The following is a 115343-nucleotide window of genomic DNA, read 5'->3' as shown; positions in this document are numbered from 1 at the left end:
ATGCTGATTTAAATGCAGGAGTTATTTCTGAAAGGGAAGCACGTGAACGGCGCGAGAAAGTAGCGGGTGAAGCGGACTTCTACGGAGCGATGGATGGTGCCACAAAATTCGTAAAAGGGGATGCCATTGCCTCAATGGTCATGGTTATTATCAACTTATTATTTGGTATCATCATCGGTGTTGTGCAGATGAAGCTTCCATTTGCAGAGGCAGCAAATCATTTTTCTAAGTTAACAGTAGGAGATGGTATTGTCTCACAAATTCCCGCGCTACTGATCTCTACAGCGACAGGGATTGTCGTAACACGTGCATCCTCTAAAGGTAGTCTTGGTGAAGACATTACAGGTCAGTTATTTGCTCAAGCAAAACTGCTTTATGTAGCGGGTGGAACAATACTTTTACTTGGATTTTTCACACCTATCCCTATCTGGATAACAATCCCAATTGGTGGTTCACTAATTGCTGGTGCTTATATGATGGATCATAAAAAACCAGAGGATGAAGAAGAATTACTTGAAATTGAGGAAGAAGTGGCAACTGACGGCATGAAGAGCCCTGAAAACGTTGTGAATTTATTAAATGTGGACCCAATCGAGTTTGAATTTGGCTATGGTTTAATACCGTTAGTAGATGCTACTCAAGGCGGCGATTTATTAGATAGAGTCATTATGATACGTCGACAGTTAGCATTAGAATTAGGGATTGTCATTCCGGTTGTCCGTATTCGCGATAATATTCAATTACAACCAAATGAATATCGAATTAAAATAAAGGGTAACGAAATGGCGCGTGGTGAACTTCTACTTGATCATTATTTAGCAATGAGTCCAGGAGATGATGATTCCATCGAAGGAATTGACACAGTTGAACCGTCATTTGGCTTACCTGCAAAATGGATTACTGAGCAAGTGAAAGAGGATGCAGAAATGTTCGGCTACACAGTTGTTGACCCACCGAGCGTAGTGTCGACTCACTTAACCGAAATGATTCGTGCAAATGCTTATGAATTACTTGGTCGTCAAGAGACGAAGCAGTTAATTGATCATTTACGTGAAACACATCCAATTTTAGTCGAAGAGCTGACGCCTACACCGTTATCGACTGGAGAAATTCAAAAAGTACTGGGTAAACTCCTACGAGAAAATGTTTCAGTCCGAAACTTACCAATTATTTTTGAGGCGCTAGCAGACTATGCAAAGTTAACGAGCGATACCGATATATTAACTGAGTATGTACGTCAAGCATTAGCACGTCAGATTACTTCTCAATACGTAGGAGACAGCTCGTCACTAAAGGTTATAACTGTTTCGGGTAAAGTAGAGAAAATGATTGCTGATAGTATTCAACAAACTGATCACGGAAATTATTTAGCGATGGATCCACAAGATTCTCAAACTGTCTTGGAGACTATTGCTGCAGAAGTAGAACGGGTTTCCTTTATGGAACAATCTGCTATTATCTTATGCTCTCCAGCAGTTCGTATGTATTTACGTCAACTAACGGAGCGTTATTTCCCGCAAATTCCAGTTCTATCATACAATGAACTTGATGCTACGGTTGAAATTCAAAGTGTTGGGGTGGTGAATGTTGAATGAAAATGAAAAAATATTATGCATCCTCCATACCAGAAGCGATGAAGCTTGTGCGTGCTGAATTAGGTGAGGACGCTGTCATTTTGAATTCGAAAGTAGTAGTGACAAAAAAGTTTTTTGGAATCATTAAAAAGAAAAGTTTTGAGGTTGTTGCAGGGATTGATTCAATGGAGCCAGGTAATGCGGCTCCAGCACCTGCAGCTTTACCTATAAAAACAGCTAAAAAAGAAAATGTAAGGTTACAAGAGATTACGAATGCTGTACAAGCTAACATGCACCAAGTACAGCCCCAGAATGATGCGCCCTTGCATGAGGAAACTGGCATTTCTGAAGATTTGAGGAAGGAAATTGCAGATTTAAAATCTTTAATGCATTCTATGCATAAGAAGACTATCCAGGATCAATATCCCGATGAACTCTTACCCTTCATTGAATACTTAAGACAGCAGGAGCTATGTGAGGAGCTCATCACAACGATTGGTGATGAGCTTTTTACGCATTTCAAAGAAGCGTCAGAAATCAATTTTTCTCAATATAAGATGGTTACGAAAAATTTATTGCGCAAAGAGCTAGAGAATCTCCCAGTCGGGGGATTATCCTATGAAAAAAAATATATTAATGTTCTAGGTCCAACAGGTGTCGGAAAGACTACGACAATTGCTAAAATGGCAGCTAGAGCAGTTTTAGAAAAAAAGAAAAAAATAGGATTTATCACGACAGATACTTACCGTATTGCTGCAATTGAGCAATTAAAAACGTATGCTGGACTGTTACAAGCTCCTGTCGAAATTGCCTATAATGCAACAGATTTTGAGCAAGCAATCCATCGATTGTCCCATTTAGATTTAGTGTTTATAGATACAGCAGGCCGCAATTATAAAGAGGTAAAATATGTAGACGATTTACAGCGTCTCATAAAATTTGATGATCAAGCTGAGTCCTTCTTAGTACTTGCTATGACAACGAAAGAGAAGGATATGGCAAACATTGTAGAGCAATTTAAGCAATTACCAATTGAAAAATTCATTTTTACAAAAATTGATGAAACAAATTCTATTGGCACAATGATTAATTTAATGATTAAATATAATAAAGGACTTGCTTACTACACGAATGGTCAAGAAGTACCAGAAGACATTGAAGAAGCTGATCTAGAAGCAGTACTAAATTTATTTTTTCAAGGTGAAGAAAAATGAGAGACCAAGCTGAAACATTACGCTTGAAAATGTTGAAACAGCAGGGCGAATTAGGCAGGGCAATTGCGGTTGTAAGTGGTAAAGGTGGGGTTGGTAAAAGTAACTTCACGATGAATTTTGCCATTACATTGGCCAATAAAGGGAAAAAAGTTGTCATCGTTGATATGGATATTGGTATGGGGAATATCAATATTTTAATTGGAAAAAGTGCATCTTATAGTTTAAAAGATTACTTAGAAGGAAATAAGTTACTAGATGAGGTAATATTTGAAGGTCCTTACGAATTAAAGTATATTTCAGGTGGGTCTGGTATGTCGGGCGTCTTAGAATGGTCAGATATTATGTTTGATCGACTCATTCATGCATTTGAGCAGCTTCAAAAAAGCTTTGATTACATCTTATTTGATATGGGAGCAGGAGCAACTAACTGGTCATTAGATTTACTAACTTCTATAGATGAAATCATTGTTTTATCAACAGCAGAGCCAACTTCTATTACAGATGCATATTCAATGATGAAATATATTCATACGAGAGATGCGGACAAGCAATTTTATATACTCTGTAATCGAGCTTATAGTAAAGAAGAAGGACTGGAAACCAATGAACGACTGAAGCGTACGATGAAGCGTTTTTTGGACAAAGAGGTTACGGTATTAGGCTCATTACCTGAAGATTCTGTTGTGCGTAAGGCTGTGCGTGAGCAAGTGCCTTTTTCACTTGCCTATCCAGACGCACTTATTACAAAGACACTTCATCTTATAGTGGCACGTTTTATGGAATACCGTGTGGAGGAAGTTCATGCACATGATCAGTCAGCAGGTAATTTCTTAACTAAATTAAGAAGTATTTTTTCGAAAGGACGTGATTAATTGGACTTTTTACATAAAAGCAAGCTATTAGTTGTTGATGATTCTGCTTTTATGAGAAAGCTAATTAGTGACTTTTTTGTTGGCAACTCGAAGGTTGAAGTAGTTGGAACAGCACGAAATGGGAAAGATGCGATAAAAAAGATTCAATCATTGCGGCCAACAGTTGTGACAATGGATATTGAGATGCCTGAAATGAATGGGCTTGATGCTTTAAAAGAAATTATGACTATATGTCCAGTACCTGTTGTTATGCTCTCGAGTACAACTCAACGAGGAGCAGAAAATGCCTTATCAGCAATTGAACTTGGTGCAGTAGATTTTGTCGCGAAGCCAAGCGGAACAATTTCTCTTGATTTACATAAAATCCAAACCGAACTTGTCCACAAGGTTGAACAAGCATCATTGGTACCTGTTTCAAAATTAAAGAAACCTTCTGGTAGTAAAAGACAACAAGAACATTCATTAATAGCGAGTACCGTTAGAAGAGAATCATTTAGTGAAGGTATGATGACTCCTCCTGTCAATGTTTTTCCGACAAGGGCAGAATCATCAAAGCCACATGTGGAATGGAATAAAGTAGGCCGGAAAATTGTACTGATTGGGACTTCCACCGGCGGACCTAGAGCATTACAAGAAGTAATAACAAAAATCCCAAAATCCATTCAAGCACCAATTTTAATTGTCCAGCATATGCCAGCAGGATTTACAAAATCTCTTGCTACTCGTTTGGATCAATTGAGTGAGATTACCGTAAAGGAAGCTGAGCAAGGAGATATTCTTCAAAATGGAACGGCGTATATTGCACCTGGTGGGTATCATTTAAAACTTAGAAAAGTAGGTACCTCCTTTGGCATAGTCCTTGATAATAATGAACCACCTAGATCTGGACATCGCCCTTCTGTAGATGTGATGTTTGAAGATGTCAGCCAATTTAAAGATTTTGATAAAGTGGCAGTTATTATGACAGGTATGGGCCATGACGGCTCTGACGGACTAAAAGCACTAAAAAGTACTGGAAATGTGATTGCAATCGCTGAGTCAGCTGAAACTTGCATAGTGTATGGTATGCCGAAAGCAGCAGTGGAAACGCAGCTTGTCGATGAAGTAGCAGATGTAGATGATATTGCACAAACAATAATGAAATATTTGCCTTAAAGGGGTGTCCTCTTATGGAAGTCAATCAATATTTAGAGATGTTTATTGAAGAAAGTAAAGACCATTTACAAGCGTGTAGTGAACATTTATTAGAACTAGAAAAAAATCCAGACGATTTGGCGATTGTTGGAGAAATTTTCCGTTCAGCGCATACATTAAAAGGTATGTCTGCGACAATGGGCTTTGAAGATCTAGCAGATTTAACTCATAAAATGGAAAATGTGTTGGATGCGATCAGAAATGAGAAAATCCATGTAACTCCTGAAATTTTAGATGTTGTCTTCGAGTCTGTAGACCATCTAGAAGAAATGGTGATGGACATTGCAAATGGCGGAGATGGAAAACGTGATGTATCTTCAACCGTTGCACAATTAAAGCGTATTGAATTAGGTGAGGAAGCGATTCCTGAAGTAGTAGCAACTACTGAGACACCCGCTACTGCTGTAGCAAGTGTGTTAGAGTATGACGGTTTTGAACAAACAGTTATTTCTCAATCTACTGAACAAGGTTTCAATGCACTCGAAATTTCAGTTAAATTACGTGAGGACTGTCTTTTAAAAGCAGCACGAGTATTTATGGTGTTTGAGATTTTAGAAAAAGATGGGGATGTTATTAAATCAAATCCATCTGTAGAAAAGCTTGAAGACGAACAGTTTGATCAACAATTTTACGTAGCTTTCGTAACAAAAGAATCTGCTGAAGATATGCAGAAAAAGATTATGAAAGTTTCAGAAGTTGAAGAAGTGATTGTCGCAACTATCGAACAAAAGCAATATAGTGAAAATGGACAAGCAATTCAAGAAGTAGCGGCAACAGCAACGGTAGAAGTTGAGGCTCAACCTGCTACTGCAACAGAAACAAATACTGCAGCACCTACACCTGCAAAAGCAGCCGCTCCTGCTAAGGCTGATAAAAGCCATGCGCCGGTTGGTAATAAAACAATACGTGTAAATATCGAGCGACTTGATATATTAATGAACTTATTTGAAGAGCTTGTTATAGATCGAGGACGACTACAGTCTATTGCAACTGAGGTTAACCATGGAGAGCTAAATGAAACAGTGGAGCGTATGAGCCGCGTCATGGGTGATTTACAAACTATTATTTTAACGATGCGTATGGTTCCGGTTGAAACAGTATTCAATCGCTTCCCAAAAATGATTCGTCAGTTATCTCGTGATCTAAACAAGAAAATTAACCTCGAAATTATTGGTGCTGAAACAGAGCTAGATCGTACAGTAATCGATGAAATTGGGGATCCTCTTGTTCATTTAATTCGTAATTCTGTTGACCACGGTATTGAAAATCCGACAGCTCGTCTTGCAAAAGGTAAACCAGAAGAAGGAACAGTTGTCCTGCGTGCTTATCATAGTGGTAACTATGTCTTTATTGAAATTGAAGATGATGGAGCAGGTATTAACCGTGAAAAAGTACTTGCGAAAGCTATTTCTAAAGGTATTGTTACACAAGAACAATCATATTCAATGTCAGATAAGCAAATCAATGAGCTTATTTTGGCTTCTGGTTTCTCAACGGCAGATGTTATTTCTGACGTATCAGGCCGAGGCGTTGGATTAGACGTTGTTAAAACAACAATAGAATCATTGGGTGGAAATATTTCAATTGACTCTACACAAGATGTAGGATCAGTATTCTCGATTCAATTACCACTGACATTATCGATTATTTCTGTCATGCTAGTAGAAATAGAGAAAGAGATTTATGCCATTCCGCTTTCATCAATTATCGAAACTTCAATTATCCGTTCATCTGAAATTATGAATGCGCATAATCAAAAAGTAATCGACTTCCGTGGCAAAGTAGTACCACTAGTATTTTTAGAAGAAATCTTTGAGGTACCTCGTAAAGAACCACAGGGTGACGAATTCCATTCAGTGGTCATCGTTCGAAAAGGTGAGAAACTTGCTGGTTTAGTTGTGGATTCATTCATTGGCCAACAAGAAATTGTGCTGAAATCATTAGGAAACTACTTAACGAATATCTTTGCAATTTCAGGTGCAACAATTTTAGGTAACGGAAAAGTAGCCTTAATTGTGGATTGTAACGCACTTATTAAATAAGGTGAATGAATAAGAGAGGTGTAAACAATGACAAATGCAGTGGAACAAGAAAGTATTAAAGTAATTGTTTTTCAACTAGCGGATAAAGAATATGCGATTCCAGTGTCACATGTACAAGGAATTGAAAAACTAATGCATATTACGCGCGTACCGAAAACGGCGAAATATGTAAAAGGTGTTATTAACCTACGCGGTGTTGTAACGCCAATTGTAGATTTACGTGAACGGTTTGAATTACCTGTCTCTGAGCACGAAGAAACAACACGTATTATCATCATTTCATTAGAAGATATGGAAGTAGGTTTTGTCGTAGACTCTGCAAATGATGTGTTAGACATCCCTGCTGACTCAATTGAACCACAGCCCGAAGTAGTAGGCTCATTGGAAGAAGAGTTTATTTCAGGGGTGGCTAAAATAGATAAACGATTATTAATTTTATTGCATTTAGAGAAAGTACTAAATCCACTAAAGTAGGGATCGATAATGACATATAATCAAAAGATTACATCACTACATTTAGATGTATTGAAGGAAATTGGTAATATAGGTGCTGCGCATGCTGCGACAGCACTTTCCAATTTGCTTGGTAAAAAAATTGATATGCGAGTACCAAAGGTTGAAATGGTGTCATTTAATGACATGATGGAGCTTGCTGGAGGATCTGAAAATGTCGTAGTTGGAATCTATCTACGCATTGAAGGTGATGCTGAAGGTAGTATGTTCTTTATTCTGCCAATTGAACAAGCAAATCGTTTTATTCGTCGTCTCATATTTGATGAATCATTCGACTTTAAAAAACGACCTGTTTCAGAGTTAGGTTTATCAGCTATGCAAGAGATGGGTAATATTTTATCTGGCTCTTATTTATCGGCGTTATCTGACTTTACAAATTTAAAAATTTATCCAACTGTGCCAGGACTAAGTGTTGACATGTTTGGTGCCATTATTAGTATTGGTTTGATTGAATTATCACACGTTAGCGATAATGTTATCGTCATAAACACATCCATTTTTGAAGACGGTGTAGAGGATCAGGAAACAGTAAGAGGGCATTTCTTCTTATTACCAGATCCAGACTCATTTGATGCTATTTTTAAAGCATTAGGAGTTTCATAGATGATGCTAAACAGTAGTAATGGGCAAGTTGTAAAAGTTGGAATTGCACAAATGGATGTAGTAAAGTTACCAAATACGATAAGAACATCAGGTCTTGGATCTTGTGTAGGTGTTATTTTATATGATGAATCCAAAAAAATAGCTGGTTTAATTCATGTGATGTTGCCGGATTCGAGTTTAGGTAGACAAGAGTCAATAAATGTGGCTAAATTTGCTGACACAGGCATTGCGGCAATGATTGACTTATTAAAGTTAGAAGGCGTTCAAAAATTCAAGCTAAAGGCAAAAATTGCGGGTGGTGCGCAGATGTTTCAATTCACTTCAGATAAAGATTCCATGCGCATCGGCCCACGTAATGTAGAAGCTGTGAGGCATGAGCTAAAGCGTCATGGAATTCGTTTAGTTGCCGAAGACACGGGCGGTAATAGTGGTAGAACAATTGAATTTAATCCTGCGACTTCGACATTACATATTCGAACGGTTAACCAAGGAGTGAGCGAAATATAATGTTTGGTTCTATTTTTTATAACCTATGGGGAGCTTTAACTGCCTTTTCTATATATTTTTTTAGTACATTTCTAAAACCTTATACACCACTACGTATTATCATAGGGTCATTTGTGGCGGGAATAATTGTGTTTTTCGTCATGTATATTGTAAGATTTTTAATTGCCTATATTTTATTCACACCGGAGGACGCTGAAGAAGTCGTTGAAGGTGAGCATGAAGAAAACGAATCCGGCAATCAGGAGGAAGACAATCAAGAAACACCTACGGCCAACTCTACCGTTGAGTTTCAAGATGAAAACTCAGAAGAAATTGCTCAAGTTGTACGCACAATGATGAATCGTGAGGATGATCCTCAATTAAATAATGCTTAAAAATGGGAGTCGCGAGTAGCGGCTCTTTTTAATTCTTTTGCATTAGTAAGTTTTAACTATGCCAAACTAAAAAATGCCTGACACAAAAATGTAAAGAATCTGTGATAGAGTCTGAGAAACAAATGAAATTATAGTCGATTCTTGTTATAATATAGGAAAGAATTACATTGGTTATTTATGTTAGAGGCTCATAGCTAGTAACTCTTTGTGCCATCTACGAATAACTACATCAGGAAGAAGTATAACGGAAAATATCAAGGTAATATAAGACAGTGGCAAACAGGCGCGTAAATGCGTTTTTCTTAGAGAGGTGGATTACATGACACAACCAATTCTGAACGATGAACAAAAGCTGTGGAACCGCTGGATAAATGAACGTGATCCAGATGCTGGTGATTTACTTATAAAAAAATATATTTCTCTAGTATCCTATCATGTACAACGTATTGGAGCGAGCTTACCAAAGAGTGTATCGCGAGACGATTTAACGAGCTTAGGTATGGTAGGTCTTTTTGACGCGTTAAATAAATTTGATATAAATAGAGACTTGAAATTTGATACATATGCTTCTTTTAGAGTAAGAGGAGCAATTATTGATGGTTTACGTAAGGAAGATTGGTTGCCGCGTTCCGCACGTGAGAAGGCAAAAAAATTAGATGCACAGATTGAACAGTTAGAACAAAAATATATGCGTCATGTAACACCTGAGGAACTTGCGGAACATATGACTTTACCTGTTGAGGAAGTTTACCAAACTGTACAGGAGCATTTCTTTTCAAATGTTCTTTCCATTAATGAGCAGCAAGATCAAGATGAGGCTGATGGAAAGTCATTTGTTATTCGTGATGATACGACAACGACACCTGAACAAGCTATCGTTAAGTCAGAACTGCTTGGGGATTTAGCAGAAAATATCCAAAAGCTCAATGATAAGGAGCAGCTGGTGCTTAGTTTATTTTATACTGAGGAATTAACATTAACAGAAATTGGAGAAATGCTTGGGTTATCAACATCACGCATCTCACAAATCCACTCTAAGGCGCTATTAAAACTACGGAAATTATTATCTAATGAAATGATTAATGCATAATATCCTTATATACATATCGTTGAAGGAGGGAGTCTCATGAGTTTAAAGGGTGTCGAACTACAAATAGCTATTCCAAAAACTTTTGAAGCAGGGAAAATGGCGGATCAGGCACAACAACAAACTTTGGCTCAGCAAGCACATGCAAATGAAGCGTTAAAAAAAGAAATAGAACGCAAGCAAAAAGTTGTGAATACTTCAGAGGGTATGGATGAGATTAGCGAAGATGAAGAAGCAGGTGGCGAGTATATAAAAGGTACTCGAAAAAAGAAAAATAAGGATAACGAGAAGCGAGAAACGCAAGCGCAGCATCCGTTTAAAGGAAATTTTGTGGATTTTAGTGGATAGGAGCTTACTATGACAATCATACTAATAGCGGTTCTTTTTATTTTACAGCTACTTTCATTTTATTTCCTTATTATATTAAATACGAAGCTAGCAAAATTTAAGGACTTAGAAAAAAAACAGGAGCGCTTAATGCGTGAAATGGATGACACCATTAGTGTCTATTTAGCGGAGATGAAAGATGAAAATGATCGCCTAATTCAAGAGATGCAACGAGTTTCAAAGTCTGAAACTCAAACGAATGCTGTGAAACAGGAAGAACAGATTGTGAGACAAAAGGAGCAGGAGCAACCGCCTTCTCTGACAAAGGAAGAAAGTACAGTAGACGGTTCTATTAGTCTCGATCATGAACCGCGTATTTATGTGCCCAAAAATATCGTAGCCAATGCTTATTCACGTCAACAGCAAACTGGAGCTAAAGCTGAAGCTAAGATGGTACATTCGGCCCAACAACCAACTGATGCAACCGAAAAGGAAGAAACTAAACCATTAACAGTGGAACAACAAGTTGTTGAATTAGCGAAACAAGGTAAAACATCAGAAGAAATTGCAAAACAGCTTCAAAAAGGAAAAACAGAAATCGAGCTTTTATTGAAATTTCATAACTAAAACAGTTGCGAATGGGGTAAAGCTATGATATAGTTGCAAATGGTGTTATTAATACACACGCATTTTGATGTAGTAAGTGGTGCTCTAAGCTTAGGGTAGCTTGTTGCAAGTGATAAATGCGGAGGATAAAAACCAAACATACTAGGAGGAAATACACATGTCAGTAATTTCTATGAAACAATTACTTGAAGCTGGTGTACATTTCGGTCACCAAACTCGTCGTTGGAACCCAAAAATGAAGAAATATATCTTCGTTGAACGTAACGGGATCTACATCATCGACTTACAAAAAACTGTTAAAAAATTAGAGGAAGCTTATGACTTCATGCGTCAAGTTGGTCAAGACGGTGGTAAAGTTCTTTTCGTAGGTACGAAAAAACAAGCACAAGAAGCGATCAAAGATGAAGCTGAACGTTCAGGCAACTACTACATCAACCAACGTTGGTTAGGTGGTACTCTTACAAACTTCGGTACAATTCAAAAACGTGTTGCACGTATGAAAGCAATCGAAAAAATGGAAGAAGATGGAACTTTTGAAGTTCTACCTAAAAAAGAAGTAATCCAACTTAAAAAAGAACACGAACGTCTAATCAAATTCTTAGGCGGTATCCGTGATATGCACGCTCTTCCGGACGTAATGTTCGTGGTTGACCCACGTAAAGAACGTATTGCTGTTGCAGAAGCTATTAAATTAAACATCCCTCTAGTAGGTATTGTTGATACAAACTGTGATCCAGATGAAATCGACTACGTAATCCCTGCTAATGATGATGCTATTCGCGCTGTTAAACTTTTAACTGCTAAAATGGCTGACGCTTTAATCGAGTCAAAACAAGGTGAAGAAGAAGCTCCAGCTGTAGAAGCTGCTGCTGAGTAATTCACGTTTAGAAAAAGGTGATAAGTGGCTCAAAACCCTTATCACCTTTTTTAGAACCTATCACTAAAATTTGTACAACCAATTTGAGGAGGAAACACTAAATGGCAAACATTACTGCACAATTAGTAAAAGAATTACGCGAAAAAACTGGCGCTGGAATGATGGATTGTAAAAAAGCGTTAGTACAAACTGATGGCGATATTGATGCTGCGATCGATTTCCTACGTGAAAAAGGTCTTTCTTCAGCTGCTAAAAAAGCTGACCGTATCGCTGCAGAAGGTACAACTTTCATCTTAGAACAAGGTAACGAAGCAATCATCCTTGAAGTAAATGCTGAAACAGACTTCGTTTCTAAAAACGAAAAATTCCAAGTATTAGTTGCTTCTTTAGCTGAGCAATTACTTGCTGCTAAACCTGCAACAGTTGAAGCTGCTTTAGAGCTTGCAAATGCTGAAGGTGTGAAAATTGCAGACCAAATTTCAACTGCAGTTGCAACAATCGGTGAAAAAATCACTCTTCGTCGTTTCGAAGTGAAAACAAAAACTGATGCAGATGCATTCGGTTCTTATTTACACATGGGCGGTCGCATCGGTGTGTTAGTTTCTTTAGAAGGTTCTACAGATGCTTCTGCTGCAAAAGATGTTGCTATGCATATCGCAGCTATTAACCCTACTTATGTTTCTCGCGATGAAGTTTCTGCTGAAGAAGTTGAACGTGAGCGTAAAGTATTAACTGAACAAGCTCTTAACGAAGGTAAACCAGAAAACATCGTAGCCAAAATGGTTGAAGGTCGTCTTGGTAAATACTTCGAAGATGTTTGCTTACTTGACCAAACATTCGTTAAAAACTCAGATCAAAAAGTACGTGACTTCGTTGCTTCAACTGGCGGTTCAGTAAACGGCTTTGTACGTTACGCTGTAGGTGAAGGTATCGAAAAACGTGAAGATAACTTTGCTGAAGAAGTAATGAGCCAAGTTAAAGGTAACTAATTTACTTGCGTTAGATCCTAATCAAATAATATCTAGATTTTCTAGACAAAAAAATGGGGAACACAACATAGCGTGTTCCCTATTTTTCCGAAATGAGCGAAAAAAAAGATAAAAATGTTTCATCCATCAAAAGTTGTGGATGTTTGTTAAAACGTATACTATGTACTATGTATATAAGTTGATTGGAGTGGAGACTGGGCAGGAAAGCGCCCAGTCGGAACGGAAATCAACCACACGTTATGGTGATGAGCCATATAATTTCCTATTCTGCCTTATTCATAACTAGCAATTATTGTTATTTATACTATAATGGAAAAGGGAATAGAGATGTTTTAAATAAAGTCTGACGGAGGTTTACAATGAGTGTGCCACAATATAAACGAGTAGTTATAAAATTAAGTGGTGAAGCGTTAGCTGGGGAAGCGGGCTTCGGTTTATCACCAAAAATTATCAAGTCTGTTGCAGAAGAGGTAAAAGAAGTAGTAGATCTTGATGTAGAAGTTGCTGTTGTTGTAGGTGGCGGTAATATATGGCGTGGAAAAATCGGTAGCGAAATGGGGATGGATCGTGCAGCAGCCGATTATATGGGTATGCTAGCAACGGTTATGAACTCTTTAGCGTTACAAGATGCGCTTGAGAAATTAGGAATTGAAACACGTGTGCAATCTTCTATTGTTATGACACAAGTAGCGGAGCCATATATTCGCCGTAAAGCAGTTCGTCATCTAGAGAAAAAACGTGTAGTTATTTTTGCAGCAGGTACTGGTAACCCATTCTTCTCTACTGATACTACAGCTGCGTTACGTGCAGCTGAAATCGACGCAGATGCTATTTTAATGGCAAAAAATAATGTAGATGGTGTTTATTCTGCAGATCCAAAAGTAGATGCTACTGCCATTAAATATGATACACTCACATACTTAGACGTTATCCAACAAGGCTTACAAGTAATGGATTCGACAGCTTCTACTTTATGTATGGATAACGATATTCCGTTAATTGTCTTCTCAATTATGGAACCAGGTAACATTAAACGTGCCGTACAAGGCGAAAAAATTGGAACAGTTGTTAGGAGGAATGCATAATGGCTAAACAAGTTTTAGAACAAGCTAAAGAAAAAATGAACAAAACAATTGCCGCTTTTTCACGTGAACTATCTTCAATCCGTGCAGGTCGTGCAAATGCTGCTTTATTAGATCGCATTACAGTTGATTATTATGGTGCACCAACACCGATTAATCAGCTTGGAGGTGTTTCGGTACCAGAAGCACGCTTATTAGTTATTACACCTTACGATAAAACAATTTTAGGTGAAATCGAAAAAGCAATTATGAAATCAGATATTGGTATTACACCAACAAATGATGGATCTGTTATTCGTTTAATGATTCCTGCTTTAACAGAAGATCGTCGTAAAGATCTTGTGAAGCAAGTGAAAAAAGAAGCAGAAGATGCAAAAATCGCTGTACGTAATGTTCGTCGCGATGCGAATGATGATCTGAAAAAACTTGAAAAAGCTGGCGAAATCACAGAAGATGATCTACGTGGCTACGGTGAAGATATTCAAAAATTAACGGATGACTTCATCGTTAAAGTAGATCAAGTGGCGAAAGAAAAAGAAAAAGAAATTCTAGAAGTGTAAGCAACTCGTTTTGCATATCTATGATGGAACTTTTTGATGAGATGAAGGCGTCCTATATATATAAAGGACGTCTTTTCTCTTTACTGTTAAAGTATCTTCATTCAGCGGGTGTCCAAACACATACTGAGATAGAGCATCTTTAATTGTTTTAAGGGAAATATCTTTCATCTATTTTTGCTTTCATTTAAGATTAAGAAGAACTATTCTTAACGTGAACCGAAATACATTATTGAATAATGAACAAAATAAGGGAAACAATAACCCTTTTTAACCTTCAGTTGAGTGGGGTAAAAGTCTTAAAAGCCCCTCTAATAAAGAGTTCATCACCAAAAGTTGAAATATGTCATGATCAGTTGATGTTCTTTCGCCTACACTCAGTTGTAACGAAAGTTAACTCAACATATGGTGATATCTTAAAATGTGTGTAGTTCTAAAATAAGGTAGTTCATACATAGTCAATTTAGAGGGAAAAAAAAGACAAAACGCGCTTTTGTTTGTTATGATAGGTTAGTATACGTCCGATTAGTTGTAGTGGGGGAGTTAGCATGTTTAAAAAGCTATTAGGTAAACAAATAAATATAGATTCACTATCATTGGAGGAACGTGTTGCCCTTGCTAAAAACGAGCCGATTCCTGCCCATGTAGCGATTATTATGGACGGAAATGGACGTTGGGCAAAGAAACGTGCCATGCCACGTGTTGCAGGGCACCATGAAGGTATGAAGACGGTACGAAAGGTAACTAGATTTGCGTCAGATCTAGGTATTAAAGTTTTAACGGTGTACGCGTTCTCTACAGAAAATTGGAAGCGGCCAAAACCAGAGGTCGATTTCCTAATGCGTTTACCTGTCGAATTTTTAGGTTCATTTTTACCTGAAATGATGGAACGTAATGTACGTGTTGAGATGATAGGAGATCCATCTTTATTACCTGCGCATACGCAAAAAGCGTTGTATGAAGCGATGGAGGAGACGAAGCATAATACAGGATTAATTCTAAATTTTGCTCTGAATTATGGAAGTCGTTCGGAAATGGTTAACGCCATGAAAACAATGCTTCAGAAGGTGCAGGATGGTGAATTAACGATGCAAGACATAACAGAAGAATGCTTGACATCGCATTTAATGACGGCTCATTTACCAGAGCCAGATTTATTAATTCGTACAAGCGGTGAAGTGCGATTAAGCAACTTTATGTTATGGCAGCTCGCCTATACAGAATTTTGGTTTACAGATACATTGTGGCCAGATTTTAGCGAGGAAAACTTACTGAAAGCGGTGGAAAACTACCAGAAACGTAATCGCCGTTACGGTGGGTTGAAGGGAGAAGAAACAACTTGAAACAACGAATTATTACAGCAATAATTGCAGCAGCACTATTTATTCCATTTGTTATTTATGGAAAAGTGCCATTTACAATACTTGTGCTTGCAATGGCTGTTGTCGGCTTTTATGAAATACTAAAAATGAAAGGTATTTCACTTTTTTCAATACCAGGTTTTTTAGGGTTACTAACATTAATACTACTTGTTATACCAACAGACTGGTCAAGTAAGGTAGTAGATGCAATTGGCTATTCCTCCAATTTAATGGTTGTGTATGGTCTAATGATGCTATTACTCATATATGTAGTCCTTGTAAAAAATAAAATTACATTCGATGAAGTTGCATTTATATTATTAGGTGCGTTTTATGTCGGGTTAGGCTTCCATTACTTAATCGAAACACGAAGCTATGGTCTAGAGTTTGTCGTATATTGTTTACTTGTAGTTTGGACAACTGACTCAGGTGCATATTTTGTAGGAAGAAAATTAGGGAAAAATAAGCTATGGCCTGAAATTTCACCAAAGAAAACCGTGGAAGGTTTTATTGGTGGAATTGTCATTGCAGTAATCTTTGCTGTTGGGATGCAAGCAATTTATCCGTTTGCGGATGGTTATGTCTCACTTATTTTCATCACAATCTGTGCGTCAATTATTGGTCAAATGGGCGATTTAGTGGAATCGGCTATCAAGCGCCATTTTGACGTAAAGGATTCAGGAAATATTTTACCTGGGCATGGCGGTATTTTAGATCGCTTTGATAGTCTATTGTTCGTAGTCCCTTTACTACATTTTTTCCATTGTTTTTGGTAAATAGGAACAATAGTGGCTCATCGGTCGCTATAGGATAACGTCTAGTCGGAACCGAGATCAACTCTACGTTATGGTGATGTGCCATAATAATAGCATTTTCCTCTAAACAGAGTGATAATAATCGTGCTATATCATTTGCTGAGATAGAAAAAGGGGACAATTTGTCGTGAAAAAAATTAGTTTACTTGGTGCAACTGGTTCAATCGGTTGGCAAACCTATGATATTTTAAAAGAACAACGCGATGCCTTTCATTTAGTGGCATTTTCTTCAGGGAAAAATATCGAAAAAACTCGTGAAATGATTGAAACTTTAAAGCCTGAGCTTGTATCTGTCCAATTAGAAGAAGATGCAATGATGCTCGCTAAAGAATATCCACAAGTACACTTTACGTTTGGTGCAAAAGGGCTTGTAGAGGTCGCTACACATCCTGATTCGACAGTGCTAGTAAACGCGGTTCTTGGAAGTGTTGGACTAGAATCGACATTAGCTGCAATTCGCATGGGCAAAACAATTGCCATTGCCAATAAAGAAACACTTGTAACCGCTGGACATTTAGTGATGGCAGAGGCCAAGAAATATAATGCAGCAATTTTGCCGGTTGATAGTGAGCATTCTGCGATTTTCCAATCGATGAATGGAGAGAATCCGAAAAATATTGAGCGATTAATTATTACGGCTTCTGGTGGTAGCTTCCGTGACAAAACACGCGAGGAGTTGAAGCATGTAACGGTTGCAGATGCACTAAATCACCCGAACTGGTCAATGGGTGCGAAAATTACGATAGATTCAGCTACAATGATGAATAAAGGGCTAGAAGTCATTGAAGCACAAGTGTTATTTGATATGCCTTATGATAAAATTGATGTACTTTTGCATAGAGAAAGTATTATTCACTCCCTAGTTGAGTATCATGATACTAGTGTCATTGCACAGCTAGGTACGCCGGACATGCGTGTACCAATCCAATATGCATTAAGCTACCCAGATCGTATGCCGCTACATAACGGACAACGACTTAATTTAGCGCAAATTGGTCAGCTCCATTTTAAAGAAATGGATTTTGAACGTTATCCAGCATTGAGACTAGCATATGAGGCTGGGCGCACAGGCGGTACAATTTTAACAGCGATGAATGCAGCGAATGAAGCGGCAGTTGCGGCATTTTTACAAGGGAAAATAACATTCCTTGAAATTGACGAAACGATTGAGCGTGTAATGCAAGCACATAACAACATATTAGTGCCAGATTTGCAAACAATTTTGCATGTAGACGGTGAAACAAGAAAAACAGTGTTAGACATGGTAAAATAAAGAGAGAAGATATCGTTAACTATTCGCTTTTTAAAGGTGGGGTATTATGCAAACAGCTATTGCATTTATTTTAATATTTGGCCTACTTGTATTCTTCCATGAATTTGGTCATTTCTTATTCGCGAAACGAGCAGGAATTATGGTTCGGGAATTTGCAATCGGTATGGGACCAAAAATTTATGGAAAAACGCATGGTGAAACAATCTATACGATACGTTTATTGCCAATTGGCGGTTACGTGCGTATGGCTGGTGATGACATGGATGGCGCCGAATTACAGCCGGGCTATCGAGTAGGGCTTATTGTAGATGAAGATAATGTTGTAAAGAAAATTATCTTTAATCAAAATAATAAGCAATTACCAGATTTGTTATTTTTAGAAGTTGAGCGTGCCGATTTAGAAAAGGATTTGTTTGTAGAAGGCTATGATGAAGAGGAAAAATTAGTTCGTTATAATGTTGCAAGAGATTGTATTCTCGTAGAAAACGGTAAAGAAACGTTAATTGCACCATATGATCGCCAATTTAACGCTAAAACAGTCGGTCAACGAGCTATGACAATCTTTGCAGGCCCGTTATTTAACTTTATATTAGCTTTTATTATTTATATGATGATTGGCTTAATTCATGGTGTACCTACGTATGAGCCAATCATCACAGAAGTAGTAGAAAATGATCCAGCTGCACAAGCAGGAATGCTTGCAGGTGATAAAGTAGTTGGCATAGACGGACAAGTAGTTAAAAAATGGCAGGATTTAGCTGCTATTGTACAAGATCACCCTGGTGAAGATATTACTGTAACAGTTGATCGAAATGGTCAGCAAGTTAACCTAAATATGAAGGTAAAAGAAATAGAACAAAATGGCGATAAGTATGGCCAAATAGGGGTTAAGTATGAGAGCCCACGTGAATTTAATCCATTAAAGGCTGTTGTTTATGGCGCACAAGAAACTTATAATATGACTGCTAAAATATTTGAATTGCTTGGTATGTTAATTACCGGTAAATTCACGATAGATGCTCTATCAGGTCCAGTAGGAATTTATAAAGCGACAGAGCAGGTAGCTCAATATGGATTCATCAATTTAATGAATTGGGCTGCGATGTTAAGTATTAACCTTGGAATTATGAATTTATTACCGCTTCCAGCACTTGACGGTGGTCGTCTATTGTTCTTTGGTTTCGAAGCAGTAAGAGGCAAACCAATTGATCGTCAAAAAGAGGGTCTTGTACATTTTGTCGGTATCGTACTATTGATGATCTTAATGGTCGTAGTTACATGGAACGATATACAACGATTTTTCTTTTAACTTATTTCAGCAGATGCCAAACATCCGCTGAAATAGAGTAACTCAGTCTAAGAACGCCACGTCCTGTGGCAACGACTGAGTGACCAACATCGGTGCTGTTGCTGTCACTTCGTTGCACTACGTTTTCGCACAGAATGAAACCCTTTTGCTGACGCTACGTTAGCACTACGCTTTCGCGCAAAAAACATCTGTTGGCCTAAAGCCTCCTGCGGATGTCACGGAATCGGAAAGGAGTTCTTAAAGGATGTTAGCCTAAAATCATCGCATCCATGCGATAACGGCTAACTGACCTGCATCACGCATGCCTAAGCACAAAGCCGATTCCGGACGCAATTATGCCAAGGCATAATTGATCTAAATAAATGAAGAGTTAAGTTAAGTTTTTCAAGTAAAACATCTTTAAAGGAAGCCATGGCAATTACGCTAAGGTGAAAATTGATTGAAAAAACATAGCTTTGAACGCAATTTTTTTGAAACATTGCGTTCAAAGCTAAATTTGTTTATGCTAATTAGAGTATAAAAACTTATCTATTAAAAAGGTGGAACACTGAATGAAGCAAAGTAAAACACTTATCCCAACGCTACGTGAAGTACCTGCTGATGCAGAGGTAAAATCACATAAGCAATTACTACGTGCAGGGTTTATTCGTCAAAATACAAGTGGGGTATACTCGTATTTACCGCTTGCAAAACGTGTGTTAACAAAAATAGAAAACATTGTTCGTGAAGAGATGGAAGCAATCAATTCAATTGAGCTTTTAATGCCTTCATTACAATCTGCGGAACTTTGGCAGGAATCAGGTCGCTGGGAAAAATACGGTCCAGAATTAATGCGTTTAAAGGACCGTCATGATCGTGATTTCGCATTAGGGCCAACTCATGAAGAAGTAATCACAACTTTAGTACGTGATGAAATTAAATCATATAAAAAATTACCGCTAACACTTTATCAAATTCAAACTAAATTCCGTGATGAAAAACGTCCTCGCTTTGGTTTACTACGAGGCAGAGAGTTTATTATGAAAGATGCATACTCTTTCCATGCATCACGTGAAAGTTTAGATGAAACATATGATGATATGTATCGTGCTTATTCAAATATATTCTCTCGTCTAGGTTTAAACTATCGTGCAGTTATTGCAGATGCAGGCTCAATTGGTGGGAAAGGTACACATGAATTTATGGTGCTTTCTGAAATTGGGGAAGATACAATTGCATACTCTGATACGTCTAATTATGCTGCAAACATCGAAATGGCAGAAGTTCTTGTAGACTATCAACCATCAGATGAAGCTTTAAAAGAGCTTGAAAAAGTGGCAACACCAGACCAAAAAACAATCGAAGAAGTATCAGCTTTCTTAAATGTTGAGCCTTCGAATGTCATTAAATCATTAGTGTTTGATGTTGACGGTGAATTAGTTGTTGTACTTGCTCGTGGAGATCACGAAATTAATGATATTAAGCTGAAAAATGCGCTTGAAGCTGGTTCTGTTGAACTTGCTAGTGAAGCGGCAATCCGTGATTTATTAGGCTGTGGAGTTGGTTCAATCGGTCCTGTTAAATTACCAGTAGACGTAAAAGTAGTAGCTGACAATGCTATTAAATCTATTCGTAACGGTGTAGCCGGTGCAAATGAAGATGGTTTCCATTTAGTTAATGTTAATCCAGAGCGTGATTTTGCAGTGAATGAATATTTAGATATTCGTTTTATTCAAGAGGGTGATCCATCTCCAGATGGCCAAGGAATTATCAAGTTTGCAGAAGGTATCGAGGTTGGTCATATATTCAAATTAGGAACAACTTACTCTGCAAAAATGAATGGTACATTCTTAGACGAACAAGGTAAATCACAACCATTTATTATGGGATGCTATGGTATTGGTGTGTCACGTATTTTAGCTGCTGTTGCAGAGCATTTCCAAGATGAAAATGGTTTTGTTTGGCCAACACAATTAGCTCCTTATGATATCCATGTTGTCCCTGTTAATACAAAGGATGAAACACAGGTTGCCTTAGCTGATGAGCTATATGGCTTATTGAAATCATACCGTTATGATGTGCTATTAGATGATCGTGCTGAGCGCGCTGGAGTTAAATTCGCAGATGCTGACTTAATTGGCTTACCTGTCCGTGTAACAGTAGGTAAAAAAGCAACTGAAGGTATTGTTGAGGTTAAATTCCGTCAAACAGGTGAAACGTTCGAATGGAAAAAAGAAGAGGTCATTGATCGCTTAAATGAATTTTTCCGCAAAAATTAAATGCTTGTCCCAAAAAGGATGAAAATGGCATTAAATAGATAAAAGATTCGCGCCACTTCTCGGGGACAGCGAGCCAAGCATGAATTCATAGATGTTTAGGATTTGTGAGGCTTGACGGTCGCCCGCGGAAAGGGAGCGAATTTTTTCTTTGATTCGTTAACGTTGGTGAGGAAATAAAACAAGGGGCTTTTAAGACTGCCTCTTTCTGAAAGTAGGTGTCAATAGATTGGAACAGCAACAAGAAGCAAGAACGAAGTTTCAAATGCTCTTGCAACAACTAGAGTTAACAGAAGATGTGTATATGTCCTTTTTTGAAGAAGGTGAATTATCACGACTAACTGTACACAAAAAGAACAGGCTATGGAATTTTACCATTAAATTACGAGATATACTTCCTTTTCAACTATACCAACTATTTCGTACTCGTTTGACTGAAAAATTTTCAGCGATTGCTCAAATCCACACAACTTTCGATACGGTAGAGAAAAATGTTACGGAAGAACTTGTCCAACAATATTGGCTAACAGTAGTAGAACAAATAGATGAGATGGCGCCACCTTTAAAAAATTGTCTAGCATCGCAAATGCCTATGTGGAATGGGCAAAAAATCACTTTATCTTGCATGCAAGAAATGGAATTTATGATGCTGAAAACGAAGTATGCAGAAAAGCTTTCCGAAAGCTATAGTTACTTTGGCTTTCCACACATTGTGATAGATTTTGTGCTTCAAGAACAAACGGAAGAAATGATTGCGGCACAGGAAGCTTTCATGGAACAGAGGCGTTTAGAGGAAGCAGCTTTAGCTCAGCAAGCGATACAAGATTACCAAAAACGTGAGCAAGAGAAGAAAGAAAATCCAGCTATTGCGAACCTTGGTGACCGTCCATTCCAACTTGGTATGTTAATTAAAGATGATGAAACAATGGAAATTAAACGCATTGTTGAGGAAGAACGCCGTGTTATCATAGAAGGTTTTGTTTTTGATACGGAAATTAGGGAGCTGAAAAGTGGTCGGTCTTTATTACAAATTAAAATTACCGACTATACGGATTCTATAGTAGTAAAAATGTTCTCACGTGATAATGATGATGCGGAACTTATGAAGTATTTGAAAAAAGGCATGTGGGTAAAAGTCCGAGGCTCTGTACAAACTGACACATTCATTCGTGATTTAATTGTTATGGCAAATGATATCAATGAAATTAAAAAAGCAACACGACAGGATAAGGCGCCAGAGGGAGAAAAACGAGTTGAATTACATTTGCATACACCAATGAGTCAAATGGATGCTGTGACACCAGTTGGTAGACTCGTTGAGCAGGCTGCAAAGTGGGGTCATCCAGCTGTGGCTATTACTGACCATGCTGTTGTGCAATCCTTCCCAGAGGCCTATGCAGCAGGGAAAAAGCATGGCATAAAAGTTATTTATGGCTTGGAGGCTAATTTAATAGATGATGGTGTACCGATTGCGTATGCACCTGAAAACCGATTATTAGCTGATACTACCTATGTCGTGTTTGACGTAGAGACGACAGGTCTATCTACTGCTTACGATACTATTATTGAGCTTGCTGCAGTTAAAATTCAAGATGGAAATGTGATAGACAAATACGAAAGCTTTGCCAATCCACATCATCCACTTTCAGCAACGACCATCGAACTGACAGGTATTACAGATGATATGGTACGTAACGCGCCAGAAGTAGAGCAAGTCATTAAGGAGTTCCATGAATTTATCGGAGATGGCATAGTAGTAGCCCACAATGCATCGTTTGATATGGGCTTTTTATACACAGGCTATAAAAAATTTGGGCTAGAGGGAACGATTCATCCAGTTATTGATACGTTGGAGCTTGCGAGAATGCTTTATCCAACGATGAAAAACCATCGTTTAAATACACTTTGTAAAAAATTCAATATTGAATTAACCCAGCATCACAGGGCTATTTATGATACAGAGGCAACGGGTTATTTACTTTTACAGCTGTTAAAAGATGCAGATGAATTAGAAATTAAATACCACGACGACTTTAATAAGCATGTTGGTGGTGGAGATGCTTATAAAAAGGGACGACCAATGCACTGCACAATATTAGCGGTAGATAATGCTGGACTAAAAAATTTATTTAAACTAGTCACCCACTCCCATACAAAAACTTTCTATCGTGTACCTCGCGTAACAAGAGCGGTTCTAGAGCAATATAGAGAAGGTTTATTAGTCGGATCAGGTTGTAGTAATGGCGAATTATTTGAGACGATGATGAATAAATCCCCAGAGGAAGCAGAACAAGTTGCGAGATTTTATGATTATATTGAAGTTCAACCAAAGGCGGTGTATGCACCGTTAATTGAGCGCAATGTCGTACGTGATGAATGGACACTTGAAGATATTATTCGCAAGCTTGTAAAGCTAGGGAAGAAAATCGATAAGCCAGTTGTAGCTACCGGTAATGTCCATTACTTAGACCCGACAGATGGGATGTTCAGACAAATACTAATTGGCTCTCAAGGTGGTGCCAACATCTTAAATAGATCAAAGCTACCTGAAGTTCATTTTAGAACGACTGATGAAATGCTTGAAGAATTTGATTTTTTAGGGCCGGATCTTGCGAAGGAAGTAGTTGTCACCAACTCTCAAAAAGTAGCAGATATGATTGGTGATGTTAAGCCGATTAAAGATGATTTATATACACCAAAAATTGAAGGTTCAGATGATGAGGTTACAAATTTAACCTATGAAATGGCACATCTTATATACGGAGAAGAACTACCAGAAATCGTGAAGGCCCGAATTGAAAAGGAATTAAAGTCAATTTTAGGCCATGGTTTCGGCGTAATTTATTTAATTTCTGCGAAGCTTGTGAAAAAATCATTAGCGGATGGCTATCTAGTAGGTTCTCGTGGATCAGTTGGATCTTCATTAGTAGCGACCTTTATGGAGATTACTGAAGTAAATCCTCTGCCACCTCATTATGTTTGTCCAAATTGTAAGCATTCCGAGTTTTTTAATGATGGTTCAGTAAGCTCAGGCTTTGACTTACCAAATAAAGATTGTACGGAATGTGGGACACCCTATAAAAAAGATGGGCAAGATATCCCATTCGAAACGTTCCTTGGCTTTAAGGGAGATAAGGTACCTGATATTGATTTGAATTTCTCGGGGGAATATCAACCACAAGCCCATAACTATACGAAGGTATTATTCGGTGAAGATTATGTATATCGTGCTGGAACAATCGGTACAGTTGCGGAAAAAACGGCGTATGGCTATGTAAAGGGCTATGCTAGTGATAACAACTTGCATTTCCGCGGTGCCGAGGTAGATCGCTTAGTACAAGGTTGTACAGGCGTAAAACGTACATCAGGGCAACACCCTGGTGGAATTATCGTAGTACCAGATTATATGGATATCTTTGACTTCTCACCAGTGCAATTCCCTGCGGATGCTCAGGATGCAGAATGGCGTACGACGCACTTTGATTTCCATTCTATTCACGATAATATTTTAAAGCTTGATATTCTAGGGCACGATGATCCGACTGTGATTCGTATGTTGCAGGATTTATCAGGGATAGATCCAAAAACGATTCCAACAGATGATCCAGTCGTTATGAAAATCTTTAGTTCTCCAGAATCTTTAGACGTAACAGAAAAACAAATTGGCTGTAAGACGGGAACACTCGGTATTCCTGAGTTCGGTACTCGTTTTGTACGCCAAATGCTTGAAGATACGAAGCCATCAACATTCTCAGAGCTTGTGCAAATTTCAGGACTTTCACACGGAACAGATGTATGGCTTGGTAATGCGCAAGAGTTAATTCAAAACGGTACATGTGTGCTGAAAGAAGTAATTGGCTGTCGTGACGATATTATGGTGTATTTAATTTACCAAGGGTTAGAACCTTCACTGGCATTTAAAATTATGGAGTCCGTGCGTAAAGGGAAAGGTTTATCTGAAGAGTTTGAGGCAGAAATGCTGGCGAATAAAGTACCAGGTTGGTATATCGATTCATGTAAAAAGATAAAATACATGTTCCCGAAAGCCCATGCGGCAGCTTACGTGTTAATGGCTGTTCGTATTGCATGGTTTAAAGTACATTTCCCGATTCTTTATTATGCAGCGTATTTCACAGTACGTGCAGATGATTTTGATTTAATTGCCATGGTACAGGGCTCGCAAATGATTCGTGCAAAAATTGATGAAATCAATATAAAGGGCTTAGATGCTTCAACAAAAGAAAAAAACCTATTAACTGTGATGGAACTAGCACTTGAAATGTGTGAGCGTGGGATGAGCTTCCAGAAGGTCGATTTATATCGTTCGCAGGCTAGTGAATTTATCATTGATGGGAACTCTTTAATTCCACCATTCGATGCGATTCCTGGACTTGGTACAAACGTTGCGAAACAAATTGTGGCAGCACGTGAGGACGGCGAATTTTTATCGAAGGAAGATTTACAGCAACGAGGTCGAGTATCCAAGACATTGATTGAATACATGGATCAATTGGGTTGTTTAGAAGGAATGCCTGATGCGAATCAATTATCACTTTTCTAAAATAAGAAGGTTAGTCTAAAGGGATCATCATCAATAACGAATAACTTATAAGCCTTATGTTCAAATTAAGGCTTATAAAGCTGAGGGTGAAATTTGTTTAAATGTATATCATGTAAATAAGCTGATTGAAGTGAAGGCTGGACGCCCCTAGGAAAGCGCCCAGCCGGAACGGAAATCAACCCACTCGTTATGGTGAAGAGCCTAATTTAAGCACAATTTTCAATTTCCAGACGCAATTAAGTCGAGGCATAATTGATTAGATGAGATGTCTAGAAAAAGGAAATTTGCATTGTGCTGTAAACTATGCTATCCTAATGGTAATAATTTGTTGATATTTTTCCAGCAAAAGAGTGGGACCTTCCCGCTCTTTTCTGTTGTTATACCGTAGCAAAACAAATTTTTGACTAACAGCAGGTAAGACCGTTAAATTTCACCAAAGCTACTGGTGGAATTTCTGTTTTATTACGCCAGAATTTGATAGATGCAGGAGGAAATAATGAGCAAAGTACCATCTTTAATTGAAGAGCTCGCCAAACCGATTGTTGAAGAGTTAAATCTTGAGCTTGTAGATGTCGAGTTCGTAAAAGAAGGACGTAACTGGTTTTTACGTGTTTATGTGGATACACCTGAAGGTGGAATTGACATTGAACAATGTGCTCAAGTTAGTGAACGACTAAGTTTGCTATTGGATGAAAATGATCCAATTACACAAAACTATTATTTAGAAGTTTCTTCACCTGGAGCAGAACGTCCATTAAAAAAAGATACTGATTTTGAAAATGCGATTGGCAAATTTATTTATGTTAAAACCTATGAGCCCATCAAGGACATGAAGGAATTCCAAGGCTACTTAACGTCATACGATGAACATACATTAGTGATGGAAGTACGCATTAAAACGCGTAAAATTACTGTAACAATTGAACAAGAAAAAATCGCATTGGCACGACTAGCCATCGATTTCTAAGCATAATGCATATTTAGGAGTGAAAACAAAAATGAGTAGTGATTTGTTAGATGCGCTAAATGCGCTAGAAGAACAAAAAGGAATTTCAAGAGATGTGTTAATTGAAGCAATAGAAGCGGCATTAGTTACAGCTTACAAACGCAACTTCAATCAAGCACAAAATGTTCGTGTTGACTTAAATTTAGATAAGGGCTCTATTCGTGTCTTCTCACGCAAAGATGTTGTCGAAGAAGTAGAAGATGACCGTTTACAAATCTCTGAAGAAGATGCCAAGGCAATCAACCCTGCATACCAGTTAGAAGATGTGGTTGAGCAGGAAGTAACACCTCGAAACTTTGGTCGTATTGCTGCACAGACAGCGAAACAAGTTGTTACACAACGTGTTCGCGAAGCAGAACGCGGCTTAATTTACGAGCAATATGTGGACCGTGAAGATGATATCGTGACGGGTGTAGTTGAGCGTCTAGATGCTCGTAATATTTACGTAGGTCTTGGAAAAGTAGAGGCTGCATTACCACAAAACGAACAAATTCAAGGTGAAACATACCATCCACACGATCGCATCAAGGTTTATATTACAAAGGTTGAACGTACAACGCGCGGACCACAAGTTATTGTTTCACGCACACATCCTGGTTTATTACGTCGCTTATTTGAAATGGAAGTACCTGAAATTTATGAAGGTATTGTAGAAATTAAATCAATTGCTCGTGAAGCAGGAGATCGTTCTAAAATTTCTGTTTATGCACATAACGAAGAGGTAGATCCAGTAGGTTCATGTGTAGGAGCAAAAGGCGCGCGTGTGCAAACAATTGTCAATGAATTAAACGGCGAAAAAATCGATATCGTTGAATGGTCAGAAGACCCAGTTGTATTTGTAGCAAATGCTCTTAGTCCATCTAAAGTTTTAGACGTTCAAGTCAATGAAGAAGAAAAATCTACTACTGTTGTTGTTCCAGACTATCAACTATCACTAGCAATTGGTAAACGTGGTCAAAATGCTCGTTTAGCTGCTAAGCTAACTGGCTGGAAAATTGATATTAAGAGTGAAACAGATGCTCGTGAGTTAGGTATTTATCCATCTGCAACAAGCACTTTCGTACCTGCTGAGGATGAAGAAAGTGATTTTGATGATGTGACAGTTGACTTATATCAAGACGACGAAGAATAAGTAAGAAAGCCCGTGTGACTAGTTAGCTGCCATTATTCAGTGGGCGTTGGGCTGCGTCGACTGAATAATGGCAGAGCCTACATTGAAAAATATAAATATATATAACGAATGTAGTGCATGGCTAGTCCACCTCTTACGACAAGCTTCAGAGAGGAAAGGTGATTCTTATGGCTATTAATAAAAAAGTACCTCTTCGAAAATGTGTAGCTACCGGAGAAATGCTACCAAAGAAAGAAATGATTCGTGTCGTTCGTTCGAAAGAGGGCGAGGTAAGTGTTGATATCTCCGGAAAAAAACCCGGACGTGGTGCCTATGTATCTAAATCGGAAAAAGCGATTGAAATCGCCCGTAAGAAAAATGTTTTAGGGCACCAACTTGATGTAAAAATCCCTGAAGAAATCTACGATGAGCTTATTTTGTTAATTCGTAGGGAGTCTATTATATGATTAATAATCAAGCGGTGTATAATTTGCTTGGAATAGCGGCAAGAGCCCGTAAAGTGATTTCAGGGGAAGAGTTAGTAGTAAAGGAAGTCCGCAATGGTAATGCTAAGCTAGTACTGCTTGCAAACGATGCTTCTAAAAACTCTGGCAAAAAAATTCAAGATAAATGCACGTATTACAACGTTGAGTATCATGTAATTGGTGATCGTTATGATCTAGGACATGCTACAGGTAAGGAGGCCCGAGTGGCTTTAGCTATTACCGATAAAGGTTTTGCAAGCAAATTGTCTAGTCTACTCAACGAAAAATAATCGGGGGTGAGCAGATGACCAAAATCAGAGTTCATGAATATGCGAAACAAGTGAATAAAACGAGTAAAGAGGTTATTGAAGCACTAAATAAATTAAATGTTAGCGTAACAAACCATATGTCAATGTTAGAAAAAGACATAGTGGCAAAGTTAAACCAAACATTTAAAACTATAAGAGACGTAAAGCAACCTACTCAAAATGTATCGCAAAAATCACAGCAATCGGTGAAAAAGCAAGATGGGCAAAAGCAGCAATCTGCTACTTCCAAGCCTAAAGCAAATAATCAGCAACAAACGTATCAAAACTCAAATTCGTCTAACGAAAAATCTAAGAATACAAAAGGTAGTCAAAATCGAAATATGACAAATAATAATAATAATAACAATAATAATAATAATCGTAGAGGCGGCGGAGGTTACAACCAACGTCCAAAACCAGGAATTCATGGCGGAAAACGTCGCCATCCAAAAACACATCAACCAAGTCTACCAGTGAAACAAAAGGAATTACCAGAAAAAATTACTTTTGTTGAATCACTTTCCGTAGCGGAATTAGCAAAAAAATTACACCGTGAGCCATCAGAAGTTATTAAAAAATTATTTATGCTTGGTGTAATGGCAACAATTAACCAAGAATTAGATAAGGATGCAATTGAATTAATTTGCGCAGACTATGGTGTAGAAGTTGAAGAAGAAATTCGTGTAGATATTACGGATTTAGAAACACACTTCGAACAAACAGAAGAAGTTAACGAGGCAGAATTATCAGAACGTCCCCCGGTAGTAACAATTATGGGTCACGTTGACCATGGTAAAACTACATTGTTAGACTCTATTCGCAATACTAAAGTTACAGCTGTCGAAGCTGGTGGTATTACTCAGCATATCGGTGCTTATCAAGTAACTGAAGGCGACAAAAAAATTACGTTCCTAGATACACCAGGACACGCTGCGTTTACAACTATGCGTGCGCGTGGTGCGAAAGTAACGGATTTAACGATTTTAGTAGTAGCTGCGGATGATGGTGTTATGCCACAAACAGTAGAAGCGATTAACCACGCAAAAGCAGCAGAAGTACCAATTATTGTTGCAGTCAATAAAATGGATAAACCTTCAGCTAATCCAGACCGTGTGATGCAAGAGTTAACAGAGCATGGCCTAGTTCCCGAAGCTTGGGGTGGCGAAACTATTTTCGTACCAATCTCTGCATTAAAAGGTGAAGGCATTGACACATTACTTGAAATGATTTTACTTATCGCTGAAGTTGGAGAATTGAAAGCAAACCCTGATCGCTTAGCACTTGGTACAGTAATTGAAGCACAGCTAGATAAAGGTCGAGGCTCTGTTGCAACACTTTTAGTACAAGATGGAACATTAAAAATTGGAGACCCAATTGTTGTCGGCCATACTTATGGGCGAGTACGTGCTATGGTGAATGATAAAGGCCGTCGTGTGAAAGAAGCTGGACCATCAACACCAGTAGAAATCACAGGCTTAAATGATGTACCACAAGCTGGTGACCGTTTCGTTGTCTTTGAAGACGAAAAAACAGCACGCCAAGTTGGAGAAACTCGTGCAATGTCAGCAATTCAAGCACAACGCTCAGAAAAACAACGCGTAACACTTGATAACTTATTCGAACAAATGAGTCAAGGCGAAATGAAAGAGCTAAACTTAATTGTTAAAGCTGACGTTCAAGGTACTGTAGAAGCTATGGCTGCATCATTAATGAAAATTGATGTTGAAGGCGTAAACGTGAAAATTATTCACACTGGCGCTGGTGCGATTACAGAATCAGATATTTCTCTTGCTGCGGCTTCAAATGCAATTGTTATTGGCTTCAACGTTCGTCCAGATGTCAATGCAAAACGTGCAGCAGAAGAAGAGGGCGTAGATATTCGTCTACACCGCATTATTTATAAAGTAATCGAGGAAATTGAACAAGCAATGAAAGGTATGCTTGATCCAGAATTCGTAGAAAAAATTATTGGTCAAGCAGAAGTTCGACAAACAATTAAAGTATCAAAAGTTGGTACAATTGCTGGTTCATACGTAACAGAAGGTAAAGTAACTCGTGATTCTGGCGTACGTGTAATCCGTGACAATGTAGTAATTTTTGAAGGTGAATTAGATACACTTAAACGTTTCAAAGATGAAGTTAAAGAAGTTGCAAGAGGTTATGAATGTGGTATTACAATCACAAACTTCAACGATATTAAAGAAGGCGACATTATTGAAGCCTATATTATGGAAGAAGTTAAACGTGCATAATGATTGTTTATGCAGAGGTTGAATTCATGATTCAAACTGCCCATTCGTTGAAGGAAAAACGTGCTGTCCTACAGCGTATGCTTACCCGCACTAAGCAAAAATTTAATATATCCATTGCTGAAATTGACCATCAAAATGTATGGCAACGCACTAAATTAGCGCTTGTTGCTGTTTCTTCTTCAAAAGAAGCAGCCGAGCGTGAAATTAATCATGCGCTTCACTACTTACAGTCAAATCCGGCTTGGGAACAGTTAAATGTGTGGCGAGACTATTTATAAGTAACATTAGAAGTTGTGTTGTATGATTTAGTCATACCTTGTATGTAAATATATGTACAAGTGAAGACATAACTTTCTGTACATCGAAATTGAGGTGACAAACTATGTCTCTACGCTCAAACCGTGTCGCAGAGCAAATGAAAAAAGAGCTCGGTGACATTATTGGACGTAAAATAAAAGATCCGCGTGTTGGTTTCGTTACTGTTACTGGTGTTGAGGTGACAGGTGATTTACAACAAGCGACAATTTATATTACAACTCTAGGCAATGAACGTGAAAAAGAGGAAACATTAAAAGCTTTATTAAAGGCTTCTGGTTTCATTCGCTCAGAAATCGGGTCACGAATCCGTTTACGTCGTACACCAGAACTAATCTTTGAATTCGATTCATCGATTGAATATGGTAACCGTATTGATTCATTGCTACGTGGTTTACACGAAGAATAAGTTTAACTAAAAAAGTCTGCCATATGCATGTTCATGCAGGCAGACTTTTTACATTCAACGGAAAGGCAACAGAACATTTGTGGCTCTATCATTTTTGTAAAGCTTCATTAAAGGTTCTGGCGGCTTTCCATCGATTGCCCAGTCTCCTGCTAGTCATGTTTTCAGCAGAAGTGTCAGGGCATTCATCTATATAAAACTGTAGCGGAAAAACAAAGCTAAAAATGAATTGAGGAGGAAATTTATGAACGGTATTTTACCGCTTTGGAAAGAACGTGGCATGACAAGTCATGATTGCGTCTTTAAATTACGAAAAATTTTACGTACTAAAAAAGTTGGCCATACAGGCACACTTGATCCAGGTGTTGAGGGAGTTCTTCCTATTTGTATTGGTCAAGCAACACGCATCGCAGAATACTTAACTGATGCAGGAAAAACCTATGAAGCTGTTATTTCAATTGGCCGTACAACGACAACTGAGGATGCAGAAGGGGAAACGGTTGAGCAAAATAGTACGAATAAAAAGTTCACACGTACTCAATTGCAAGAGGTTTTAGCATCGCTAACAGGTGTTATTCAACAAACGCCACCGATGTTTTCAGCTGTCAAAGTAAATGGTAAACGTCTCTATGAATATGCTCGAAAAGGCGAAATTGTCGAAAGACCTACACGACAAGTTACTATTTATGCATTAGAACTACTAGATGATGTAGAAATATATGAAGGGGAAGAAATTACATTCCCAGTACGTATAGAGTGTAGTAAAGGGACGTATATTCGAACACTAGCTGTGCAAATCGGAGCGGCACTTGGCTATCCAGCACATATGAAAGAGCTCGTACGTACAGCCTCAGGTACATTTACGCAAGAGAATTGCTTTACGTTGGCACAAGTTGCTGAACTGATGGAAGCTGAACAAATTGATACATGCATTTTACCAGTTGAGTATGCATTAACAGATTATCCATATATGGAGATCACTTCCGCGAACGAAAAAGAAATTTTCAATGGACAAGTGCTTCCCGCAGATGCATTATTAAAGATACATGATAAAATTGTTTTTGGAATCAGTGGGAAAGCAATTGCGGTCTATCATGCCCATCCTACAAAGGAAGGGTTTATGAAGCCACATAAGATGTTTCCGACGATAGAGTAGGAGGATTTTTAGTATGGAGGTCATTCATTTAAAATACCCACACCAACTACAGCAACGAGAAAGCATACAGCCATATTCATTGGCACTTGGTTTTTTTGATGGTGTACATAGAGGGCATCAGGCAGTTATTAAGGCAGCGAAGGAAGAAGGAGACAAGCGTCAAATTCCAACGGCTGTTATGACATTCGATCCACATCCTTCTTTAGTGCTTGGCGGACGTAACGAAAAAGTATTTTATATAACGTTATTACAGCAAAAATTGCAGCTTTTTGAAGAACTGGGTGTTGATACAGCATTTGTTGTGCATTTCACATCTGATTTTGCAAAGCTTTCACCTGATGCATTTATTGATACATTTATTCGTGGGTTGAACATTCAACATGTTACAGCTGGCTTTGATTATTCTTTTGGTGCATTTGGTAAAGGTACAATGGAAGATATGCGTGCATTGAGCAATGGAGATTACGGCGTAACGGTTGTTGAAAAGAAAACGGATGATATCGAAAAAATTAGCTCTACACGTATCCGTAAGCTTTTGCAAGAGGGAGATATGGAAGAAGCAAGATTGCTCCTAGGACGACCATTTGAAGTTACGGGTATCGTTATACATGGTGATAAGCGAGGACGCACAATAGGTTTCCCAACTGCAAATGTCCAAGCGTTAGAGGGGACTTATATTCCAGCAAGCGGTGTATATGCGGTTCGAGTACTTGTACAAAATAACTGGTATGATGGTGTATGTAATGTAGGCTATAAACCAACATTTAAAGATCCAAACGACAAACAATTATCCATCGAAGTCCATATATTAAACTTCGAAAAAAATATTTACGGTGAAGAAGTGCATGTCGCTTGGTATAAACGTATAAGAAGTGAACGAAAATTCGATGGCATTGAAGCTTTGAAAGCCCAAATCGAAAAAGATAAACAGGAAGCAATTGAATATTTTAAGGTTATTAGCAAAAGTTAAAACGTATACCATGAATATAAGTTGATTGGAGTGGAGGCTGGGCGACTCCTTGGGGATTAGCGATTAAGAGGAACGAAGGCTAAAACCATCACGTCCTGTGATAACGCCTTCGTGACCAACATCGTGTTGCTGAAGCTACGTTAGCACTACGCTTTCGCGCAAAAAACATCCTGTTGCCCCAAGCGGCTCATCGGACGCCCCCAGGAAGCTTTGCTCTGTGCGTAAGCGTAGCGACAGCAACAACAAAGCGCCCAGTCGGAACGGAAATCAACTTCACGTTATGGTGATGAGCTTAAATCTGCTTTAGCCTATGAATAGGCGCTTACGTTAACACTTGCTTGACCTTTTGATTTATGGTAACATTCATAAGTGCATAATATGCTTAACCTTAGCTCGGTATATCGATGACTCCAACGAATACTGTGCTAATGGGGATAAACAATTATTTAGGAGGTCCATACAAATGGCTATTTCAAAACAACGTAAAAACGAACTAATTGCTGAGTTCCGTACTCACGAAAGTGACACTGGTTCTCCAGAAGTACAAGTTGCAGTATTAACAGAGGAAATTAACGCTCTAAACTCGCACTTACGTACACACAAAAAAGATTTCCACTCTGAGCGTGGTCTTCTTAAAATGGTAGGTCGTCGTCGTCACTTATTAAAATATCTTCGTGAAACTGACGTACAACGTTACCGTGAACTAATCACTCGTTTAGGCTTACGTCGCTAATTGCAATCGAAAAGCGGGATTAATCCCGCTTTTTCTTTATGTTTATAAACATTAAGAAGACAGTAAGCTTTAAAAAAGCATATATGACATGAATTTCAAGCAAAAAAATTTGTTTCAATCAAATATAGAAATAAATCCTAAATAAATTGGCAATAACTGAATTTAAATGTATGATTATTTGATGAAATATTTAGCATAGAACAAGCATTTTTGGTACACTTACTATTAGTACATACAGACGAAGTAAGTGTTTTTATAATAGAGAGGGGTTCATTGAATGAACGAAAAGAAAGTCTATTCCTATGAATGGGCTGGCCGTCCACTAGTAATCGAAGTTGGACAGTTAGCAAAACAAGCAAATGGGGCCGTATTAGTACGCTATGGTGATACATCAGTACTTTCAACAGCAACAATGTCAAAATCACCGAAACCACTTGATTTCTTCCCATTAACAGTAAACTATGAAGAACGTTTATACGCAGCAGGTAAAATTCCTGGTGGCTTTATTAAACGTGAAGGCCGTCCATCTGAAAAAGCAATACTAGCAAGCCGTTTAATCGACCGTCCAATTCGTCCGATGTTCCCAGACGGTTTCCGTAATGAAGTACAAGCGATTTCGATGGTCATGTCTAACGATCCGGATTGCACGTCTGAAATGGCTGCAATGGTTGGTTCATCATTAGCGTTAGCTATTTCGGATATTCCATTTGATGGACCGATTGCAGGTGTACAAGTTGGATATATTGACGGTAAATTTATCGTGAACCCAACAGTAGAACAATCTAATCAGTCAACAGTCCATTTATCTGTAGCAGGTAACAAGGATGCTATCAACATGGTTGAAGCTGGTGCACTAGAAGTACCGGAAGAAGTAATGCTTGAAGCCATTATGTTTGGTCATGAAGAAATCAAAAAAATTATTGCTTTCCAAGAGCAAATCGTTGCAGAAGTAGGGAAAGAAAAATTACCTGTAACATTATTTGAAATTGATGAAGCGATTCAAGCAGATATAAAAGCAATTTGTGAGACTGACATGCATGATGCTATTCAAACTGCTGAAAAACATGCACGTGATGAGGCTATTAAAGCAGTAAAAGATCGTGTTATTGCTTCTTATGAAGAGCAAGAAGCGGATGAAGTAACAATGAAGCAAGTTCATACAATTCTAGATAAAATGGTTAAAGACGAAGTACGTCGTCAAATTACAGAAGATAAAGTTCGTCCAGATGGTCGTAAGTTAGACGAAATCCGTCCACTTTCTTCTGAAACAGGCTTATTGCAACGTACTCATGGTTCAGCATTATTTACGCGTGGACAAACACAGGCCCTTTCTATTTGTACATTAGGTGCACTTGGGGATGTACAAATTATCGACGGTTTAGGTGTAGAAGAATCAAAACGCTTTATGCATCACTATAACTTCCCGCAATTCTCTGTAGGAGAAACTGGCCCAATTCGTGGACCAGGTCGTCGTGAAATCGGTCATGGTGCACTAGGAGAGCGTGCTCTTGATGCGGTTATTCCAGATGAGTCTGTATTCCCATATACAATCCGTTGTGTATCGGAAGTACTTGAGTCAAACGGTTCTACATCTCAAGCTTCTATCTGTGCTTCAACGTTAGCGATGATGGATGCTGGTGTTCCATTAAAAGCACCTGTAGCAGGTATTGCGATGGGTCTTATTAAAAAAGACGAACATTACTCTATTTTAACTGATATTCAAGGTATGGAAGACCACCTTGGAGATATGGACTTTAAAGTTGCTGGTACAGCTAAAGGTGTAACAGCACTTCAAATGGACATTAAAATTGATGGTTTATCACGTAATATTTTAGAAGAAGCATTAACACAAGCTAAAATTGGCCGTATGCACATTTTAGAATCAATGCTTGCTACTCTTGCGGAACCACGTGGAAAATTATCTACATTTGCACCGAAAATTGTAATCGTGAAAATCAATCCTGATAAAATTCGCGATGTCATCGGACCTGGTGGTAAACAAATTAACAAAATTATTGAAGAAACTGGCGTAAAAATTGATACTGAGCAAGATGGTACAATTTACATCTCTTCTGCAGATGAAGAAATGAACGCTCGTGCAAAACAAATTATCGAAGACATCGTACGTGAAGCAAAAGTTGGCGAGTATTACTTATCAACAGTTAAACGTATTGAAAAATTCGGTGCGTTCTGTGAAATATTCCCTGGGAAAGACGGCTTACTTCACATCTCTGAAATTCAAGAGGAACGTACAAAACAAGTTGAAGATGTCTTAAAACTTGGCGATCAATTACTTGTAAAAGTTATTGAAATTGACAAGCAAGGTCGTGTGAATTTATCTCGTAAAGTTGTGATTCAAGAGGAAAAAGAACGCGCTGAGCAAGATAAATAATAAATTGTAGAAAAGGCTGCGTATAATGCGCAGCCTTTTTTAAATCAAGTATAAGGAAAATGGTTCAATAAGGGATATTTTGGGGGAAGCTTCACATTATGGTTCATCACTAAAAGTCGTGAATGACTTTTGGTAAAACGTATACTATGTAATTAAGTTGATTGGAGTGGAGAATGGACGCCCATAGGAAGCTTTGCGCTGTGCGAAAGCGAAGCGTCAGCAACAATTGTTTTATCTGCGCGACAGCGGCAAATGTTTTCTGTAGCAAAAGCAAAGCGTCAGTTACAAATGTTTTCTGTGCGAAAGCGAAGCGGCAGCAATTGTTTTATCTGTGCGAAAGCGAAGCGACAGCAACAACAAAGCGCCCAGTCGGAACGGAAATCAACCACACGTTTTGGTGATGATCCCACATTATGCCTTTGATGTAGAACCAGAGATAAATTGGGGGAGATTTTTTGGTACAAGTACATACATGTCAGAATGGTGTTCGTATTGTGTCTGAGCAAATCGATCATGTAAGATCCGTTGCGCTAGGCATTTTTGTTAATGCAGGATCTCGTTATGAGCTTCCAGAGGAAAATGGCATTACGCATTTTATAGAACACATGCTTTTTAAAGGGACAAAAACTCGAACAGCTCGCCAAATTGCTGAAGAATTTGACCGAATTGGTGGAGAGTTAAATGCCTTTACATCCAAGGAAAACACTTGTTATTATGCAAAGGTTTTAGACCATCATGCAGAGCTTGCAGTTACAATATTAGCGGATATGTTCTTTAATTCTTCGTTTGCAGAGGAAGAGTTAGAGAAGGAAAGGCAAGTTGTACTAGAGGAAATATTAATGAGTGAAGACGCAGCTGATGACGATGTTCATGAAAAGCTATGGGGAGTCATGTATCCAAACGACGCACTCGGTCGTCCAATTCTCGGAACTGCGACTACTTTAAAAAATTTTACAGCAGATATGATACGTAACTATATGGCGAAACATTATGGTCCAGAATCAGTTGTTATTTCAATAGCGGGAAATATTTCTGCGAAGCTCATGCAAACAATTGAAGACTTATTTGGCCAATACCAGCCATCTCCACTTGCGGTAGAGCCTGTGCTTTCGAATCCTCATTTTTATCCAGGAGAGATTTCAAAAACTCGCGATACGGAGCAAGCGCATTTGGCCATTTCTTATCCAGCAATTGGTGTGAAAAATCCAGATATGTATAGCTTTATTGCACTTAATAATATTATTGGTGGTAATATGAGCTCTCGTCTGTTCCAAGAAGTACGAGAAGAACGTGGTTTAGCCTATTCAATATTTTCTTATCAATCCTGTTATGCAGATGTTGGCGCATTTACGATTTATGGTAGTACAAGTCGTCAGCAATTATCACAGCTTCAACATACAATTGATGCGACATTACTTGATATCGTAGCAGGTGGTGTGACCGAGGAAGAACTTATGAATGCGAAGGAGCAGCTGAAGGGTAGTTTTGTACTCGGTCTAGAGGGGACAGGCGCTCGAATGAATCGCAACGGTACAAGTGAGTTAGTGCATCGCAGACATCGTTCTGTAGACGAAGTATTAGCGTCCATCGAGGCCGTATCTATGGAATCGGTAGATCGCTTAATAGCAAAAATCTTGAAAGCTGAGCCAGCCATTTCAATTATTGGCCCAGAGGCTTAGAAAAGGTTGCCATTTAGGCAACCTTTTCTCTATTCAGTTTCTTTAAAAAACCTCTCTTGCTAAATATAAGGTATGGGTTTGAAGTAAAATAAAATTACTAATGATTATACTTATGATTGAAGGAATTAAAATAATTATCAAAAAGTTTCCGACTACTTGTGATAAAAAGTAATGGATAGGGAAATTAATTATAAAAATAAGGAAGATGGCTGTTATCATTCTAAAATAACGCATCCGCTTTGTCTCGTCTAGATGATGGATATAAAACTGAATGGAGATGAGTAAAGAAGCACTGCTAATATAGGCGAAGTACATGGCAAAATGCTCTGAAAAATTACCATCAGCTACATTTTGAGAAAAATAAGCAGGTGCTATTAGAACAAAAAGTAGCATCACGATGCCGTGACAATATAGAAAATCAGCTTGTAGCTGTGTTTTTCTCGTCAAAGGCAGACTATTGACAAACAATTCCCATTTTACTTTTTGATCGTCCTCATAGATTCCTCCAACAATGGAAGCAGAAAAAACTACAGCAAATATTACTATTGCGGGATTATCTAAAAAAGGTATTTTCATGTAACTTAGGATCATACAAATAATAACTGCAAAAAGAATGGACCATTTTTGGACCATAATTCTTTGTAAAAGTAAAGCCTGCATTATCTCTTTCCCTCCTAGAATTCTTTACGTTGATAAATTGCGGTTGAAATAAGAGAGGACAGCCATAAGATTAAAAGGCCAGCAAAAGGAGCAAAAAACATATACTTTTTTAAGTTGGATAATGTTAATGTCATATCTGGAACATACTCTTTTAAAAGACCAAATAAGAAACCGGGTATGAAGCAAAGAGCAATAAGAACCATTCTTCCCTTTATAGAACCAAATTTAATGTAGATCGGTAATAATAGTGCTAACATACAAAAGGCTAATGTCACAAGAAGATTAAATGTTGGAAAAAACTCTGCTGATGCCCAGTTATTCGTAAAACGATGAATAATAAATACAATCGGTAGTGCGAGTATAAGCCCAAAAAGCATAAGAAGGATGCTAAGTATATATTTACTAAGTATTATGTCCCCTTTTGAAATGGGTAAAGTATTTGCATATTTATCCCAACTGCTTTGTTCATCATAGGTAAGAGCAGTTATAGTTTGAAAGGTCACGATAAATATAATTATTGTAAAGAGCATTAAACCTTGTTGCATAAAAATTGATATAAATAGGAAAAAAATTAGCACGAAGGCCTGTGTTTTAATTTGACGTTGAATCGACATTAAATCTTTTAAGATAAGACCTGCCATGTTCAAACACTACCCTTCACATAAAATAGCATGATATCTTCTATAGAAGGCTTTTCAAGGGAAAATACCTCATTTACTTCATTTTTTAGAACCAAGGCTTCTATTCCAAAGGCTCCATTACGTTTTCTTATAATGGCATGTTCTGGTATTACGCTTACTTCCTCATTATTTCCTTTAAATATGCCGTACTCATAGACAAGTACATCCTTACTTTCGCTAAATAAAATTTCCCCATTATGAATGAGTGTAATGTAGTCAGCTATCTTTTCTAAATCACTTGTTATATGAGAAGAAAACAGGATGCTATGTGTTTCATCCTGCATAAACGTTAAAAATAAATCGAGAATTTCATCACGTATAATCGGATCTAGCCCACTCGTTGGTTCATCTAAAATTAAAAGTTTTGGATGATGCGACAATGCTAATGCTATGGAAAGCTTCATCCTCATTCCTCGGGATAATTCTTTAACCTTCTTCCTCTCCGGAACTTTAAATTGTGCTAATCGCTCAAAATAATAGCCTGAATCCCATGTTTTAAAAACCTTTTTCATAATTTTGTCGAGTTGCGCCGCATTAAGTGTTTCAGGCACATGTAAATCGTCAAAAACCACACCGATGTCGTTTTTTATCGATAATTCATGTTCGACAATATCCTTACCAAATAGCAAAATTTCGCCATATTCTTTTTTGAGTAGGTTAAGTATGCATTTAATTGTAGTAGACTTCCCAGCACCGTTTTCTCCTACAAAACCCATGACAGTGCCTTGAGGTACTGAAAAACTTACATCATTAAGAGAAAACCCTTCAAAGCTTTTATGTAAATCATGAACTTCAATAGCATTCATTTAGTTGTCCTCCTCCAAAATTAATGAAAGTAACTCCTGTACTTCTTCTTTTGTCAGCCCAGCAGTTTTGGCCGTTTTCACTGCTTTTTGCATATGCTCCTCAACTTGACGTAATAATTCCTCTCGTAGAAAATCTTGATTTCGTTCTGTAACAAAACTTCCTTTTCCAGCTACTGTTTCGATAAATCCATCTCGCTCTAAATCAGCATAAGCTCGCTTCGTTGTCATAACGCTAATTTTTAAATCCTTTGCAAGTGCACGAATAGATGGTAGTGCGTCACCTGCCTGTAATTTATTGGCTAGTATCGCTTCCTTAAGCTGTACGGTTATTTGCTCATAGATGGGTTTATCACTTGCGTTGCTTAAATGAATATGCACAAATTTCTCACCTCACACGACTGTATATACACACTATACACAGTATGGTTAATAAATGCAATATTTTCATACTTTGGGTAAGGGTCACGAATTGCAAAAACTCGGCATATATTGGGGTAACGGTTCAAGGAGGGAGATGAGGAATGCTACTATCAGAGATGGTGGATAAAGAGTTAATTCAAGTTGAGGGTGGCGTACATTTTGGTATATTGGCACATACAGAATGTCTAATAGATGTGCAAACAGGAAAGATTCATGGTTTTGAGATTGTTAAAGATAAATTGCCATTCCAAAAAAAGAAAGTAAAAGTTAGTGAAATGATACCTTGGCATGAAATTATACTAATTGGAGAAGATCGTATTTTATTTAACAAAACAACGACGGTTCAGTCAGAATTTTTACAGTGAGGTGAGCTTTTGGAAAATGAAAAATGGCTTGTTATCGGTGAGGATCTAAGGTTAAAGGAATTAGCTACAATGCTAAGAAGCCCATCGAGAACGGTATTTTATAAAAGAACATCAGTTTGGAATGAAGAGTTAAATAAACTTGTATTAGAATTTCAACCAAATAGAATTATTCTTCCCATCCTTCCACTAAAAATTGAAGTGGAACAGCTTTATGGGATATCTCAAGTTAAGTTTTATACAGGGCGTTTGACTATGCATTGGAAGCAATTGCTTGAGAAGAATGAAACAAATTGTTATTTACAACAAGAATCTTTTATTTGGCAAAACGCACGATTAACAGCCGAGGGATTTATCGCCACGTTTTACGGACTCGAGCAAAAATGCATTTACGGACAAAACTTTACTATCGCAGGTTTTGGACGCACAGCCAAAATGCTCGCCTCTTTACTCGTCAAGATGGGCGCTAATGTCCATATAGTTGCGCGTTCAGTTGTACAAGTGAGTGAAGCAAAGGCATATGGTTATAAAGCTACGAATTTAGACGACCGCAAATGGTCAATTAATGATGGGATTTTTATCAATACGATTCCAGCTAAATGGATTACAGAATCATTCCTAGATCATGTCCCAGCTGTCCTATATGATTTGGCTTCAGAGCCTGGCTGTTTAGATATAGACACTGAGCAATTACAAACGTACGTACTATTGCCATCATTACCTGGGAAATACTTTGCACATGATGCAGCTACAATATTGTGCAAGGCAATAGAGGAGGAAGAAAATTGCTATTAGGTAAACGAATTGGTTTAGGTATTACAGCCTCTCACTGTACGTATGAGGATGTAGTACCTAAAATTCAAAACTTTATAGATGCAGGAGCAACAGTTGTTCCAATAATTACGCATTCCGTGTTACATGCGGCTACGCGTTTTGGTACCGGGGAGGAGTGGATTGCAAAAATAGAGGAATTGACTGGAGAAAAGGTTATATCCTCTATTAAAGAGGCAGAACCATTCGGACCATCCAATCCATTGGATGCGATGGTTATAGCGCCGATGACTGGCAATAGTATTAGTAAATTTGCTAATGCAGCAACAGATAGTCCGGTCTTGATGGCTGCTAAGGCAACATTACGTAACGGTTCGCCTGTTGTCCTAGGCATCTCAACAAATGATGCACTTGGCTTAAATGGTATGAATATTATGAGACTGCTAAATGCTAAAAACATTTACTTTATTCCATTCGGGCAAGACTCCCCACATTCCAAGCCAAATTCCTTGATTGCTGATTTTGATCAAATGGTCGCAACTGTTCATGAAGCGATTACGGAGAAAAAGCAATTACAACCACTGTTTATACAATATTTCAAATAATTCACGAATTGCACACAATTTTCAGTATTTTTGTGATACAATAGCACACATTATGTAACATGTATTCAAGGAGAGATGACAGATGACAAAGCAGTTAACAGTTGCGGTTGTTGGAGCAACAGGGGCAGTAGGCACAAAAATGATGGAACAGCTAATTAAACGGAATTTTCCAATCGGAGATATTAAGTTCTTAGCTTCTGCACGTTCAGCAGGGAAACCAATCGAATTTAATGGTAAGACATATACAATTGAAGAAGCGACACCTGAAGCTTTTGAAGGCGTCAATGTCGCTTTATTCTCAGCTGGTGGTTCTGTATCAGCGGAGTTGGCGCCAGAAGCGGCAAAACGTGGTGCCGTAGTGATCGATAATACGAGCCATTTCCGCATGGATCCAGAGGTACCACTAGTTGTGCCTGAAGTAAATCGTGGCGATCTTGCTAAGCATAAAGGGATTATTGCGAATCCAAACTGCTCTACAATTCAAATGATGGCTGCACTTGAACCTATTCGTAATGAATTTGGCTTAAGAAAAATTATTGTATCAACATACCAAGCAGTTTCAGGTGCAGGTATTTCTGCTATTCAAGAATTAAAGGCACAAAGTGAAAATTGGGATGCAGGTAAGGATGTAGAAGCAAATATTTTACCTTCTGGTAGCGACAAACGTCATTATCCAATCGCTCGTAATGTCATTCCACAAATTGATAAATTTACAGACAATGGCTTTACATACGAAGAAATGAAAATGATTAATGAAACGAAGAAAATCATGCATGCACCAGAGCTAAACGTAGCAGCAACTTGTGTTCGTGTGCCAGTCGTTTCAGGACACTCTGAATCTGTTTATATTGAAGTAGAAAAAGAAGCAACGGTACAGGCGATTTTTGAAGTATTACGCAGTGCACCAGGTGTAGTATTACAAGATGATATCGCAACACAAACTTACCCAATGCCTATCTATGCAGAAGGGGAAGATGCTACTTATGTAGGACGTATCCGACAAGATTTAGACAATAAAAAAGGATTCCATCTATGGATCGTTTCTGACAATCTTTTAAAAGGCGCTGCATTAAACTCTATTCAAATTGCAGAAGCAATGCTGGAGGATAACTTACTATAAGAGGGGTGTAAGGATGAATTTAGGTCGAATTGGAACGGCGATGATTACGCCGTTCAAAGAAGATGGCACGATTAATTATCCAGAACTAGAACGTATTATTAATTATTTGATTGATAATGGTACAGATTGTATTGTCGCATGTGGCACAACCTCTGAAAACCCAACTATGTCCACAGAAGAAAAAATTGAAGTTGTACGCTTTACAGTAGAAAAAGTAGCAGGCCGTGTACCCGTAATTGCAGGTACAGGGGATAACGAGACTGCTTACTCTATTGCAATGACGCACAAGGCAGAAGAAAATGGTGCAGATGGTATCATGCTTGTAGCACCATATTATAATAAGCCAAATCAACGCGGTATTTTTGCGCATTTTGAAACAATTGCAAAAGAAACAAGTTTACCTGTCATGCTTTATAACGTGCCAGGACGTACAGGTGTCAATGTTGCCTATGAAACTTCCGTTGCTTTAAGTAAAATTCCTAATATTTCATGGATTAAAGAAGCGAGTGGAAATTTAGATCAAATGGGCGATATTATTGAGAATGTTGATTCAGATGATGATTTCTTCGTGTATAGTGGGGACGATGGTTTAACACTTCCACTACTAGCAATAGGTGGAGCAGGGATTATTTCAGTTGCTGCTCATGTTGTTGGAAATGATATGCAATTAATGATTAAAGCGTTTGAAGAAGGAAATCACGAGCTAGCAGCCAAAATTCACCGAGCATTATTACCACTTGTACGTGCGTTGTTCGCACAGCCAAACCCATCGCCTGTAAAATACGCGATGACCAAATTAGGCTTTGATACACTTAATGTTCGCCTGCCAATGATGGAAATGACAGATGAAGAAAAAGCAAACTTTGACCGAATTTGGGATACGTATCAAGAAAAAGCGAAAAGCTTTAGAAAAATAAGTACCTTTAGTTAAATCCTTAGACCGTAAACAAACGTGAGATTTTTTAGTTTGTTTACGGTCTTTTTTCTTTTGTTAGAAATATAAAGAATAAGACCGTTGATCCGTAGGGAGGCCCCCTCAGGTAAGGCGGAGATCCGCTCGGGTAGGAGTGGAAACTGCTCAGGTACAGCTAATATCCGCTCAGGCGCTAGAACAACCATACAGAGAATGGTTTACAAACGGCGATATATCCCATTCCAAAAACCTACGTCACTAAATAAAAGACAAAAATTAGACCTTTCACAATGCCACATACTCAACCTGCTTTCCATCTATTAGTAATAAAATTTGCAATAAATTTCTGTTTCTATCATGAAAGTTGAATTTTTAATTTGTGCAAAAGCTTTGCAAACCGTATAATAAATTTTAAGTGGTTGCTGTTCGGGATATTTTTAGGAGGAAATAAATTGACAAAAAAGAAAAATGAATTAATTCGCATCATCCCACTTGGTGGCGTGGGCGAAATTGGGAAAGCAATGTACGTAGTAGAAATTGACGAAGAGCTATTTGTAGTGGATAGCGGCTTAATGTTCCCTGAAGACGAAATGCTGGGCATTGATATCGTAATTCCGGATATTACGTATTTAGAAGAAAATAAAGATCGTGTGAAAGGCATTTTCTTAACACATGGTCATGAAGATGCAATTGGCTCGATTGCCTATGTATTACAAAAAGTGAAAGCGCCAGTGTACGGATCAAAATTAACAATTGCACTTGCAAAGGAACATTTAAAAGAATTGCCTGCACCACATCAGGTGAAATTCTTTGAGGTTACGAACCGTAGTCGTATGAATTTTAACTCAACGTATGTGACATTCTTCCATACAACACATAGTATTCCCGATTCGTTAGGGGTAGTGTTCCATACATCTGAAGGAGCAATTGTTCATACAGGGGAGTTTAAATTCGATCAATCAGCGACAGGTAAATTTAAGCCTGATTTAGCAAAAATGGCTCAGTTAGGGGAAGAAGGCGTATTTATTCTATTATCTGAGTCGAGTGAAGCTGAACGACCAGGTTATACGACATCTGAGATTGTGATTGAAGAGCAATTATCAAAAACATTCCATTCAGCACCAGGTCGTATTTTAGTTGCTGTTTATGCATCGAATTTTATCCGTGTTCAACAAGTATTTACACAAGCTCAAAAGTCTTTCCGTAAAGTAGTCATCGTAGGAAAACCTTTAGAAAAAGCTGTGGATTTAGGTGTACAGCTAGGTTACTTAACGGCTGGGGAAGATACAATCATCCCTATCTCAGAAATGCAAAAATATCAAGATGATGAGATTATTATTATTGCTACAGGTAATAAAGGGGAGCCACTTGATGCATTAGAGAAAATCGTCCGCAAACATCACCGAGACATTAAAATAAAGCAAGATGATACCGTATTAATTACTTTTACACCATCTCCTAGTATGGAAGTACAGATGGCTAATACGATGAACTCTATCGCAAAAGCAGGCGCTGAGATTCTAACATCTAGCAAAAATGTACATGTGTCGGGTCACGGTAGCCAAGAGGATTTAAAATTAATGTTAAATTTAATGCAACCGAAGTACTTTATCCCTGTGCAAGGTGAGTACCGTATGCTTATTGCTCACTCTAAGCTTGCTCAACAACTAGGTATGCAAAAATCACAAATTTTTATCGCCGATAAAGGGGATATTGTAGAATATAAAAATGGTAAAATGCGAATGAGTGGCCGTGTACAAGCTGGTAATGTATTAATAGACGGTATTGGTGTTGGCGATGTAGGCAACATCGTACTTCGCGATCGTAAGTTATTATCGCAGGATGGAATTTTCATTGTTGTTGTAACGTTAAACCGTGCTCAAAAGAAAATTGCATCTGGTCCGGAAATTTTATCGCGTGGTTTCGTATATGTACGCGAATCAGAAGAATTAATGGTAGAAGCTTCTGAGATTGCGAAAACTGTTATTGAAAAATACGTTGGTAAAGATACATTTGAATGGACAAACATTAAACAAGAAATTCGAGATACACTGAATACGTATTTATTCCAAAAAACGAAGCGCCGCCCAATGATTATCCCAATCATTATGGAATATTAAAAATGAAACATCATCGTTGAATGAAAAAGGATTTTCTAACCGAATGTAAACGGTGGAAAATCCTTTTTTTGGCTCAAACCTAAAAGTTGGGAATGGCATTTGTTGAAACATATATCATTTATATAAGTTGATTGGGGTGAGGGCTGGGTGACTCCTTGGGGATTAGCAATAGAGAAACGAAGGCTAAAATCATCACGTCCTGTGTTAACGCCTTCGTGGCCAACATCGTGCCGCTTTCGCTATGTTAGCACTACGCTCTCGCGCAAAAAACATCCTGCCGCTGCGTCAGCGACAAATGTTTTATCTGTGCGAAAGCGAAGCGTCAGCGACAAAGCGCCCAGCCGGAACGGAAATCAACCACACGTTATGGTAATGAGTCTATTTTTTGAAATAATCAAGTTCTACATGTTATTATTCGCTACATATATAGAATGGATTACAAAAGAAGGTGAAATAGATGGCGACTAGTAGAAAAAGAAAAGTCTCGAAAACAAAAGCGACTACAGAAAAAAAAGAAATGCATCCGCTTATGTATGAAATTTTAGGGCTTATCTTAATTGCATTAGCAGTTATTATGATTTTTGAATATGGCATGATTGGACGTATTCTCCAAACAATGGCAATGTTTCTTTTAGGGAATTTACATTTTGCTGTGCCATTTATGCTTATATTTGTTGCGTTATTACTGATGATTGGGCGGAAAAAAGTAAGTATTTATGATCGTCTCATATTAGGTATGCTCCTCATTGTTATGAGTTTAACAATTTTTAGTCACGGCATTCTTTTTGAACAATTATCAAAATCTGGAGGTTTATTATCAGATTCTGTGTTGCGAGAATCTTGGCGAATTTTAATTAATTCAGAGGGTATTATCCATCGAAGTAATGCACTTGGCGGAGGTATGATTGGTGCACTGTTATTCAGTGCTCTACATGTATTATTTGAGGCAACAGGTGCGAAGGTCGTTGCATGGGTTATTTTCTTTATCGGCTTAATTTTAGTAACAGGAAAGGCGCTTGTTCCATATTTAGCGGACAAAATGCCTGATCTTTTTGGAAAATGGCAAAAGAAACATCGTGAAAAGAAAAAAAATGTGCCAAAGAAACCTAAGAATCGCCGTTCAAAAGTAGAAAGCAAGGATGAAATCGCAGCTGTCGAACAGGAGCCTGAGGTACAAGCTGAGGAAGAAGCTTCTCATGAACCAATTATCTCTGCCTTTACTCAAAATGTATCTCATGAACGAGAAGAATATGCAACAGCTGAAAATGAAGATATTGAACATGGAGAAATTGTTGATGATGTCCATATCGAAGGGGCAGATGCTGTAGAAAATGCAGATTATCAACTGCCGTCTTATAATCTATTACAATTACCGCCACAGCATGACCAAAGTGGCGAATATTCTGTTATTCAGGCCAATGCAAAAAAGCTAGAGCAAACGTTGCAAAGCTTTGGTGTGAAAGCAAAAGTAACGCAGGTTCATTTAGGCCCAGCTGTAACGAAATACGAAATATTACCAGATATAGGCGTGAAAGTAAGTAAAATTGTAAACTTACAGGATGATCTTGCCTTAGCACTTGCTGCAAAGGATATTCGTATGGAAGCACCAATTCCTGGAAAGTCTGCGATTGGCATTGAAGTACCAAATAGTGAGGTAGCAATTGTTACACTTCGGGAAGTGTTAGAGTCTAAAGATGGTGCAAAGCCAGAAGCTTTATTACAAGTCGCATTAGGTCGTGATATTACTGGACAAGCAGTACTCGCCGAGCTCAATAAAATGCCACATTTACTTGTTGCGGGTTCGACGGGTAGTGGGAAAAGTGTGTGTATAAATGGTATTGTCGTATCAATTCTAATGCGTACAAAACCACATGAGGTAAAGCTAATGATGATTGACCCGAAAATGGTGGAGTTAAATGTTTATAATGGAATTCCTCATCTACTGGCACCAGTTGTTACGGATGCTCGTAAAGCGTCTCAGGCGCTGAAGAAAGTTGTGGCTGAAATGGAGCGCCGTTATGATTTATTTTCTCATACAGGTACTCGTAATATTGAAGGTTACAACGGTCATGTACAAAAAGTCAATGAGCAAACGGATGAAAAACATCCGAAATTACCTTATATTGTGGTAATTGTAGATGAGTTAGCGGACTTAATGATGGTTGCCTCAAGTGATGTAGAGGATTCTATTACACGTTTAGCACAAATGGCACGTGCAGCAGGGATTCATTTAATTATTGCAACCCAACGACCAAGTGTTGATGTATTGACAGGTGTTATTAAAGCAAATATTCCTTCGCGTATTGCCTTTGCGGTTTCATCATCAATCGATTCTAGAACGATATTAGATATGGGTGGAGCAGAACGTTTACTCGGTCGAGGAGATATGCTGTTTTTACCTGCCGGTGCATCTAAACCAAAACGTGTGCAAGGTGCCTTTTTATCAGATCAAGAAGTTGAGTCAGTTGTTACCTTTGTTATAGAACAGCAAAAAGCACAGTATCAGGAGGAAATGATTCCGACCGAAGAAGAGACAATTTTAGAGGAAACGGACGAATTATTTGATGAGGCTGTGCAGTTAGTTGTGAGTATGCAGACGGCCTCTGTTTCGATGTTGCAGCGCCGCTTCCGTATCGGCTATTCGAGAGCTGCTCGTATTGTCGATCAAATGGAACAACGCGGTATTGTCGGGCCTCCAGAGGGTAGTAAACCTCGACAAGTGCTCATTCATCAATACGATAATTAGTGCCAAAACAACGACAAAAAATGAATAATGTTGAATATATCAAGTAGGCACAAATTCATTTCAAATTTCGGAAGCAATTACGCTAAGGTGTAATTGCTTTCAGTCTATAAAAATGTTATATTTATGAACGATTAGTAGGAATGTTGTACATCAGATGTCTGATCTCTGATTTTGGTGGTGATATATGTGACTATTAAAGCTGATCATCGTCATCTCTATCTTCAAGTAATTGATCGTTTAAAGTCTGACATTGAAACAGGCATTTTTAAAGAAAATGAAAAACTGCCTTCAGAGTTTGAATTATCGAAATCACTAGGAGTCAGTCGAGCAACTCTTAGAGAAGCGCTACGACTGTTGGAAGAGGAAAATGTTATTGTACGTCGACATGGGGTGGGGACTTTTGTAAACCCTAAACCGTTGTTTACTTCAGGAATCGAGCATTTATCGAGCATTTCTTCTATGATCGAGGCAGCAGGTATGGAACCCGGTTCCCGCTTTTTAAAGGCGACGGAAAGCATACCTTCTGAGGAAGATTTAAAACGCTTCCAATGTGATGGCGAAGATAAATTACTCACAATTGAACGTGTCAGAACAGCGGATGGCGAGCCGGTAGTATACTGCATAGACAGATTACCAGCAAGTTTCCTGCCAACTGACTTTGTTGAAAAAAAAGAAGTTTCACTTTTCTCTGCACTTGAACAATCTGGTAAAATTCATGTTGCCTATGCCGTTACATATATTGATCCAATCGGGTATCATGAGCAAGCTTCACCGATTTTAAATTGCGGGCGTGAAACAGCTCTTTTAGTATTAAAGCAGTTGCATTACGATGATCATGATCAAGTAGTGCTGTATTCAAAAAATTATTTCCGAGCTGATAAATTCAGCTTCCATGTAGTTCGTAAACGGGTGTAGAACATTTCTAAATATTTTTCCTGCTAATTACAATACCTTTGGGGGGTTAAAAAAATGAAAAAACGTAAATTTGGCTTAGTATTATCATCAGTTTTAGCTGCAAGTGCAATCTTAGGTGCATGTGGTACGAAAGACGAAGAAAAACCTGCAAAAGAAAAAGAGAACGCGTCAACAGACGAAAGCAAAAAAGAAGATGTGTTCTCAGTAGCAATGGTTACTGACGTTGGTGGCGTTGATGATAAATCATTCAACCAATCTGCTTGGGAAGGTGTTCAAGCTTACGGTAAAGAACATAACCTAAAAAAAGGTGAAGGTGGTTTCGACTACTTACAATCAAAATCAGACGCTGACTATGAATCAAATTTAAACGCATTATTACGACGTGACTTTAACTTAATCTATGGTATTGGTTACATGATGGAAGATGCTATGACTGCAATAGCTGAAGAAAATCCAGATAATAAATTCGCAATCGTTGACGCTTCAGTAAAAGCAGACAACGTTGCATCTATTATGTTCAAAGAGCAAGAAGGTGCCTTCTTAGCTGGTGTAGCTGCTGCAAAAATGACTAAAACAGGAAAAATTGGCTTCATTGGCGGAGGAGATATTCCCGTTATTAATCGCTTTGAAGCTGGCTTCGTTGAAGGGGCTAAAGCAGTAAATCCGGATATTAAGATTCAAAGAAAATATACTGGCGCATTTGATAAAGCTGATCTTGGTAAAATGACAGCTAACAGCATGTATTCTTCAGGCGTAGATATTATCTTCCACGCTGCTGGTGCAACTGGTAACGGTGTATTCTCTGAGGCGAAGGAACGTAAGAAAAAAGATCCTAATGCAAATGTATGGGTAATTGGTGTAGATGCTGACCAATACGAAGAAGGTAAAGTAGATGATAAAACAAACGTTACTTTAACTTCTATGTTAAAAGGTGTTAACGCAGCAGTTATAGATATTTCAAATAAAGCTAAAAACGGTGAATTCCCTGGTGGCAAAACGCTAACTTATGGTTTAGCTGAAGACGGCGTGAAACTTGCAGATTCTCGTGGTGCAATCCCAGCAGATGTTCAAACTGTTATTGATGAATATAAAGAAAAAATTGCTAAAGGTGAAATTAAAGTTCCAGAAAAAGTGAAAAAATAATTCATCTTTTGATCATCATAAGGACTTTTAAAAGGCCCTTATGATGATTTTTCAATCTATCGTTATATTTTGACTATTTGCAATACTCTATTTGATTCTATTTGTTTACCATAGAGGTAGTAATTTTTCTATGAGTTTATCGTAAGAATAGTAATGATGGTAACAAGTTAATAGAAGAAAGGTTTCTAACGATGACCTTTCCTGTATTAATTTATCTTCATTCAGAAGAATATCTACCTCTATTAGTGAGACAAGACATGCATGAATTTTTTGTTAATAGGGTATATAATGCCACTGAACGAAGATGGAACCTCTGGCTGAGGTCATTGCTGTCGATGTTAAAAAACGTTGAACTAACAGTGACTATGGCTAGTATTATTAAGTTTGTCTCAAACAAATATAGAAAACGGTTTCAAAAACTGGACGTATTGTTTATCTTTGCGAAATGGAGTGTTAACGAAGCGTCAGTAACACATGTTTTCTGTAGCGAAAGCGAAGCGGTAGCTACGAAATGTTTTCTGTGGCGAAAGCAAAGCAACAGCCACAATTACGCCAAGGCGAAATTGATAAAAGTGCCTATTAAGGGAGTGACGAAATTGGAATACGTGATTGAGATGCTAGGAATCCGAAAAGAATTCGGTAATTTCGTGGCGAATAATAATATCACCCTCCAACTGAAAAAAGGCGAAATCCATGCATTACTAGGTGAAAATGGTGCAGGTAAATCGACTTTAATGAACGTCCTTTTTGGTTTGTATCAACCAGAAGGCGGCGAAATTCGAGTTCGTGGGAAGGCTGTTAAAATTACAAATCCAAATGTGGCCAATGATCTAGGGATTGGTATGGTACATCAACACTTTATGTTGGTGGAAAATTTTACAGTAACAGAGAATATTATTTTAGGTTCTGAGCCTACAAAAATGGGTGTTATTAATATTAAAGATGCGGCAAAGAAAGTACAGGCACTTTCCGAAAAGTATGGTTTAGATGTTGATCCATATGCCAAAATCGAGAATATTACAGTAGGGATGCAACAGCGTGTTGAAATTTTAAAGACATTATACCGTGGTGCAGAAATTTTAATCTTTGACGAACCTACTGCATCTTTAACACCACAGGAGATTACAGAGCTTATTCAAATAATGCGCCGCTTAATTGCAGAGGGCAAATCCATTATTTTGATTACCCATAAGTTAAAAGAAATTATGGAAGTCTCTGATCGTGTGACGATTATCAGAAAAGGGGAAGGGATTGGAACAGTTACAACTGCTGAAACAAATCCTAACCAATTAGCTGAAATGATGGTTGGTCGCCAAGTCGAATTTAAAACAGAAAAAACAGAAGCAAATCCAACCGATGAAGTACTTGCGATTGAAAACTTGATTGTTACAGACTATCGAAATATCGATAAAGTAAAAGGGTTGAACTTAAAAGTACGCAAAGGTGAAATTGTTGGTATTGCGGGTATCGATGGAAACGGACAATCTGAGTTAATCGAGGCCATAACGGGTCTACGTAAAATTAAAAGTGGTAACGTTAAATTAAATGGCAAAGATATAACAAATATGAAGCCTCGAAAAATTACGGAGGAAGGCGTTGGGCATATCCCACAAGACCGTCATAAACACGGTTTAGTATTAGATTTCCCAATTGGCCATAATATCGCACTGCAAACATATTACCAGTCTCCAATCGCTAAGGGCTTTGTCATGGACTACAAGAAAGTGTCTGAAAAAGCGCGCCAAATTATTGAAGAATATGATGTCCGTACTGGTAATGGTGAAATGACTCCAGCACGTGCCCTTTCAGGTGGTAACCAACAAAAAGCGATTATCGGTCGTGAAATTGATCGTAATCCTGATTTATTGATCGCAGCATTGCCAACACGTGGTCTTGACGTAGGGGCAATTGAATTTATTCACTCCCGCCTTATTGAGCAACGTGATAAAGGAAAAGCAGTACTGTTAATTTCATTTGAATTAGATGAAGTCATGAATGTTTCGGATCGTATCGCTGTTATTTATGATGGTCAAATCGTGGATGAATTAAATCCACAAGAAACAACAGAACAAGAGCTGGGCCTATTAATGGCAGGACAAAGTAGTAAAAATAACATGAATGGTGCGAAGGAGGGGAACGACTAATGTCAAATCGTGTCATTAATATACTCGTTCCTATCATCTCTATCATTATCGGTTTAATCGTTGGTGCTATCGTGATGGTAGTCAGCGGCTATGACCCAGTACAAGGTTATAGCGCCCTTTGGACAGGTATTTTTGGAGATTCATATTCAATTGGGAACACAATCCGTCAAATAACACCGTATATATTGGCGGGTCTTGCGGTAGCATTTGCCTTCCGCACAGGGTTATTCAACATCGGTGTTGAAGGTCAGCTAATTTTAGGTTGGCTAGCAGCAGCTTGGGTAGGATATGCATTTGATCTACCTAAAATCATTCACTTACCATTAGCATTACTTGCGGCAGCAGCTGCAGGTGCATTTTGGGCCTTTATTGCAGGTTTCTTAAAAGCGAAATTTAAAGTTCACGAAGTTATTGCGACAATTATGCTAAACTACACTGCGCTTTATATTGCGAATGCAGTTATTAAAAACTTGTCTGACGGTGGCTTTAAAACAGAACGAGTTCATGAATCAGCTTCATTACGTTCTCCGTTTTTAAGAGAGCTAACAGACAATTCAAGTCTTCACTATGGCATCATTGTTGCACTGTTAATGGTAATAGTTATGTGGTTCATTTTAGAAAAAACAACACGCGGATATGAGCTTAAAGCGGTAGGATTTAATAAGCATGCTGCAGATTATGCTGGTATGAGCGTCAACAAAAACATTATTTTAGCTATGACGATTTCAGGTATGTTCGCAGGTCTTGGTGGTGCTATGGAGGCACTAGGTACTTTCGGAAACGTCTCTATTAAACCAGGCTTTACAGGTATTGGTTTCGATGGGATCGCTGTTGCCTTACTTGGTGCCAACACGCCACTAGGGGTAGTATTCGGAGCTTCATTATTCGGCTCACTTAAATACGGAGCGCTAAATATGCCGAATGCTGCAGGTATTCCAGAGGAAATCGTGTCTATTATTATCGCGTTAATTATTTTCTTCGTGGCATCAGGCTATATTATTCGAGTAGCATTACAAAAGTTGAGCAAGAAAAAGGAGGGACAATAACATGGGCTTTTTAGAAATGTTATATTTCATCATCCCTTCGGCGATTCTTTATGCAACACCTTTAATTTTTACAGCAATCGGTGGTGTATTCTCTGAACGTTCTGGTGTAGTAAACATCGGATTAGAAGGTTTAATGATTGTTGGCGCATTTGTTGGTATTTATGTCAATTTAGAATATGCTGCAACATTCGGTTCAGCAACAATTTGGATGGCAATGCTGGCAGCTTTCATTATTGGGGGAATCTTCTCACTTCTCCATGCAGTTGCGTCTATTTCCTTCCGTGCCGATCAAACAGTATCGGGGGTTGCTATCAACTTATTAGGTTTAGCGGTATCTGTATTCTTGGTAAAAATGATTTATGATAAAGGTCAAACAGATATGATTGACCAAACCTATGCAATAAATCGTTTCGCTATCCCTTATTTAGAGGACATACCGTTCTTTGGTCCATTATTATTCCAAAATGTCTACAGTACATCGATATTAGCTTTTGCAGTAGCTTTTGGAGCATGGTTTATCATTTATAAAACACCATTTGGGTTACGTTTACGCGCTGTCGGTGAACATCCAATGGCTGCAGATACGATGGGTGTAAACGTTAATAGAATGCGCTATATTGCTGTTGTTATCTCTGGGGCATTAGGTGGTCTTGGTGGTGCAGTGTACGCGCAATCAATTGCAGGCAATTTCTCACATGCAACAATTGCGGGCCAAGGCTTTATGGCCATTGCTGCAATGATTTTCGGTAAATGGCATCCGATCGGTGCATTAGGTGCTGCTTTATTCTTCGGAGTAGCACAAACGTTAAGTGTTGCAGGAAGCGGAATTCCTTATATTCAAGATATTCCTGCTGTGTACCTACAAATTTTACCGTACGTCTTAACGATCTTTGCATTAGCAGGATTTATCGGTAAAGCAAATGCACCAAAAGCTAGTGGCCAACCTTATATAAAAGGGAAACGCTAATAACAAACAGATAATTGTTGACACTAAAGACTGGGCGAAAATGCTCAGTCTTTTTCCTTGTACATATCTCAAGTGTTTGGGAAAATAATGGTTGGAGGATGATCTTTATTTGCTAATATGAACAGGTTCATCAATCAATAAAAGTAACTTCTATACATTTCATATACATACTTTGGATTCTTTTTGCAATTATAGACAATAGACATGTATAGTATGTGTAGTACTTTGTTATATTAAGAAAGATAAGGAGGGTTCTATATATGTTTAAAACAATACCTTTAGCGAAAGGTGTCAATTTGCATATCCGACAAACGACCCAATTTAAAACCGTAAATTTTTCAATTAAATGGAGAAGAGCTTTAACGGCGACAAATGCGTCTGAACGTACAGTGTTAACAAATGTATTGCAACACAGTAATGCTAAATATAAGACAACCGCTGCATTCCGAAGTTTCTTGGATGACTTGTATGGCACAGTGTTATATTTTGACACATCTAAACGTGGTAATGAACATACAGTACTGATGAATGTAGAAGCCGTTAATGATCATTATTTGGCAAATGCAAGTGTTTTAAACGAGGTACTTGATTTATTGCACACAGCAATATTTGAACCGAATTTAGAAAATGGTGTATTTAAGGAATCGATTGTGGAACGTGAAAAGAAAACAGTCATTCAGCGTATTGAGTCCATTTTTGACGATAAATCTCGTTTTGCGCAGCAACGCATTCAACAAATATTACGTCCGAATGAACCGGCCTCTATTTCTGCTAATGGAACTGTCGAGGACATTCAACAAATTACCCCTACATCATTGTTTGAAGCATATCAATCCATGCTTGCTAACGATAAAATAGACATTTATGTCGCGGGTGATATCAATGAAGACGAAATCGTAGCGAAACTAAAAGAAGCGCTGCCGTTTAATGATCGTACACCTGAAGAAATTCCTGCTGTACTTCCACAACAGCATCCGCAAAATGATTATGTACGTGAACAACAAGAAATGAAGCAAGGAAAGATGCATATTGGCTTTAGTACACCAGTACGATTTGGTGACGCTGATTTCGCCAAAATGCAAATCTTTAATGGCGTATTCGGTGGCTACCCTCACGCCAAATTATTTATGAATGTTCGTGAAAAGGAAAGCTTAGCCTACTATGCGTCTAGCTCATTTGCATCACATTATGGCTTAGTCTTTGTTGTGTCTGGGATTGAACCAAAGAATGAAGAAAAAGCGCTATCACTAATTAAGGAACAACTTGCTGTTATGCAAGCGGGCGATATTACAGATTTGGAAATAGAGCAAACAAAAGCAATGCTGACGAATCAGCTAAAAGAAGCATTGGATTCTGCCCGAGGACAAATAGAAATTTTTGACCAATATAAAGATTTACCCGAGGAGTTCTCTGTTGAAGCTTGGGCAAATAAATGGAAAGCTGTGACAAAGCAAGATATTGTTGAAATGGCGAAGCAAGTACAGCTAGAAGCGGTCTATTTCTTATGTGGAAAGGAGCAAGCCGCACAATGAAAACAATTGAATTCAAACAATTAGATGAAACATTGTATTATGAAAAATTAGAAAATGGCTTAGACGTCTATATATTACCGAAAAAAGGCTTTTCCAAAACATTTGTAACGTTCACCACAAAATACGGCTCTGTTGACCGTACATTTGTGCCAATTGGTGGAACTGAAAGCATTACAGTACCAGATGGCATTGCCCACTTCTTAGAGCATAAAATGTTTGAAAAAGAAGATGGAGATGTCTTCCAAAAGTTTAGTGAATTCGGTGCTTCAGCCAATGCCTTTACATCATTTACACGTACAGCGTATTTATTTTCTTCGACGAACAATATTTATAACAGCACAGAAACATTATTAAATTTTGTTCAAGAGCCTTACTTTACAGAAGCAACTGTTAATAAGGAGAAGGGCATTATTGGTCAAGAAATTACGATGTACGACGATCAACCAGATTGGCGCCTATATTTTGGTACAATCGAAAATATGTATCATAATCATCCAGTGAAAATTGATATCGCTGGTACAATAGAGTCGATTGATGGCATTACTGCGGACCATTTATATACGTGCTACAATACATTTTATCATCCGTCCAATATGTTATTGTTTGTCATTGGTGCAGTAGATCCTAATGAAATGATGACGTTTATTCGTGACAATCAAGACAAAAAAGAATTCCCTGAACCAACACCAATTCAACGTTTCTTCGATCAAGAACCGACAGATGTTGCTATTAAAGAACGTGAGTTGCATATGGATGTACAAAAGCCTAAGGTCTATATCGGCTTAAAAGCGAAAGAAACAAATCTTTCTGGGCGTGACATGTTAAAACATGAGCTGTCTGTTCAAATTGCACTTGAACTTATTTTTGGACGTACATCTAAATTTTATGAGACCGTCTATGACGATGGATTAATCGATGAAACGTATGCATTTGATTTCACGTTAGAAAATGGCTTTGGATTTGCTATGATTGGCTCAGATTCTACAGACCCGGCTGCATTAGAGAAAGCTATTAAGGAAGAATTAGCAAAGTATGATAGAGATGCACATTTTGAAAGTGCCGATTTAGAACGAGTAAAACGTAAAAAAATAGGTTTCTTCCTACGTGCACTGAACTCTATTGAATTTATCGCCAACCAATTTACACGTTATTCGTTTAATGATATGAATTTGTTCGATGTTGTGCCTGTACTAGAAGAACTAACGATTGAAGATTTGAAAAAAGCATTTTCTTCAGTTCAAGGTGAATCTCAACAAACTGTCTTTAAAATTTTACCTACAGAAAAGGGCGTACAGTGAAAAAGTTTGCCCTCGTTTTAGGTGCATCGGGTGAGATTGGCCGTGCTATTTGTCGAAGTCTGGCAGAAGATGGTTGGTCCATCTACATACACTTTTCAAACAATGAAAAAGCAGCACAGGCTCTATACTGCTCCCTTTCAGAAAGTTTCCCTGCACAGGAGTTTATGCTTGTACAGGGAGATTTTTCGAAAGCGTCCGGGGCACAATTGCTAGCATCACAAATTTTTAATGTGCAAGCGATTGTCTTTGCAAATGGTCAAGCACATTATTCTCTGCTTGAAGATACTACGGTGGAGGATATGGATGCATTATGGCGTGTCCATGTACAAAATCCAATGCGTCTGACGGCATTGCTGTCATCAAAGCTACGCGCTCATGATGTCAGCTATGTGCTTTTTATTGGTTCAATTTGGGGAGAAGCTGGATCGGCTGGTGAAGCACTTTACGCAACTGTGAAGGGCGCCCAACATGCTTTTGTGAAGTCATATGCGAAAGAAGCCGCACTATCACGTATTCGTGTTAATGCCATTGCACCTGGTTTTATTAATACCTCGATGAACAATCATTTAAGCGAAGAGGAACTTGAATATATTTTAGAGGACATTCCACTAGGTATAACTGGACAAACAACGGATGTTGCTGAAATGGTACGTTTCTATCTTTCTGGAAAAGCAGATTATGTAACGGGACAAGTTATTCGATTAAACGGTGGCTGGTACATATAATGTTCTTTTTTGCACATACTACATGTGTAAAGGAGGAGAAACATATGACTATTTTAGAAAACTGGCAAAAATGGACATCGTTTTTAGGTCAAAATGTTATGCGAGCAGAATCAAGTGGGATGCCAACGAAAATGATCCAACAAGCTGCTGTACAAATTGGAGAATATTTGGCGACAAATGTCGATCCTAAAAATGAACAAGAGCGAGTGCTGTCGGATTTATGGGGCGTTGCCTCTGAAGAAGAAAAACATGCATTGGCGAATTGTGTCATTAAACTTGTAGAAAATAAGCCTGTGCAGTAAAACGAAGAGGAGAACTATCTCCTCTTTTTTTTCTGTATAAAAGAGGATTTTTGCATTGAAAAGGGAACGTATGTAAGCCTATTCTGTGTGTTCAAAAAAAAAATAGTAAGTTTTTAAAAATAACGCCATAATTCCACGTATTCTAACTTTCCATTACATAAAAAATCAGCTATGATGGAACTTATAAAGGATTTTTTACGTTAACTAATAGGAAGGGAACGAGTGTGTTTGAGCGATTGGTACTTTGAATATGAAATTCAGGTGAATCGCCCTGGATTATTAGGAGATATTGCTTCACTTTTAGGGATGCTTCGTGTCAATATTATTTCAATAAATGGTGTCGATGAGGATCGACGTGGTATGTTAGTGCATACAGACAACGATGAGACAATTGAGCGTTTTCGTACAATTGTTTCGACAATGGAACATATTAACGTTACCAAATTTCGACAACCAAAGCTCCGTGATCGTTTAGCCATTAGGCACGGTCATTATATTCCACGAGATGCAGATGAAAAAAATACCTTCCGCTTCGTACGAGATGAACTTGGTATTTTAGTTGACTTTATGGCTGAGCTCTTTAAAAAAGACGGGCATAAGCTTATTGGGATACGTGGAATGCCTCGTGTTGGAAAAACTGAATCGATTGTAGCGGCAAGTGTATGTGCCAATAAAAAATGGATTTTTTTATCGTCTACAATGATTAAGCAAACTGTTCGCAATAAACTTGCTGGTGATGAATTCAGTGACAATAATATTTTTATATTAGATGGCATTGTGACACGTCGTTCGTCTGATGAGCGACATTTGCAACTAGTGCGTGAAATGATGAGTATGCCTTCCATTAAGGTCATCGAGCATCCAGACATGTTTGTTCAGCATTCAGAATATAAGATAGAGGACTTTGATTATATCATTGAATTGCGTCATCACCCAGATGAAGAAATTACGTATGAAATAATGGAAAAAAGCCAAATGATGTCCGAATCTAATTCATTTGGTGGATTTAATTTTTAATTTGATATTAAAGTAGGTGTTATGAGTGGCAGAATTAGGGACTCGACTGAAAGAGGCGAGACTGTCTAAAGGCTACAGCTTAGACGATTTACAAGAAATAACAAAAATTCAAAAGCGTTATTTAATAGGTATTGAAGAAGGCAATTATTCGATTATGCCTGGTTCGTTTTATGTACGAGCTTTTATTAAACAATATGCAGACGCTGTTGGCTTGGACGCAGAGGAGCTTTTAGAAACTTATAAAAGCGAGCTACCAGGTACTCCAAACAATCAAGTAAGTCAATCGATGACGACTAGTCCAAGTAGAAGAAAAGTTTCAAAAGGCCCTTCTACTAAAATGATGGAAGCAATGCCGAAAATAATCGTTGGTTTATTTATCATTGTCATTATTGTGGTGATTTGGGTGCTAATGCAGTCTAAAAATAAAGCAGTGCCAGATGTTATGGAAGATACTCCATCAGAAATAGAATATGATACAAAAGCAAAACCAATAGATACAGAAAAAGAAAAAGAAAAAGAGAAAAAAGCTCAAACAAATAACAAACAAGACTCAGCAGATTCAAAAGATTCAGCACAGGAAACACCTGATGAAAAGCAAACTGAAGAGGTTAAGCAATCGATTTCAGCTGGGGCTATTGAAGCGGATGGTGCTACAACTTCTTATACGTTAACAGGTGCAGACGCATTTAAAATACGTATTGAAGTATCCGGTCCTACATTTATCGGTATTCGAAACCAACAGCAACAAGAATTACTATCAGATACTCGTGTCTATAATGCAGGAGAAGTAGTAGAATTCGACGCAACATCTCAAAATTACGCCCGTATCCGCTTAGGTAATTCAGCGCAAGCTAAAGTATACATTAATGACGAGCCTTTAACGTATGCACAGCAAATTGTAACGCAAAACATCGTCATCAATTTCAATAAAGAACAGTAGTCATCTAGTGATGACTACTTTCTTTCATCATGAAAGGTGTTAGAAAAATGAACATTCCAAATAAAATTACCATCTCTCGAATCTTACTTATCCCGTTCTTTGTCATTGTTATGATGTTTGATTTTGGCTGGGGAACAATGTCACTATTCGGTGCGACGATGCCTGTTCATCATTTTGTAGGTGCACTCATTTTTATTATTGCTTCAGCGACTGATTGGGTGGATGGTTATTATGCACGTAAGTACAATCTTGTGACAACATTTGGGAAATTTTTAGACCCACTTGCTGACAAGTTGCTAGTTTCAGCAGCTTTTATTTTAATGGTAGAGCTTGATATGGCGCCTGCATGGATAATAATTATTATTATTAGCCGTGAATTTGCAGTAACTGGCCTTCGTTTAATATTGGCAGGTGAAGGAGAAGTTGTTGCGGCGAACCAGCTTGGTAAAATTAAAACATGGGCCCAAATTGTGGCCATCGGAGCAGCACTTTTACACAATACAGTCTTTACACTTATCGGTTTTCGATTCGATTCAATTATGCTATATATTGCATTGTTCTTTACGCTATGGTCTGGATGGGATTATTTCTATCTAAATCGACGTGCCTTACTTGAGTCTAAATAAGAGAGGTCTTGAGGATCATGAATGCTGAAATTCTTGCAGTTGGCTCAGAGTTATTGCTTGGTCAGATTTCGAACACAAATGCCAGATTTATTTCTAGTCAGTTGTCCGAATTAGGGATAAATGTGTATTATCACACTGTTGTTGGAGATAATGCACAACGTTTAGAAGAGGCCATTTCCATTGCAGAGACTCGTGCTGATTTAATCATTTTCTCTGGTGGGCTTGGTCCTACAAAGGATGATTTAACAAAGGAAACGATTGCGCGTCATCTTGACGTTTCTCTCGATTTTGATGATATCGCACTGGCTAATATTGAGCAGTTTTTTGCCAAACGAGGACGTCCAATGACGGATAATAATCGTAAGCAAGCTTTAATACTAGCGGGTAGTGAGGTGCTTGCAAACCATCACGGCATGGCACCTGGCATGATATTAACAAAGGATGAACGTACGTATATTTTACTTCCGGGGCCACCTAAAGAGCTTGAGCCAATGTTCCAGTTTGAAGCAAAGCCAAAACTCGGTGCGATGTTAAATGCTGGAGAGGTAATTACATCGCATGTTATGCGTTTTTATGGCATTGGAGAGGCGGAGCTTGAGGTTCGTGTCCAACATATTTTAGATGCGCAAACAAATCCAACTGTTGCTCCACTTGCTTCTGACGGCGAGGTTACATTACGTGTAACAGCTAAAGCAGAAACGGAGCAAGAAGCGCAGCATCTTATTGCCGCTAAGGTAGCTGAGATTCAAGCGCTTGTTGGGGACTATCAATACGGTATAGATGATGATTCTCTTGCCTCTAAAACAGTAGAAATGTTACTAGATAATAAGTTAACAATTTCTGCAGCAGAAAGTTTAACAGCAGGTTTATTTCAGTCAGAATTAGCTGAAATACCAGGTGTAGGAGATGCCCTTGTTGGTGGCGTTGTTACGTATACGGAAGAGGCTAAAATTAAGCAACTCGGTATTTCAAAGGAATTTTTAACTACACATGGGATTGTAAGCAGTGAATGTGCAGCAGCTATGGCAAGTGCTGTACGTAAAAAGCTTGATACGGATATTGGTATTGGATTAACAGGTGCGGCAGGTCCTACAGCCCATGATCATCAACCAGCGGGAACGGTTTGGATAGGTATTGCCATTGGCGATGAAAAACCAATAACGTATTTACTGCATTTATCGGGTATGCGTAATACAAATCGACTGCGTGCGGCGAAATTTACTTGTCATTATTTAATGCAGCTTTTGGAAGAAAGAGGCTTTAAAAAACGTTAATCAATTATGCCCCGGCATAATATAGGTTCATCCCCAAAAGTTGCGGATGACTTTTGTTAAAACGTCTACTATGTAAATAAGTTGATTGGAGTGGAGGCTGGGCGACTCCTTGGGGATTAGCAATAGAGGAACGAAGGCTAAAATCATCACGTCCTGTGATAACGCCTTCGTGACCAACATCGTGTTGGCCCGAGACCCTGGAGCGAGCAACGCGAGTGAAGCGGCTCATCGGACGCCCCCAGGAAAGCGCCCAGTCGGAACGGAAATCAACCACACGTTTTGGTGGTAATCCATAATATAGTTGAAAATAGAAATTTGGGTAATGGAAAGTTACCCAAATTTTTATTTTGAAGAAAAACGAATAAACGTTCGCTTTTTTCTTGCGTCTTCTCTCAAAAACAAGTATAGTAGAGATAGAGAAAAACAGTGAACAGTTTTCGAAGGAGGAAAATGAATGAGTGATCGTAAAGCTGCCTTAGAACAGGCGTTAAAACAAATTGAAAAGAATTTTGGTAAAGGTTCCATCATGAAACTTGGCGAAAAGACTGATTTAGAAATCGCTACATCTTCAAGTGGTTCGCTAGCACTTGATGCTGCATTAGGTGTTGGTGGATATCCACGTGGACGTATTATTGAAGTATATGGCCCTGAATCATCAGGTAAAACAACGGTTGCTCTTCATGCCATTGCAGAAGTACAGGCAAATGGTGGACAAGCAGCGTTTATCGATGCTGAGCATGCACTAGATCCAATTTACGCACAAAAATTAGGCGTCAATATTGATGAACTTCTATTATCTCAACCAGATACAGGAGAACAGGCGCTTGAAATCGCAGAAGCATTAGTACGTAGTGGTGCTATCGATATCATCGTTATTGACTCCGTAGCAGCATTAGTTCCGAAAGCGGAAATCGAAGGAGATATGGGTGATTCGCATGTTGGTTTACAAGCCCGTTTAATGTCTCAGGCCTTACGTAAGCTTTCAGGTGCTATTAATAAATCAAAAACAATCGCCATTTTCATTAACCAAATTCGTGAAAAAATTGGTGTTATGTTCGGAAACCCAGAAACAACACCTGGTGGACGTGCGCTTAAATTCTACAGCTCAGTACGTTTAGAGGTTCGTCGTGCGGAAGCTATTAAACAAGGCAATGACATTATGGGTAACCGTACAAAAATTAAAATTGTCAAAAACAAAGTGGCACCACCATTCCGTACAGCTGAAGTTGATATTATGTACGGTGAAGGAATTTCAAAAGAGGGCGAAACAGTTGATTTAGGTGTTGAACTAGACATCGTTCAAAAAAGCGGTTCTTGGTATGCTTACGGTGATGAGCGCCTAGGTCAAGGTCGTGAAAATGCTAAACAGTATTTAAAAGAAAATCCAGCAGTACTAGACGACATCGCAAATAAAATCCGTGCTTCTTACGGTATTGCATCTTCATCTTACACAATTGCTGCGCATGATGAAGAGGAAGATATGGATGAGGAATTAAAGCTTCTTCTTGAAGATGAATAATATAAATGCATTGTTCCCACTCTTTATAGTGTGAGCAATGCATTTTTTATTTACACATATTGGAGAATATGGTTTTATAATATTTGTTAGGTTATCCATATATTTGGCTCATCTTCAAAAGTCGTGTATGCCATTTTTTAAAATAATTCCTAAGTACTGCTTCTACGCATTAATGATAAAAGTTAAAATAAGCATTAGTGTAAAAGTATTAGGTAATTAATTCTCTTAATGGATATGACTTACTTTTTCTCTTTAGAGGGCGAACAGATGCCCGACTATCCTTGACAGAGCTTAAGGCTAGCTATACAATTAAAAATGTATAATTTCTGAATTATGACTTTAAATAGGCAGTACATTCTGACTTCATTTTAAGTGAAGATGAAGACTCTGGCAGATGTTATGGATTTTGAAAGAAATGAATAATAAGAAGGTAGCCTTAGATTTTCGCATCCTGCGAAAACGGCTGACGTATCTGCATCGGTAAAACGCCACTTCCCGTGACTATACCGAATGCCCGACATCGTGTCGGCTCCTCGTGCAGACCTAAACATTTCAAAATCTGAGACACAATTAGTATGCCGAGGCGAAATTGATGTATGCGCCGACTGAAACTGTAATACCCAAATAGCAAGAGGAGGTGTTCATATGGATGGAATTACTATCATCTCCGCTTTGCTTGGACTCATCGTTGGTGCCGCTGTTAGCTATATCTACATGAAAAAAGTGAATGACTCAAAAATCACTGGTGCTAAACATGTCGCTGAAACAATCGTTGAAGAAGGAAAACGAGAAGCGGAGGCATTGAAGAAAGAAGCACTACTTGAAGCCAAAGATGAAACTCACAAATTTCGTACTGAAGCAGAAAATGACATTCGTGAACGTCGTTCAGAACTTCAGAAACAAGAGAACCGTTTATTGCAAAGAGAAGAGAATCTTGATCGCAAAGATGATGCTCTAAATAAGAGAGAAGCAAGCTTAGAGCGTAAAGAACAAGCGCTAAGCGAAAGACAACAGCATATGGAACAGATGGAAAGCAAAGTGGACGAGCTCGTTGCCTTGCAAAAATCAGAGCTAGAGCGAATTTCTGCTTTAACTAGAGATGAAGCAAAAGCTATTATCTTAGGAGAAGTAGAAAAAGAGCTAACAACTGATATTGCTGTGATGACGAAGGAAGCTGAAACACGTGCGAAGGAAGAATCAGATAAAAAAGCACGTGAAATTTTATCACTGGCACTGCAACGTTTTGCAGCGGATCATGTTGCTGAAACAACAGTATCTGTCGTGAACTTGCCAAATGATGAAATGAAAGGTCGTATTATTGGTCGTGAAGGTCGTAACATCCGTACTTTGGAAACGTTAACAGGTATAGATTTAATTATTGATGATACTCCAGAGGCGGTTATTTTATCAGGCTTTGATCCAATTCGTCGTGAAACGGCTCGACTTGCACTTGAAAAACTTGTACAGGATGGCCGCATCCACCCTGCTCGAATTGAGGAAATGGTAGAAAAATCTCGACGTGAAGTGGATGAACAAATCCGCGAAACAGGTGAGCAGACAACATTTGAAATTGGCATTCATAATTTACATCCAGATTTAATGAAGATTTTAGGCCGCATGAAATATCGTACAAGTTATGGACAAAACGTTCTAAAACACTCAATTGAGGTCGCATATTTAGCAGGCTTGCTCGCTGCTGAACTTGGTGAAGATGTAGCATTAGCTCGCCGTGCAGGCTTATTACATGATATTGGTAAGGCAATTGACCATGAAGTTGAAGGTAGCCATGTCGAAATCGGTGTGGAATTGGCAACAAAATACAAGGAACATCCGGTCGTTATAAACAGTATTGCTTCTCACCATGGTGATACAGAAGCAACATCTGTCATCGCGGTATTAGTGGCTGCAGCTGATGCGTTATCAGCAGCTCGTCCAGGTGCTCGAAGTGAGACGCTTGAAAACTATATCCGCAGACTTGAAAAGTTAGAGGAAATTTCTGAAAGCTATGATGGCGTAGAAAAATCCTTTGCGATTCAAGCTGGTCGTGAAATCCGTATAATTGTACAACCTGAAAAAATTGATGACTTAGCTTCACATCGCTTAGCGAGAGATATCCGTAAGCGAATTGAAGAAGAACTTGATTATCCAGGTCATATTAAAGTAACGGTTATTCGTGAAACACGTGCCGTGGAATATGCGAAATAAAATCATTAATAGATTTTATTTCAAAAGAAAGAATAGAATTTTCGAGTCGATATGCTAGGTGGATAATTGTACTAGATAATCACAGGAAAACCTTGTCGCGGATTGCGGGCTCGAAATGTTTTTCATATTAATGAAGCACTGAAAACTTTAGCAATTAAAGTTAATTTCTTGAAAAAATAGGTAACTTCTTGTTCGGTTTCGAACAAAGAGTTGCCTATTTTTATTTGCTCTTTAGTTATCCAATAAGCACTTCCTTAATAGTACTCATAATATTTATAGATTGTGCATAATAAAAGTATTGGACCTTTTCTAATTAGAGAGGAGGATATTGATGGTTGATATGCATAGTCATATCTTATGGAATGTAGATGATGGACCAAAAACAATGGCAGATACTATGCGATTGTTTGAACAAGCGGTTAAAGAAGGAATTAAAGAAATAATAGCCACTCCCCATTGCCATCACCCACAATATCATGCAAATTACAGCGCAGTGAAAAATCAAATTCACTTATTACAATCTGAACTCATAAAAAAAAGTATTCCTCTCACACTTTTTACCGGTCATGAAGTACGATTATCAGAAAAAATCATGCCACTCTACAAAACAAATCAAATCCACACATTAGCATGCTCTAATTATATGTTGTTAGAATTACCCTCCTATATTGTACCTGCTTATACAATAATAATTATTCGTGCATTACTGTCTGAAGGAATTACCCCAATTATTGCGCATCCAGAACGAAATAAAGCCATTGTTGAAAGGCCTGTTTACTTAGAACGATTAATTTGCGAAGGAGCAAAAGCACAAATAACTGCTGGCAGCTTAGCTGGTTATTTTGGACGCACAATACAAAAGCGCTCACTTGAGCTAGTTAGGGCTAATTTAGTTCATACCTATGGATCGGATGTACACAATCTATCATCTCGACCATTTTTTTTTGATGCAGGACTTTGTTATTTAGAAAAGAAAAAAGAGTTAGATGCGATCGATATATTACTCGAAAATAATGCAAGAATAATTGAAAACCAGCCTTTTATTATACAAGAACCTTGTAAAATCGAAGAGAGGAAATGGTGGAAGATTTTTTAGGATTAAGAAAAAAGAAGTGTAATTATCTTGAGATATATGTAAATGAAAAATACGGACAGCTTTAATGTCATTATTGAAATCGTTGACGGTAAATTGCTGTGGCCAGATGGGTCTTGTCGACATAGGGATATATCCGACAAGCGTAAACGTCTCTACAGATTTGAAATTATTGAATGAACAGAAGGTGTCATATTGAGTATTGTAGATGATCACTATAGGCAATGGATAAAGGAAACTGTCCCCTCCTATTTAAAAGAAGAATTACTAGCCATTGTCAATGATGCAACACAAATTGAAGATCGATTTTATCAATACCTACAATTTGGTACAGCAGGTATGCGTGGTGTGTTAGGTGCTGGTACAAATCGGATGAATATCTACACAATTCGCAGAGCTGCATACGGGCTAGCGCAGTATATCACAGAAAACGGGGAAATAGCCAAACAGCGGGGTGTTGTCATTGCCTATGATACACGGCATTTCTCAAAGGATTTTGCTATTGAAACAGCTCAAGTGCTGGGGGTATTAGGGGTAAAAGTATTCGTTTTTCGCGATGCACGCCCAACACCTGAATTATCTTTTGCAGTAAGGTATTTAAACGCTTTTGCAGGTGTGGTCATTACCGCTAGTCACAATCCCAAACAATATAATGGATTTAAAGTTTATGGGGGGGACGGGGCACAACTGACGCCATCTGCTATTCAAACTATCGTTGAAAAACTCGATGATATCCAAAATATTTTTGACATTCCAACAACATCATGGCACACATTAGAGCAGCATCGAACTGTAGAATGGATGTTACTTAATATTGACCAAGCCTATCAAGAAAAATTACTCGGTTTAAAACAACGTACAAATATTGACTTCACCATACCAATTGTTTACTCACCTCTTCATGGTGCAGGGCTAATATCGGTACAACAAGGTTTACAAGCATTTGGTTTTACAAATGTCCATATTGTAGAACAGCAAGCCGTACAAGATGGAGATTTTCCAACGGTTCCTTATCCAAACCCAGAGGAAGCAGCAGCCTTTACGTATGCAATACAAAAAGGTAACGAAACAGGTGCACAAATACTATTAGCAACCGACCCAGATGCCGATCGATTAGGTGTGGCAGTAATAACAGAGCATGGTTATCAATTATTAACAGGTAATCAGCTAGGTGCACTTATCTTACAGTATTTGCTTGAGGCGAAAAAAGAAAAAAATGCGCTACCTGAAAACGGCGTATTATTCAAAACAATTGTTACCTCTGAACTTGGTGCAGTAATTGCTCAACAATACGGAGTTGAAACTGTGAACACACTGACAGGTTTTAAATACATTGCAGAAAAGATTGCTGAGTATGACGAATCGAAGGAAAAAACGTTCCTATTCGGCTATGAAGAAAGTTATGGCTATTTGGTTCAAAGCTTTGTGCGTGATAAAGATGCTGTTCAAGTTGCGTTGGTAGTAGCAGAGATGGCAGCCTATTATGCAACAAAACAACAAACATTACTAGATGCTCTGGACAGTTTATTTAATAAATATGGCTATTATCAAGAAGCATTACAGTCACAAATATTTGAAGGTATTTCTGGTCAAAAGGAAATGCAAGCTTTACTTCAAAACCTTAGGGAAAATAGAATTTTTGATATTGCAGATCAAAAAGTAATGGTAATAGAAGATTACTTAACGCAACAAGCCATTCATCAAGATGGCTCGATTTCCTCAATTAAATTACCTAAAGAAAATGTTTTAAAGTTTATTTTAGAAGATCAATCATGGATAGCGATTCGCCCTTCCGGAACAGAGCCAAAATGTAAGTTTTACTTCGGTACAGTAGCTAATACGAAAGAACAAGCACAGCATAAGCTACAACAATTACAGGCAGCCTTTATGACAAGCAATTAGTTGAAAGAATGGACATAGAGCGATGAAGAAAGCCAAAAAAATAATTATCCCAGCAGCAGGTATTAGTTTTTGGCTTGATTCCAAAAAAAAATTTATACTATAAAATCTGTACTTTTAAGAAAAGGAGTAAATAGATCCAAAGATGTTAATAGGCCTTTTTTATAGAGCAAGATGAAAAAAAGTTCCTATTATTAACCTTAAAGGAGAAATGCCGGATGAATATTCTTATTAGCTGTCCTGGAAAAAGAGTAGAAATGTTAGAAGTGTTTAATCGTGAATTTGCGAAATTTAACATGGAGATAATAGCTACAGGTAATTCAAATATATTACCAGCCCTATATTCGGTGGAAAATTCATATATAGTACCATCGTTAGAAGCTGATAATTATGTTGAAGAACTTTTGGAAATTTGTAAAAAGAATAAAGTTAAAGCAATTCTAACTATGTTAGATAAAGATATAATGGTTCTCTCTAAAAATATTGATAAATTTAAAGAAATTGGGGTTATCCCAATCTTACCTAATTTAAGTATTGCAAAGACTTGTGATGACAAGTATTTAACGTATGAATTTTTGACAACAAATGGGATTCGCTGTGCAAAGTCATACAATGATTTAGAAACTTTTGAAGATGATTATAGTAAAAATAAAATCTCGTTCCCTGTAATAGTCAAACCAAATAGTGCTGATGGTAGTAGGGGAGTTATTAAATGTACCAATTTGAAAGAACTAGAAAAGAGTTTTCATAATGGACATAAAAATATAATACAGGAGTTTTTAAATGGTACTGAGTATGATATAGATGCATATATTGATATTAATTCACAAAAAATGGTATCAATATTTGCAAAGGAAAAACTCTCAGTGACTATAGGTGGTGCTGATAAAGTCATTTCTTATAAGGATCTTAAGCTATTTGACCTTATTGAAGATTTATCTAATAAACTCAATATTACTGGTCCTATTGATGTAGATGTGTTCAAGGTTAATGGAGAATATTATATAGGGGAAATCAATCCTAGGTTTGGTGCGAACTATATATGTGCTTACGGGTGCGGTGTAAACTTCCTTGAATTATTAATAAACAATATAAATGGTAAAACGAATGTGAAGAATATTGGCAACTACAGTGATGGTATTTTAATGATGAAATATGAAAGGATTATGTTTAAAGCAGCAAACGAAATAATAGGTGTTTAGAATTAACAGAGAGGGAGCGGATGTTTTTCGTGTAAACTTATCCATGCTTATGTCCTTTATTTTGGATTTGGATGATTTACTACCACCCAACCATTATAAAGGCTTTTTTATGTCTAAATAATATTGCAGAAAATTCGTTTCCAGAAACGCGTTGAATTATTTTAATGCGACGCTGGTGGAATAAAGTATAAACTAACTTCGTATATTAGGATAAAAATCGAGTATACCTTCCTGTTTTGGTTTTATTAATAATTAATCGCTATAAAGCGGAAATGAATTTATAGATTGAGAGAAAAAAACAGTTAGTACTACAATCAGGGGGAGAAAATCAGGTGGAAAATATCTTGGTCAGTATTCACTGTCTCGCGTATAATCACGAACAATATATAGCGGATGCGATTGAAAGTTTTTTAATGCAAAAAACAAATTTCAAATTTGAAATATTAATACATGATGATGCCTCGACAGATAGAACTGCAGACATTATTAGAGAGTATGAGAAGAAATACCCTAATTTGATAAAGCCTATCTATCAAACTGAAAATCAGTATTCCAAAGGTGTTTCTGTAAGTACAATTAATATTAGCAGAGCAAGCGGGAAATATATTGCTATTTGTGAGGGGGATGATTATTGGATAGATCCTTATAAATTACAAAAACAATTCGATTATATGGAGAAGCATCCTGAATGTAGCCTATGTGTTCATGGTGGAAATGTAGTAAATGCTTCGGATAAGAAATGTGTATTATTTAACCGTCTAAATAAAGGAAATAAGGAATTCTCAGTTGAAGAAGTAATTGAAGGAGGAGGAGGTCTTTTTTTAACAAATTCCATGTTTTACCGACTGAAGTTTGGGAAGGAGGGACCAGACTTTCTTGTAAATGCCCCTGTTGGCGATTACCCTTTAGCTATTTATTTATCATTGCTAGGTACGGTGTACTATATGGATGAGTTGATGTCTTCGTATCGAGTAGGTGATAGTACTTCTTGGACGGGCAGAACTTTTTCTGATATAGAAACAAAGAAGCAGCATTATCGTGAAATAGAAGATATGTTGGATGAAATAAATCTATATACGAACAATAAATTTAAGGATGCTATTGATAGGAGAAAGAATAGTACTCAGTTTTTCCTTTTACTTGAACAGGGGAGATTTAAAGAAGCAAAAACAGGAGAATATAGAGAGCTATATTTAAATTTAGGATTAAAGAAAAAAACAATATTATTTATAAATCAATATAGTCCAAGTATCTCAAAGCTTCTTAGATTTGTTAAAAGGAGGATCATAAATTGGACGATGATATAACAAAATCTAAAGTCCTTTCTTCTCTATTATGGAAGCTGTTAGAACGAGGAGGGACGCAGGGAATTCAATTTATGGTGTTGATTGTACTAGCCCGTCTACTTCTTCCAGAGGACTTTGGGTTACTCGTTCTAGTTACCATTTTCATAACAATAGCTGGTGTGATAGTGCAGAGTGGATTTAACACAGCATTGATACAAAAGAAAAAAGTGGATGAAGCGGATTATTCATCTGTATTTTATTTAAACTTATTTGTTGCCATTAACCTGTATGTCATACTCTTTTTTATAGCCCCATTCATAGCCTCATTTTTTGCAGAACCCCAACTACTATCTGTCTTAAGAATTCTTTCCTTAACATTGTTTTTCGGTGCGTTTAATTCAATTCAACATGCAGTTATTGCACGCAATATGCAGTTTAAAAAACTGTTCTTTAGTAGTTTGGGAGCCGTTATTATATCTGGTGTTGTTGGTATAACAATGGCCTATGCAGGATATGGAGTTTGGGCTTTAATTGGACATCAAATTACAAACCAGCTTATAGTAACGGTCATTTTATGGTTTACAGTAAATTGGCGACCGAAGCTTATCTTTTCAATGGAGAGGCTCGGAAGTTTATTTGTGTTTGGATGGAAATTATTAGCTTCATCATTGATTGATACCATTAATTACAACATTCGGAATCTACTAATTGGTAAAATGTATAGCCCTGCATTATTAGGTTTTTATAATCGGGGTGAGCAATTTCCTAGCGTAATTATTAACAACATTAATGGTTCAATACAATCCGTAATGTTTCCTACTTTATCCTTCCATCAAGATAATACAGAAAGAGTTAAGGCTATGGTACGTCGTTCAATCATTATGAGCTCATTTGTAATTTTTCCGATGATGTTCGGACTTGTAGCTATTGCTGAGCCTTTAGTTAAAATTTTGTTAACAGAAAAATGGCTACCTTCCGTGCCATTCTTACAAATTTTTTGTATTAGTTATGCATTATGGCCTATACATACTGCAAATTTACAAGCAATTAACGCTTTGGGACGTAGTGATATTTTTTTAAAACTAGAAATTGTGAAAACTATATTAGGATTGATTATTTTAGCTGTCAGTATCCCATTCGGTGTTCATATGATGGCTTTAGGAGTGCTCGGAGTTGGAATTTTATCGACTTTTATTAACGCATATCCAAATTTACAATTACTAAACTATAGCATTCAAGAACAGTGGAGAGATATAAAACCATCTTTGCTAACATCTTTAGTGATGGGGGCTATTGTTTTTCCAATCCACTTGATTGGGTTGACTGAGATTGTGACGCTCATTATTCAAATAATTGTAGGGATCGTTTTATATGTAGGGTTAGCAAAAGTATTTAATTTTGATGCCTTTACTTATTTACTATCGATTATAAAAGGTCTGTTTAGAAGGAATACCACTACTAAAATTATTGTAAATGAGGAGGCCACAGAATGAAAAAATTATTAATGCTTGGTGGTGCACATTCTCAAATTCCAGCAATAAAAAAAGCAAGAGAAATGGGTCACTATGTTATTACTTGTGATTATATAAAAGAAAATCCAGGGCATCAATATGCTCATGATTACTATAATGTCAACACTACGGATAAGGAAGGTGTCTTATCATTAGCAAAATCGTTAAACATTGATGGCATAGTTAGTTATGCGTCTGAACCTGCAGCACCTACTGCGGCTTATGTTGCTGAAAGGCTAGGACTACCGTCACATCCTTATGAATCTGTAGAGATATTGTCAAATAAGGATTTGTTTCGGGAGTTTCAGAAGAATAATAATTTTAACGTTCCAAGAGCAAAGGGCTATCGAGCGGTGGAAGAAGCTAAAGCTGATTTTCATGATTTTAAAATGCCTGTAATGATAAAACCTGTTGATTCTTCAGGCAGTAGAGGAGTCTCAAAAATAGATTCCATTGACATTTTGCAGGAAAAAATAGAGTACGCTTTAAGTTTTTCGAAAGTGAAACGTTTTATTGTGGAAGAGTATATAGAAAAGCATGGTTATCATGTTGGGGGGGATGGTTTTTCTGTAAATGGAAAGCTTGTTTTTCGTAGTTTTACGAATGAGCACTTTCCGACATTAGCATCACCAAATCCATTTGTCCCAGTTGGTTCAAGCTGGCCATGCAAAATGTCTGAGCATATTCAACAAAAAATTCATAAAGAGATTCAAAGAGCGTTGACTTTACTCAATATGAAATCAGGTGCCTATAATTTTGATATTCGAGTGGACGAACAAGAAAATATTTATCTTATTGAGATAGCTGCTAGGAATGGTGGCGATTGGATTCCACAAGTAACAAAATATGCAACTGGTGTAGATATGATCGAATATACTATTAAGGCGGCTTTAGGTGAGGATTGTAATGATTTGACTATGGTTGAACCACAAGGATATTGGTCGGTGTATGTATTGAATAGTGAAACTAGCGGAGTATTTATAAATGTGGAAATGCATGATGAAATAGAAAATGGCATTGTTGAATATGAATTGCTAGTTAAATCAAAAAGTCACATTAAAGCATTTTCAGGATCTAATGAAAAATTGGGCACTATGATACTACAATTTCCTTCAGAAGATGACATGTTAGAAAAAATGGAGCATATCACAAACTTCGTGAAGGTAAATGTTGAGTATTCATTTGTGAAAATAAATAACGTCAAGAAGGTGAATATATGAAGCCTATTCAAGTAACACAATCATCAATGCCTGGTTTTACGGAATTCTCTGAAGAAATTAGAGATCTTTGGGATAGTCGCTGGTTGACCAACATGGGTGTAAAGCATAATGCTTTAGAAACTGAATTGAAACGGTATTTGAATACAAAAAATATTACGCTATTTTCTAACGGGCACCTAGCATTAGAATACGCGATTGAAGCATTTCAATTAACTGGCGAAGTTATCACCACACCTTTTACATTTGCATCGACAACGCATGCAATCGTACGAAAAGGTTTAACACCAGTTTTTGCTGACATTAATCTTAATGATTACACCATAGAAACAGATAATATTGAAAGGTTAATAACAGATAAAACTTCCGCTATTATAGCCGTTCATGTGTACGGAAATGTATGTAATATAAAAGAGATTGAAAGTATAGCAAGTAAATATAATCTAAAGGTCATATTTGATGCTGCTCATGCCTTCGGGGTAACGGTAGGTGGTGAAAGTGTTGCAAACTTTGGTGATGCTTCCATGTTTAGTTTCCATGCAACTAAAGTTTTTCACACTATTGAGGGTGGAGCACTAACCGTTAAAGATTCTAACATAAAAGACTTATTAAATATTTATAAAAATTTTGGTATTACTGGACCTGAAACAATTCAGTATATAGGTGGTAATGCTAAGATGAATGAATTTCAAGCAGCGATGGGTTTGTGCAATCTCCGGAATATAGATATGGAAATAGGGAAGCGAAAGAAAGTATTTGAGAGATATGTTGAACATCTCAGTGGTATCAGAGGTATTAAATTATTGCCTCCTCCAAAAGATGTGTCGAGTAATTATGCATACTTCCCTGTTGTATTTGATGGTTTCCAACTTTCGCGGGATGAAGTGTATGAGAAATTAATGAAACATAATATTTTTCCCCGAAAGTATTTTTATCCTTTAACGAATAGCTTTGAATGTTTCAGAGAAAAGTTCAATGCTGAAGATACACCTGTCGCAAAATATATTGCAGAGAGAGTTTTAACACTACCATTGTATGGGGATCTCATGCTAGAAGATGTAGATAAAATTTGTATACTTTTGAAAGAATAGTGTACAAGTTATCTGTAAAACAAAAGAATTTGCAAGCCATAAATTATATAGTAGAAGGGCTATTTAATTTAATGAAAAAATATTGGAATGGGAGAGAACAATATCTTTACTTCGTTCCTCTAATTTCCAAAAGATGATCTTTATATTGTATTTTGTAGACAAGAGGAAATTTACATGGAGTTAGAATTCCATGATGATCAAGATACTTATTAGTAGTTTTATTAACTTAAGAAGGGACACTTAGAATGAGGATAGCCTTAATGCAACCTTATTTTTTTCCGTATCTAGGATATTTCCAACTGATACACTCGGTAGATGAATTTGTCATTTTTGATAATGCTCAATATACGAGAAGAAGTTGGATAAATAGGAACCGAATCTTGAGTGAGCATGGAAAAAGTATATATTTCAATGTTCCAGTATGTAAAGCTTCTAGAGAAACTAAAATTAAAGACATTGTCATAAATAGTAATATGCATTGGCAAGAAAAGATTCTCAATCAATTAATATTTTATAAAAACGCGCCATTTTTTATGAATGTTATGGAATTCGTAACGGATTGTTTAACAAATAGTAACAGCAATTTAAGTCAATTCATTACTTTAGTTCTAAGAAAGACTTGCACATTATTAGGTATAGAAACGAGTATTACTATTCTGTCGCAAAAATTCCCTACTATTAAAGAGGCTAATGCAGCAGATGAATGGGGAATTAAAGTATCTAGGGCATTAAATGCGACTACCTATATTAATGCGATTGGTGGCAAGGATTTTTACAATCAGCAAAAATATATAGACAATGATTTGGAAATTCAATTTATTCAGCCAATACTAACACCATACAAACAATACTCAAATGATTTTATGCCTGGCCTTTCAATAATTGACGTCATGATGTTTAACGATATTAGTAAAATTAAAGAAATGTTAGATATTCATGAATTAGTTAGATGATAAAACGAAAAATAACGATATTGAGCAATATAAAAAGAAAGAGGAGCTTGCTCAACCACTTATGAAAACAGAATATGGTAAGTATTTGCTGGAAGTACCTTATGCCTTGGATCATTCACTTACAACAATACATTGAAAGAGGTAGGAATGATGGTAAAGAAAAAAATATTAGTTACTGGCGGTGCAGGCTTTATCGGAGGTAATTTTATCCAATATTTAATTTGTAAGTATCCTTCCTATGAAATTTATAATTTAGATTTATTGACGTATGCAGGTGATCTAGGTAAACATCGAGCATTTGAAACAAATGATAACTATACATTTGTAAAAGGCGATATTGTAAATCGTGAGTTGGTTATGACTTTTTTTAAGAAGGAACAATTCGATTATGTGGTTCATTTTGCAGCAGAAAGTCATGTGGACCGCTCAATTACAGATCCATCGGTATTTGTTCGAACAAATGTATTAGGGACACAAGTATTATTAGAAGCAGCGATGCAAGTAGGTATTTCAAAATTTGTCCATGTATCTACGGATGAAGTTTATGGGGAATTGGATTTTGAACCATCTACTTTTTTTACAGAAGAGACATCATTACTACCAAATAGCCCTTATAGTGCAAGTAAAGCTTCTTCTGATTGTTTAGTCCGTGCTTATTATAAAACATATGGATTACCAATGAATATTACGCGTTGTTCGAATAACTATGGACCATATCAGTTTCCAGAAAAATTAATTCCTTTAACTATTTCTCGTGTGTTAAAGGATGAAAAAATTCCTATATATGGTGACGGACAAAACATACGAGATTGGTTACATGTTTTTGATCATTGTACGGCCATTGATTTGGTGTTACATGAAGGTGTCAACGGAGAGATATATAATATTGGTGGGCATAATGAACGCACCAATTTAGAAGTTGTTCAAACAATTATTAAGACATTAGGGAAATCAGAAAAACTTATAAAGTATGTAACAGATCGTTTAGCTCATGATAAACGCTATGCCATTGACCCAACTAAAATAGAGCAATTAGGTTGGAAGCCCATATACACATTTGAAACTGGCATTGCGCAAACGATTCATTGGTATGTTGAAAACAACACATGGTGGGAGCAAATTATAAGTGGACAATATCGACAGTATTTTGAAAAGCAATATTTATGATGATGGAAGCTAGAAAAGCTCAGACGAAAATTACAATTCAAACACCTCAATTATTGATAGCATCTAGAAAAGATTGAAGTCCAAAAAGCTTCAAAATTTAGCGAAGAGAACTTGGCTCATAATTCATGACATAAGATGAAATAAATGATTATTGCTAAATAGATATTATTTCTGTATAAAGCTTGCGGGATTCGTAGACAGAGAAGAAAGAAAACAAATACTTTCTTCTGTTAAAGAAAATCGATTTTTATTACAATATCGAAATAATAATAACCATATAATCGCTAGTGTTTTGTGTAAAATAATAGGCTTTCGCGCAACTATGGCTATTTTCAAAGCGCGTATTATTAGTAAAAGAAAATGAAAAGGGAGACAACCATTTGATATTAGTTATCGGTGGAGCGGGATATATAGGTAGTCATCTTGTAAAAGAGTTAGTAAAGAAAGAAGCAGTTATTGTATTGGATAATCTTTCAACTGGTCACCGGGAGTCGATTGATGAAAAGGCGATTTTTGTGCAGGGGGATTTAGGAAAAAGAAGCGATTTGGAGCACGTTTTTTCGCAATATTCCATTAAAGCAGTAATGCACTTTGCTGCGAGTAGTCTAGTTGGTGAATCTGTAGTAAATCCGCAGAAATATTATGAGAACAACGTTATATCTACATTAACTTTATTAAGTGTAATGTTAAAGTATAACGTGAAAAATATTATATTTTCATCAACTGCTGCGACATATGGGGTTCCTAACCTAAACATGATTGATGAAACAATTGTGCCAAATCCAATAAATCCTTATGGAAGATCAAAGCTTATGATTGAACAAGTTCTCATGGATTATGCAACAGCCTATGATTTACGTTACGTAGTTTTAAGATATTTTAACGCAGCCGGGGCCTATGAAACAGCGGAAATTGGCGAAAGCCATAACCCAGAAACGCATCTTATTCCAATTGTATTGCAACATTTGGCTGGTGATAGGGAGAAGGTGTGTATTTATGGTACAGACTATGAAACACCCGATGGCACATGCATTCGTGATTATATACATGTTACAGATTTAGCAATAGCACATATTTTTGCATTGAATTCATTACTTGAGAATAAAAATAAAGAGGCAATTTATAACTTAGGGAATGGTCGTGGCTATACAGTAAAAGAAGTAATAGAAACTTGCGAGGCAGTAACAGGTAAAAGGGCAAATATTGAACTCTCTGAAAGACGTGAAGGAGATCCTGCTAGACTTATTGCTTCATCTAAAAAGATTTTTGATGAACTTGGGTGGAGGGCAGAAAAAAGCTTAGTGGAAATTATTGAAGATGCTTGGAAATGGCATAACAATCAAAGATACTAAAGGGCTTAGAACTTAATTTGAAATGTGATTGACTAAAATATTCATCGTTATAACAAAAGTGCTGAATTTTACCTAAAACCAGGTGTAAAAGTTAGCACTTTTATATTTTTCACCAATTAGTCAATTTGTTTACTTTTGAATAACAATTGAAAGTTCTTCACCATGTATAAAGAGAAATTCACCTTCATATAAGTAGTAAATAGCAAAGTGTTTGTACAAACGAGGTTAAGTTTTTCATATACAAATTGAAAAGCATATTCTTATAGTTACCGGAATTTTTCCACCAATCGTGGAATTCCGCAATAGAATGATGTCAGCATTTTAATTTGATAGTTTTTGGTTTTCGTGACCAATCTTTTTAATAAGAAAGAAAAGGATAGCCATAAATTTCATCAGTGGGATCATGACTAATGGGGATGTGTATAATGAAGGATCTAATTTCAGTAATAATGAGTACTTATAATGAAAAGATGGAATGGTTAAAAGCGAGTATTGAATCGATTTTGAATCAAACATATTCAAAAATTGAATTCATTATTGTATTAGATAATCCAGATAATACTATGATTAAAAGAGTTGTATCTGATTATGCAAATAGAGATGAGCGTATAATCGTTGTTGAAAATGATAAAAACATCGGACTAACCAATAGTTTAAATAAAGCTTTAGAATATTGTAAGGGTGAATATATAGCAAGAATGGATGCGGATGACATCTCAGATAATAACAGACTAGAAAAGCAATTGCTTTACTTGAAAAAGTATAACTATGACTTAATTGGATCGAAAATTAGAAGTATTGATGAGAGTGGGAATGTTATACAAAAATCTTCTAATCATCCCGTTTCAAATAATATTATTAATAGTATTTTGAAATATGATAATTGTATTCCTCATCCAACATGGTTTGTCAAAAGAGAAGTATATACTGACTTAAATGGATATCGGAATTTACACACCTGTGAAGATTATGATTTTTTATTGCGGTGCTCCCAAAAATATCGGATTGGTAATTGTAATGATGTAACGCTTACTTATAGGCTCAATTCTATTAGTATTTCAAGATCGAATGCCTTAAAACAATTTTTATCTGCGAAGTATTTACAAAAAAACTATAAAAATATTGATTTAATTAACCAATCAGAAATCGATAAGTATGTAAATAAGAGGACTACACAAAATAAGGTAGAAAATTTTGATAAAACACAGCTCTATTTTAAGGAAGCATTAGTTTATAAAGAAGAAGGCGAGTTCTTTAAAATGGTATTAAATTTAATTATTGCCTTAAAAACCTCAAAATATTTCCTTGAAAGGTGTAAAAACATGTTATTTATCAGAACTATTAGACTAGTTAAAAGGTGATAGTAATTGCCAAGCATACACATTAGGCATGCGCGCTTGATGAGAGAGGACGAGTGCTCCGAAGCAATCAAGAGCAGGTTTCGATGCTTTTTATGAAAGATTATTTGCTATGTGCTGCGTATGAAAATAGCGACGTGTTAGTCGGTTTTCAACCTACTGGCATTATAAAGAAATGGTGGCAGATTCTTGACCTGAAAAAGCACTATTAGTTTGCACTCTTAAAGAGGGGTAGTAAGGGGAGAGAAAAGTGATTTACGAAAAAAAAAGAATTTCAAATAATTATTTTCTAATATTTATTTTAGTATTCAGTGTTTTTTTAGGTAATCTGAATGTAAACATTGGTTTTTCGTTAAAACCACATATGGTATTAATGGTCGTAATTTTTATGTTTACCCTTAGTAAAATTGTTTTTCATAAGCCTCAAATTCATGAAACCTTTATGATTTTCTTCTATGTTTTCTACTGTTTTACTGGAGTATTTTCTACATATCCGTTGGCAAGTATTCGTTTGACTATTGCTATTTTAATCGGCCTTTTTTCATACTTTATATATAAATTTTTATTTTCTAATATTACATTAAAAGAATTTGAACGAATAATTGGGACAGTAGGAATACTATATAACGTAATTTCATTATTGTTTTATCTATTTGGTTTAATTTCTAATAAATTTAATTTTTATGGGAATGGCATTAGAGTTTATGGCTTAATGCTAGATAGAAATATGCCCAGATTAATCGGTATTTTATCAGACCCTAATATATTTGTTGTATCCAATTCGTTCTTCTTGTTCTTTTTCCTAGTAAATATGAAAGACAATAAAGGGAAGGTTGGATTTGTTTTAGCTTTAATTACAACTTTACTAACTTTTTCAAGGGGGGGCATATTAGCAACCTTAATAGGGGTTGTGATTACTATCGCTTTTTTTACTGTAAAAACAAAAATAAAAATTTTTTTTGTCGTACCTATAATTACATGGATAAGTTACTTTACCGTATTAAAAGTGACGCATATCGATATCTATCAGATTTTGATAAAAAGAATGGAATCTGTTGGTAAGGATGGCGGTAGTGGCAGAGTTGAAATATGGAACAATGGTTTGTCACTCTTTTCAAACCATCCTGTACAAGGAATTGGTATTTATAATTTTAGGGATTATAGTGCGGAATTTTTTGGTGAAGGAATTTATATGCACAATACTTTTTTAGAAATATTAGTTGAGTCGGGTGTAATTGGCTTTGGATTATTCTTTATATTTTGGACACTATTATTTTTTAGAATAATGTTCATTGTAAGGATGGATAAATCAAAGGTATTTCTCCTAGGGACTTATGTTTCAATTTCAATTTCTTTAATGTTCCTTTCACTAATTGCGAGTGAATATCTATTTTTATTTCTAGCGCTTATATGGCGATACAGTATTACAGAAAAAGAATATCTGTACCGTGAACAGATTAAGTTTGAATAAAAAAATTATAAAATTGGGGGAAACTATGAAGTTAGTCAGTGTAATTATTCCAATTTATAATGTAGAGCAATACTTACAAAAATGTGTACAATCAGTTCAAAATCAAACGTATACAAATCTAGAAATATTTTTAGTCAATGATGGTTCAGCGGATAATTGTGGAAAGGTAGTGGATGAATTAGCTGTTGAAGATTCAAGGATTAAAGTAATTCATAAGCCGAACGGGGGCCTGTCTTCTGCAAGAAATGCTGCATTAGATAAGGTCAGTGGAACTTATATCATATTCGTGGATGCTGATGATTGGATAGGGTTGAATATGATTGAATCCATGGTACATGAAATGGAACAGCATGAAGCAGAATTAGTAGTATGTGATTATACGAAAGTATACGAAGAAAAAATAGAGAAGAATTTTTTAGAAATTAAGCATGAGACAATCGATATTGGGAAGTTAGGTTTAAAAGGATACCTATATGAATACTTCTTTAACTACAAACATGGGGATGAAGTTTGTAATAAATTGTATAAAAATACGATTATTAAAGAACACCATATACGATTTGAACCAAATAGTGAGATATTCTCAGAAGATAAGCTATTTAATCTATATTACTTAGTGCATATAAAAAAAATAATAAGTATCGATTCATCTTTTTATAATTATTTGCAACGAAATGGTTCGCTCATGCAACAACCTAAACCTGAAATTATAGAACAGTACTTAAACTTGGCGGAAAAGTACATCGATTATTTAAAAAGGAATAATTTGGATATGACAAGTATATACTCTATCTTAGTATTCCATTTGTTTAATAGTTCACTAAAAAACTATGTCAAATCGGGTGCAAGCATTTCACAAATAACAGCGGCTATTGATAAAACGCAAAATAGAGAAATAATGCAATTAATGGCTATTTTGAAAACAAATAAAGAAGTAATAGCATACTGTCAGAGTAATCGAACAAAATTATTGACACCTTTATTCGTCAAGATGTATGCAGTTTGTTATACATTAAAGTTTAATTTGATCCTCGCATATACATTTAAAAATATTATGAAATAGGATGGTTTATTGCATAAAAATAACTTTCTAGTTTCAATTATTATGCCTGTTTACAATGCGGATAAGTATGTTGGCCAATCCATTGAATCTGTTCTAAATCAAACGTACAAAAATTGGGAATTGATAATTATTAATGACAAGTCAACAGACAATAGTCAGCAAATACTACTAGGATATAAGGATAGTCGAATAAAAATTATTAATTTGACACAAAACGGTGGTGTTGCGAATGCTAGAAATGCTGGTATTGAAAAAGCAAAAGGACAATTTTTAGCTTTTCTTGATAGTGATGATTTATGGCATCCTGAAAAATTATCCAAACAACTCGATTTCATGCAAGAACTTGATGTGGCATTTTCCTATACACAATATCAAGAAATAACAGAAAATAATAAACGAACACGAAAAATTGTTAAGGTATGCAAAAAACCAGTGGATTATAAAAAATTATTGCGTGTTAATTACATTGGATGTTTAACAGTTGTATTAGATACACGTAAAATAGCTAAACCATTTTTCAAGGAGACTAAGCATGAAGATTATGTTCTTTGGCTAGATATTTTAAAAGATTATGAGATAAAGGCATACGGAATGGATGAAGTATTAGCTTATTATCGAATTACACCAGGTTCCATAAGCAGAAATAAATTCAAAGGTATAACGTGGAACTGGAAAATTTATAAAAATCATCTTGGTATGACGACAATTCAATCTGTCTACCGGATGTGTATTTTCTTGCTTAATATTTCGATAAAATACGTTTCAACTAGATTGACAGGTTAAGAATGGTGAAAAGGCTCTTGAACAGATATAAAAGCATTTGAGGTATAAGGCTAAATGCAATTAGAGGTAAAGAATTTTATGATTCAGAAAAATATCAAGAACATGACTTAAAGATAGAATTTATTAAACCAACGATAACCCCTTACGACCAATAAAGAAAATGATTTTATACCGAGCCTTTCCGCTATTGATGCCATGATGTTTAACGAAATAAAAAGTTAGCACATACGAATTAGTAAAGTAAGTGATGAACACGTCTTAGGTATGGGGGGATATGGATGAAAGGAATTATATTAGCAGGAGGTTCAGGGACGCGGCTTTATCCGCTGACAAAGTCGGTTTCAAAACAAATATTGCCGGTTTATGACAAACCTATGATTTATTATCCACTGTCTGTATTAATGCTTGCTGGTATTACAGAGGTACTTATTATATCAACACCTCGTGATGTGACTGGATTTAGAGAGCTTTTAGGTGACGGTCAAGACTTGGGTATGTCTATTGATTATGCCATTCAAGAGTATCCGAATGGTTTAGCCGAGGCTTTCATTATCGGAGAGTCATTTATTGGAGATTCGTCGGTCGCTTTAGTGTTAGGCGATAATATTTTCTACGGTTCCAATTTCAGTGTTCTATTACAAGAAGCGGCTACATTAAAGACTGGGAGTATAATTTTTGGTTGTTATGTCAACGATCCAAGAGCCTATGGAGTCGTTGAAGTGGATGAGCAAATGAATGCTATTTCAATAGAAGAAAAACCTGCATTTCCGAAATCTTCCTATGCTGTACCGGGTTTGTATTTTTTTGATAATAATGTAGTGGCCATCGCCAAAAATGTAAAACCGTCAGCACGAGGAGAATTAGAGATTACATCGATTATTGGAGAATATTTACTCAAAGGCGAATTAAAGGTGGAACTTACCGGACGTGGGTTGGCGTGGTTAGATACTGGAACGCATGAGTCATTACTAGAAGCATCAAATTTTGTAGAAGCTATTCAAAAAAGGCAAGGGTTGTACATTGCTTGTATAGAAGAAATTGCTTTCAGAAAAGGGTATATTACAAAACAACAGTTAATTGAACTTGCAAAACCGCTGATGAAAACAGACTATGGGAAATATTTAATGGAAGTTTCTCAATCATTTAAGCAATCTCATATTTTCGTGTAGCGGTTTTATAGTGGGAATTGTTAAAGCGAAGGTGAAATGGTGGACAAAAAATGTGCTTGTCACGGGTGAAGCGGGATTTATTGGAGGCAATGAAACTTTGCTCTGTAGCGGAAGGTGAATGTTGTTAGCTACACTGGTTAACCCTTCACTCCAATTACCCAGTATTTTATTATTAAAATATCTCTTAGCCAGATGTCATTCTCGAGTTTTGGTGACGAGCCAGTATTAATGAGAATGAAAAGTGCTATCTTTTGTAATGTTTGCTGCATAAGGTAGCACTTTTATAATTACTAACTAAAATTGGAAAAGACAATTACATATTTGAATAAAAAGTAATCGTTATTAATATATTAAAAAGTAAATTAAATCGTGATCGTGAATTAATAAATTAACAACATGCCATAGGAGAGGACAGCCTTACACCTTACACGAAGGGAGATTAAATGAAAAAAATACGTAAAGCCATTATACCCGCAGCAGGATTAGGTACGCGTTTTTTGCCAGCTACCAAAGCAATGCCGAAGGAAATGTTGCCGATTGTTGATAAACCGACTATTCAATATATCGTTGAAGAGGCAGTAGCTTCAGGTATTGAGGATATCATTATTGTTACTGGTAAAAATAAAAGGGCAATTGAGGATCATTTTGATAATGCGTTTGAGCTCGAGGCAAATTTACTAGAAAAAGGGAAGTTCGATATGCTCGAGAAAGTAAAGGCCTCCTCTAAAGTAGATATACACTATATTCGTCAGAAGGAACCTCTAGGCCTTGGTCATGCGATATGGTGTGCACGTAAGTTTATTGGGGAAGAACCTTTTGCGGTACTTTTAGGGGATGATATTGTGAAAAATGAGATTCCGTGTCTGAAACAATTAATCGAGCAATATGATCAAACGTATTCGAGTATTATAGGTGTGCAAAAGGTTCCAGATGTAGATGTTCATCGTTATGGAATCATTGACCCGATTTCAACAGAAAATCGTTTGATGGAAGTAAGGGAATTTATCGAGAAGCCTGCTTTCGGAGATGCCCCCTCAAATTTTGCAATCATAGGAAGGTATATTTTAACTCCAGAAATTTTCACCTTTTTAGATGAACAAAAAAAAGGTAAGGGCGGTGAAATTCAATTAACAGATGCGATTGAAGCATTAAATAGTTGTCAGCGTGTATTTGCATTTGAAATAGAAGGAAGCCGCTATGATGTTGGAGAGCATATTGGCTTTATTAATACAATTATTGATTTTGCGTTGGATCGTGATGAGTTACATGAAGCGATTACCAATTTACTGTTGAATAAAGTGAAGCAACTTAGGGAGAGTCACTTCGAATTAAAATGATTTACGTCAGTAGGAATTCCAAATTATAGGATTGGACGAGATGATTTGACGATTCGTACTATTCAAATGAGCATTTTCAATTTTGAAATGACTAAGCAAGATTGGTCAATATATGAGGCGGAAGTAGAGTGGATTCATCGTCATTTAGCGGAGAGTAGCGAGATGTTAACGGGTTGGTTACATGTACCTCTTGAAGATCATCGTGCTTTATTGCATCGTATTGAGGATACTAAGCAAGAAATTCATGCGTATGCAGATGTACTTGTTGTTATTGGCGTGGGGGGATCATTTTTAGGGGCACGTGCCATCCAAGATGCGTTGTCACCTTATTTTACTCGTCCTACTGATGGTATTGAAGTAATCTATGTTGGACAAAATATGAGTGGTTCCTATATTGATAGTTTGCTTCAATATTTAGCGAATAAAAGTGTGTATGTGAACGTCATTTCGAAGTCTGGGGAAACGATGGAACCAGCACTCGCATTTCGTGTGTTGCGACAGTTTATGGAAAAACGTTACGGAGAAGAGGCTGTTGACAGAATTATTGTGACGACAGATGCGGAAAACGGGCGTTTGAAACAGATAGCAGATCGCATAGGTTATAGACAATTTACCATTCCAGCCGATATTGGTGGTCGCTATTCGGTGTTAACTTCGGTCGGGCTATTACCAGCAGCGGTTGCAGGTGTTGATATTCGGATGCTTATGGCAGGCGCTAGGGATGCTGCGTTAGCATTGCAAGATACAGCGCTAGAGCGAAATGAAGCCTATCAATATGCAGTGTTGCGACATGTGATGTTTGAACGAGGGTATAGAGTGGAGCTGCTCGCTTCATTTGAACCTGCATTATGTAAGTTCCATGAATGGTGGATGCAGTTGTTTGGTGAAAGTGAAGGGAAACAGCGAAAAGGTCTATTTCCTTCGACAGTTAATTATTCAACTGATTTACATGCTATAGGTCAGTTTATTCAAGAAGGAAGTCCGATCCTATTTGAAACATTACTGCATTTTAAGGAAATAGAAAATGATTGTAAAGTGCCATATGATGTGCGAGATGAGGATGGTTTGAATTATCTATCGAAACGAACATTCAATGAAATTAATGGGCTTTCCATGAATGGGACAGCACTTGCTCATGCAGAGGGTGGTGTACCTGTTATTCAATTGATGCTCCCAAAACTAGATGCCTATCACATAGGTTATTTAATCTATTTCTTTATGAAGGCATGTGCAATGAGTGCAAGTCTTCTAGGAGTAAATCCGTTTGATCAGCCAGGTGTAGAAGCGTATAAACGAAAGACGTTAGAACTATTACAAACATTTAATAATTCCATCAAGATAGATTCATTAGGCATGGAACTACCAAAAAGTAGCGTTTATATTCGAAATGAATATTGATTGGGAAATGCAAATGAATAATCTATTGAAATTATGATTAAATGTGCTTTAGTGATAATTTAAAAAAGTTGCGACTCCAGCGGGAACAGCAATGTTTTTCTACGACTATGTGTAGCGTCAGTATACAAGTTGAAAGCCCTGAAGAAAAGCGTCAACCCATAGTGGTATATACGATCCAGTACATGTTTTGGTGAAGAATCGAAGTAAATGGAACTATTAAAGTGATGCCGAACAATATGAAAGATAAATATAATCGTTTAGTTGATTCATCGACAATGGTTTGGCGAGGGAGGGAATTTAGGTGGAAGAACTAATTGACTTGAAAAAATTATTTAAAATATTGCGTAAGCGTATATACCTTATTCTAAGTCTTACTATTGTTGCGATTGGCATTACAGCTGCTCTAAGTTACTTTGTAATTACGCCTATCTATCAAGCACAAACGCAATTTTTAGTGAATCAAAAAGTTAATGATCAAGAAGCGTATGCCCAGGCACAACAGCTAGAGACGGATTTACAATTAATCAATACGTATAATGTTATTATTAAGAGTCCTGCTATTTTAAACAAAGTTATTGATAAGCTTGAACTAAACATTACAACAGAAATGTTGGCAGAGCAAATAACCGTATCTAGCGAAAGTAACTCCAAAGTGGTTAATATTAAAGTTTTAGATACAGATTTAGAAAAAGCGGTTACCATCTCGAATGCAGTTGCCACTATATTTAAAGAAGAAATACCGAAACTAATGAATGTTGATAATATAAATATTTTATCAGAGGCAAAAATAAGTAAAGATTCTAGCCCTGTGAAACCAAATAAACTACTTAATATTGTCATGGGTGCCGTAATTGGGTTTGTAATTAGTGTAGGGATTGCTCTATTGTTGGAGTTTTTAGATACAACAATAAAGACGGAGTCGGATATTGAAGATTTAGCATTGCCTATTATGGGGTTGGTTGGTGCTTTTCCCACCGAAAAAAATTATAAATCCCGTAAAGCTAGGAGGACATAGAAATGCTTCGTTCCAAAAAGAAAAAGAACCAGAAACTGTTAACAAAACCGCGTCAACTTATTACAGTTTTGGATGCGAAATCAATGATTTCTGAGCAATTTAAGACCATTCGTACGAATATTAAGTTTGCTATGCCAAAGCAAGGTCTTAAAACGATAGTAGTTACGTCTTCTATACCAGGTGAAGGAAAGTCAACAAATGCTGCCAATCTTGGTGTTGTTTTTGCACAAGAAGGAAAACGGGTATTGCTCGTAGATGCTGATATGCGTAAACCGACGTTGCATAATATATTTAATATTATCAATTTATTTGGGTTATCATCAATATTAGAAAGAAAATGTCAATATGATGAAGTATTACAGGACACATCTGTGGAAGGGTTGTTTATCATTACAAGTGGACCAATCCCAACGAATCCAGCGGAATTACTGTTATCCTATACTATGGATAGATTTTTAGAAGAGGTGAATCAAAAATTTGATCTTATCATTTTTGATACCCCTCCGCTATTACCTGTAGCTGATACTCAAATTTTATCTAATAAATGCGATGGTTCGCTATTAATCGTCGGTGCGGGTATTGCAGAAAAAGAGGATGTAGGAAAAGCGAAAACACTCTTAGCTGCTTCGAAAGCCAATATTATTGGTGTTGTGTTAAATAAATATAGCATGCCAAAAAGCCAATATTATTATCAATATACAGATAATTAAAATTTAATAACTTTCTTAGTCGCAAATCCAGGATGGGTTTGCGTTTTATTTTGCGATTTACTAGGGGTAGATGGTAAACTAAAAGATGCTAATTAAAGAAAGAGTGGTCTTGCAAATGAAAGTACTATTTATTGGGGATATCGTCGGTTCAATCGGCCGCGATGCAGTGGAAAAATATTTACCACGCTTAAAGAGAAAATATAACACAGACGTTATTATTGCCAATGGTGAAAATGCAGCAGCAGGTCGCGGCATTACACGAAATATTTATAATGATCTATTGCAAATGGGTGTAGATGTTATCACAATGGGCAATCATACTTGGGATAATAAAGATATTTTTGATTTTATTGATGATGCAGAGTATTTAATACGCCCGGCGAACTTTTCAAATGATGCACCAGGTAAAGGAATGGTGCAAATTTCAAAAAACGGTGTAACACTATCTGTTATTAATTTACATGGACGGGTATTTTTACCTCCTCATGAGGATCCGTTTGCGATGGCAGAGAAATTAATCGAAGAAGCACATAAAACGTCACCGCTTGTATTCGTGGATTTTCATGCAGAAGCGACAAGTGAAAAAATTGCACTTGGATGGCACTTAGATGGAAAGGCCTCAGCAGTCGTTGGTACACATACGCATGTGCAAACAGCTGATGCACGTATTTATCCAAATGGAACAGCCTATATTACGGACGTTGGTATGACAGGTCCATACGATGAAATTTTAGGGATGACGAAGGAAAGTGTCATTTATAAATTCCAAACAAACATGCCATCTCGTTTTGAAGTGCCTAAAAAAGGACGCGATGTGTTAAGTGGTTTCTTTGTAGAGATTGATGATAAAACAGGAAAAGCTCTACATTGCGAGCGAATTTATATAAACGAAGATTATCCGTTCCAAGCATAAGAAGAGAAACTATTGTGTATTAAAAATGCACAATAGTTTTTTTGTGTTGAAAAACTGTTATGTCAATGAAATTAAAGCATCTATTAAATATAATAAGGCTCTTCGGCAAAACGAGGGTTGATTTCCGTTCCGACTGGGCGCTTTGTAGCTGCCGCTTTGCTTTCGCTACAGCAACAAAGCGAGTAGCCTGGAACGGAAATCACCCTCACGTTTTGATGAGCCCCACTATTTTTAATATGATATCTTTATTTCATCGATCCAGTAAATTTTCCACATGAAATTTTCAGTCTTTTTTGATTGTTTCAATATATAAGAAATGAAAATAGTCTATTTCCTTCTCGCCGAGCATAAAATGACCTATCGACAATAACTTAAGGTCCAAACAAGGGGGACATGAGTTGTTGAGCGTAAACACTATTCGCGAAACGGGGAGGAATAATTGTGGATTCATTAAAAGTATCATCACGCTCTAATCCAAATTCAGTTGCAGGTGCATTAGTCGCGGTAATCAGAGAAAAAGGGCAAGCAGAAATGCAGGCAGTTGGGGCAGGGGCACTTAACCAAGCCGTGAAAGCAGTGGCCATTGCACGCGGATTTGTAGCGCCAAGTGGCACGGATTTAATTTGCGCACCGGCGTTTGCCGATATTTTAATTGCTGGTGAGGAACGTACAGCCTTAAAGCTTCTTGTGGAAAAACGTGTTCGATAAAAAGTAATAAAGTAAAATGCCTTGCACATAATAAGCTGCAAGGCATTTTTTTGTTTATAAGACAATCGGGATTTGAGGAAGAGAATCCCCCATGCTCTACATACTAATATGTTAAATTTCACTTGAAATCCGCAAATTAATTTTTTTAAACTTAATTGATTTTAAAATTACAACTTTATGAACGCTATTTTCAGTCAAAGGTCTGAATTTCTTTTAAATCGAGGAATAACAATAGTGCAGACCGTTTCTTCGTGTTAAACTTATGAAGGAAAAATAATAGTATATACATTGGATCTAAGGAGTTGTTGACATGTTACATCAGCTTTCATGGAAAGTCGGTGGGCAACAGGGTGAAGGGATTGAAAGTACAGGCGAAATTTTCTCAACGGCAATGAATCGTTTAGGTTACTTCCTGTACGGTTATCGTCATTTCTCTTCTCGAATTAAAGGTGGCCATACGAATAATAAAATTACAGTTCGTCCAACAGAAGTACGTTCAATTGCGGATGATTTAGATATTTTAGTAGCGTTCGATCAAGAAACAATCGACGTCAATTATAAAGAATTAACAGAAACAGGCATTATTTTAGCGGATTCAAAATTTACTCCAGTGAAGCCAGAAGATTCAAAAGCGCCATTATTTGTAGTACCTTTTACAGAGGTAGCGGCAGAGCTTGGTACTTCGTTGATGAAAAATATGGTGGCGATCGGAGCAACAGCTTCATTGCTAAATCTAGAGGACGAAGTGTTCCAAAATGTTGTTGATGATATTTTTGGCAAAAAAGGTGAAGAAGTTGTTCAAAAAAATATGGAGGCCATTGCACGCGGTCATGAATTAATGAATGAGCTGTTAGGCGATCGTGTAGGTGACTGGGCTTTAGCACCAGCAGACGGTAAACGCCGTATGTTCATGATCGGAAACGATGCAGTAGCACTTGGTGCACTTGCAGCTGGGACACGCTTTATGGCAGCCTACCCAATTACACCAGCTTCTGAGATTATGGAATATCTTATTAAAAAATTACCGAAATTCGGTGGTGCGGTTATTCAAACAGAAGACGAAATTGCTGCAGCGACAATGGCAATTGGGGCAAACTTTGGTGGTGTTCGTGCCTTTACAGCTTCTGCTGGCCCTGGTCTTTCATTAATGATGGAAGCACTTGGTCTTTCAGGTATGACAGAGCAGCCACTAGTTGTTGTTGACACACAACGTGGTGGTCCATCTACAGGATTACCAACAAAACAAGAGCAATCAGATTTAATGGCGATGTTATATGGTACACATGGTGAAATTCCAAAAGTAGTCATTGCACCATCTACAATGGAAGAAGCATTCTTTGACACAATCCAAGCATTTAACATTGCAGAGGAATTACAATTACCAGTTATTTTAATGACTGACTTGCAATTATCTCTTGGTAAACAATCTGTAGAGCCATTCGATTACAATAAAATTGAAATTCGTCGTGGTAAAATTGTTACAGGCGACATTGAAGAAGCAGCTGATAAAGCATACTTCAAACGTTATGAAGATACGGAAGATGGTATTTCACCACGTGTGCTACCTGGTACGATGAATGGTATTCACCATGTAACAGGGGTTGAGCATGATGAAACAGGTAAACCATCTGAAGCATCTGGTAACCGTCAAGTACAAATGGATAAACGTTTCCGTAAGCTAGCGGCATTGAAATTTGATCATCCAGTATATTCAAACGCGCCACACGAAGAAGCCGATGTTTTATTAGTGGGCTTTAACTCAACACGTGGAGCAATTGAAGAAGTACAAGAACGCTTAAATGTTCAAGGTATGAAGGTGAACCATGCACATATTCGTTTAATTCACCCATTCCCATCTGCTGAGGTGGCACCACTTGTAGCAAAAGCGAAAAAAGTAATCGTTGTAGAAAATAACTACACAGGTCAATTGGCAAATATTATGAAGATGAATGTTGGTGGTCACGATAAAATCGAGACTATTACGAAATATGATGGTACACCATTCTTGCCAGGTGAATTAGAAAATCGTGTGAAGGAGTTGACTCGCTAATGGCAACATTTAAGGATTTTCGTAATACAGTGAAACCAAACTGGTGCCCAGGCTGTGGTGACTTCTCTGTTCAAGCAGCGATTCAGCGCGCCGCGGCTAACGTTGGAATTGAACCAAACGAACTAGCTGTTATCTCTGGGATTGGCTGTTCTGGTCGTATTTCAGGCTACATTAATTCTTACGGCTTCCACGGTATTCATGGTCGTGCATTACCAATTGCACAAGGTTTAAAAATGGCTAACCGTGAGTTAAACGTTATTGCTTCTGGTGGTGACGGCGATGGATTTGCGATTGGTATGGGTCATACAATTCATGCTATCCGTCGTAATATTGACATCACATACGTCGTTATGGATAACCAAATTTATGGTTTAACAAAGGGGCAAACATCTCCACGTTCTGCTGCAGGGTTTATTACAAAATCTACGCCAGGTGGTGCGATTGAGCCTTCATTAAAACCATTAGAAGTAGCTTTAACAAGCGGAGCTACTTTTGTCGCACAAGGTTTCTCAACGGATATTAAAGAGTTAACAGCTTTAATTGAAGCGGGCATTAATCATAAAGGCTTCTCATTCATCAACGTATTCTCACCTTGTGTTACGTATAACAAAGTGAACACGTATGATTGGTTTAAAGAAAACTTAACGAAGCTTGCTGATATTGAAGGCTATGACAATTCTGACCGTGGTATGGCAATGCGTACAGTGATGGAGCATGAAGGTTTAGTAACAGGTATTATTTATCAGGATACTGAAACAGCTTCATATCAAGAAAAAGTACCAGGCTATTCAGAGCTACCATTAACGGATATTGATATTAAAATGAGCGAAAATGATTTTAATGAATTAGTGAAAGAATTTATGTAAGAATGATAAAATCAAAGCATTTGGAATGATGACATTCCAAATGCTTTTTTTTTTTGTAATTCGTGGGGAACGACGTAGCAGGTATTCGCTGTTGAACCATGAGTATGGCATAGCATGTAACGCTGATAGTGATCATGAAAATGACTTTATAACGATACAAAGTAATGAAATATCAAAGTAATTTACTTGTTTCTATAGCTTCCTGAATTAAATGAATCCCTTCGCCAATTTTATTTTCTGGGATACTAGTTGTGTTCAGCTTAAGAAATTTATGATTATGTTTATATCCAGCTATATAATTTTTTTTGTAATCATCTACTAAAACTTGTCGTTTGGCTAATTCTTCGTGAAGCTTATTCATATTTATTTGTTTCGGAAGCTTGATTACCGTATGCATTTGATGATTATCATTAAATTGATAGTCAGAAAAGTAAGTTCTTAGTACCTCACGCAGAGTGTTTGCTTTCTGTTGATGTCTGAACACGATTTTATCCTTATGGTGTGCATATAACCCACTTTCCATAAACGTCTGCATAATAACTTGACTTAAAGAATTCGTATGGATATCAATAACCTCTTTAAAGCTTCGAAAGGTCTCGATCATGTCCTCGGGCAGAACAGTGATACCTAACCTCTGACCAGGAAACATAATTTTAGAAAAGCTCTTTAAATAAATTACGCACTGATTCGTATCCATTTCATAAAGTGTTTTGTAGCTATTGCTTCCTTCAAAATCACCCAAATAATCATCTTCTATTATATAAAAATGGTACTTTTTCGCATAATCTAAAAGCATACATTTTTCCTGTTCATCCATGGTAGTACCAAGTGGATTATGAAGCCGTGGCATTAAATAGACATAGTTGGGACGCTTGATTTTAATCATTTCTTCTAATTCTTTTAAATCTATCTTGTCAAAATCTCGGTAGCAGGTAATATAATCCAAATGGAGACGTTCAATCAGATTTATGATCTGATGATAGGTTGGCTGCTCTATCAGAATGGATTCTTTTTTGGTCATCATTATTAAAGCCAGAATATGCAAAGCTTGCTGTGTACCGCTTGTTATCATGATTTGTTCTTTTTTAGAGAAAATCTGATCTTCTGCTAATAATTTTTGAAATAAGCATTTCAGTTCCTCATTACCGGTTGTTGCTCCATAGGTGAATAATTCTGATTTTCCATTTTGAATAGCTGTTTCCAAACATTGCGAATAACTGTCCAATGGAAAGTCCGTCCAGGAAGTAGAGGCAGTGGAAAAGTCGTATATTCCATTAAAAGAAGCAGCTTTTCCTTTTTTTGAAATAATAAAATAGCCTACATTTGGCTTAGCGTATATTCTATTCATTCCAACCAAATGTTGCAGTGCTTGTGTTATCGTGACTTGACTCACTCCAAAAGTATCCATCAATTTCCTTACAGATGGGAGACGCTCATTATATTTTCCCTGCTCAATATCTTGCAGTATGCTATTTGCAATCAGTTGATGTTTCCGCATGCTATCCCTCCCATAACAATAGATTACCATGAATTTATTCTAGCTATGCTTGATTATGCCTTGTCCGTATCGATACAGAGATAAAAAGAAATTCAATGTATACAACATTCTTCCTTTATTCTAAAAAAGAAGGAGGGAGGAAATCGTGAGAAAAAATAGTGCATTAGTGGCAGCCGTTGTTTTTTCCATTATTATTGGATTTTCCTTTATGTTTATCAAAATTGCCTTAACATATGAAGGACAATTACTAATATTAGCGCAACGATTTACATTTGCCTTTTTAGGATTGCTTCTATTACTAGCCATAAGACCGATTAACTTAAGGTTAAATCGGAAGGAAGTTATGTTGGTGTTGGTTATTTCGCTGATTTATCCGATTCTGTTTTTTAGCAGCCAGATACTTGGACTTAATCAGACAACTGTTACAGAAGCAGGAATCATCCAAGCTATTGCTCCTGCCATAACGGTTCTATTGGCACGATTATTTTTGAAAGAACAGATTCAAAGAATACAAGGAATAGGAATCTCTTTGAGCATTGCAGGAGTCGTTTTTTTACAGCTGATGAATAACTCGGGAGGAAATGAATTTCATCTAATCGGTAACCTGTTGATTATATTATCTATTTTGGCCATGGCCATTTGGCAAGTGATGTCTAGAAGCGCAACAAAAACAGTGGCTCCAATCCAAATTACGATATATATCATGTTCAGTGGCTTTCTATTCTTTAATGCTATGTACTTTATAAACGGTGGATCTGTCAATGAATATGTGGATTCCGTAAAGGAGATTCCTTATTTGTTATCGATTTTATTTTTAGGAGTTCTATCTACACTCGGTACGTCATTATTGTCTATTTACGCCGTATCCAAATTACCGGTTATTCAAGTGAGTGTGTTTAACAATGTTACTACTTTGATAACAATTCTTTCGGGCGTATTGTTTTTAAGCGAGTCGTTCCATTATTACCATGTTATCGGTGCGATGGTAATTATTTTAGGAGTTATTTTGGTGAACGCTAAGAAGAAACCGGATTGCTCTAATGCAACATAAAAATGCCATTCAAGAATTTGATGAAATAAGAAAAAACTCAATGTTTTGGAAGGAAGTATTTATGAGGATATTCAGCGCGGTGTATCATCGTATGGTTTTGAAAAATCTATTTTGCGACTACGAGAATCGCAGTAACTGTTATGCAAAAAAAGGTGGAGGGAAGTAGCTCAATCCCGTCTACTGAAAGCATTCGCCCAAAGAGGAAATTAACAGCTTTACTTCATACAAAGACTGTAGATAAACTCTCAAATTTTCTCGAGTTTATCTACAGTCTGATGCATTCGTATCGATACAAATGCATTATTTTTTAGAACACAATGTCAAAACTTCTATCATAATGAGGATTAACAGACTGATTAGGAGTGATAGATGCTTAATTGAAAAGGGCTGGAGCAGTACCAAGGATTGTATTTTGATAATAGTTTATTTACGGGAGGTATATAAATGGTTCATATTAATGGTATAAAATCAGAAGTAAAAACAATTACTGTACTTGGTACAGGAATTATAGGTGCTCCTGTGGCTGCAAATTTACAAAAACATAAGTTTGATATTACACGTGCCGAATTACAAAGGTTTCAACGTGCGGTTGATAAAGGACATGGTGACAAAGATATGGTAGCTTCCGGGTTAGCAGGGAAAAAAGGTGAATAAATCGATTAGAATAGACAATGAAGAAGCATTACACACCGAAAAACTCCCAATATGGAATCTCATCGCACTATCAGTTGCCAGTTTTCTTGCCATTATGACAGAAACGATACCTGCCGGCTTACTTCCGCAAATCAGTCAAGGGCTTGATATTTCAGAGGCATTGGCAGGTCAGTTTGTCACACTTTTTGCAATTGGATCGGTTGTAGCAGCTATCCCACTTGTTGCATTAACACAAAGATGGTACCGGAAAAAAGTGTTGTTAATGGCACTATGTATTTTGTTTTTTGCCAATACATTAACAGCACTTTCACCGTATTATGTGCTTACCTTGGTATTACGTTTTATTGCAGGAATGGCTACTGGATTGCTCTGGGGACTGGTAGCAGGATATGCGCGTCGTATGGTAGCACCGCCTTTACAAGGTCGTGCACTAGCTATCGCAGGAACAGGACAGCCGATTGCATTGTCACTGGGTGTACCAATTGGAACTTGGTTGGGGATGTATCTGGAATGGCAAGCCATCTTTTTAATTATCAGCGGGGGGACACTCCTTTTAATGATATGGATTTATACGAAAGTACCAGATTATCCTGGACAAACTACCGGACAGCGTCAATCTATTTATGAGATCCTCAGATTGCCTGGTGTACGTCCAATACTGTGTGTTGTATTGGTATGGATCTTGGGTCATAATATTCTCTACACCTATATTGCCCCATACATGACTCATGTCGGACTTGCCAATCATGTAGGTTTTGCTTTATTTACTTTTGGTATTACGTCGATAGTAGGCATTTGGATCATTGGTATATATATTGATCATCATTTACGCTTGATGACAATAATTAGTCTGGGAGCTTTTGCAATTAGTTCCTTGGTGTTAGGAATCGCAAATGGGATGACACTGCTCATTTTTCTTTCCATAGCTGCTTGGGGACTAACTTTTGGCGGAGCACCAACGTTATTGCAAACAGCCATGGCAGATGCTACCGGAGAAGGTGCAGATGTTGCACAATCTATTTTTGTAACGATATTCAACCTTTCCGTAGCTGGTGGTGGATTTGTAGGTGGATTAATGTTAAATCAAATGGGAGCAGGTTCTTTTCCTTGGATACTTTTATTATTAAGTTTAATTGGTTTATTGATAGTATACAGAAAAAAAGAACAAGCATTTAAGCCTCGTCGGCAGTAAATAGTAGTATATTAAAATTTTATTAGAGTCATTAAATGTTTATCTCAGTGAATATGTCGAAACTTTGATAAAAGAAACACCATTTACATTTCTGCTTGTTCAATGAAAATAAAACAAGCAGGAATGTTTTGTTTTTTTGTGAAATCCCACTTAATCCAAATATCATTCAGCTTCAGATTGATAAATGCTAATCGTACTTCACTAAAATTTAAAAACTAAAATAGACTGCATTAGTAAACAATCGTGCATATCTTCATCCATGCCTCAATAGGAATTTTCTTGTTCATCCCGAAGTTTTCGTATGGAAATCTCCGCTAATGGCTGGCATAGTGTTAGCCTTTGTATTTTTTCGTTTTATAACAAGAGGTACACGATAAGTGAAGTGGTTGATTGGAGTGGAGACTGAGCGACTCCTTGGGGATTAGCGTCACAGATGAGACCCTGGAGCGAGCAGCGCGAGTGAAGCGGCTCATCGGACGCCCCCAGGAAAGCGCTCAGTCGGAACGGAAATCAACCCCTCGCTTTGCCGAAGCTATAATCTATTATTGTTTTCTAAGTAATTCTCCACAAAAAATTTCGATATCCTTATAAAATCCTTATAATCATTTCCTACACTATAGTCATCGAAAGGAAGATGATTATAGATGGAAGATATTATTTTACAAACAGAAAATCTTAGTAAAAGCTTTAAGGGGCAAAAAATTGTAGAGGACTTGTCGTTAACGATACCTCGCAATACTGTTTACGGTTTACTTGGTCCAAATGGTGCTGGGAAATCAACAGCGTTAAAAATGATAACAGGGATGCTGCGTCCGAATGCAGGAAAGATTCTTTTGAATGGACGTGAATGGAATCGAAATGATTTAAAAGACATTGGTGTATTAATTGAAACACCACCGCTTTATGAAAATTTAACGGCAAGAGAAAATCTAAAGGTTCGAACGATTGCCCTCGGATTGCCACAGTCACGTATTGATGAAGTATTAAGAATTGTTGACTTAACCAATACAGGAAAAAAACGAGCAGGACAGTTTTCGTTAGGAATGAAACAACGCCTAGGAATAGCTATTGCGTTATTAAACTATCCAAAGCTTTTAATACTTGATGAGCCAACGAATGGCCTCGATCCAATCGGCATTCAAGAGCTTCGGAAACTGATTCGCTCTTTTCCAGAGCAAGGGATTACTGTCATTTTATCTAGCCATATCCTGTCAGAGGTAGAGCAGGTCGTTGATGAAATTGGCATTATAGCGGGAGGAAAATTAGGTTATCAGGGAGTTGCGCCACAAGGACAGGAATTAGAATCATTATTTATGCAAGTAGTGTCTACCAATAGAAAGGCAGGCATGTAACATGATATCAATTATGAAGGCTGAAAGATTAAAATGGAAAAAGACTTTTATTGTTAAATTAGTTTGGCTAGCACCCATAGTGGGGATAGTACTAACTGCATTATTAATGGGAGGAAGCTATTTTCAAAAGGGTGCTTATAATTGGTGGTATACAATGCTCTTACCAGGTGCTCTGACGATATGTTGTGCAATAGTGGTGGAAAAAGATGCTAAATTGAAATATCATAGTATTCTCGCAATGCCGATTGATCTGAAGAAGATTTGGTTTGGCAAAATACTTGCATGTAGTGCCTGGTTGTTATTAATTTCACTTATTTTCTTTGCAGGAATTACTGCTGGTGGAATACTTTTTGGTAATAGCTTTTCTTTCATAAATAGTCTTACAGGTAGTTTGTTAATTTTCGTAACGTTTTTATGGCAAATTCCACTTTGTTTATTCCTTACGGCAAAATTAGGAACTTATATGGCTATTTTTATAAATTTAGTCGGCAATCTTGCTGGTATGATTGCATTTGCTATTGGGGATTTTTGGTATAGTGTTCCTTACGCCATTACAGCAAGACTAATATGTCCAACATTAGAGATTTTACCAAATGGTCTGCCAGTGCCTGAGGGTAGCCCTTTATTAAGCATGTCGGTTATAGTTCCAGGTATATTAATTGCTTTAGCATGGTTTGCATTACTTAGCTTCTTTACTGCACGTTGGTTTCAAAAAAGGGAGGCGAAATAGTGTATGGTAATGTTAAGATTACTTAGAGCAGAGTTTCTTAAAACAAAAAGAACACCATTTTTGCTCACACATCTAATTGTACCTATTATTATTTCAGGGATATTTTTAGCATACTATACTTACTCACCATGGGGTTTTACTGATAGGGTAACGGCTTATCTTCAAGGAGTTGCATGCGGGTTTCCAATTATTATTGGATTAGTTTGTGCAATGGTAGCTGAGCAAGAAGCAACTGCAGGACATTTTCAGGAGATGCTAACAGCTACTAAAACAAAAATAGTTGCCTATTTAAGCAAGTTACTATTGTTATTATTATATAGTTTTGGAGCAATATTACTGTCTGTCGGTATTTTTAGTGTTGGTTTTATTGACCTTTTGCATGAAGATACTTTTGGTTATCAATTTTATTTTATAGCTGGATGTATTCTATTTGTAAGCTTTGCATTTTTATATATTTTACATTTTTTTGTTAGTCTTCATTTTGGTAAAGGCGCCTCAATCGGGTTAGGGATTGTGGAATCACTTTTAGTAGCCTTACTGCTTACTGGACTAGGTGATGGTATTTGGTCATTTATACCTTATGGTTGGGGTGGTCACTTTGTTACATTATGGACAATGAAGGCGTCAGGGCTTGACCTATCAACGGTGGAAGTAGGACTACGGGAAGGTATTATTGCTTCAGTTTGTGGAACATTGCTAGTGTTAGTCCTATCTTGTTTATGGTTTTGGAAATGGGAAGGAAGAAAAACAGAAGGTTAGGGAAAATGATGAGGGTAGAAATATGGCAAAAGTATTAGCAGTAGATGATGAAAAAGGTATTTTAGTATTGATAAAAAATGCATTACTAAAAGACGAGCATTTAGTAACGGCAGTCTCTGATGCAACAGAAGTAAGTAAAATGAATCTTGGTGCCTTTGATTTAATTTTATTGGATGTGATGATGCCCGAAATTGATGGATTTACTTTATGTGGCCAAATACGTCATGCTGTAGATTGTCCTATCCTTTTTTTAACGGCTAAATCGTTGGAGGAGGATCTAATGTATGGACTAGGTCTTGGCGCAGATGATTATATTATCAAGCCGTTTGGAATCGGAGAGCTACGTGCCAGAGTGAATGCACATTTGAGACGCGAAAAAAGAGAGAGACGTAGTATTCTTTTTGTAGATAATGTTCACTTCAATCTATCGGGCAAAGAGCTGTTTGTAAATGAAGAGAAGGTAATGCTGACAAAAAGTGAATACGAAATATGCGAATATCTAGCTCGAAATAGAGGACAGGTGTTTTCTAAAGAAAAGATTTATGAAACTATTTTTGGATTTGATGGGAAAAGTGACAGTACTGCTATTACTGAGCATATTAAAAATATTCGTTCAAAGCTACATACTTTTAATGTTGACGCCATTGACACTGTTTGGGGGATCGGATATAAATGGAGACAATAAAGCCCACTAAAGGCACAAGACTACATACTTTTTTTCTTCGTTATCTCCTTTTCCTAAGTTTAGGCACCATTCTGTTAGTAGTACTACTAATCAGTTTAACGTTGTTTGCCCTTTCTACCAACATCGTATTACCAGCAAATTATGCAGAAACTCAAATTTCATTATCAAGGGATCGTATTGCGTCTAGTAGTTCAGTTACAGCTGATATGATCCCAGACCTTGTTGATTACACAGTCTTTTCTAAAGAAGGCAAACTTCTTGCAGGAAATCTTTCAGAGAAGGAAGCTTTTAAAGCTTGGGATGCAATGAAAAAAGAACAATCTCAAAGTATCGCCCAATTTTACTCGTTTATAGAGCGAGAAAATGAGATTTGTATATTACGGTATGATTTAGTGCCACAGTATCGTTCGGCTATTATGAGGAAGTATTTACCTAATCCACAACTGTTAGATATTCTATTGTTTATTATAGGGGTTATAACTATAGCAACTGGCCTTGCGATCCATTTCGGAAGAAAGCTTAAGAAAAAAATGTTTGGCTTGCAGGAAGCGATTGAAAAAATACAAAATCAAAATTTGGATTTTACGATAAGCCCTTCTGGAATACGTGAAATAGATGAAATATCCATTTCTCTTGAGCAAATGAGAGAGGCTCTAAACATCTCCTTAAAACAACAATGGGAATCAGAACAGGCACGTAGAGAACAAATTTCTTCTCTTGCCCACGATCTGAAAACACCTCTTACAATTATTCGAGGGAATGCAGAGCTCTTACAGGACACTGCTCAAGATGATATACAAAGAGAATATAATGACTATATTTTAAAAAATACAATGGAAATAGAAAAATTCACGAAAGAGCTAATTGATTTATCGAAAATGGAGAAAAATATCGTTCGGGAAAAAACGAATGTTAAAACGGATGCATTGATGACAGAAGTAGAAGATCAAATGAGAGCTCTTTCGTTGGAAAAAAGGCTTCAAGTGGATGTTCAAAAGGAAATGCTTCCTGCATTTATATTGATTGATGAAGAGCGGTTCTATCGGGCGATTTTAAATGTCATTGCCAATGCTGTAGAGCACACACCTGAAAACGGAAAGGTGACATTAACTGTTCAAAGCGCTTCTGACTTTATTCAGTTTACCGTTACCGATAGCGGCCGTGGATTTTCTCCGAGAGATTTAAATGAGGCTACCAAACAATTTTATCGCGGAGATCCAAGCAGAAATGCAGGAGATCACCATGGGATGGGACTTTATATTGCCCAGTCCATTGTTCAGAGTCATGGTGGAAAACTGCTAATTTCCAATAATTCATCAGCTGGTGGGGGTAAAGTGACCATAACAATCCCAATCCCGATCCTAATCAAAGAAGCGCCCAGCCAGAACGGAAATCAATCTCACTCTATGATGACGAGCCTTTAATTAATGGCTTTGTTAAATTTAAATGTTGATTTTTTTAAATAGTAATTAGGGGAACCTTCATTTGTTGAGGTTCCCCGTTTTCTTGAACGCACCTGTTAGCTTAGGTGAGTCTCTTCACAATATTATTATAAGTGACATATTTATAAAGTTCGTGTAGTCTCATCGTCAATTATTTTAAAATGAATGTCAAAGGACGTTCCTCCTTCAATATGCTTTGGAACATCTGAGACATCGAGTAATTCATTCAATTGGATAGATTTTTTATGATTCGCTTCAATAGTAATGCTATATGGTCCAGCTAAATTCATGAGTGATTCCATTCGTATTCCATCCATGAAATATGAATCTAAAAATTCTAACTCAAGTGAGACAACTTCATTGCTATGATTATGTAATACAAAATTACACTCTCCTTTTAATAAATCTTCACTAACAGAATCATAATTGCACTTGCCATTGCCATCATATGAAATTGCGATAATGCCACTCGCTAAAGTTTCTTGGTAGAATGTAATGAGAATTTGTGGTAATAATCCATATACTATTGCAACGATTAATACAGTTCGAAAGTGGTATTTCTTTAAGCCAATAATGAGTAAAATCATGGCAATTACAAACAAAGCTGAACCAATTATACCAAGCACAATATATCCATCTTGATTGCGGATTGGAAACGTCATGAATGTAGACAATGAGCCTAACATTACATTATCAGGAAATGGGAAAAATAAATACGTACATATGCATAAAATAATAGCTGAACTAATAAGTGCTACTTTACTTCTTATCACCTTATTCACCTCCTTAAATAAGTCCTTTATCGTATTAACCTGTGTCGATAGTTTAATAGGTACTAAATAGCAAATTTCGATAAACGTAAACTCTGATACGTTTCAGTCACTTCAAAAACAAATGAAGTCAATAGAAACTCTTTGATGTTGTGCTTCGTGCTTTCGTTACTATGACTATCTGACAAATAAAAGCCAAGCATCAAGGTATTTAGTAGCCACACCTTTGAAACGGTTTATCCACTGTTTTAGTCGTGAATGAAGTCCGTTTACATTTTGGATATGGTACAAACCTCTAATAACGTATCTCCAACAATAACATTATCCGTTGACAATTTAGACCCAATCATAGAATCAACCTTAGTTTTCACAACACGTCCCATACACGCTACCTTTGAAACAGTGGATTTAGTTCGGTCTCTTGCGACAAGAACACAGACTTGTACTTTGCTTATTCCTCTATGCTTAGATTTTCCGCCTCGCTTACGAGGTTTGCGTTCCGTGATATTACGTCGTCCTTTTTCAGAGTATAGGAAAAAGTCTCGTCAATTTCAACAATACCGTCAAATTTTTCAAAATCCATTTGTTTAAGGGCTGTTAATAGCTTGTGTCTCCAATACCCAAGTAACTCCTACGATTTCCGCAGGGAATACCCTTTAAACATACATTCAACAAAAGTAATCCACTCATTTCCTTTTCGAGTTCGGAACAGAATTGTATTTGTGGTATCCGTAAACGTTTTACGACAAGCCTTACAGTGATAGCGTTGGCGACCATTAGCTTTGCCAAATCTATTAATGTGTTCAGAAGTACAATGAGGGCATTCAAAGCCTTCTTTAAAACGTGCTTCTCGCATTTATCGATTAGACGACCACCAACAGTAGAGGAAGGTTTATTCTTTAACAGAGCCTAATTAATAAAAATGGTTGGTTAACACACCTGATAAAATATCATTCTTTTTGTTTTTGTTGGAAAGGGAAAAAATGGGGAGCGTGTTCGGGCAATAGTATTGTAAAAAATGCTACAATAAAAGAAAAAAAGAAGAGGCGATGCACGTGGATAACGTCATTGATTTTATTGCAAAGAAAAAAGAACGCGAAGAAAGACAACGTGCCCAGGATTTAGAAAGGTATGTTGCGACACAATGTGATTTTCATCAACCAGAAAATATTGATGCACTTGTTGATGGAAAAATGATTGAGGTCAAGGACCATACGTTGTTTTTAGGTTTTCTCTCGATATTAAAAGATGAAAAAATTGATCCACTTGATATTTTTCAGGATGTTTTTACATTAGAACCTGCCCGCTTCGAAATGTCCTACAATATGAAATGGTGGTCAGTTGTACAGCTTGCTTTTACATTTTTAACAATTTTAAAAGAAAACGAGCCGCATACATATGCAGATTTTCTTGGTTTACAAAATTAATCTAGAGTATGTGCACGTCCTGGAACGCTACATAAACGTGCGCATACAGAACTAGATTCCTACTTACTCCTCTAAAACTTTTACAATCCCCCCTTCAATTAATAATTCCTTAATAATTTTTACTGAATATTTTAACGTCCTCCATACTTGCTTAATGTTTGTTTCCTAACATAAATGTTGTAAGGCAAATGAAAACAAACATAAACAAATGGAGGTTCCAACTCATGGCAATTCAAAAGTTGTGGAAGAAAGGTCTAATCGGAGCATTAGCAATTTCAATGTTGGCAGCTTGTTCTGACGGTTCATCTAGTGCGAATGAAGTGAAAAGTGATTTGACACTTGAAGAGATGACGAAAAAAGCACAAGAAGAAGGCACTGTAAATTCGGTCGGTATGCCAGATACTTGGGCTAACTGGGTAGAGACTTGGGATGATCTTGGTACTGAATATAGCCTTAAGCATAAGGATACAGACATGTCGAGTGCTGAAGAGCTAGCGAAGTTTGAGGCGGAAAAGGATGATGCCACTGCGGATATTGGTGACGTCGGAATTGCCTTTGGACCGATTGCTAAGGACAAAGGTTTAACATTACCGTACAAAACATCTTATTGGGATGAAATACCTGACTGGGCAAAGGATGATGAAGGACATTGGATCGTGGGTTACACTGGAACCATTTCATTTTTAACTGATAAAAACAACGTCAAAAATGCCCCGAAATCTTGGGAGGACATTAAAAACGGAGATTACACTGTCAGCATTGGTGATGCTTTAACAGCGAATCAAGCACAGTTTGCTATTTTAGCAGCTGCAATGGCATTTGGTGGCGATGAATCGAATATTCAACCTGGAATAGACTTTTTTGCAGACTTAGCAAAACAAGGGCGTTTAAAAGGAGATCCGACTGTAGCGAATTTAGAAAAAGGCGAAATTGACGTAGCCATCTTATGGGATTTTAATGCACTTGGCTATCGACACCAAATTGATGAGAAACGTTTTGATGTCGTTATTCCATCAGAAGGTTCTGTAACATCAGGCTATGCAACGATCATTAATAAATACGCTAAAAATCCTTATGCAGCAATGTTAGCTCGTGAATACATTTTATCCGATGCAGGACAAGAAAATTTAGCAAAGGGTTATGCTCGTCCAATTCGTGACAAAGTTCAATTGTCTCAAGATGTTCAGAAGCTATTATTACCTGCGGACATGTACAAAAATGCACAGCCAGTAAAAGACCAAAAGAAATGGGAAGAAACAACAAAGCAAATTCCACAACTATATCAAGAGCAGGTATTAATCCATGGAAAATAATAAAGTTGTTTTAATTGTCGTAGATGCACTTCGCTTTGATACAGCCTGTACCCATATGGGATTTATGCACCATTTAGTTGAACGTAAAATTGCGGCACGCTACAAGGTTTGCTCAGAGGTCCCGTCACTATCAAGACCTTTATATGAAACGATTTTAACGGGGACACCCCCCATTGTACATGGAGTAACGAGCAATATGACAGTGCGTTTATCCACGCAAAATAGTTTATTTCATTTAGCGAAAGAAAACGGTCTAACTACAGCAGCAGCTGCCTATTATTGGGTAAGTGAGCTATATAATCGTGCACCATTTGTGCATATGGAGGACAGGCTACAATTAGATACTCAATTGCCAATTGAGAATGGACTGTTCTACTTTGAGGATCACTATCCAGACAGTCATCTATTTGCTGAAGCTGCTTGGCTAATGGATCAAAAGCAACCAGATTTCTTATATATTCATCCGATGAATGTAGATGATGACGGTCATAAATTTACGGCTGACTCTGCGCAATATCGAAATCGTGTTTTAGCAGTTGATGCATTATTATCTTTATTTATCCCAAAATGTCTTGCACAAGGCTATGAAGTGATTGTGACGGCAGATCATGGGATGACGAGTGATGGTAATCATGGAGGCACAACAGCTGAAGATCGCCATGTACCGATGTTTGTTATTTCGAATTATGTTAAAGCGGGCGTTAAGGATGAGGTTGTATCACAGTTACAAATTGCTCCGCTATGCTGTCATTTATTGAATATCGAACCATCTGATGAAATGGTTCCGCTGTTAATAGAGGGGATGCATTCTTTAAAAAAGGTTTAATTATCATTATTTATTCAAGTGTGTAATTGATTCATTATCGAAGTTTGGTAATGACATTTTTAAAACATATGCCTTGTATTAGTTGATTGGAGTGGAGACTGGGCGACTCCTTGGGGATCAGCGTCACAGATGAGACCCTGCAGCGAAGCGAAGCGGCTCACCCCAGGAAAGCGTCCAGTCGGAACGGAAATCAACCCCACGCTATGGTGATAATTCTTCTAATTGATAAAAGTGATTAAATCAACATTAATCTAAATGGCCGCTATTAAATAAAGAAAGAAGTGATTGTTTTGATTTCGAAGCGGCAAACAGTTGCCTGGCTTTCTCCTTTTCTAGTACTTGTCTTGTTATTTTTCTTAGTACCGTTACTGTATATGCTCATCACAAGCTTTCAAAATAGTGATGGTTTTACACTCGCACAATATCAATCTGTACTAACGAATGATTACATTTTACAAGGCTTTAAAAATAGTATTACACTGTCCGTTATTTCGGCAGTCATTGCCTTAATTGTTACCCTATTTGCTGTTTATGCGATTATGAGATTTTCTGAGCCAGTGCGCGAGAAAATTTTAATACTGACAAACTTAACATCAAATTTTTCAGGTATTCCGTTAGCTTTTGCGTTTATCGTATTACTTGGTAATAGTGGGCTTTTTACATTGCTATTCGATAAATGGGGTATCGGCACATTATCATCATTTTCTCTTTATAGCTGGGGTGGCTTGTTACTGATTTATATTTATTTTCAGCTACCATTAGCTTTAATGCTTTTATACCCAATCTATGATGGAATTCAGCAACAATGGAAGGACGCAGCAGCATTACTGGGAGCTTCTACTTGGCAGTTTTGGATGAAGATTGGGATCCCTGTTATGCTTCCAGGGATTGTTGGAACATTTAGCGTATTGTTTGCCAATGCAATGGGTGCGTATGCCTCAGCCTATGCGCTAACTAGCAGTAATTACAATTTAGTAGCCATTCGTATTGGCTCTCTTATTAAGGGAGATATTTTTGCTCAACCAGAGCTGGCAAGTGCTATTGCTGTAATACTAGCAGTAACGATGGTGACGGCGATGCTGTTAAGTGAATGGAGCATTTCAAAAACAAGGAGGAAGTTATAGTGAAAAAAAGAGGCTTTGCTGATTTATTTTTCCTCCTGTTAGTGGTGTATTTAGTGTTGCCAGTTGCTGCAACAATGCTTTACGCCTTTGCGACAAAATGGAATAAGACCATTTTGCCAGAAGGATTAACATTTAAATGGCTTGCTACATTATTTCAGGATGCAGAATTTATACAGGCGTTTGGACGTTCTGTTTTATTGTCGAGTGGGGCTGTAGTGGTTGCATTGCTCGTTATCGTACCAGCTATTTTTGTGATCGTGTTGTATTTTCCAAAATACGAAAAATGGATTCAGATGGCTGTTGTGATGGTGTATTCATTTCCTGGAATTATTTTAGCAGTTGGGCTCATTCGTGTTTACAGCAAATTTGGTGTGCCGATGATTCTCGTAGTTTTAGGGGCATATGTTATCGGTATCCTACCTTACATTTATCAGGGGACACGCAATAGTTTACGGAATGTAGATGCACGGCAGCTTTTAGATGCAGCACAATTACTGGGAGCATCGAAAGTGCAGGCATTTACTAAAATATTATTACCTACTGTTTACCCAGGCTTATTTGCAGGTGCATTATTATCGTTTTCCGTACTTTTTGGAGAATTTGTACTGATTAATCTTGTTGTCGGTTCTCGCTTTGAAACAGTACAAATTTATTTAATGAAGAAGCTTAGTACAAGTGGACATATTGCTAGTGCAGTTGTCTTTATTTATATCGTTCTTATGAGCTTATTAACGTTCGCTATTGCAACATTAACGAAACGATCGAAAGGTGCTACAAATCTATGAGTTATATTGTGATTGAAGGACTTCATAAAAAATATGGATCAACGACGGTTTTATCAAATATAAATATGAAGATTGAAAAAGGTGAATTTATAACTCTTTTAGGTCCGAGTGGCTGTGGTAAGAGTACAATCCTACGTATATTAGCGGGCTTAACAGATGCATCTGCGGGAAAAATTATCATAGAAGACAAGGATATGAATGGTGTTCAATCAAAGGATCGCCAAGTTGGTATGGTGTTTCAATCATATGCGCTATTTCCAAATATGACAGTGAAAGAAAATGTAGCCTTCGGTTTACGTATGCAAAAAGTAAATACTGCTGAAGTGGATCAACGTGTTCAAGAAATGCTTGAAATCGTGCATTTAAGTGAAAAAGCGAATGCATATCCGAAAGAATTATCTGGAGGTCAGCAACAGCGTGTTGCCCTTGCTCGAGCGCTAATTGTACGTCCAAAAGTATTGCTGTTAGATGAGCCGCTCAGTGCGTTAGATGCCCAAATTCGTAAGAAACTTCAAGCAGACTTACGAGCGATTCAACAAAAGCTAGGTATAACGATGATTTTAGTGACGCATGACCAAGAGGAAGCAATGGCTGTTTCTGACAGAATATTTGTGATGAATAATGGGATGATTGCACAGAGTGGAACACCTACTGCAATTTATACAAGCCCTGAAAGTGAATTTATCGCTAATTTTATCGGACATTACAATGTTTTTACGCGTCAAGCCCTTGAGAAAATGATTGGCGAGGCATTGCCAAAAGAATACTCAAAATTTGCGATTCGACCAGAAGCCATTCATCTCAATCAGAGGCAGGGGGATGTTTGTATGACTGGAGAGGCGAAGCAGTCATTAATGAGCGGCAATGTTATTCGGACAACGTTAGAGGGTGAAAGTCACTTTACGATGGAACAGCTACACCAACGAGGGCATTCGTTTGAACTTGGTAAGCAATATGTGTGCTATGTGGCGAGGGAAGATGTGATTGCATTATCATGACATATGCAAAAATTGAACGTTTTGAATTTATTTTAAAACAATTAGAGGCTGATGAAAAAATTATTGTTGCCAATATTGCAGAAGAATTACAAGTGGCACCAGAAACGATTCGTAGGGATTTTGATGAGCTAGAGCAACAGCATTTATTAACGAGAGTACACGGAGGAGCTGTAAAGTATACGAACGTTAGAAATGAACCAGCATTTTTGCGCAAGCTTCAAATGCAAAAAGAGGCAAAGCGCGATATAGCTCGTTTAGCAGCTAGTCGTATATGTGATGGGGATACTATCGCGGTGGATACAGGGACAACGACTGTGCATATTGCAGATTTTTTATTGGCAGTCAACGATATAACTGTCGTAACCAATTCAATCGCTGCAGCTGTACAATTTAATTTGGCTATAGAAGAGCGGCGGATGACGGGGAAAGTTATATTACTTGGAGGAACGACCAATCCAAGGCAATCCTCAGTAACAGGAGCTATGACATTAGAATTATTAGGAAATATGAATTTTGATAAAGCATTTATATCGTGTGGTGGTATAAGTGATGGTATCGTGTACGATTATGATTTGGATGAATCGTTAATTTCTAAAAAAATGCTTGACCGTAGCAAGATGAACTTATTATTAGCAAATGCATCTAAAATAAATGGTAAGTCCTTTTATCAAATTTGTCACATTGAAGAGTACTCAGAAATTCTTTGTGATATATCTTGCCCATTAGAGTGGCAAATGTATGAGGGAAAGTGGACTGAATGCAATGGAGGGAAATCGGATGATTGATTATCATGTACATTTAGAGGAGGGGCCATATTCATTTCGATGGCTGGAGCGTACTTCTCAGGCAATTAGATTTTTTAATGAAGATGAAGGAGCAACAAAAGGTTCTAAAGCATTTATAGAGCTACAAATGCAGCAGTTATCAAAGCGTTTACAGAATGGGTGCTATAGTGAAGAATGGTTAGATTTATATTTACAACAAGCAAAGCAGCTTGGTTTGCGCGAGGTTGGGATTGTCGACCATCTCTATCGTTTCAAGGAGACGCGAGCATACTTTGAGCGATATATGCAATTAGATGACAATGAAGTTGGTAGAATTCAGCGTTACTGGCTTGATCGTGTGATGACGGAAAGCATGGATGATTTTGTGTCAGCTATTAATCGAGCAAAGGAAAAGTGGAGTCGCCATGGTATTTCCTTAAAGCTTGGCATCGAGGTAGATTATTTTGTCGATGGTGAGGAAGAATTAGCATCATTATTAGAAGGTTACCCGTGGGATTATGTCATAGGATCTGTCCATTTTGTCGATGGCTGGGGCTTTGATAATCCTCAAACACAATACATATTTGAGGACATGGATGTAGCAGCCTTACAGGAAAACTTTGCACGATTTTTTGCTACAGTAGAAAAAATGATCATCTCGAATATGTTTGATTTTGTGGCGCATTTAGACAACTTTAAAGTGTTCGACTATCAAGTGAAGGACACGGCTTTTCTTGACTCTTGGTATGAAAGAATTGCAAAGGCACTTGTGACCACGCAAACTACCACTGAAATAAATGCCGGTTTATATTATCGCTATCCAGTAAAGGAAATGTGCCCTGGCCCCCGTTTCTTGCAAATTTTAATTGAACACGGTGTAGCCTTTACAGTTTCCTCAGATGCGCATTTCCCGGACGATTTAGGCAAACATACATTTGCCAATGTAGATTTGCTTAAGAGCTTCGGCGTTCAATCGATTGTTGGATTTGATCAACGCGAAAAACAATATATAGAACTATAATAAACGTCGCCGTTGATGAATATCTTCGGTGATTTTTTGTTTTTAGGAAGGGTGGTGGATGGGCTTCGGTGAGGTGATGGATAGGTTGAGCAAAGCGACGGATATAATCATTAAAGTGAAGGATGGAGTCAGCGAAATGATGGATAGATTGATCAGAGCGACAGATAGAAAAGGCAAAGTCGTGGATAGAAAGGTCAAAATGATGGATAAAACCGACGAAGCAACGGTAGGAACTATAGAAGTGAAGAATAGAAGCCAATGCGACGGAAAGAACCGACGAGGTGACGGATAGAAATCAAAGCGACAGAAGGAACTGACGAAGTGACGGAAGGAATCGTCCAAGCGACGGAAAGAACTGACGAAATGACGGAAAGAACCGGTAGAGCGACGGATAGAAAAGGCAAAGTCGTGGATAGAAAGGTCAAAATCGTGGATAGAACCGTCAATAACATGGATAGAATCATTAAAATCGTGGATAGAACCGTCAAAATGATGGATAAAACCGACGAAGCAACGGTAGGAACTATAGAAGTGACGGATAGAAGTCAAAGCGACGGAAAGAACCGACGAAGCGACGGAAGGAATCGTCCAAGCGACGGAAAGAACTGTCAAAGTGACGGATAGAAGTTAAAGCGACGGAAAGAACCGACGAAGCGACGGAAAGAACCGGCGAAGTGACGGAAGGAATTGTCCAAGCGACGGAAGGAACTGCCGAAGAGACGGATAGAAGTCCAAGCGACGGAAAGAACTGGCGAAGTGACGGAAGGAATCGTCCAAGCGACGGAAAGAACTGCCGAAGAGACGGATAGAAATCAAAGCGAAGGAAAGAACCGGCAGAGCGACGGATAGAAAAGGCAAAGTCGTGGATAGAAAGGTCAAAATCGTGGATAGAACCGTCAATTACGTGGATAGAATCATCCAGCGACGGAAAGAACTGACGAAGCGACGGAAGTAATCATCCAAGCGACGGAAAGAACTGCCGAAATGACGGAAGGAACCGGCGAAGTGACGGAAAGAAAAGGCAAAGTCGTGGATAGAACCGTCAATTACGTGGATAGAATCATCCAGCGACGGAAAGAACCGACCAAGTGACGGAAGGAATCGTCCAAGCGACGGAAAGAACCGGCAGAGCGACGGAAGGAATCGTCCAAGCGACGGAAAGAACTGCCGAAATGACGGATAGAAGTCAAAGCGATGGAAAGAACCGACGAAGCGACGGAAGGAATCAACCAAGCGACGGAAAGAACCGGCAGAGCGACGGATAGAAAAGTCAAAATCGTGGATAGAACCATCAAAATGATGGATAGAAGCGCCAAAGCGACGGATAGCCCCCGCCCCCGCAAAACTGACGAATCCCCCTGCAACCTAACAAAAATATTCATCTAGCTAAGCGTAATTAAGTCTAAACCGCGACATTTAGTACGCAAACCTTGTAGGATGTTGCCATTATTCAGTATAATAGTAAAATGGGAATTCAAATGTATGGAATTCGTTTGAAAGGAGTTACCTGATTGCAATGAATGAAGAACAACGCTTAGCAAATCAACAAGTCAATCAACCAAAAAAAGAAGATAAGCCTGAAAAGGATTATAGTAAATATTTTGAAACGGTCTTTACGGCACCTTCATTAAAAGATGCTAAAAAACGTGGGAAAGAAG

General features: G+C 37.3%; 106 protein-coding genes and 1 pseudogene (2 of these 107 running past the window's edge). 98 read left to right on the top strand and 9 right to left on the bottom strand.

From position 1 onward, the window contains the following. From flhA to ACIQ7T_RS00655, 34 genes are all read left to right on the top strand, one after another. Positions 1-1595: the 3' portion of a flagellar biosynthesis protein FlhA gene (gene flhA, locus ACIQ7T_RS00820; protein ID WP_370075215.1), read on the top strand. It extends 439 nt beyond the left edge of the window; only the last 1595 of its 2034 coding nucleotides appear in the window; its start codon lies beyond the left edge, outside the window; the stop codon is at positions 1593-1595. Next, positions 1592-2788, top strand: coding sequence for a flagellar biosynthesis GTPase FlhF (gene flhF, locus ACIQ7T_RS00815; protein WP_370075214.1), 1197 nt, complete (start codon positions 1592-1594; stop codon positions 2786-2788). Before flhA ends, flhF begins: the two co-directional genes overlap by 4 nt. Then, positions 2785-3660 carry a MinD/ParA family protein gene (locus tag ACIQ7T_RS00810; RefSeq protein WP_402868120.1) on the top strand — a complete coding sequence of 292 codons (876 nt, stop codon included), beginning with the start codon at positions 2785-2787 and terminating at the stop codon, positions 3658-3660. The genes flhF and ACIQ7T_RS00810 overlap by 4 nt, the downstream gene beginning before the upstream one ends. Next, positions 3661-4815, top strand: coding sequence for a protein-glutamate methylesterase/protein-glutamine glutaminase (locus tag ACIQ7T_RS00805; RefSeq protein ID WP_370075212.1), 1155 nt, complete (start codon positions 3661-3663; stop codon positions 4813-4815). Between the two features lie 14 nt (positions 4816-4829). Continuing rightward, positions 4830-6896 carry a chemotaxis protein CheW gene (locus ACIQ7T_RS00800; RefSeq protein WP_370075211.1) on the top strand — a complete coding sequence of 689 codons (2067 nt, stop codon included), beginning with the start codon at positions 4830-4832 and terminating at the stop codon, positions 6894-6896. A gap of 27 nt (positions 6897-6923) precedes the next feature. Further along, entirely contained in the window at positions 6924-7370 is a 447-nt protein-coding gene (locus ACIQ7T_RS00795) for a chemotaxis protein CheW (RefSeq protein WP_370042849.1), read from the top strand. Between the two features lie 9 nt (positions 7371-7379). After that, entirely contained in the window at positions 7380-8012 is a 633-nt protein-coding gene (locus tag ACIQ7T_RS00790; protein WP_132357421.1) for a chemotaxis protein CheC, read from the top strand. Next, positions 8013-8519, top strand: a complete 507-nt coding sequence (locus ACIQ7T_RS00785) for a chemotaxis protein CheD (protein WP_402868117.1) — start codon at positions 8013-8015, stop codon at positions 8517-8519. It abuts the gene before it with no gap. Further along, positions 8519-8893 carry a hypothetical protein gene (locus ACIQ7T_RS00780; RefSeq protein ID WP_402868115.1) on the top strand — a complete coding sequence of 125 codons (375 nt, stop codon included), beginning with the start codon at positions 8519-8521 and terminating at the stop codon, positions 8891-8893. Before ACIQ7T_RS00785 ends, ACIQ7T_RS00780 begins: the two co-directional genes overlap by 1 nt. A gap of 319 nt (positions 8894-9212) precedes the next feature. Beyond that, positions 9213-9983 (top strand): FliA/WhiG family RNA polymerase sigma factor, encoded by a 771-nt coding sequence (locus tag ACIQ7T_RS00775; protein WP_370075208.1) that lies wholly within the window; start codon positions 9213-9215, stop codon positions 9981-9983. A 36-nt stretch (positions 9984-10019) separates the two neighbouring features. After that, positions 10020-10328 carry an RNA polymerase subunit sigma gene (locus ACIQ7T_RS00770; protein WP_370075207.1) on the top strand — a complete coding sequence of 103 codons (309 nt, stop codon included), beginning with the start codon at positions 10020-10022 and terminating at the stop codon, positions 10326-10328. Between the two features lie 9 nt (positions 10329-10337). Beyond that, a complete protein-coding gene (locus ACIQ7T_RS00765; protein WP_370075206.1) occupies positions 10338-10934 on the top strand; it encodes a DUF6115 domain-containing protein in 597 nt (198 codons plus the stop codon). A gap of 157 nt (positions 10935-11091) precedes the next feature. Next, positions 11092-11811 (top strand): 30S ribosomal protein S2, encoded by a 720-nt coding sequence (gene rpsB, locus ACIQ7T_RS00760; RefSeq protein WP_049668466.1) that lies wholly within the window; start codon positions 11092-11094, stop codon positions 11809-11811. Positions 11812-11912: 101 nt separating this feature from the next. Next, a complete protein-coding gene (tsf, locus tag ACIQ7T_RS00755) occupies positions 11913-12800 on the top strand; it encodes a translation elongation factor Ts (protein ID WP_370075205.1) in 888 nt (295 codons plus the stop codon). 359 nt (positions 12801-13159) lie between these two features. After that, positions 13160-13885 carry a UMP kinase gene (pyrH, locus tag ACIQ7T_RS00750; RefSeq protein WP_370075204.1) on the top strand — a complete coding sequence of 242 codons (726 nt, stop codon included), beginning with the start codon at positions 13160-13162 and terminating at the stop codon, positions 13883-13885. Further along, positions 13885-14442, top strand: coding sequence for a ribosome recycling factor (frr, locus tag ACIQ7T_RS00745; RefSeq protein ID WP_370075203.1), 558 nt, complete (start codon positions 13885-13887; stop codon positions 14440-14442). Before pyrH ends, frr begins: the two co-directional genes overlap by 1 nt. 545 nt (positions 14443-14987) lie before the next feature. After that, a complete protein-coding gene (locus ACIQ7T_RS00740; protein WP_370075202.1) occupies positions 14988-15782 on the top strand; it encodes an undecaprenyl pyrophosphate synthase in 795 nt (264 codons plus the stop codon). Then, positions 15779-16576 carry a phosphatidate cytidylyltransferase gene (locus ACIQ7T_RS00735; protein ID WP_370075201.1) on the top strand — a complete coding sequence of 266 codons (798 nt, stop codon included), beginning with the start codon at positions 15779-15781 and terminating at the stop codon, positions 16574-16576. The genes ACIQ7T_RS00740 and ACIQ7T_RS00735 overlap by 4 nt, the downstream gene beginning before the upstream one ends. A 166-nt stretch (positions 16577-16742) precedes the next feature. Then, positions 16743-17888 (top strand): 1-deoxy-D-xylulose-5-phosphate reductoisomerase, encoded by a 1146-nt coding sequence (dxr, locus tag ACIQ7T_RS00730; RefSeq protein ID WP_402868111.1) that lies wholly within the window; start codon positions 16743-16745, stop codon positions 17886-17888. A gap of 46 nt (positions 17889-17934) precedes the next feature. Continuing rightward, a complete protein-coding gene (gene rseP / locus ACIQ7T_RS00725) occupies positions 17935-19197 on the top strand; it encodes an RIP metalloprotease RseP (RefSeq protein ID WP_370075199.1) in 1263 nt (420 codons plus the stop codon). 551 nt (positions 19198-19748) lie between these two features. Further along, a complete protein-coding gene (locus ACIQ7T_RS00720) occupies positions 19749-21455 on the top strand; it encodes a proline--tRNA ligase (RefSeq protein ID WP_402868109.1) in 1707 nt (568 codons plus the stop codon). A gap of 226 nt (positions 21456-21681) precedes the next feature. Beyond that, positions 21682-26013, top strand: coding sequence for a PolC-type DNA polymerase III (locus ACIQ7T_RS00715; protein ID WP_402868107.1), 4332 nt, complete (start codon positions 21682-21684; stop codon positions 26011-26013). Positions 26014-26509: 496 nt separating this feature from the next. Then, complete coding sequence (rimP, locus tag ACIQ7T_RS00710) at positions 26510-26980, top strand: ribosome maturation factor RimP (protein ID WP_142507439.1); 471 nt, start codon at positions 26510-26512, stop codon at positions 26978-26980. A gap of 31 nt (positions 26981-27011) precedes the next feature. Further along, positions 27012-28151 carry a transcription termination factor NusA gene (nusA, locus tag ACIQ7T_RS00705; protein ID WP_337991268.1) on the top strand — a complete coding sequence of 380 codons (1140 nt, stop codon included), beginning with the start codon at positions 27012-27014 and terminating at the stop codon, positions 28149-28151. Between the two features lie 167 nt (positions 28152-28318). Continuing rightward, positions 28319-28597 carry an RNase P modulator RnpM gene (gene rnpM, locus ACIQ7T_RS00700; RefSeq protein WP_053594244.1) on the top strand — a complete coding sequence of 93 codons (279 nt, stop codon included), beginning with the start codon at positions 28319-28321 and terminating at the stop codon, positions 28595-28597. Further along, the gene (locus tag ACIQ7T_RS00695) at positions 28594-28905 is read left to right on the top strand and encodes a YlxQ family RNA-binding protein (RefSeq protein WP_370075196.1); all 312 of its coding nucleotides are present in this window, start codon (positions 28594-28596) and stop codon (positions 28903-28905) included. The genes rnpM and ACIQ7T_RS00695 overlap by 4 nt, the downstream gene beginning before the upstream one ends. A 14-nt stretch (positions 28906-28919) precedes the next feature. Continuing rightward, a complete protein-coding gene (gene infB, locus ACIQ7T_RS00690; RefSeq protein WP_370075195.1) occupies positions 28920-31175 on the top strand; it encodes a translation initiation factor IF-2 in 2256 nt (751 codons plus the stop codon). Beyond that, positions 31175-31453 (top strand): DUF503 domain-containing protein, encoded by a 279-nt coding sequence (locus ACIQ7T_RS00685; protein WP_370075194.1) that lies wholly within the window; start codon positions 31175-31177, stop codon positions 31451-31453. The genes infB and ACIQ7T_RS00685 overlap by 1 nt, the downstream gene beginning before the upstream one ends. Positions 31454-31557: 104 nt before the next feature. Next, positions 31558-31899 carry a 30S ribosome-binding factor RbfA gene (gene rbfA, locus ACIQ7T_RS00680; RefSeq protein WP_100543905.1) on the top strand — a complete coding sequence of 114 codons (342 nt, stop codon included), beginning with the start codon at positions 31558-31560 and terminating at the stop codon, positions 31897-31899. Between the two features lie 241 nt (positions 31900-32140). Then, complete coding sequence (gene truB, locus ACIQ7T_RS00675; protein WP_370075193.1) at positions 32141-33052, top strand: tRNA pseudouridine(55) synthase TruB; 912 nt, start codon at positions 32141-32143, stop codon at positions 33050-33052. Positions 33053-33065: 13 nt separating this feature from the next. Further along, on the top strand, positions 33066-34022 hold the full coding sequence (gene ribF / locus ACIQ7T_RS00670) for a riboflavin biosynthesis protein RibF (RefSeq protein ID WP_370075192.1): 957 nt from the start codon (positions 33066-33068) through the stop codon (positions 34020-34022). Between the two features lie 463 nt (positions 34023-34485). Beyond that, entirely contained in the window at positions 34486-34755 is a 270-nt protein-coding gene (gene rpsO, locus ACIQ7T_RS00665; protein ID WP_370075191.1) for a 30S ribosomal protein S15, read from the top strand. A 277-nt stretch (positions 34756-35032) separates the two neighbouring features. Next, the gene (pnp, locus tag ACIQ7T_RS00660) at positions 35033-37147 is read left to right on the top strand and encodes a polyribonucleotide nucleotidyltransferase (RefSeq protein WP_370075190.1); all 2115 of its coding nucleotides are present in this window, start codon (positions 35033-35035) and stop codon (positions 37145-37147) included. A 455-nt stretch (positions 37148-37602) separates the two neighbouring features. Further along, positions 37603-38826, top strand: a complete 1224-nt coding sequence (locus ACIQ7T_RS00655) for a M16 family metallopeptidase (protein ID WP_370075189.1) — start codon at positions 37603-37605, stop codon at positions 38824-38826. 42 nt (positions 38827-38868) lie between these two features. On the opposite strand, the gene ACIQ7T_RS00650 is transcribed toward ACIQ7T_RS00655, so the two are convergent. From ACIQ7T_RS00650 to ACIQ7T_RS00635, 4 genes are read right to left on the bottom strand one after another with little or no spacing between them, the layout of a single operon-like run. Next, entirely contained in the window at positions 38869-39486 is a 618-nt protein-coding gene (locus tag ACIQ7T_RS00650) for an ABC-2 transporter permease (RefSeq protein ID WP_402868102.1), read from the bottom strand. A 14-nt stretch (positions 39487-39500) separates the two neighbouring features. Continuing rightward, the gene (locus tag ACIQ7T_RS00645) at positions 39501-40127 is read right to left on the bottom strand and encodes an ABC-2 transporter permease (RefSeq protein ID WP_370075187.1); all 627 of its coding nucleotides are present in this window, start codon (positions 40125-40127) and stop codon (positions 39501-39503) included. 2 nt (positions 40128-40129) lie between these two features. After that, positions 40130-40972, bottom strand: a complete 843-nt coding sequence (locus tag ACIQ7T_RS00640; RefSeq protein WP_370075186.1) for an ABC transporter ATP-binding protein — start codon at positions 40970-40972, stop codon at positions 40130-40132. Continuing rightward, entirely contained in the window at positions 40973-41350 is a 378-nt protein-coding gene (locus tag ACIQ7T_RS00635) for a GntR family transcriptional regulator (protein WP_323645092.1), read from the bottom strand. Positions 41351-41493: 143 nt separating this feature from the next. Here ACIQ7T_RS00635 and ACIQ7T_RS00630 point away from each other — a divergent pair, with 143 nt between their 5' ends. From ACIQ7T_RS00630 to ACIQ7T_RS00535, 20 genes are all read left to right on the top strand, one after another. Beyond that, on the top strand, positions 41494-41757 hold the full coding sequence (locus ACIQ7T_RS00630; RefSeq protein WP_370075185.1) for a YlmC/YmxH family sporulation protein: 264 nt from the start codon (positions 41494-41496) through the stop codon (positions 41755-41757). Between the two features lie 9 nt (positions 41758-41766). Beyond that, positions 41767-42549 (top strand): dipicolinate synthase, encoded by a 783-nt coding sequence (locus tag ACIQ7T_RS00625; RefSeq protein ID WP_370075184.1) that lies wholly within the window; start codon positions 41767-41769, stop codon positions 42547-42549. Beyond that, a complete protein-coding gene (locus tag ACIQ7T_RS00620; protein ID WP_370075183.1) occupies positions 42540-43130 on the top strand; it encodes a dipicolinate synthase subunit B in 591 nt (196 codons plus the stop codon). The genes ACIQ7T_RS00625 and ACIQ7T_RS00620 overlap by 10 nt, the downstream gene beginning before the upstream one ends. A gap of 82 nt (positions 43131-43212) precedes the next feature. Beyond that, positions 43213-44250, top strand: a complete 1038-nt coding sequence (locus ACIQ7T_RS00615) for an aspartate-semialdehyde dehydrogenase (protein ID WP_370075182.1) — start codon at positions 43213-43215, stop codon at positions 44248-44250. A 13-nt stretch (positions 44251-44263) separates the two neighbouring features. After that, a complete protein-coding gene (dapA, locus tag ACIQ7T_RS00610; RefSeq protein ID WP_370075181.1) occupies positions 44264-45181 on the top strand; it encodes a 4-hydroxy-tetrahydrodipicolinate synthase in 918 nt (305 codons plus the stop codon). A 434-nt stretch (positions 45182-45615) separates the two neighbouring features. After that, the gene (locus ACIQ7T_RS00605; RefSeq protein ID WP_370075180.1) at positions 45616-47283 is read left to right on the top strand and encodes a ribonuclease J; all 1668 of its coding nucleotides are present in this window, start codon (positions 45616-45618) and stop codon (positions 47281-47283) included. A 457-nt stretch (positions 47284-47740) separates the two neighbouring features. After that, positions 47741-50029, top strand: a complete 2289-nt coding sequence (locus ACIQ7T_RS00600; protein ID WP_402868098.1) for an FtsK/SpoIIIE family DNA translocase — start codon at positions 47741-47743, stop codon at positions 50027-50029. Between the two features lie 186 nt (positions 50030-50215). Further along, positions 50216-50944: a GntR family transcriptional regulator gene (locus ACIQ7T_RS00595; protein WP_402868096.1), complete on the top strand. Its 729-nt coding sequence runs from the start codon at positions 50216-50218 to the stop codon at positions 50942-50944. Positions 50945-50998: 54 nt separating this feature from the next. Further along, positions 50999-52087 carry a BMP family lipoprotein gene (locus tag ACIQ7T_RS00590; protein ID WP_402868094.1) on the top strand — a complete coding sequence of 363 codons (1089 nt, stop codon included), beginning with the start codon at positions 50999-51001 and terminating at the stop codon, positions 52085-52087. 596 nt (positions 52088-52683) lie between these two features. After that, positions 52684-54231, top strand: coding sequence for an ABC transporter ATP-binding protein (locus ACIQ7T_RS00585; protein ID WP_402868092.1), 1548 nt, complete (start codon positions 52684-52686; stop codon positions 54229-54231). After that, the gene (locus tag ACIQ7T_RS00580) at positions 54231-55277 is read left to right on the top strand and encodes an ABC transporter permease (RefSeq protein WP_370075176.1); all 1047 of its coding nucleotides are present in this window, start codon (positions 54231-54233) and stop codon (positions 55275-55277) included. Before ACIQ7T_RS00585 ends, ACIQ7T_RS00580 begins: the two co-directional genes overlap by 1 nt. Before the next feature lies 1 nt (position 55278). After that, the gene (locus tag ACIQ7T_RS00575; protein ID WP_370075175.1) at positions 55279-56244 is read left to right on the top strand and encodes an ABC transporter permease; all 966 of its coding nucleotides are present in this window, start codon (positions 55279-55281) and stop codon (positions 56242-56244) included. 260 nt (positions 56245-56504) lie between these two features. Further along, the gene (gene yfmF / locus ACIQ7T_RS00570; RefSeq protein ID WP_402868090.1) at positions 56505-57776 is read left to right on the top strand and encodes an EF-P 5-aminopentanol modification-associated protein YfmF; all 1272 of its coding nucleotides are present in this window, start codon (positions 56505-56507) and stop codon (positions 57774-57776) included. Continuing rightward, on the top strand, positions 57773-59074 hold the full coding sequence (gene yfmH, locus ACIQ7T_RS00565; protein WP_370075173.1) for an EF-P 5-aminopentanol modification-associated protein YfmH: 1302 nt from the start codon (positions 57773-57775) through the stop codon (positions 59072-59074). The genes yfmF and yfmH overlap by 4 nt, the downstream gene beginning before the upstream one ends. Then, the gene (gene ymfI / locus ACIQ7T_RS00560) at positions 59071-59799 is read left to right on the top strand and encodes an elongation factor P 5-aminopentanone reductase (RefSeq protein ID WP_370075172.1); all 729 of its coding nucleotides are present in this window, start codon (positions 59071-59073) and stop codon (positions 59797-59799) included. The genes yfmH and ymfI overlap by 4 nt, the downstream gene beginning before the upstream one ends. Before the next feature lie 44 nt (positions 59800-59843). Further along, positions 59844-60101 (top strand): DUF3243 domain-containing protein, encoded by a 258-nt coding sequence (locus ACIQ7T_RS00555; protein WP_370075171.1) that lies wholly within the window; start codon positions 59844-59846, stop codon positions 60099-60101. Positions 60102-60329: 228 nt separating this feature from the next. Continuing rightward, positions 60330-61118 (top strand): DUF3388 domain-containing protein, encoded by a 789-nt coding sequence (locus ACIQ7T_RS00550; RefSeq protein ID WP_142507413.1) that lies wholly within the window; start codon positions 60330-60332, stop codon positions 61116-61118. 25 nt (positions 61119-61143) lie between these two features. Then, complete coding sequence (locus tag ACIQ7T_RS00545) at positions 61144-62058, top strand: helix-turn-helix domain-containing protein (protein ID WP_370075170.1); 915 nt, start codon at positions 61144-61146, stop codon at positions 62056-62058. A gap of 47 nt (positions 62059-62105) precedes the next feature. After that, positions 62106-62684 carry a CDP-diacylglycerol--glycerol-3-phosphate 3-phosphatidyltransferase gene (pgsA, locus tag ACIQ7T_RS00540; protein WP_370075169.1) on the top strand — a complete coding sequence of 193 codons (579 nt, stop codon included), beginning with the start codon at positions 62106-62108 and terminating at the stop codon, positions 62682-62684. A gap of 17 nt (positions 62685-62701) precedes the next feature. Further along, a complete protein-coding gene (locus ACIQ7T_RS00535; protein ID WP_402868086.1) occupies positions 62702-63958 on the top strand; it encodes a competence/damage-inducible protein A in 1257 nt (418 codons plus the stop codon). Positions 63959-63962: 4 nt separating this feature from the next. Here the strand turns inward: ACIQ7T_RS00535 and ACIQ7T_RS00530 are convergent, their stop codons facing one another. Beyond that, entirely contained in the window at positions 63963-64187 is a 225-nt protein-coding gene (locus tag ACIQ7T_RS00530) for a hypothetical protein (RefSeq protein WP_402868084.1), read from the bottom strand. Between the two features lie 225 nt (positions 64188-64412). Between ACIQ7T_RS00530 and recA the strand changes: the two genes are divergently transcribed. The 25 genes from recA (at position 64413) to ACIQ7T_RS00405 (ending at position 95294) form a co-directional block, all read left to right on the top strand. Then, the gene (recA, locus tag ACIQ7T_RS00525; protein WP_370075167.1) at positions 64413-65477 is read left to right on the top strand and encodes a recombinase RecA; all 1065 of its coding nucleotides are present in this window, start codon (positions 64413-64415) and stop codon (positions 65475-65477) included. Positions 65478-66122: 645 nt separating this feature from the next. After that, entirely contained in the window at positions 66123-67682 is a 1560-nt protein-coding gene (gene rny, locus ACIQ7T_RS00520) for a ribonuclease Y (RefSeq protein ID WP_370075166.1), read from the top strand. Between the two features lie 331 nt (positions 67683-68013). Further along, positions 68014-68778 (top strand): tyrosine-protein phosphatase, encoded by a 765-nt coding sequence (locus tag ACIQ7T_RS00515; protein ID WP_370075165.1) that lies wholly within the window; start codon positions 68014-68016, stop codon positions 68776-68778. 192 nt (positions 68779-68970) lie between these two features. After that, positions 68971-70677: a phospho-sugar mutase gene (locus ACIQ7T_RS00510; RefSeq protein ID WP_402868081.1), complete on the top strand. Its 1707-nt coding sequence runs from the start codon at positions 68971-68973 to the stop codon at positions 70675-70677. A 215-nt stretch (positions 70678-70892) separates the two neighbouring features. Next, complete coding sequence (locus tag ACIQ7T_RS00505) at positions 70893-71876, top strand: ATP-grasp domain-containing protein (RefSeq protein WP_402868079.1); 984 nt, start codon at positions 70893-70895, stop codon at positions 71874-71876. Between the two features lie 332 nt (positions 71877-72208). Further along, positions 72209-73183, top strand: coding sequence for a glycosyltransferase family 2 protein (locus tag ACIQ7T_RS00500; protein WP_370075162.1), 975 nt, complete (start codon positions 72209-72211; stop codon positions 73181-73183). Continuing rightward, positions 73168-74655 carry a lipopolysaccharide biosynthesis protein gene (locus ACIQ7T_RS00495; protein WP_402868077.1) on the top strand — a complete coding sequence of 496 codons (1488 nt, stop codon included), beginning with the start codon at positions 73168-73170 and terminating at the stop codon, positions 74653-74655. Before ACIQ7T_RS00500 ends, ACIQ7T_RS00495 begins: the two co-directional genes overlap by 16 nt. Further along, on the top strand, positions 74652-75893 hold the full coding sequence (locus ACIQ7T_RS00490) for an ATP-grasp domain-containing protein (RefSeq protein WP_402868075.1): 1242 nt from the start codon (positions 74652-74654) through the stop codon (positions 75891-75893). Before ACIQ7T_RS00495 ends, ACIQ7T_RS00490 begins: the two co-directional genes overlap by 4 nt. Further along, on the top strand, positions 75890-76981 hold the full coding sequence (locus ACIQ7T_RS00485; RefSeq protein WP_402868073.1) for a DegT/DnrJ/EryC1/StrS family aminotransferase: 1092 nt from the start codon (positions 75890-75892) through the stop codon (positions 76979-76981). The genes ACIQ7T_RS00490 and ACIQ7T_RS00485 overlap by 4 nt, the downstream gene beginning before the upstream one ends. 260 nt (positions 76982-77241) lie before the next feature. Further along, complete coding sequence (locus tag ACIQ7T_RS00480; protein ID WP_370075158.1) at positions 77242-77934, top strand: WbqC family protein; 693 nt, start codon at positions 77242-77244, stop codon at positions 77932-77934. A 150-nt stretch (positions 77935-78084) separates the two neighbouring features. Continuing rightward, positions 78085-79101, top strand: a complete 1017-nt coding sequence (gene rfbB / locus ACIQ7T_RS00475; RefSeq protein ID WP_402868071.1) for a dTDP-glucose 4,6-dehydratase — start codon at positions 78085-78087, stop codon at positions 79099-79101. Between the two features lie 380 nt (positions 79102-79481). Then, positions 79482-80453 (top strand): UDP-glucose 4-epimerase GalE, encoded by a 972-nt coding sequence (gene galE / locus ACIQ7T_RS00470; RefSeq protein ID WP_370075157.1) that lies wholly within the window; start codon positions 79482-79484, stop codon positions 80451-80453. Between the two features lie 425 nt (positions 80454-80878). Next, positions 80879-81814, top strand: coding sequence for a glycosyltransferase family 2 protein (locus ACIQ7T_RS00465; protein WP_402868069.1), 936 nt, complete (start codon positions 80879-80881; stop codon positions 81812-81814). A 247-nt stretch (positions 81815-82061) separates the two neighbouring features. Then, the gene (locus ACIQ7T_RS00460) at positions 82062-83282 is read left to right on the top strand and encodes an O-antigen ligase family protein (protein ID WP_402868068.1); all 1221 of its coding nucleotides are present in this window, start codon (positions 82062-82064) and stop codon (positions 83280-83282) included. Positions 83283-83307: 25 nt separating this feature from the next. Beyond that, positions 83308-84345: a glycosyltransferase family 2 protein gene (locus tag ACIQ7T_RS00455; protein ID WP_402868066.1), complete on the top strand. Its 1038-nt coding sequence runs from the start codon at positions 83308-83310 to the stop codon at positions 84343-84345. A gap of 9 nt (positions 84346-84354) precedes the next feature. Continuing rightward, complete coding sequence (locus tag ACIQ7T_RS00450) at positions 84355-85128, top strand: glycosyltransferase family 2 protein (RefSeq protein WP_370075153.1); 774 nt, start codon at positions 84355-84357, stop codon at positions 85126-85128. A gap of 278 nt (positions 85129-85406) precedes the next feature. Next, positions 85407-86297, top strand: coding sequence for a glucose-1-phosphate thymidylyltransferase RfbA (gene rfbA / locus ACIQ7T_RS00445; protein WP_370075152.1), 891 nt, complete (start codon positions 85407-85409; stop codon positions 86295-86297). 443 nt (positions 86298-86740) lie between these two features. Beyond that, positions 86741-87634 carry a UTP--glucose-1-phosphate uridylyltransferase GalU gene (gene galU / locus ACIQ7T_RS00440; protein ID WP_402868064.1) on the top strand — a complete coding sequence of 298 codons (894 nt, stop codon included), beginning with the start codon at positions 86741-86743 and terminating at the stop codon, positions 87632-87634. Between the two features lie 45 nt (positions 87635-87679). Further along, entirely contained in the window at positions 87680-89032 is a 1353-nt protein-coding gene (locus tag ACIQ7T_RS00435; protein ID WP_402868062.1) for a glucose-6-phosphate isomerase, read from the top strand. 301 nt (positions 89033-89333) lie between these two features. Beyond that, positions 89334-90047 (top strand): YveK family protein, encoded by a 714-nt coding sequence (locus tag ACIQ7T_RS00430; RefSeq protein WP_402868060.1) that lies wholly within the window; start codon positions 89334-89336, stop codon positions 90045-90047. 2 nt (positions 90048-90049) lie between these two features. Then, entirely contained in the window at positions 90050-90757 is a 708-nt protein-coding gene (locus tag ACIQ7T_RS00425) for a CpsD/CapB family tyrosine-protein kinase (RefSeq protein WP_402868058.1), read from the top strand. A gap of 115 nt (positions 90758-90872) precedes the next feature. Next, positions 90873-91670, top strand: coding sequence for a TIGR00282 family metallophosphoesterase (locus ACIQ7T_RS00420; RefSeq protein ID WP_402868056.1), 798 nt, complete (start codon positions 90873-90875; stop codon positions 91668-91670). Between the two features lie 441 nt (positions 91671-92111). Continuing rightward, positions 92112-92378, top strand: a complete 267-nt coding sequence (locus tag ACIQ7T_RS00415) for a stage V sporulation protein S (RefSeq protein WP_010858535.1) — start codon at positions 92112-92114, stop codon at positions 92376-92378. Between the two features lie 310 nt (positions 92379-92688). Continuing rightward, complete coding sequence (locus tag ACIQ7T_RS00410; protein ID WP_402868054.1) at positions 92689-94428, top strand: 2-oxoacid:acceptor oxidoreductase subunit alpha; 1740 nt, start codon at positions 92689-92691, stop codon at positions 94426-94428. Beyond that, positions 94428-95294 carry a 2-oxoacid:ferredoxin oxidoreductase subunit beta gene (locus ACIQ7T_RS00405; RefSeq protein WP_402868052.1) on the top strand — a complete coding sequence of 289 codons (867 nt, stop codon included), beginning with the start codon at positions 94428-94430 and terminating at the stop codon, positions 95292-95294. Before ACIQ7T_RS00410 ends, ACIQ7T_RS00405 begins: the two co-directional genes overlap by 1 nt. 172 nt (positions 95295-95466) lie before the next feature. Here ACIQ7T_RS00405 and ACIQ7T_RS00400 read toward each other — a convergent pair whose 3' ends face one another. After that, positions 95467-96792 (bottom strand): aminotransferase-like domain-containing protein, encoded by a 1326-nt coding sequence (locus ACIQ7T_RS00400; protein WP_402868050.1) that lies wholly within the window; start codon positions 96790-96792, stop codon positions 95467-95469. Positions 96793-96937: 145 nt separating this feature from the next. Between ACIQ7T_RS00400 and ACIQ7T_RS00395 the strand changes: the two genes are divergently transcribed. The 8 genes from ACIQ7T_RS00395 to ACIQ7T_RS00360 all read left to right on the top strand — a co-directional run bounded on the left by ACIQ7T_RS00395 (position 96938) and on the right by ACIQ7T_RS00360 (position 104639). Next, the gene (locus ACIQ7T_RS00395; RefSeq protein WP_402868048.1) at positions 96938-97843 is read left to right on the top strand and encodes a DMT family transporter; all 906 of its coding nucleotides are present in this window, start codon (positions 96938-96940) and stop codon (positions 97841-97843) included. A 444-nt stretch (positions 97844-98287) separates the two neighbouring features. Next, positions 98288-98497, top strand: coding sequence for a hypothetical protein (locus ACIQ7T_RS00390; protein WP_402868046.1), 210 nt, complete (start codon positions 98288-98290; stop codon positions 98495-98497). Next, positions 98490-99689, top strand: coding sequence for an MFS transporter (locus ACIQ7T_RS00385; protein WP_402868044.1), 1200 nt, complete (start codon positions 98490-98492; stop codon positions 99687-99689). The genes ACIQ7T_RS00390 and ACIQ7T_RS00385 overlap by 8 nt, the downstream gene beginning before the upstream one ends. Before the next feature lie 644 nt (positions 99690-100333). Continuing rightward, positions 100334-101041, top strand: a complete 708-nt coding sequence (locus ACIQ7T_RS00380) for a lantibiotic protection ABC transporter ATP-binding protein (RefSeq protein WP_370075139.1) — start codon at positions 100334-100336, stop codon at positions 101039-101041. 1 nt (position 101042) lies between these two features. Then, entirely contained in the window at positions 101043-101771 is a 729-nt protein-coding gene (locus ACIQ7T_RS00375) for a lantibiotic immunity ABC transporter MutE/EpiE family permease subunit (protein ID WP_370075138.1), read from the top strand. 3 nt (positions 101772-101774) lie between these two features. Next, on the top strand, positions 101775-102530 hold the full coding sequence (locus tag ACIQ7T_RS00370) for a lantibiotic immunity ABC transporter MutG family permease subunit (RefSeq protein ID WP_370075137.1): 756 nt from the start codon (positions 101775-101777) through the stop codon (positions 102528-102530). Between the two features lie 22 nt (positions 102531-102552). Beyond that, positions 102553-103215, top strand: coding sequence for a response regulator transcription factor (locus tag ACIQ7T_RS00365; protein ID WP_370075136.1), 663 nt, complete (start codon positions 102553-102555; stop codon positions 103213-103215). Continuing rightward, entirely contained in the window at positions 103203-104639 is a 1437-nt protein-coding gene (locus ACIQ7T_RS00360) for a sensor histidine kinase (protein ID WP_402868041.1), read from the top strand. The genes ACIQ7T_RS00365 and ACIQ7T_RS00360 overlap by 13 nt, the downstream gene beginning before the upstream one ends. 140 nt (positions 104640-104779) lie before the next feature. Here ACIQ7T_RS00360 and ACIQ7T_RS00355 read toward each other — a convergent pair whose 3' ends face one another. Both ACIQ7T_RS00355 and ACIQ7T_RS00350 read right to left on the bottom strand, forming a co-directional pair. Next, positions 104780-105430 (bottom strand): hypothetical protein, encoded by a 651-nt coding sequence (locus tag ACIQ7T_RS00355; RefSeq protein WP_402868039.1) that lies wholly within the window; start codon positions 105428-105430, stop codon positions 104780-104782. A 62-nt stretch (positions 105431-105492) separates the two neighbouring features. Beyond that, positions 105493-106321 (bottom strand): annotated as a pseudogene (locus ACIQ7T_RS00350) (IS1595 family transposase); the annotation flags it as partial. Between the two features lie 155 nt (positions 106322-106476). Between ACIQ7T_RS00350 and ACIQ7T_RS00345 the strand changes: the two are divergent. From ACIQ7T_RS00345 to ACIQ7T_RS00300, 10 genes are all read left to right on the top strand, one after another. Further along, on the top strand, positions 106477-106854 hold the full coding sequence (locus ACIQ7T_RS00345) for a 2-oxoglutarate ferredoxin oxidoreductase subunit beta (protein ID WP_370075134.1): 378 nt from the start codon (positions 106477-106479) through the stop codon (positions 106852-106854). A gap of 224 nt (positions 106855-107078) precedes the next feature. After that, positions 107079-108167 carry an ABC transporter substrate-binding protein gene (locus tag ACIQ7T_RS00340; protein ID WP_402868036.1) on the top strand — a complete coding sequence of 363 codons (1089 nt, stop codon included), beginning with the start codon at positions 107079-107081 and terminating at the stop codon, positions 108165-108167. Further along, positions 108157-108993, top strand: coding sequence for an alkaline phosphatase family protein (locus ACIQ7T_RS00335; RefSeq protein ID WP_402868034.1), 837 nt, complete (start codon positions 108157-108159; stop codon positions 108991-108993). The genes ACIQ7T_RS00340 and ACIQ7T_RS00335 overlap by 11 nt, the downstream gene beginning before the upstream one ends. A 281-nt stretch (positions 108994-109274) precedes the next feature. Then, on the top strand, positions 109275-110117 hold the full coding sequence (locus ACIQ7T_RS00330; protein WP_402868032.1) for an ABC transporter permease: 843 nt from the start codon (positions 109275-109277) through the stop codon (positions 110115-110117). Beyond that, positions 110117-110902 carry an ABC transporter permease gene (locus ACIQ7T_RS00325; RefSeq protein ID WP_402868030.1) on the top strand — a complete coding sequence of 262 codons (786 nt, stop codon included), beginning with the start codon at positions 110117-110119 and terminating at the stop codon, positions 110900-110902. The genes ACIQ7T_RS00330 and ACIQ7T_RS00325 overlap by 1 nt, the downstream gene beginning before the upstream one ends. Beyond that, positions 110899-111900, top strand: coding sequence for an ABC transporter ATP-binding protein (locus ACIQ7T_RS00320; RefSeq protein WP_402868028.1), 1002 nt, complete (start codon positions 110899-110901; stop codon positions 111898-111900). Before ACIQ7T_RS00325 ends, ACIQ7T_RS00320 begins: the two co-directional genes overlap by 4 nt. Beyond that, on the top strand, positions 111897-112685 hold the full coding sequence (locus ACIQ7T_RS00315) for a DeoR/GlpR family DNA-binding transcription regulator (RefSeq protein WP_402868026.1): 789 nt from the start codon (positions 111897-111899) through the stop codon (positions 112683-112685). Before ACIQ7T_RS00320 ends, ACIQ7T_RS00315 begins: the two co-directional genes overlap by 4 nt. After that, positions 112678-113685, top strand: a complete 1008-nt coding sequence (locus ACIQ7T_RS00310) for a histidinol phosphate phosphatase domain-containing protein (RefSeq protein WP_402868025.1) — start codon at positions 112678-112680, stop codon at positions 113683-113685. The genes ACIQ7T_RS00315 and ACIQ7T_RS00310 overlap by 8 nt, the downstream gene beginning before the upstream one ends. A gap of 58 nt (positions 113686-113743) precedes the next feature. Then, a complete protein-coding gene (locus ACIQ7T_RS00305) occupies positions 113744-113977 on the top strand; it encodes a hypothetical protein (RefSeq protein ID WP_402868023.1) in 234 nt (77 codons plus the stop codon). Positions 113978-114006: 29 nt separating this feature from the next. Further along, positions 114007-114309, top strand: coding sequence for a hypothetical protein (locus ACIQ7T_RS00300; protein WP_402868021.1), 303 nt, complete (start codon positions 114007-114009; stop codon positions 114307-114309). 422 nt (positions 114310-114731) lie between these two features. Here the strand turns inward: ACIQ7T_RS00300 and ACIQ7T_RS00295 are convergent, their stop codons facing one another. After that, complete coding sequence (locus ACIQ7T_RS00295) at positions 114732-115001, bottom strand: hypothetical protein (RefSeq protein ID WP_402868019.1); 270 nt, start codon at positions 114999-115001, stop codon at positions 114732-114734. Between the two features lie 200 nt (positions 115002-115201). Here ACIQ7T_RS00295 and miaB point away from each other — a divergent pair, with 200 nt between their 5' ends. After that, positions 115202-115343, top strand: partial view of a tRNA (N6-isopentenyl adenosine(37)-C2)-methylthiotransferase MiaB gene (gene miaB / locus ACIQ7T_RS00290; RefSeq protein WP_402868017.1) — the 5' portion only. 1403 nt of this gene lie beyond the right edge of the window; 142 of the gene's 1545 nt are visible here — the first part of the coding sequence; it begins with the start codon at positions 115202-115204; its stop codon lies off the right edge, out of view.

This window comes from Lysinibacillus sp. NPDC096212 (genome assembly GCF_044763105.1).
In the GTDB taxonomy this organism is placed as follows: domain Bacteria; phylum Bacillota; class Bacilli; order Bacillales_A; family Planococcaceae; genus Lysinibacillus.
This window is presented reverse-complemented; position numbering and strand designations above follow the sequence as displayed.

Excerpts from the sequence above, each read along its gene's own strand:
- flhF (WP_370075214.1), top strand. The coding sequence starts at position 1,592 with ATGAAAATGAAAAAATATTATGCATCCTCCATACCAGAAGCGATGAAG.
- ACIQ7T_RS00810 (WP_402868120.1), top strand. The coding sequence starts at position 2,785 with ATGAGAGACCAAGCTGAAACATTACGCTTGAAAATGTTGAAACAGCAG.
- ACIQ7T_RS00800 (WP_370075211.1), top strand. The coding sequence starts at position 4,830 with ATGGAAGTCAATCAATATTTAGAGATGTTTATTGAAGAAAGTAAAGAC.
- ACIQ7T_RS00795 (WP_370042849.1), top strand. The coding sequence starts at position 6,924 with ATGACAAATGCAGTGGAACAAGAAAGTATTAAAGTAATTGTTTTTCAA.
- ACIQ7T_RS00790 (WP_132357421.1), top strand. The coding sequence starts at position 7,380 with ATGACATATAATCAAAAGATTACATCACTACATTTAGATGTATTGAAG.
- ACIQ7T_RS00785 (WP_402868117.1), top strand. The coding sequence starts at position 8,013 with ATGATGCTAAACAGTAGTAATGGGCAAGTTGTAAAAGTTGGAATTGCA.
- ACIQ7T_RS00780 (WP_402868115.1), top strand. The coding sequence starts at position 8,519 with ATGTTTGGTTCTATTTTTTATAACCTATGGGGAGCTTTAACTGCCTTT.
- ACIQ7T_RS00775 (WP_370075208.1), top strand. The coding sequence starts at position 9,213 with ATGACACAACCAATTCTGAACGATGAACAAAAGCTGTGGAACCGCTGG.
- ACIQ7T_RS00770 (WP_370075207.1), top strand. The coding sequence starts at position 10,020 with ATGAGTTTAAAGGGTGTCGAACTACAAATAGCTATTCCAAAAACTTTT.
- ACIQ7T_RS00765 (WP_370075206.1), top strand. The coding sequence starts at position 10,338 with ATGACAATCATACTAATAGCGGTTCTTTTTATTTTACAGCTACTTTCA.
- rpsB (WP_049668466.1), top strand. The coding sequence starts at position 11,092 with ATGTCAGTAATTTCTATGAAACAATTACTTGAAGCTGGTGTACATTTC.
- tsf (WP_370075205.1), top strand. The coding sequence starts at position 11,913 with ATGGCAAACATTACTGCACAATTAGTAAAAGAATTACGCGAAAAAACT.
- pyrH (WP_370075204.1), top strand. The coding sequence starts at position 13,160 with ATGAGTGTGCCACAATATAAACGAGTAGTTATAAAATTAAGTGGTGAA.
- frr (WP_370075203.1), top strand. The coding sequence starts at position 13,885 with ATGGCTAAACAAGTTTTAGAACAAGCTAAAGAAAAAATGAACAAAACA.
- ACIQ7T_RS00740 (WP_370075202.1), top strand. The coding sequence starts at position 14,988 with ATGTTTAAAAAGCTATTAGGTAAACAAATAAATATAGATTCACTATCA.
- rseP (WP_370075199.1), top strand. The coding sequence starts at position 17,935 with ATGCAAACAGCTATTGCATTTATTTTAATATTTGGCCTACTTGTATTC.
- ACIQ7T_RS00720 (WP_402868109.1), top strand. The coding sequence starts at position 19,749 with ATGAAGCAAAGTAAAACACTTATCCCAACGCTACGTGAAGTACCTGCT.
- rimP (WP_142507439.1), top strand. The coding sequence starts at position 26,510 with ATGAGCAAAGTACCATCTTTAATTGAAGAGCTCGCCAAACCGATTGTT.
- nusA (WP_337991268.1), top strand. The coding sequence starts at position 27,012 with ATGAGTAGTGATTTGTTAGATGCGCTAAATGCGCTAGAAGAACAAAAA.
- rnpM (WP_053594244.1), top strand. The coding sequence starts at position 28,319 with ATGGCTATTAATAAAAAAGTACCTCTTCGAAAATGTGTAGCTACCGGA.
- ACIQ7T_RS00695 (WP_370075196.1), top strand. The coding sequence starts at position 28,594 with ATGATTAATAATCAAGCGGTGTATAATTTGCTTGGAATAGCGGCAAGA.
- infB (WP_370075195.1), top strand. The coding sequence starts at position 28,920 with ATGACCAAAATCAGAGTTCATGAATATGCGAAACAAGTGAATAAAACG.
- ACIQ7T_RS00685 (WP_370075194.1), top strand. The coding sequence starts at position 31,175 with ATGATTGTTTATGCAGAGGTTGAATTCATGATTCAAACTGCCCATTCG.
- rbfA (WP_100543905.1), top strand. The coding sequence starts at position 31,558 with ATGTCTCTACGCTCAAACCGTGTCGCAGAGCAAATGAAAAAAGAGCTC.
- truB (WP_370075193.1), top strand. The coding sequence starts at position 32,141 with ATGAACGGTATTTTACCGCTTTGGAAAGAACGTGGCATGACAAGTCAT.
- ribF (WP_370075192.1), top strand. The coding sequence starts at position 33,066 with ATGGAGGTCATTCATTTAAAATACCCACACCAACTACAGCAACGAGAA.
- rpsO (WP_370075191.1), top strand. The coding sequence starts at position 34,486 with ATGGCTATTTCAAAACAACGTAAAAACGAACTAATTGCTGAGTTCCGT.
- pnp (WP_370075190.1), top strand. The coding sequence starts at position 35,033 with ATGAACGAAAAGAAAGTCTATTCCTATGAATGGGCTGGCCGTCCACTA.
- ACIQ7T_RS00650 (WP_402868102.1), bottom strand. The coding sequence starts at position 39,486 with ATGCAGGCTTTACTTTTACAAAGAATTATGGTCCAAAAATGGTCCATT.
- ACIQ7T_RS00645 (WP_370075187.1), bottom strand. The coding sequence starts at position 40,127 with ATGGCAGGTCTTATCTTAAAAGATTTAATGTCGATTCAACGTCAAATT.
- ACIQ7T_RS00640 (WP_370075186.1), bottom strand. The coding sequence starts at position 40,972 with ATGAATGCTATTGAAGTTCATGATTTACATAAAAGCTTTGAAGGGTTT.
- ACIQ7T_RS00630 (WP_370075185.1), top strand. The coding sequence starts at position 41,494 with ATGCTACTATCAGAGATGGTGGATAAAGAGTTAATTCAAGTTGAGGGT.
- ACIQ7T_RS00615 (WP_370075182.1), top strand. The coding sequence starts at position 43,213 with ATGACAAAGCAGTTAACAGTTGCGGTTGTTGGAGCAACAGGGGCAGTA.
- dapA (WP_370075181.1), top strand. The coding sequence starts at position 44,264 with ATGAATTTAGGTCGAATTGGAACGGCGATGATTACGCCGTTCAAAGAA.
- ACIQ7T_RS00600 (WP_402868098.1), top strand. The coding sequence starts at position 47,741 with ATGGCGACTAGTAGAAAAAGAAAAGTCTCGAAAACAAAAGCGACTACA.
- ACIQ7T_RS00590 (WP_402868094.1), top strand. The coding sequence starts at position 50,999 with ATGAAAAAACGTAAATTTGGCTTAGTATTATCATCAGTTTTAGCTGCA.
- ACIQ7T_RS00580 (WP_370075176.1), top strand. The coding sequence starts at position 54,231 with ATGTCAAATCGTGTCATTAATATACTCGTTCCTATCATCTCTATCATT.
- ACIQ7T_RS00575 (WP_370075175.1), top strand. The coding sequence starts at position 55,279 with ATGGGCTTTTTAGAAATGTTATATTTCATCATCCCTTCGGCGATTCTT.
- yfmF (WP_402868090.1), top strand. The coding sequence starts at position 56,505 with ATGTTTAAAACAATACCTTTAGCGAAAGGTGTCAATTTGCATATCCGA.
- yfmH (WP_370075173.1), top strand. The coding sequence starts at position 57,773 with ATGAAAACAATTGAATTCAAACAATTAGATGAAACATTGTATTATGAA.
- ACIQ7T_RS00555 (WP_370075171.1), top strand. The coding sequence starts at position 59,844 with ATGACTATTTTAGAAAACTGGCAAAAATGGACATCGTTTTTAGGTCAA.
- pgsA (WP_370075169.1), top strand. The coding sequence starts at position 62,106 with ATGAACATTCCAAATAAAATTACCATCTCTCGAATCTTACTTATCCCG.
- ACIQ7T_RS00535 (WP_402868086.1), top strand. The coding sequence starts at position 62,702 with ATGAATGCTGAAATTCTTGCAGTTGGCTCAGAGTTATTGCTTGGTCAG.
- ACIQ7T_RS00530 (WP_402868084.1), bottom strand. The coding sequence starts at position 64,187 with ATGAGCCGCTTCACTCGCGTTGCTCGCTCCAGGGTCTCGGGCCAACAC.
- recA (WP_370075167.1), top strand. The coding sequence starts at position 64,413 with ATGAGTGATCGTAAAGCTGCCTTAGAACAGGCGTTAAAACAAATTGAA.
- rny (WP_370075166.1), top strand. The coding sequence starts at position 66,123 with ATGGATGGAATTACTATCATCTCCGCTTTGCTTGGACTCATCGTTGGT.
- ACIQ7T_RS00515 (WP_370075165.1), top strand. The coding sequence starts at position 68,014 with ATGGTTGATATGCATAGTCATATCTTATGGAATGTAGATGATGGACCA.
- ACIQ7T_RS00505 (WP_402868079.1), top strand. The coding sequence starts at position 70,893 with ATGAATATTCTTATTAGCTGTCCTGGAAAAAGAGTAGAAATGTTAGAA.
- ACIQ7T_RS00490 (WP_402868075.1), top strand. The coding sequence starts at position 74,652 with ATGAAAAAATTATTAATGCTTGGTGGTGCACATTCTCAAATTCCAGCA.
- ACIQ7T_RS00485 (WP_402868073.1), top strand. The coding sequence starts at position 75,890 with ATGAAGCCTATTCAAGTAACACAATCATCAATGCCTGGTTTTACGGAA.
- ACIQ7T_RS00480 (WP_370075158.1), top strand. The coding sequence starts at position 77,242 with ATGCAACCTTATTTTTTTCCGTATCTAGGATATTTCCAACTGATACAC.
- rfbB (WP_402868071.1), top strand. The coding sequence starts at position 78,085 with ATGGTAAAGAAAAAAATATTAGTTACTGGCGGTGCAGGCTTTATCGGA.
- ACIQ7T_RS00465 (WP_402868069.1), top strand. The coding sequence starts at position 80,879 with ATGAAGGATCTAATTTCAGTAATAATGAGTACTTATAATGAAAAGATG.
- ACIQ7T_RS00455 (WP_402868066.1), top strand. The coding sequence starts at position 83,308 with ATGAAGTTAGTCAGTGTAATTATTCCAATTTATAATGTAGAGCAATAC.
- rfbA (WP_370075152.1), top strand. The coding sequence starts at position 85,407 with ATGAAAGGAATTATATTAGCAGGAGGTTCAGGGACGCGGCTTTATCCG.
- galU (WP_402868064.1), top strand. The coding sequence starts at position 86,741 with ATGAAAAAAATACGTAAAGCCATTATACCCGCAGCAGGATTAGGTACG.
- ACIQ7T_RS00425 (WP_402868058.1), top strand. The coding sequence starts at position 90,050 with ATGCTTCGTTCCAAAAAGAAAAAGAACCAGAAACTGTTAACAAAACCG.
- ACIQ7T_RS00420 (WP_402868056.1), top strand. The coding sequence starts at position 90,873 with ATGAAAGTACTATTTATTGGGGATATCGTCGGTTCAATCGGCCGCGAT.
- ACIQ7T_RS00410 (WP_402868054.1), top strand. The coding sequence starts at position 92,689 with ATGTTACATCAGCTTTCATGGAAAGTCGGTGGGCAACAGGGTGAAGGG.
- ACIQ7T_RS00405 (WP_402868052.1), top strand. The coding sequence starts at position 94,428 with ATGGCAACATTTAAGGATTTTCGTAATACAGTGAAACCAAACTGGTGC.
- ACIQ7T_RS00400 (WP_402868050.1), bottom strand. The coding sequence starts at position 96,792 with ATGCGGAAACATCAACTGATTGCAAATAGCATACTGCAAGATATTGAG.
- ACIQ7T_RS00390 (WP_402868046.1), top strand. The coding sequence starts at position 98,288 with ATGGTTCATATTAATGGTATAAAATCAGAAGTAAAAACAATTACTGTA.
- ACIQ7T_RS00380 (WP_370075139.1), top strand. The coding sequence starts at position 100,334 with ATGGAAGATATTATTTTACAAACAGAAAATCTTAGTAAAAGCTTTAAG.
- ACIQ7T_RS00375 (WP_370075138.1), top strand. The coding sequence starts at position 101,043 with ATGATATCAATTATGAAGGCTGAAAGATTAAAATGGAAAAAGACTTTT.
- ACIQ7T_RS00370 (WP_370075137.1), top strand. The coding sequence starts at position 101,775 with ATGGTAATGTTAAGATTACTTAGAGCAGAGTTTCTTAAAACAAAAAGA.
- ACIQ7T_RS00365 (WP_370075136.1), top strand. The coding sequence starts at position 102,553 with ATGGCAAAAGTATTAGCAGTAGATGATGAAAAAGGTATTTTAGTATTG.
- ACIQ7T_RS00360 (WP_402868041.1), top strand. The coding sequence starts at position 103,203 with ATGGAGACAATAAAGCCCACTAAAGGCACAAGACTACATACTTTTTTT.
- ACIQ7T_RS00345 (WP_370075134.1), top strand. The coding sequence starts at position 106,477 with ATGCACGTGGATAACGTCATTGATTTTATTGCAAAGAAAAAAGAACGC.
- ACIQ7T_RS00340 (WP_402868036.1), top strand. The coding sequence starts at position 107,079 with ATGGCAATTCAAAAGTTGTGGAAGAAAGGTCTAATCGGAGCATTAGCA.
- ACIQ7T_RS00335 (WP_402868034.1), top strand. The coding sequence starts at position 108,157 with ATGGAAAATAATAAAGTTGTTTTAATTGTCGTAGATGCACTTCGCTTT.
- ACIQ7T_RS00320 (WP_402868028.1), top strand. The coding sequence starts at position 110,899 with ATGAGTTATATTGTGATTGAAGGACTTCATAAAAAATATGGATCAACG.
- ACIQ7T_RS00315 (WP_402868026.1), top strand. The coding sequence starts at position 111,897 with ATGACATATGCAAAAATTGAACGTTTTGAATTTATTTTAAAACAATTA.
- ACIQ7T_RS00310 (WP_402868025.1), top strand. The coding sequence starts at position 112,678 with ATGATTGATTATCATGTACATTTAGAGGAGGGGCCATATTCATTTCGA.
- ACIQ7T_RS00305 (WP_402868023.1), top strand. The coding sequence starts at position 113,744 with ATGGGCTTCGGTGAGGTGATGGATAGGTTGAGCAAAGCGACGGATATA.